Genomic DNA, 115343 nt, shown 5'->3' with positions numbered 1-115343 from the left:
GTTACCTATGGCCCGGGCAGCTTGCACATACTCGTTTTCTTTGACAGATAGGACCGACCCTCGAACAATTCGGGCGTATTCCGGAATAGATACTATACCAATGGCAATGATGGCGTTTTCCACACCTCGGCCTAAAACGCCCATTAAAGCAATGGCCAGCAAAATGGAGGGAAAGGCCAGCATAATATCCATGAACCTCATGATAATGTTATCTAAACGGCCACCATAATAACCGGCCAATGAACCCACTACCATACCCACCGAAAGGGCAATGCTAACAGCAATTAGGCCCACCCGCAGGGAGATACGAGCCCCATATATGATCCGACTCAAGATATCCCGGCCCAATTCATCGTTACCCAGCAAATGTTCAGCACTGGGACCCTGTAGGGCTTTTGGCATTTCACTGTAATAGGGGTCATAGGGAGCTACAAAGGGAGCAAATATAGCAACAAAAATTAATGTTATTAAAAAGACAAGACTAACCATCGCCAGCTTGTTTTTCCTCAGCCGGCGCCAGAAATCCTGAAGTGGTGAAAAGTTCTGCTCAACCGATTCTGGAACCGGCGCAGAAATCTGAGCTTGCGACATACGCAAAATCCTTTCTAACTTTTCTTAGGGGTATTTCTTTGGGGTCAGCTTTTTGCTGTTGGCTTTTAGCTGTTAGCTAATTGATAATGGCTTATGACTACTGAAATAGGCTTACAATTCAACGGTGCCAGGCATCTAGGTTAACTTTCTTCCTTTATCTTTTGTCTCCTAGCTTTCTTTGCTAAAGGCTAAAAGCTAATAGCTAATGGCTAATTTAGGAATATTTAATCCTCGGATCAAGATAAGCGTAGAGAATGTCCACAATCAAGTTAACCACCACAAACACAGTGGCCACCATGATGACGCCGCCCTGTACTACGGGGAAGTCACCGGCTAGGATAGCATTTACCACAAAGCTGCCAATACCAGGCCAAGCAAATACTGTTTCGGTTAAGACCGCTCCACCCAGCAGAGAACCCATTTGTAAGCCAATGACCGTAATGACTGGAATCAAGGCATTGCGAAGGGCATGCTTAAATACAACCACCCTTTCCACCAAACCCTTGGAACGGGCAGTACGGATATAGTCTTGACGGACCACTTCCAGCATGGTGGAACGTGTCATTCTGGCAATAATAGCCATTGAATAGGAAGCCAGTGCCACTGCGGGCAAAATCAAATGACTAACCGCAGACTTAAAGGCTTCCCAATTACCAGTGATTAAACTATCGATTAAATAGAAATGAGTGACGGTGGCCGGTTCCATACCCACCGCAATACGGCCAGACACTGGCAACCAACCCAGTGTAACGGAAAATAAAATAATCATCATTAAACCCAGCCAAAAGATGGGCATGGAAACACCCAACAGAGCACCCACCATGCTAAAGTAATCAAAAAATGAGTATTGTTTAACAGCAGAGATTACTCCAACGGTAACACCCACAATAGTAGCAATCAGCATGGCAGCAAAGGCCAATTCAATAGTTGCTGGAAAACGAGACAGAAGTTCAACGGTCACTGGAGACCGGGTCATTAAGGACATACCAAAGTCCCCTTGAACAATTTGGCTAAGGAAAATACCAAACTGCACATACAACGGCTTGTTAAATCCCAATTCCTCCCGTAGGGCTGCCACCTGTTCAGCTGTGGCATGCTGGCCCAGCATCATAGCAGCAGGGTCTGCGGTAAAAAGGTGCAGCACTAAAAAAACAAACAGGCTGACCCCAAAGAGAACGGGAACAAGTAGTAAGATTCTTTTTACAATATATTTGAGCATTTATCTCCGTTCCTTTCCCTCACCAGGGGTAGTTAAATACTAAATTATTCCTATTGGTTCTGAACATGGAAACACGAATATGGCCAGGGCCATATTCGTGTTCCTCAAAGAAGTCACCCATTGCTTGATTACTTAAGATCCACATCACGGAAGTAAACAACACCAACGGGATGTAAGTCAAAGCCTTCTACACTCTTGCTTACAGCAGCCATGTCTTTGCTATGGCCGAGAAATACCCAAGGAGATTCAGCCTGTACGATTTTTTGCAATTCGCTGTAAGCAGCGTTCCGCTCTTCTTGAGTTTGAGCAGTACGACCTTTAACCATCAGTTCATCTACCTGCTTATTAGAATACTTAGCTGTGTTCAAAGTGCTCTTGATTTCTTTGGATTCCAGCAGTGATAAGAAGTTGTCTGGGTCACCGTTATCACCAATCCAACCATAGAGCATCATATCGCCAGCTTCAACGATCTCAGGAGTATAGATTTCCTTGTACTCTTTCCAAGGATAAGTCTTAATTTCTACCTCAATACCAACTTTAAGTAGGTCTGCTTGAACAGCAGCAGCCAGCTTGTCGCCACCAACAGGGTTATAAGGACGAACGGTAGAGTAGGTCAGCAGGGTTACCTTTAAGCCATTTGGATAACCGGCTTCAGCCAGAAGTTTCTTGGCCTTTTCAGGATCATACTCGGGTGCCTGGAGGGACTTGTCATGACCAGGCATAAAACTGGGCAACATGCTATTGGGTAGCTCAGCCAAACCTTGATACAAGAAGTTAATCAGGTTTTCACGGTCAATGGCATGGGCTACAGCTAAACGCAATTTAGGATCATCAAAGGGTTTTTTGTTAGTAAAGAAAGCTAAATAGTTAATATTCATACCGGGGTTTTTAATAACATTTTGACCAGCATCTTCTAACATCTTCACATCGTTAGGGTCTACGCCGTTCATGGCCTGAATGGCACCGGTTCTTAATTCACTGGCCCGTACGGAATTCTCTTTAATAAACTTGTAAACCAGCTTGTCCAGTTTAGGAGCACCATCCCAATACTCTTTGTTGGCTTCTAGCACAATTTGCTGACCTTTTTTCCATTCAACAAACTTGAAGGGACCTGTGCCCACAGGATTTTCGATAAACTTGTCACCGTATTTTTCTACAGCAGCAGGGCTGACAATGGGAGCAGCCAAAGCCATAGCTAAGTTAGCCAAGAAAGGGGCATAGGGCTCATTTAAAATAAACTTAACTGTGTAGTCATCCACTTTCTCTACTTTTTCTACGGGACCAAAGGTAAAGGAAGCATAGGGCATAGCATCAGTACGTTGGGGAGGTAATTGACGGTTTACACTAAATACCACCGCATCAGCATTAAATGGGGTTCCATCGTGGAATTTAACACCTTCACGTAATTTAAAAGTCCACTCTTTACCATCTTCTGATGAAGTCCATTCAGTTGCTAGGGCAGGTTCAATCTCTGTGGTACCTGTTTTATAACGGACAAGACCGTCATAAATATTAACAATAGGGTTAGCCGATTCGCCATCATCAACAAACGCTGGATCTAGGCCCCTGGGATCAGAACCTTGGCCAAAAACAAAAACCTTTTGTTTGGCAGTGTCCGCAGCTTTTTCTTGGTCACCGCCGCCACCGCACCCGACCAGTGCCACTGCTAGCAAGGATACCAGCATTAACATGAAAAAATTCTTTTTCCGGAACATTCGGTTTACAACTCCTCTCGTTTTTTAGGGTGAATGTCTTAAGTTGTAATTAACCACACAACTTCTACTTAGGCTTTATAAGATTTCTACAAATTTTTTAATTTTCCTTCATCAATAACAATTAATTTTGTATACATCTTGGACAGTAATTGTTTATTTAATTAACATATGTTATAATTATACAGTTGTGGCATGCATAACATTTCTTTTCCTGGACAAAATAAGGTCATTCTGGGATAGGAGGTGAATTTAATGCCCAACATTAAATGCTCTGTAACGGAGTGTGCCTATAACTCCAACGTTATGTGTGATGCTCCCATGATTCAAGTAAACCATAGCGGTAGTGAGCAATCCAGCTCCTCTGAGGAAACTCAATGTGACACATTTAAGCCCAAAGATTTATAAGGCAATTTTATAAGCTTAAATAACGATTCTAACAAAGCCAGTCATTTTTTTTGACTGGCTTTAATCTTTTTGGAACCATTTAACATTTAATTCAATACTATATAGCAAGCTCAATATAGGAGGTTTGATATATAATGGCTGACAATTTAGTGGCCAAAGGCAATATGATGCCGGATCATCATATGCCTATGCCAGTAGCTCCAACTTTTATGCAGCGCCTGTGTCAATTGCTGCACCAACGTGTTACTGTTTTCCTTAACTGCGAAGAAGCAACTGCTCCTTTAGTCGGTACTTTGCATGCTGTAGGTCAGGATTACATTGAGCTGACTAACGGCACCCCCACTCAGACCCAAGCGACCATTATACCCTTATGGAATATTTGCTCTGTCAATGCTACCGGAGCAATGAATGATGTTTGCCCACCACCACAGTATCCAGTAAGTCCTGGTCATGACATGATGCCCGGCTGCCCCCCTCCTGGACCTGGTTATGGTTGCCCCCCTGGTATGGCACCTGGCACGGGTGGTGGAATACCCGGAATAATGCCCGGTATACCTGGGATGACTCCAGGAATGCCTGGTTTCATGGATGTAAAGAAGGACGAGGAAGAAAAATAGGAATTGAATAATTAAAACCAGCCGCTTTGGCTGGTTTTAATTATTTTGCATTTATTTAAAATGGAGAAACCTATGCCCCCAAAAAAGGGGGTTGGTTTTTGTTTAATATGAATAACGTTTCTTTTTCCAGCGGCGGTATAGAATGAAGGGTAGGGCAATTATCAACACTAAAATAAGAGTCGACACACTATTAGCCACTGGATCTGCTGCCCAATAATCACCCACACCAGGGGTATAGATACCGCTTTGATCCTGTTGTTGGGCTGTTTCAGTATTTTCAGCCTTTTGGTCTTGGTCTGTTTGAGCCACAGCGGGCTGGCTGTGACCAAAACTATTCATTAAAAACATCCAGAACCAGAAGTTACCTGAAAAGGGTGAAAAAGATGGTCTAAAGCCTGACAGCCGAGAAGTTCCCGGGATAGCACCTGTAGTTGCACCAGAAGTGGTTGTCTTCTTGCTAGAGTTCAAATTGGTGTAAGGTATTTTATCACCATCAGTTGTATTGGACTGAGTATTGTTGGTTGTTGTTTTTGAGGTATCGGCATCGCTATCCTTTACAGTTTTTGTGGGGCTACTGGGCGAAGTACTGGGACTCACATTGGTGGTACGAGGTTTAGAAAACCCGCCTCCAATGCTACCACCCCTTTTGGCAAAGGCCGGTGATGTTATACTAAAAAATAAACAGAGTACAAGGGTAATGCTGATAAATTTCTTCATTATTCTCACCTCTCGTACATCATACCATGCCTTTTAATATCTGCCAATATCGTGGTATAATTTACTTTACCCTATGGTAAATAGTGGAATACAATCATAGTTTTGTTAGAAATGAGGCTCTCTATGAATCAAGCTAATCTAAAAGAAATTACTATTTACACCGATGGTGCCTGTTCAGGGAATCCGGGACCAGGTGGCTACGGTGTGGTCATGCTTTACAAAGGCCACCGCAAAGAATTATCCGCCGGTTACCGAAATACCACCAACAACCGTATGGAAATGTTAGCTGTTATTGTTGGCTTAGAAACTCTAAAGGAAAAATGCACAGTTACTCTTTATACCGACTCCCAATATGTTGTCAACGCCATTGAAAAAGGCTGGGCTAAAAAGTGGCGTGCCAACGGCTGGATGCGTAACAAAAAAGAACCTGCCCTTAATGCAGACCTATGGGAGAGAATGCTTAAGCTCTGTGAATTCCATCAGGTTAAGTTTATCTGGGTGAGAGGTCATGCCGGAAATCCAGAAAATGAACGTTGTGATCAGTTGGCCGTGGAAGCAGCTAAACAACCCAATCTTCCTGCCGACGTAAGATAATAGCATAACTAACAGTGAGGATTTACAAAATTTTTTCCTGCTAAAAATTGCCGTTGCAACTGAGAAGCTCTAAAAAAGAAGGTTGAAAATACAAGTAACGGGCATAAACTAATATAAATCCATAAGACAATGAAATGGGGGCTACCAATGAACACCAATATTAAAAACCGGGATGAGATAGAAGAACAATATAAATGGAACCTCAAATCCATGTATCAAAGTGTAGCTGAAGTTAAACAGGACCTAAGCAAAATCAAAACACACCTGGAACAGTTCATGGGTTATCAAGGAAAGTTAAACAACAAGGAAAACGTTTTGGAGGCACTTCTTTTACAAGATCAATTAGAGCAAATCATTGAGAAAGCCTATTCCTATTCCCATATGAAATTGGATGAAGATAATACTAATACTGAAGCTTTGGCCCTCTTTGATCAGGTGAGAAGTCTATATGTAGTCTATAGCGAAAGCACCAGTTTCTTTGTACCAGAACTCATGAAACTTGATTTTCAGGAGTTAAGCAGTTTTGCCGAGGATGAAAGATTTGCAGATTATCGTCATTTCATCAAAGAAATTGGTCGCAACAAAGAACATATTCTTTCTGATGCTGAAGAAAAAGTTCTCTCCTCCTTTGGTGAAATTGCTGGTGCACCAAAAAGTATTTTTCAAACCTTAAATAATGCCGACCTTAAATTTGGCAAGGTCAACAATGAAAACAATGAGTCCGTTGAGCTGACCCATGGTCGTTATTTAAGCTTAATCCAGAGTAATAACCGTGATGTACGTAAGGCTGCTTACAATGAATTATACCGGGTTTACAAATCCTTCAAGAACACCATTGCTCAAACCTTTATTAATTCTGTTAAGAAGGATTGCCTCTATGCCCGGCTGCGCAAATATAACAGTGCCCTAGAAGCCAGCACCTTTGCAGATAATGTGGATGTTTCAGTATACAACAATTTGATCTCATCCATTCTTAAAAACATACCGCTGCTCCAGCAATATATTGAGTTTCGTAAAGAGTTTATGCAATTACCAGAACTACACATGTACGATCTTTATGTACCTCTGGTAACGGAGTTGAATAAAAAATACTCTTACCCAGAGGCAGTCGAAATGGTCCTCAAGGGTATGAACAAGTTAGGGGATCAATATGTCCGTGACCTAAAGCAGGGTTTGGAAACAGGTTGGGTGGATGTTTATGAGAATAAAGGGAAAACCTCCGGAGCCTATTCCACCGGCGCCTATGGCTACCACCCGTATATTCTATTAAACTATAGCGGCACCATTAATGATGTGTTCACCCTAGCCCACGAAGCTGGTCACGCCATGCATACATTCTATTCTCATAAAAATCAGCCCTATCGCAATGCCAGTTATACCATTTTCGTTGCTGAGGTGGCTTCGACACTGAATGAAAACCTGTTAATGAAACACTTACTTGATGAAACCAAGGATAACAAAGAAAAGCTATTTCTTCTTAATTATAATTTAGAGCAAGTCCGAACTACTGTATTTAGACAAACCATGTTCGCGGAATTCGAAAAAATTACCCATGAAAAGGTGGAGCAGGGGGAAAGCCTCACCCCTGAGAGTCTGTGCCAAATCTACTATGATTTAAACAAGTTCTATTATCCAGGTGTGCAGATGGACGACGAAATAGCTATGGAATGGGCCCGTATCCCTCATTTCTACAACGCCTTTTATGTTTATAAATATGCCACTGGCTTTAGTGCAGCTGTAGCCTTGGCCAATGGTATCCTGCAGGGTGGACAGGATGAATTACAGAAGTATCTGGGCTTCCTCGCCAGTGGTGGTAAGGATTATCCCATTGAGCTGTTGAAAAAAGCTGGTGTAGATATGGCCACCCCAGAACCAGTAGAAGCTTGTTTACAATCCTTTGCCCAGAATATTAAACTGGCATCTGAATTAATCTAAGACTTACTGTGCGACAGTGGGGACGGTTCTCCGCTGTCGCAAAAATGCTTAATGCGACAGCGGAGAACCGTCCCCACTGTCGCATTATTCTGGGATTACTGGGTCCCAAAATAAGAGGCGGCCACAATGATTGCAGTTTACTAAGTCTTTCTCATATTTTAGCTCTTTGATTTTGTCAAAGGAAATACCCAAATGACAGCCGGAACAAGCATCTTTGGTGACCCTCCCCACAGGGTCTGGGTATTTGATTTTTAGCTGCTGGTATTGTTGGTATAAATCCTTATCTAAACTACCAATTAAAGCTTCTATCTTCCGGGCGGTTTCAACGGCCTGTTTTTTTATTTCTTCTTTTTCCTTTAAATACTGACCGTGCAATTCCTTATACTTCACTGTTAAAACATCTAAGGCTGACTTTTCTCTTTGCCACTCTTGCTTTAGATCTTCTTTTAATTGCATTTTCTCCAGTTCCATATCCTCTAATTTTTGAATGTCTTGCTTGAGCCGTGCTACCCTCTGTTGGCTACCTTCTAGCTCCTTGATATGGAGGGATCCATCATAGATTTTTGCACTGAGCTGATCACTTTTTAACCTAAGTTCATTGTTCCTTTGTTCCAAGGCAGTGCCTTGCTCCTTTATCTGTTGATAGCTGGACTTTAATTTCTTAAGTGTGGCTTGACATGTCTCAATATCTTTTTTCAATTGCTTTAGCCTCTGCGTCAATTGGTCTCCGGGCTGTTTACCAGCAATACTTTTTTGAAATTTCTCCAGTAATTGAAGTTGCCATAGTTTACTAGTTTGGGACATATATATTCCTCCTCCGGTATATTTAAGAAAAATAAAAGGATAAAGGGCTATAAGCCCTCTATCCTATAAAACCATAAAAGGGTCAGACTGACGTTTTGTTAGTAAAATTTCAACGTTATAGTTTTTCTTTCCACATGCTTCAACCAACATATTTTGTAAGTCAGGCAGAATAAGATGCTCGGTGGCAAAGTGGCCGGCATCAATAAAGTTTAACCCTGCTGCCAGCATATCTTGGGCAGTATGATACTTAATGTCACCAGTAATATAAACCTCTGCTCCCTTGGCAGCTGCCAGAGGCCATAATTCAGCTCCGGAACCACCGCAAACGGCCACTTTACGTACATCCCTCCACATATTTCCTCCTACTTTGACCGCAGCTAAGCCTAGGGCTTCTTTTACTGCGATAATAAAGTCGGCAAAACTTTTGGGTTCCATTAATCTTCCAGTCCTACCTAGACCTACGGTAGAAAGCTGATTCTCCAGGGGATATAGATCGTAGGCCACTTCTTCGTAGGGGTGTGCCTTCAGCATAGACATAATAACATTTTTAACCTTATGCTGGGGTACAATTGTTTCCAGGCGAATTTCTTCAATCTGCTCCAATTGCCCCTGTTGACCGATAAAGGGTTTGGTCCCCTCTAAGGGCCGGAAGGTTCCGGTACCCTGAACACCAAAGGTACAGTCACTATAATTACCGATCCATCCAGCACCAGCCTGAGAAATAGCCTGACGGACAGCCTCAATTTGCTGTACTGGTACAAAAACAACTAATTTATAATATTTTTCTCCCTGAATCGGGTGTAAAATTTCAATATCTTGCAGTCCCAGTCGCTGGGCCAACTGCTGGTTGACACCACTGGAAGCACTATCTAGGTTGGTATGGGCAGAATAAACACCGATTTTATTAGTTATTAACTGGGCAATCATAGCTCCCTTAGGCTGATCTAGGCGAATACTTGTAAGGCCTTTCATTAACAGTGGGTGGTGAGCTATAATCAAGTCTACCTCTTTCTCCACCGCCTCTTGTACAACAACAGCGTCTACATCAAGGGCCAGTAGTACTTTGGTTACCTCAGCCCTAGGGTCACCCACTTGCCAGCCACTATTATCCCAGTCCTCAGCCAGATAACCGGGGGCGATTTCTTCTATGATTGATACGATATCTTTGGCTGTTGCCACTGCATAACACCTCCAAAATAGCCTTCAGCCGTCTGCCATCAGCCGTCAGCTTTTTTGCATGTTCTATTTTTATGGTCTTGAGCCATAGGCGGCCTAAATAGCTAGGTTAGACCTGTTCCTTTAAGCTTTTAGGCAATTCAACGGTGCTAGGCACTTGCTCGCTTGTCACATTAGCTTGGTTTGACACTTTTCACTGCGGCAAGAGCCAGGCACCTAACTTTTCCTACTAGACGCCAGCAGTTAACCTTTTACTTTCCAATTTTCTACTTTCAACTTTCCAACTAACTCCCTGAGTTGCTCTAGCTTTTCCTTAATAAGTACTGCTTTGTTTTGGGTGTCTGCTCGAGAACTTTTCTCTAAACCCTCCAGCACGCGTTGGTACTTCCCTACTAGTTTATGTATATGTTCTTTTAATAATGGATGTTTCTTTTCTAGTAACCTTGGGCCCACTTCTAAAAGAATTGGGTCGTCCAGGGCTTCCTGACCCCTTTCTGCCACAATCACCAGATACAACCGGTCATCTTCCAACAGCATCTCTTCATCCTTTAGGGTCCAACCATGTAGCAGCAAATATTCCCTAAGATCCTTTTCGTCTGCCATTGGCTGAAGAATTAATAGGGAAGCTCCCATGGCAACCTGTGGTGAAGCCCTTAGGATGTCTCGGATGGTTCCACCACCCATACCGGCAATGACTATGGCATCTGCCTCGCCGGGCTTAAGTATCTGCAAGCCATTGCCCAAACGAAGATCAATTTTATCTTGCACGCACCTCTGGATGATGTTTGACCTGGCAGCTTCCAGGGGCCCTTTATTAATATCTGCAGCAATTACCCTGGGGCAGGTTCCCTGCAGTACCAGATGGATGGGTAAATATCCATGATCTGTACCAATGTCAGCAACCACACTTCCCTTGGGTACATATTGTGCGAGGCATTTAAGTCTTCTACTTAAATTAATCAATTTATCTTTCCTCATATATATTTATTTCTCTCACTAATCGACAAATCCTTTTATAATACTAATGTTTTCCTTCTAAATATATTGCCCTCAAAAGGAGTAAGAAAAACGTAAAGGGCTATTACACGATTATTTGTCGTTCCCTTACAATCGGGGTAGCTCTTACACTTTACTGTAAATTTCAATAAAAAAAGAAGTGTCACTAGCTACTAAAAAGTAGTTTGCGACACTCCTTACCATTCAACAATTATGTTGTTTTATGATTAAGCGGAGCGATAAAGCTTAGTCAGAACGAATTCCTTATGACCCAGAGTTTCAGCATTGGTGTTCCGTCCATTAAGAGTACGAATCATCATTTCCATTAATTTATCTGCTGCACCATCCAGATCCATTTCACCACGTAAAATACCAGTTAGCTCTACGTCAATGTGTTCAGACATGGTTTCTACAGTAATGGGGTTTGCAGATACTTTGATTACAGGAATGATGGGGTTACCTACAATGTTGCCCTGGCCGGTGGGGAAGAAGTGTAATACAGAACCAGCAGCAGCCATCAGGGTTACACACTCAGCAGCAGCCGAGGAAGTATCCATGAAGTGCAGGCCTTTGCCCTGGGGTGCTTCGGCAGGTGCCAGTACGCTTTGTACCTTTGCTACTTTACCGATCTTTTGGATGTTACCAAGGGCTTTTTCCTCAATGGTGGTTAAGCCGCCGGCAATGTTACCCTGGGTGGGCTGGGTGCCGCACAGGTCTACACCTTGGTCAAGGATGAACTGGTTATAATCGGTCCAGGTCTTCATGAATTTTTCTCTTACTTCGGGGGTAGCGCAGCGATCTGCTACCAGATGTTCACCACCGGTTAACTCGGAGGTTTCACCGAAGAACAGGGTCAGACCCATGGGATCCAGACGGTCATACAGACGACCGATGGAAGGGTTAGCAGCTAAACCAGAGGTGGTGTCAGATTCACCGCATTTGGTGGAAACGGTCAGCTCATCCAGTCTGCACTCAGTTCTTTGTAATTCAGTGGCATACTGAACGAACTCTTTAGCTTTCCAGGAAGCCATTTCCACGGTTTTGAAGTCACCGTGACGCTCGATGGAGAAGCCAGCAACTGGTTTACCAGTCTTAGCAATGCCTTCAACAATCAGGTTGGTCCAGTTGGGTTCGATACCGATAACAACTACAGCAGCAACGTTGGGGTTGCAGCCAGTACCAATCAGGGTGCGGAAGTGTAGATCTAAGTCTTCACCAAACTGTAGACGACCATAGGGGTGAGGCAAAGCCATGGTGCCTTGAACGTGAGCTGCCACTGCTTCGACAGCTGCGTTGGAAATATCGTCAACAGGTAAAATAATTACGTGGTTGCGGCAACCAACGGTGCCATTTTCACGGCGATAGCCCATAAAAGTTGGGATGTTCATTATATTTACCACCTTTCAGTTTTTAAGTTGTGAGTATGTACATGTTCACCCTTTTTAATGTCAGCAACGGTTTTACCAACGGGGATGTGATACTTGATGATTCTTTCACCGTTAGCAATGTCCTTAAGGGCGATTTTGTGACCCAGGGGAATGTTGCTAATGGCTTTAATTTCAATGGTTTGATCAGAGTCTTGAATTTTACCGGTTACAGTTTCACCAGCTTCAATATCAGCCACTGCAACCCCAACCATATCTTCGGGGTCGTGCACCAAGAATTTAATCACGGAAACTCCTCCTTATTATTATGTATGGTCTATAGAACGCCTTAACAGAGGGTTAAAATATTTTCCAACCTTCCGAAAGCTTAAGTAAATAATAGGTATGTGGTATTACCACGTTATTACTTTAACACTGATATTTTTTTTAGTCAAATTGACAAACTAAGGATATTAGGCTTGTATCATCACCTTTTTAACTTTTCTCCCTTTTTCGCCATTTTTTTATGTTTTTTGTTATTTTTTTACTTTGTAATGTGTAAAAATACAAAGAACCCTGCTCTCAGTTAAGAGCAGGATTCCAAAGAGATTTAGATAACATTCTAAAAGAAAATTCCACTTGGCGTCGGGACATCTAGGAACATGGAGAAGGTGCCGTATACAGCTACAATCATGATCACTGCAAATATTGTGGAAACACCAAAGGATTTCAAGTTTAAGCCTTTATCATTGAGGAACCAAGACATTAGTAATAAGAATACAAAACTTGTTACATAAAAGCCAATATAACTTATTGCCATAACATACAATACTGATGCCAATACCATTAGCATACCACGACCGTAATGAATATTTGCATCGCCCATGGACTTTCCACTCTTATCCAGAAATCCTCTGACAAGCATATAAATACCGGTTAATGACAGAAATACTTCAATGACTTGAGGAAACACTTTGCTTTCAAACTCCAAATCAATTCCCTGTACGTAAAAAACTGCTGCTACCAAAAGGGTAACAATACCTGTTAAAATATCCGCCACTTTATTACTCAATGGATGCACCTCCCTCAGCTGCTACTGACTTGGCTGCACGTTTTTTCAAGAAATAAGGAGTCATTACAGATGCCAAGGTTAACAGAATCAATACTAAGGAAATGGGGTGGGTAAAGAAAACAGTCCAAATGGAACCTTCTGCACCGGCAATGGCCAGTGATTTACCTAGGTTTTCTTCGATAATATGACCAAGGATAATACCCAGAGCCATGGCACCGGTATCCAACCCTATACGGGAGCCAAAGTGACCAATTAAACCAAAGACAATCATCATAGCCACATCCATCATGCTGTTACGAATGGCATAGGAACCGATGACAGAAAGTACAACTACACCAACGCCAACATAGGTGGTAGGTACGTTAAGAATTCGGGCAGTACCTTTGATTAAGGCTAATCCAATAAAGAACATTAAAATGTTGGCAACAATTAGGGACATGATGAAGGTGTAAGCCACATCACCATTTTCGGCAAAGATCTTAAAGCCAGGGGCTATACCGTGGGCCAGCAGTCCACCCATGATGATGGCAGCCACCGCACTACCTGGGATCCCAAGGGTTAGCATAGGAATTAGGGAACCACCAATAACTGCGTTGTTGGCACTCTCAGAGGCCACTAGTCCCTCAATGGCACCTTTACCATACTTTTGGGGATCTTTATCCCAACGTTTGCTTTCATTATAGGTGATAATAGAGGCAATTTCACCACCAGCACCTGGTAGAATACCAACAAAGGTACCAACTATGGAGGAACGCATAAGATTTGTTTTGCAATCCTTATATATCTTGGTTAATACTCTTTTTACTGCGCCTTTGGAGGGATTGTAATCGGCGATAAATTTATCTTTACTACCGATTAGGCTAATAACCTGGGAGAAAGAAAATAAACCAATCATGGCTGGGATTACGTCAATACCTGCTACTAACGCATCAGAGCCAAAGGTAAATCTGGGTGTACCAAGCATTGGATCTAAGCCAATACCTGCTATCAACAAACCGATACCACCGGAAATCAGACCCTTGGTCACATTGTCCATGGACATAGCTGCAATGGTACTTAAACCAAAGATACAAAGCCAGAAAAATTCTGGAGCACCAAATTTTAAGGCTGCGGTAGCCATAGGTACTGCTAAAAATGCCAGAAACAAAGTACCTACAATACCTCCGAAGGAGGAAGAAAATAAGGAAGATATTAATGCTTCATCGGCCCTACCTTGACGGCAAAGGGGCCAACCATCAAAGGTTGTGGCCACCGCCGAAGGTGTTCCTGGTGTATTAATCAAAATAGCTGAGTTACTACCACCATAAATAGCACCGGAATAAATGGCACCTAACAAAACAAGGCCAGTTGAGGGCTCCATGGCAAAGGTCAGGGGCACCATCAGGGCCACACCCATAGTGGCTGTTAGACCAGGCAGAGCACCAATGATGATACCACCTGCCATGCCAAGTGAAGCTACTAATAAGTTAATTGGAGTCAATGCATTCAGCAAACCTGCCAGCATTTGTTCAAACATTACATAGCACCTCTTTTCCTTGATATGTTAATTGATAATCTGTATTTTAAGAAAAATTATTTGGCTAGTTTCCCCCCTTCATTCAAATAGTCATGTACCTTATGATGTTTTATATTGATTTTGCTATAAGCCGTTTGTTCAAACGAATCACAGCAAAGTCAACACAAGCCATACAACCCATTGTATTACCCAATGTGTACGCAACCTAATAATCTTTTCAAGTTGTTGGTTTCGGCAACTTATAACCCCTGCCTATTGACAAGGGATATAAGGGTTTTTAGAAAAGGATTCCTACAGGAGTCGGCACATCTAGGAACATGGAGAAGGTGCCGTATACAGCGATAATCATGATCACTGCAAAGACAGTAGAAATACCAAAAGATTTCAAGTTTAAGCCTTTGTCACTGAGGAACCAAGACATCAGCACTAAGAATACGAAACTGGATACATAAAAACCAATAAAACTAATTGCTGCAACATACACTACTGATGCCAGTACCATGAGCATGCCGCGACGGTAATCAATATTCGTATCTCCCATAGACTTTCCACTCTTGTCCAGAAATCCTCTGACGAGCATATAAATACCGGTTAACAGTAGAAATACTTCAATGACCAAAGGAAATATATTGCTTTCAAACTCCAATTCGGTTCCCTGAACATAAAAGGCTGCTGCCACCAAAAGGGTAACAATACCTGTTAAGATATCCGCTACTTTATGACTCATTGGAAGCACCTCCCTCAGTTGCTACTGACTGGGCTGCACGTTTTTTCAAAAAATAAGGGGTCATTACAGATGCCAAGGTTAAAATAATCAGCACTAAGGAAATGGGGTGGGTAAAGAAAACAGTCCAAATGGAACCTTCTGCACCGGCAATGGCCAGTGATTTACCCAGATTTTCTTCGATAATGTGGCCGAGGATAAGTCCCAGGGCCATGGCACCGGTATCCAGCCCTATACGGCTGCCAAAATGACCAATTAAACCAAAGACTATCATCATTACAACATCCATCATGCTGTTACGAATGGCATAGGAACCAATGACAGAAAGTACAACAACACCGACGCCAACATAGGTGGTGGGTACGTTAAGAATCCGAGCCGTACCTTTAATTAAGGCTAAACCAATAAAGAACATTAAAACGTTGGCTACAACCAGAGACATGATGAAGGTGTAAGCTACATCACCATTTTCTGAAAAGATCTTAAAGCCAGGGGCAATACCATGGGCCAGCAGACCACCCATGATGATGGCAGCCACCGCACTACCTGGGATGCCCAAAGTTAACATAGGAATTAAAGAACCGCCAATAACTGCGTTGTTGGCACTCTCAGAGGCCACAACACCCTCTATGGCACCTTTACCATATTTTTGTGGGTTTTTGTCCCAGCGCTTAGTTTCGTTATAAGTGATAATAGAAGCAATTTCACCACCAGCACCCGGTAGAATACCAACAAAGGTACCAACAATGGAGGAACGCATAAGATTTGTTTTGCAATCTTTCAATATTTTGGTTACAACCCTCTGTGCTGCACCCTTGGAGGGATTGTAATCAGCGATAAATTTATCTTTACTTCCGATCAAACTAATAACTTGAGAGAAAGAGAACAAACCAATCATGGCTGGAATTACGTCAATACCTGCTACTAACGCATCAGAGCCAAAGGTAAATCTGGGTGTACCAAGCATTGGATCTAAACCAATACCTGCTATCAACAAACCGATACCACCGGAAATCAGACCCTTGGTCACATTGTCCATGGACATGGCCGCAATGGTACTTAAACCAAAGATACACAGCCAGAAAAATTCTGGAGCACCAAATTTTAAGGCTGCGGTAGCCATAGGAACTGCCAAAAATGCCAGAAACAAAGTACCTATGATACCTCCGAAGGAGGAGGAAAATAGGGATGCAATCAATGCTTCATCGGCCTTACCCTGACGACAAAGGGGCCAACCATCAAAGGTTGTGGCTACCGCCGAAGGTGTTCCGGGCGTATTAATCAAGATGGCTGAGTTACTACCACCATAAATAGCACCGGAATAAATGGCGCCTAACAAAACAAGGCCGGTAGAAGGATCCATGGCAAAGGTCAGGGGCACCATTAGAGCTACACCCATAGTGGCTGTTAAACCTGGCAGAGCACCAATGATGATACCCCCTGCCATGCCAAGTGAAGCAACTAATAAGTTAATTGGAGTCAATGCATTCAGCAAACCTGCCAGCATTTGTTCAAACAACCTTATCCACCCTCTTTCATAAGCATATTGTAATAGGAACCACAAGAACTTTTGCGCTATGGACTAGTCCAGTTACTAATATAACAAATATGGTTCCTCTATGCACTAATTTGAAGGATTACACTTTTGTACATGTATTCAATTAATTGTTTGGTAAAGAATTTAATGGTATAAATATCATGAATTCTTCCCTAATAAATTCCACAGATGATCCTTGGTACCATTACGGGTAATTATTTTATAAGAACTCTCGTAATAATCTGCAGGATATTATTAAAAACTTTAACAATAAGTCTGAAAATCTCTTTTAAAGGGTAGGGGTTTATTCCCTACCCTTTAGAAATCCTAATTATTTCTTAAGCAGATCGTATTTGGTTAATAATTCTTTAGCTCTTTCATTCTCTTCCATAACAAATTTCTCAAAGTCTGCTCCACTCATATAATCATGAGGCTGACCAGCCTTTTCCATATCTTTGATGTAATCAGGATCATTGCAAATCTTTTCGAAGGTATCCCGCAGGAATGTCAGACTTTCTTCAGGAATTCCTTTGGGTGCTACAAAGCCACGACGAATGTCAGATACTACATCGACTCCTAATTCTTTCAAAGTCGGTACATCAGGTAGTGCCTCATACTTTTCTTCGGTAGCAATACCTAGAATAGTCATTTGATCCAAACTACGCATTACGTCGTTGTAGTTACCAATCATGACATCCAGTTCACCACCCAGCAGAGCAGCGTTCTGGTCAGCGGCACCTTTATAAACAACCTGGGCAACCTTAATACCAGTCTTATCTTGCAGGTCTAGTAATGTCAGGTGGTGTCCAGTAAAAGTACCCACAATACCCATTTTTAGCTTATCGGGGTTAGCTTTTGCATAATCAATAACTTCTTGAACGGATTTAAATTGGCTACCTTTTTTAACTACGATAACCTGAGGGTCATTTACAACCTGAGCAATGTAATCAAACTGATCAACACCAAACTGAGCACCCTGGCCTAGAGGCTGTAGGTTAATGTGAGGTACGTTTACCCCACCAATGGTATAACCATCAGGTTTGGACTTGGCAATTTCAGAAAAACCAATGGATCCGCCGGCACCAGACTTATAAACAAAGACCCAGGGTTGTTCTGGTACATATTTGTTCCAGTATTTTTGCATAATCCGAGCTTGTACGTCACTGGAACCACCTGCTGTGAAAGCAATAATCATATTAACAGGTTTTTCAGGATAATTAGCAGCTGCTTTGCCATCCTTATCTGCACCTTCTTTGTTGCCAGCACATCCGGTTACAAGGCCAATGGCCATGACTAAAGTTAGAACAATTGCTAATAGCTTAATCTTACGCACGTAGAGACCTCCCTCCAATTTTTGAGCTAAATTATTAAATTTCTAGAAAGCTAGAAAATCTACTTGTAAATAGTCCGAATATTTTACCTTTTAAGCGCATAAATAAATAAGGTTCACTGAGATTAATTGTACTTAATTTAATATTGGCAAAAGGTACTGACATTCAGTCAGTACCTTTACCTTTCAGTAAATACCCTACTGAATTAAGCGGAGCGATAAAGCTTGGTCAGAACGAATTCCTTATGACCCAGAGTTTCAGCATTAGTGTTACGTCCATTCAGAGTACGAATCATCATTTCCATTAACTTATCTGCTGCACCATCCAGATCCATTTCACCACGTAGAATACCAGTTAGCTCTACGTCAATGTGTTCAGACATGGTTTCTACAGTAATGGGGTTTGCAGATACTTTGATTACAGGAATGATGGGGTTACCTACAATGTTGCCCTGGCCGGTGGGGAAAAAGTGTAATACAGAACCAGCAGCAGCCATCAGGGTTACACACTCAGCAGCAGCCGAGGAAGTATCCATGAAGTGCAGGCCTTTGCCCTGGGGTGCTTCGGCAGGTGCCAGTACGCTTTGTACCTTTGCTACTTTACCGATCTTTTGGATGTTACCAAGGGCTTTTTCCTCAATGGTGGTTAAGCCGCCGGCAATGTTACCCTGGGTGGGCTGGGTGCCGCACAGGTCTACACCTTGGTCAAGGATGAACTGGTTATAATCGGTCCAGGTCTTCATGAATTTTTCTCTTACTTCGGGGGTAGCGCAGCGATCTGCTACCAGATGTTCACCACCGGTTAACTCGGAGGTTTCACCGAAGAACAGGGTCAGACCCATGGGATCCAGACGGTCATACAGACGACCGATGGAGGGGTTGGCAGCCAAACCAGAGGTGGTGTCAGACTCACCGCATTTGGTGGAAACGGTTAGCTCATCCAGTCTGCACTCAGTTCTTTGTAATTCAGTGGCATACTGAACAAACTCTTTAGCTTTCCAGGAAGCCATTTCCACGGTTTTGAAGTCACCGTGACGCTCGATGGAGAAGCCAGCAACTGGTTTACCAGTCTTGGCAATACCTTCAACAATCAGGTTGGTCCAGTTGGGTTCGATACCGATAACAACTACAGCAGCAACGTTGGGGTTGCAACCAGTACCAATCAGGGTACGGAAGTGCAGTTCTAAGTCTTCACCAAACTGCAGACGACCATAGGGGTGAGGTAAAGCCATGGTGCCTTGAACGTGAGCGGCCACTGCTTCGACAGCTGCGTTAGAGATATCGTCAACAGGTAAAATAATTACGTGGTTACGGCAACCAACGGTGCCATTTTCACGGCGATAGCCCATAAAAGTTGGGATGTTCATTATATTTACCACCTTTCAGTTTTTAAGTTGTGAGTATGTACATGTTCACCCTTTTTAATGTCAGCAACGGTTTTACCAACGGGGATGTGATACTTGATGATTCTTTCACCGTTAGCAATGTCCTTAAGGGCGATTTTGTGACCCAGGGGAATGTTGCTAATGGCTTTAATTTCAATGGTTTGATCAGAGTCTTGAATTTTACCGGTTACAGTTTCACCAGCTTCAATATCAGCCACTGCAACCCCAACCATATCTTCGGGGTCGTGTACTAAAAACTTAATCAATTGAAACTCCTCCTTTTTTGTCTGGGGTTTTATAACTTTTTACAGGGCGGTAGGAATTACAGCTCCTGCAAAGCTTTGCCTTAGCCTAAAGTTGGTACACCTACTGTTTCAGCCAATTGATTTAATTCATTTAGTAATTGGTCGGGTACAGGAACGCCTTCTACTTTACGGGTATTGGCTTTATTAGTTCTGCGCTCTCCAGGGATAAAGATTTCTTCTACCCCTTCCGCTTTTGGCGTCTCTTTAATCTCCCTTATCATTTGCTGCATTCTGTCATTAAATTCATCAATAGGCATAAATTTTGATACATCCAGTGCCATAAAGGAGTGACCTATATCTACTGGTTTGGTACTTTCATCATAAATCCAACCAACTTCCTTACCTACGGCTGACCCACTTAGAACACCCGCCATGATTTCCACAGCCAGAGCCATGGCATAACCCTTAGGACCTGCCATTGGCAGCACTGCACCGGCTAAAGCAGCCTTGGCATCGGTGGTTGGTTTACCATCTTTATCAATGGCCCATCCTTCTGGAATTGGTTTGCCTTGTTTGGAAGCTAAGATAATATGACCTCTGGCAACAATGCTGGAGGACATATCTACCACAACTGGCTGCTCTTTGCTGGGAAAACCAAAGGCAATGGGGTTGGTACCAAAGTATGGTTCTCTACCACCCCAGGGTGGAATGCCAGATGGTGTATTGGTAAAGGCAAATCCAATCATACCAGCAGCCGCAGCCTGCTTACAAAAGTAGGAAGAAGCCCCATAATGATTGCTGTGTTTTACTGTTACACCGCCCATGCCAACTTCTTTAGCCAAGTTAATGGCCACTTCCATTGCTTTTACACCGACTAATTGCCCTAAACCATTATCACCGTCAACCACCGCAACAGCAGGAGCAGTTTTGTTCACTTTAATACTGGCTTTGGGGTTAATCCGACCATTTTGAATGCGGGTTGTATAAATAGGAAGCCTGCTAATGCCATGAGTATCTAGACCTTCTAGACTTGTATCTACTAATACCTCTGCTACAATGTCGGCATCTGCCTTAGGAACACCCACACCCTGCAAGAGGTTGGAGCAGAATTCAAGCAATTTTCCTGCAGAAAAATTCATTGTTCACCCTCCGGTTCTTAGAATTACCTTACTACGCACATGGATCCTTGACCACGTAAAACCTTGATACATTCACGGGCCACCAGTTCTGAGGTGCGAACCTGCGCTTCTTCTGTAAGCCCAGCAATATGTGGTGTCAAGATTACGTTGTCTAACTCCAGCAGTTTATTGCCTGTTGGTGGTTCCTTTGCTAAAACGTCTAGGGCAGCACCTGCGATGGTGTTGGCCTTTAGTGCTTCATAAAGATCTTCTTCATTGATCACGCCACCCCGGGCAGTGTTAATTATGTAAGAAGTTTTTTTCATGGTGCTTAGGCTATCTTTATTAATTAAGTTTCTGGTTTTATCATTCAAAGGAACATGCAAACTTACATAGTCAGACTCGGCCAATACTTTCTCCAAAGAAGTCATGCATACACCGATATCTGTGCAAGCAAGTTCATAGGGTGGCAAAAACGGGTCAAAACCAAGTACATTCATACCCATGGCCTTAGCTCGGGAAGCTAATCTTGCACCAATTTCACCTACGCCGATGAGTCCCAGTGTTTTGCCATAGATTTCTTCCCTAGTCCAGAGTTTACGGTTCCAGTTACCCTGTTTAACATCCTGAGTAGCCTTTTCCAGTGGACGGGAGAAGGAAAACATAGCCGAAAAAACATATTCAGCAACGGAAACAGCATTGGCATTACGAGCAAACACCACAGGAATACCTTTGGCTTTGGCTGCAGCAACATTGATGTTATCCAAGCCTACACCCAAACGTCCGATAACCTTCAAATTAGGGGCCTGAGCCATTAATTCTTCAGTTACTTTTGTTTGGTTTCTTACGATCAGGGCATCGCAATCTTTGATAGCTTCAGCTAAATTGTCACTTTTCCAAAGATTTTGGTCGTAAACAACCTCCCCTAATTCTCTAAGGATCTCCAGACCCTCTTCCCAGATTAATTCAGTTACTACGGTTTTCAATTTACTCACCTCATGTGTAGCAATTATCATAGCTACTTTATTTTTGGTAATTTGCCACAAAAAAATTCTTATACTAAGATAAATTTTTCCACATGGTATGTTTTATTAGGTATGTTTTATTAGGTATGTGGTAATACCAGCTAAAAAGATTGTACAATTGATAACTTAATTAGTCAATAAGAAAATGTCATTGACACGACCTAATTCGACAAAATTAATTTCCCATATTATTAAACTAAATTTTATCTAGATTTTTTCTAATCTTTTTGTCTATTATATAATTGTTAAAATTATTACGATTACATATTGTTTGATATTGTGAAATACTGTAATATACTTTTTAAAGGTATTACCTCTTAAGGATAAAAAGCAGGGGTGTCTATATGTTTAACAATCGAATTGGGCGCGGTGAAAGCCTTCGTAACGAGGTTGCTGGTTATATTAAAAACCTTATAAATACAGGACAATTAAAATCTGGAGACCGTCTTCCCACAGAGCGTGACATGGCGGAGAATTTAGGTGTCAGCCGTACTGTGATTAGAGATGCTGTAAAAACCTTGGCAGGTATTGGTCTACTTGAAGTTAAACACGGAGTTGGTATTTTTGTGGCAACTCCCGATGGTAATATGGTCGGGCAACATCTATCACAACTTCTACATTACCATCAAGATACTCTAGAGTACATTTATGAAGTCCGTATTCTTTTGGAAAAGGCTGCAGCTGCTTGGGCCGCTGAACGTTGTACCCCAGAGGAATATATTAAACTTAAATCCCTTTTGGAGGAAGCTAGAACCATCGATGAAGCTGACTACCCTGAAAGATTCGCAGAATTAAACCACAACTTCCATCTGTTGGTAGCTGAAGCATCACAAAACCCAGTCATAGCCATATTAACAGAAAACATTCTCGATATGATGGATCGAAACACCATTGAAACCCACCTTATACCAGGACGTGCTGTTCGTTCCATTGATGAACACGAGCGTGTTTTGACAGCTATTATTGAACACAAAGCTGATGAAGCAAAAAAGGCAATGGAGCAGCATTTAAGTAGTGTTTTAACTACTTTGCGCAAGAAAAACAACGAACAAAAAGATATTGAGAAGTTTAAGAATTAAGCTATTACGAAAAATGGGGAAGGAAAGCATACAAACCTTCCCCTTTTTCTTCTTAACAAAAGAAAAACCTTACTCAAAAGAGTAAGGCTTTTTTGGTGGGCGATGACGGGATCGAACCGCCGACATCCTGCTTGTAAGGCAGGCGCTCTCCCAGCTGAGCTAATCGCCCATATCTTATTTGGTGACCCCTACGGGATTCGAACCCGTGTTACCGCCGTGAAAGGGCGGTGTCTTAGACCACTTGACCAAGGGGCCGTTTGAGAGGTGAGATGTGAGAAGTTAGAGGTGAGATTTAATTTGAAGAGGTTTTCTCACTTCCAACCTCTCATATCCCACTTCTAAGATGGTGGGCCCACCAGGACTCGAACCTGGAACCAGCCGGTTATGAGCCGGATGCTCCACCATTGAGCTATAGGCCCTTATATTTGGCTCCCCGAGTAGGATTCGAACCTACAACCTACCGGTTAACAGCCGGTTGCTCTACCATTGAGCTATCGAGGAGCATCATCACGAAAGTTATTATACTAAAACAACCCTGTGAGGTCAACCCAATATTTCATTTTTCTTATTTTTAATCTAGATAATCTTTTAACTTCTTGCTACGGCTAGGGTGACGTAATTTCCGTAAGGTCTTTGCTTCGATCTGACGAATACGTTCTCTGGTGACACCGAACTTTTGCCCTACTTCTTCCAGTGTTCTGGCACGACCATCATCTAAGCCAAAACGCAGTCTTAGTACTTTTTGCTCACGGTCAGTTAAGGTCTTAAGAACTTCATCCAATTGTTCGCGCAACAGAGTAAAAGAAGCTTCTTCTGCTGGTGCTCGGGCATCTGCGTCCTCAATAAAATCGCCCAAGTGGGAATCTTCTTCTTCACCAATAGGAGTTTCCAGTGAAACAGGTTCCTGGGCAATTTTCATAATTTCCCGGACTTTATCACCGGAAATGTCCATTTCCTTAGCAATTTCTTCGGGCGATGGCTCCCTGCCCAGTTCCTGAAGCAATTGCCTGGATACACGGATTAACTTATTAATGGTTTCCACCATGTGTACAGGTATTCGTATGGTGCGAGCTTGGTCTGCAATGGCCCTGGTGATGGCCTGACGTATCCACCAAGTTGCATAGGTACTGAATTTAAAGCCCTTACGAAAATCAAACTTTTCTACGGCTTTAATTAGGCCTAGGTTCCCTTCCTGAATTAAATCTAGGAACAACATACCTCTGCCCACGTAGCGTTTGGCAATACTTACGACTAGGCGCAGGTTAGCCTCAGCAAGACGACGTTTAGCCTCTTCATCACCTTGCTCCATGCGTTTGGCCAGTTCTATTTCCTCTTCGGGGGATAGAAGTGGTACCCGGCCAATTTCCTTTAAGTACATTCTAACGGGGTCATCAATACCAATACCCTCAGGAATACTTAAATCTACTTCTACTTCGACCTCTTCCTCAGGTGTATTGTCCACTGAATCATCTACTTCCAGAGGCTCTAAATCGCTGGCTAAGGGGACAACTTCAATACCCATAGCGGAAATCTTTTCATAAATGTCGTCAATTTGGTCTGGCGACAATTCGGTACCCTGAAGGGTATCCATGATTTCGTTATATGTTAGTACCCCGCGTTTTTTGCCTTTTTCAATTAATCCTTTAATTTGTTCTACTTTCGCTTCGTCCCTCATGTTGCCACTCCCCTTTCGGGCCCCTCTGATTTCATGATAAGATTAATCTTACGACTCAGCTGAATTACCCTTTCGGTATCTCCGCTTTTCTCCGCCGCAGCCAATTGCATTAACAATTCATCAAGTTTTGCTTTTTCACTGGATCTTTTTATGGTATTAATAAAATCAGAAAGTATTTGATCTACATTTTCTCCTGGAGTCTCTTGAACCAGTAGACCTCTTACAACCCCTTGGGATATTTCATCTAACTCATCCAATAATTTCGTGGTTGAATTTTGTCCCTTCTCGAGATATACATCAAATATTTTCTGGTATAAACTATTTTGAAAGAAATTAGTGCCTAAGTTCTTAAGAATATAATTTAGAAATTCATTTTTTTCTATGACTAATCGTAGTATACCTGCTTCAGCAACAGATCTCGCGTCCTTTGGCTGCTGAGGCAAAAATTTCCTCATACTTGGTATATTATGACTATTATTTGCAGAATTATCCTTGAATAAAGGTTTTTTTCTAGTGTTTTTTTTATAATTTTTAATTTCCTCCAGCACAGTCTCCCAGTTGACTTGCAAAACTGTGGCCGTTTGTTTAACTGTATCTTCTAATTCAATGGCACTGGCCACAGAAGCCAAATTGGGTAGCACCTCCTGAAGAATTCTTTGCTTTGCACCTGGAGTTTGTAGGCCGTGTTTCTGTGCTGCCTGCAATAACTTATATTGGACCATTGGCATTGCGTGATTAGTTACCTTTTGCCAACCTTCCAGTCCATAAGCTTGAATATACTCATCGGGATCCTTTGCTCCAACTATGGTAGCAATTCTGACTTGGCAGCCTAAATCTTGCAGGATGTCTGCTGATCTAACTGCTGCCTTGACCCCGGCATTATCTGAGTCATAAGCTATAACAACATCGTGGGTATAACTCATAAGTAATTTTCCCTGCTCACGGGTAAAGGCAGTTCCTAAGGATGCTACAGCATTGGTTACACCATGCTGATAGGTTGCAACTACATCCATATAACCTTCCATTAAAACAACATACCCTAGCTCTCTAATACCTTTACGGGCTATATGTAAGCCGTAAAGAAGTTGACCCTTTTTAAAAAATTCCCCTTCTGGCGAGTTTAGATACTTAGGAGAATCATCCCCCATTGTTCTGCCACCGAAGCCCACAACCCGCCCCTGACTATCCCAAATGGGAAACATAACTCTATTTCTAAACCTATCGTAATAACCACCGGATTCCTTCTTATGTACTAGACCTAGCTTTGTCAACTCTTCTCCAGAAATACCTTTGGCTGTTAAAAATCTGGTTAATGAATCCCACCCCGGGGGTGCATAACCTAACTCAAAGTTTTCTCTGGTGGTACCAGTGATATTTCGGGAATCTAAATATTTTACTGCCGGAATGCCTACATCTTTAGTCAAAAGGAAACGGTAAAAATCTCTTACTAGGCCATATATTTTTAATGCTCTGTCTTTCTTAGCTTGCTGGATATTATCCTTTGGTGTAGCCTCTTCAGGAACATCAATACCAATTCTTATTCCCTGGGACCTTACAGCCTCGGGGAAAGAAAGACCCTCCACCATCATTAGAAATTTAAAGACATCCCCCCCAACGCCACAACCAAAGCAGTGAAATATCTGCCTTTCCTGGTTTATGTTAAAGGAAGGTGTCTTCTCCTGGTGAAAGGGGCAAAGGGCCAGATAATTCTTACCGCGTTTTTCCAAATTAATATACCTAGATATAACTTCGACAATGTCAGTTCTTTGCCTAATCTCTTCTATTACAGAATCCGGAATCCGTCCAGCCATAAAATCACCCCTTTATTTCCTTCCTTGTTTTGGTTTAATGGACAGGGGGTTTTTCCTGTTCTTGGAATGCTCCCGGAATCCGAACTACAGTTTAAAGATTATTCGCTACGATTAAAAAATCTCCTGCAACACTTCGACATTTTTTCTAATGGCAACAGCTCTATTATTGCCAATATTTGCATCTAATATAAACACTAACTTATTCTAAAGGAAATCCTTTAGGAATGAATAGTTTTTTGTACTGAGCCACTGCAAAACGATCAGTCATACCAGCGATATAGTCTACTACCACTCTGGAAACATCCTCTTGCTCTATCCTATTTCGCATTTCAAGGGGTAAATGGTGATAGTTTTCAACATAGTAAAGATATAGTCCTCTCACCACATGCCTTGCCTTTTCTTCTTCTTTTTTGGCCTCAGAACCAATATATACATGTTCAAACATAAAGGTTCTTAAGTTGTTCATAGCCTCGTGAATTTGTTTACTCATACCTATTTCTGATTTGCCCATGCTGAATTGTATTAGATCATACACCATTGTATGGATGCGTTGACTATGTCTTACTCCCAGTACACTTAAACAATCCCAGGGAATGTCTCTGATTTCTAATACTCCCGCTCTTAGGGCATCATCAATGTCATGATTGATATAGGCTATTCTGTCAGCTATTTTTACAATTTGCCCCTCTAGGGTTTTAGGTTTATGGGGACCAGTATGGTTCAAAATACCGTCAAGAACCTCGTAGGTAAGGTTTAAGCCATGGTCACCCTCTAAATATTTTACTACTCTGAGACTCTGCTCATTATGCTTAAAACCCAACTCATAGAGGCTATCTAGGACATTTTCACCGGCATGACCGAAGGGAGTGTGTCCTAAATCGTGGCCTAAGGCAATAGCTTCGGTTAAGTCTTCGTTGAGTCCTAAAGCTTTGGCACAGGTTCTGGCAATCTGAGCTACCTCTAGGGTATGGGTTAAACGGGTGCGATAGTGATCCCCTTCTGGGATAATAAACACCTGTGTTTTAAGTTTAAGTCTTCGAAATGCCTTAGAATGAATAATTCTATCCCTATCACGCTGAAATCCAGTCCTTATTGGACAGGGTTCTTCTTGCCGTTCCCTGCCCTGAGTATTCTTACTAAGGCAGGCTAAAGGCGATAAAAATTTTGCTTCAAGCTCCTCGGTTTGCCGGCGAATTTCCATGTGTTATTCTATCCTTTTTTCCTTTTCCGCAAGGAACTGGTGGCTTGGGTCACCTCTGCTACACGGCGGCCAATTATCCTACTGCGATTTGCGGCCAAGGGATCATCTTTCGCAGGTTTTTGGGCACAGGCACCGTGATGCCCAGGATCGTTTCCATAGGCTCCATCCCCCACCAGTGTCATACCATGCACTAACATGATATCTTGTAGGGCACGTACGGTTAGTTCTTGCCCACCAAAACGAGAAGCACCCACAGCAATTGCTGCCCCCACTACATCTACTAAAGCCTTTTCTTTACGCAGTGCTCTGGTTTTATCCCAAAAAAGCTTCATTGGTGAAGCAATAGTACCAAAGTAAACTGGACTACCTAAAATAATTCCATCTGCATTTCTTATCAGTTCCATTAAATTTCCTAGAGGGGTATCCAAATAACAGGCACCCACACAAGGGTTTGTACAAGCATCACAAAACAGTGGATCTGCACTTAACACACATTCCGCCAAGTGAATCAGTTTCGTTTCTGCTCCCAGTTCACTTGCTGCTTCCAATGCTTTACTCAGCATAAAAGCAGTATTACCATCAGCATTGGGACTGCCGTTTAAGCCTAGTATTATCATAATTAACCTCCTAAAAAATAAATTGAGAGGTATCATGATGCAAACAAATAGAATATATTGCATAGTCTATAAAACTCTATGCCAAATTATTTTTGATTAGACCCCTTCTAGTTGTTAGCCTTTAGCTTTTGGCTTTAACTTTAAGCTTCTTTCATTTAGCTGTTAATGACATATTTGGGATGAGACTTCCCACGGCAGCGAAGCCAACGGCTAATAGCTAATGTCTAATGGCTAATTAAGACCGTTTCTAATGTTGTATAAATTGGTCCGGAGGATGTAAGGGTGCTTTGGATCAAATGAATGCTGGTGACTTGCCATTGTCCAAAATTTTCATACTCATGCTTAGCAATTTCTGCCCCTAGTCTAGCTGTGTCACAAAAATCTTTTATTCTAGCTAGGGTCAAGTGAGGAGAATATCTTCGAGACTCCATTATGAAGCCCAGTTTAGCCAAATTTTTATCTAAGGAACTATGTAACGCCAGTAATATATCCTTATGGCCATGTATACCCATCCATAGGACTTTGGGTTTTCCTCTACCCGGAAAGGTACCTAAACCTTGTAATGAAAGAGTGAAGGAGGAAAACTGCTGACAGCTTTGCCGCATGGCTTCAGCAATATCCTTACAGCGATCCTCTGGGGTATCACCGAGAAATTTTAGTGTTAAGTGAAAATTATTCTGACTTACCCACTTCACCCCGGAAGTGTAACCTTTAAGAGAATCCTGTACTGTTGTTAGTCGATCCTTTAACTCCGGGGGTATGTCAATGGCTATAAATAATCTTATACTATTCATTTTTCCTACCTTTTCTATAAATTTATTCGACGGTAAATGAGCAAATCCTCTTTGTGATTTTTTGTTTCACTTAGATTTACCCCATGTGCCTGAACTATTCTAAGCAAAGAAGCCTAGACTTATTATATCTTACCCTTATGAGCCTTGACGGATGTGAATAGACATCAGAGACCTTGGGCCAAGGCTCATGGCCCATGGCCGTTTAGCTGATGGCTAAAAAAAAGCTAGGGTCAGCTATTTGCTGCCCTGCTATGTTTACTAATTAAGAAAACTGAAGTTATGGGGATTCTTCAACTTATTTTTGATTACAACAGGTACATTGTTGCCAAAAGACCTGTAATAGTCATAACAATAGCGTATGGCAGAGCCAGTCTCACCATTTCCATGTAAGACAGGCGAATCAATGGAGCAAGTGCCGAGGTTAATAGGAACAGGAACGCCGCCTGACCGTTTGGTGTAGCAACAGAAGGGATGTTTGTACCCATGTTGATTGCAACTGCCATTTTTTGATACTGTTCCTGCGCAATGACTCCAGCTTCAAACGCTTTCTGCGTTTCTGACATGTATACGGTAGCGACAAATACGTTATCACTAATTGCAGAAAGGATACCGTTTGCCGCAAAGAAAGCGACAAGCTGATTCTGTCCTTCTACGTTCAATAGTACCCACTGAATGATTGGCGTAAACAAATTTTGGTCATGAATAACCGCAACGATACCAAAAAATACCACCAGCAACGCAGTAAACGGCAGTGCTTCTTCAAACGCATGACCGATCTTCCCTTCCTGAATAACCCCGTTGAAAGAGGTAAGCAGGATGATAATCATCAGGCCAATAATACCGACTTCTGCCAGGTGTAACGCCAGGGAGATAATTAACACAACGCCGGTTATAGCCATAATAATCAGGCGTACACGTCCACGAGTATCCATCTCCGCATCCTTAGTTTTTACATCATCTTCCATAACTTTTCGAACAGACTCGGGAAGCTGATAACCGTAGCCCCAAAACTTGGTGACTTCCAAGAAAATGGAAGTTGTATAACCAACGATCATTACAGGGATAGACACAGGTGCGCTGTTTAAAAAGAAATCAACGAAATCCCATTTCATAATGGTACCGATCATTAGGTTCTGCGGCTCACCAACCAGTGTTGCTGCTCCGCCCAATGCAGTACCCACGGCACCATGCATCATCAGATTGCGCAGAAAACCACGGAACTGGTCCAGGTCCTCATAATATTTGCCATCAATAATATGATCGTTATTGACGTCATACTTTTCGTATACTTCTTTGCTGGAAGCAAACTTGTGGAAGATGCTGTAGAATCCATATCCAACGGCGATAATCACCGCCGTTACGGTTAACGCATCAAGAAAAGCGGAAAGAACTGCACCCATTATAGAGAACAGGAATGCAAGCGCGACTTTAGATCGTACTTTGGTAAGGATCTTAGAAAACAGGTACACAAGACCTTCTTTCATAAAAAAGATCCCAGCGACCATGAACATCAGAAGCAAAATAACTGGGAGGTTCATTTGAACTTCGTGATAGATCGAATATGGGTTAGTAAGCCCGAACACAACAGCCTCGATCGCAAGAAGTCCACCTGCAGGAAGCGGATAACATTTTAGCGCCATTGCAAGAGTAAAGATAAATTCGGCAATCAACACCCAACCGGTAACGTACGGACCGGCTGTAAACAACAAAATTGGGTTCAACACCAGAAAAGCGAGAATTGTTGTTTTGTACCAGTTCGGAGCATCACCCAGAAAATTTGCTCTGAATGCTTGTCCAAAACCCATCTCTTTCATCTGCCCCAAGTCCTTTTGACTCATATGCATCCTCCAAAATGAGAATTCTAACGTAGATAAGTATTAATAGGTTAGTTACCCACTGTATTATTCTGCCACATTATCCATTTACGTATTCACATATTGCTACCAAATATTTACCTACTTTCCTGAACAATTAGCTCATTATTTTTTAGGCAGATTTGACAAGTAACAAAAACAGGGTACTGCCTCTTAAAACACTAAGGACAATACCCTTGCTTTATTATATACAGAATCTGATTTTTATACTGTTTTCGCCTCCTTGTGCTCTGCTAATATCTGGCTGCAAACACTTTTTGAAACCATAAATTTTACTTATTACCATTGATAATTTCAATAGCTGCTTTACCTGTCATATGTTCGATTTTGATTTCGATTAAACATACTCTATTCCAGTCTCTTTCAATTTCTTGCTGTCCTTCTTTAATATAATCAGGTGAATATTTTTTAACTAAACTTTCAAGGGCATATCGCCTATCAGAATCCCCTGTAAGAATCCTTGCTCTACCAAAGATGGAAACACTCCTAAAATGGGTAGTAAAAGTTTTTTGCTTTACTTCATCTTTTTCTATCACACAAAATGTTACTTTATCATTCTTTTTTATACTGTCAATCTTATGCCCTTGCTTTGCACTATGTATAAATAGTTTGCCGTCTATATAAACATAACTTACTGGAACGGTATATGGGTAATCATCATCACCAATTACACCTAAAACTCCAGATGTGCATAACTTTATAATTTCAATCGTCTCTTCTCTGCATAATAATTGTTTTTTTCTTCTCATATCTCTAAACATAATTACACCTCTAATTCTTTCGCTAATTTAGTTTTTTTTCATTATTGTACAATAATATAAGCACTAACACATTAGCCGCAAAAAAGACCAACCACCAATTTTTCACTATTATGGAACACTTCTTAAAACCATAAATTTAATAACTATTCTGATTAACTGCACAAAATAAGAAGAATGCGTCGTCACTGTTAGTCATATATTTTCATCTTAGCTTTAGTTAATTTAACAGCTAAATCCCACACCATTTCAATATTATCTATATTATCAGCATATTTAGGGTAAACGCCCTTATCAAAAAGCTGTTTTACTTCTTGTATTAATCCGCTGGCATAATGTGATGATTGCATAATTTCCCTTTTATTGTTGATAAGTTTACCTGTAATATCTTTAAATTCTTCGGAAGTACATATATGGAAGTAGGTATCTGCCATGGTCTCTGGTGAAGAGCTGAAAACATTTTGAACAACTGCGGCAATTCTCCACGCTGATTTAAATTTCCTCATCGTTTCTTTTGACATCTTTATCGCAGGTATTTGAACTGCATTTACTTTGATGCCATCTTTTTTTAATTTATCTGCCATTTTGAATGTTAACATCAATAATGCCATTTTAGAGTCGCCATACATTTTGTAAATATTATAAGGCCTGGTGTCCATAAATTCCCCCTGCAAATTCTCAAAGTCTATTTTCCGTTTTGGTTCAAAGAAGTGCCTGACATTAGTAGTGCAAGCATTGAGAACTCTCGCATCCTCCGACTTTTTAAGTATATCAGTCAACAATTGGGTCATTAGGAATGGGCCAATTGCGTTAGTAGCAAATGATAGTTCAATATTATCAGGACTAAGCTGATAATTTTTTTCACCATGATTGAAATATCCAGCGTTATGAATTAATATATCCAGCTTTTTATACTTTTCTTTAAACCCAAAACAAAAGTCTTCTATTGATTTAAAGGAAGACATATCAAGTTGAAGCAAATCAATTCTGTCATTTTCAGTAAGTTCAATTATTTCCTGTTGTACTTTTTTACTTTTATCAAGATTACGGCAAGCCATAATAACCTTGTACCCTTCTTCTATAAACCTGATTGCTGCAGCCTTGCCTATACCCGAATTTGCACCAGTGACTATTACTATTTTATCATTCATAAATTTATTTCCACCTTTCCCCTAATTCAATGGAGTAGACAAGAGTCGGTGAGAACCGTCACCCTTAGGTATCGTATATCATCCTCCGCAATAACAACAGAAGAAGAAAAAAGAGTTGTTTGATTAGTTATTCAATTTGAAATTAAAATAATAAACTGTACTGTTCCTTAAAATTACTTTAGGACAATACCCTTATATTATTCTATACAGATTCTTTCAAACCATTGGTTTATAAGGTCTTAAATGCTTACACCTTTTTCTTGATTATTTAATTGTCCCTTCGGGTATGACGGATGACAGTCAAAAGACTTCCCAGGGCTACAATCATTGCACCTTGTATGGATGAACGCCAGATGATAGCTCCAGCCAAGGACAAGGGTACCACCGAGCCGAGCAAGTTCCCGGTCAAGGGGTTAGCGCTCAACTCAACAATAAATTTCTGCCAATCCGTCAAAGCCATGACGAACTTCACCTGACCCAAAATAATTCTTTAAGAGTCGCATTAATGATACGTTCACGAGATTATATTACACCGTTTAAAGCCAGTACGAAAAAGGTTAGCGGTATTAATTTGTAGTTATGCCTCTGACATTTTTATGTTCCTATTATGTCACAATATTTCTACGTATCCTTCAGTTCCGTTGACTCTAATCATCTGCCTATCTTTAATCAATTTTGTAGCATTTTCTACACCTACTACCCCCGGAATGCCGTATTCTCTAGTAATGACAGCACCATGGGTCATTAATCCACCCACTTCTGTAATCAGTCCTCTTATCGCAACAAATAATGGAGTCCAGCTAGGGTCAGTAAAAGCCGTGACTAGTATATCTCCCTCCTCTAAAACTGCATCCTCAAGCTTTAGTACAACCCTAGCCCTGCCTTCTATTACTCCAGAAGAAACAGCTACTCCCACTAAAGCACCCTGAGGGAAATTTCCGGCATTATATTGACCAGATATAATCTCTCCATCGGAGGTCATCACCCTAGGCGGCGTCAGTTTCTCATAAACCTCATACTCTGCTTTTCTCTTAACTATGATGCTATAGTCCAACTTATTTGTACAAACGACATCTCTAAATTCCTCAAAGGTTAGATAGTAAATATCCTTCTTGTCTAAGAGGATGCCTTTTTCCACCAATAAAGAGGCTTCTTTGAGCAAGGCATTTTTATAAATCTGGAACCGTTTTATAAAGGAGTATTTAGGGTATTCTCTAAAACCAATCACATTTCGAAGCACACTAAGCATTTTTTTAGTCTTTTTGGCTTTTCTTTTTCCACCGGGCAATTGTTCCAATCTCTTTAAAAACTCTCGCTCTCTTTCTTCCGCTTCCAGTCGCCCCTGTTCAAATATCATCTTACTGGCATTAGGCTCTAAATTCTTAATATTATTTAGTATCATAGGGATAAGGGCCGTCGGTTTCTCACTCCAACGGGGCTTGGTAATATCGATCTCTCCGGGACAACGCATACCATACTTTTCAAGGAAAGCAAGTAGAGAATTGGTGACTTCTTTACCGCCCTCTAACTGAGCCAAATCCTGGCTATTCTGTTTTGCCTCATCTATGGCCCCTTCCCTGGTACCTCCTTCTGGAACTACATAAATGGCCAATTTTTTAGTTGAAATCTTTTTATCATAAATTTTGCCATCCCGCACCTTATAGATATCGGGATTTACCAAGCCCGAAACCAATGCCTCTCCAATCCCAAAACTGGCATCAATAGATAACACTTTTCTATTGGATGTAATTGGTACAATTATTCTCTTATGGTATTTTAGGCAAACCAACGAAAAAGGGTAGCGCCTTTTAAATTTACAAAAGGCACTACCCATACTTTATTTTATTGACCCTTGTTGTTATTAATCATTATTTCCGCAAAATCTTATCCATTGCTTTTCCCCTTGCTAACTCATCGATCAGCTTATCCAAATAGCGAATTTCCTGCATAATTGGTTCTTCGATGTCTTCAACTCGAACGCCGCAGACCACACCTTTGATCAAAGTCCGTGAAGGATTCAGTTGGGGAGCTTCCGCAAAGAAGGTCTTAAAGTCTGTCTGTTTTTCTAGTTGCGCTTCTAACCCTTCCTGGCTATATCCTGTCAACCAACGGATGATTTCATCGACTTCTGTTTTCGTACGTCCTTTTTTCTCGGCCTTCGTAACATAATGGGGATAGACACTTGCGACACTCATTGTATAGATATGCTGTTTGGTCATGATACATCCTCGCTTCAATGGTTTTGTTATGGTCTCACGAAAAAAATTCAAAAGAAAGTCACGCTTTTCTGACTAACTGCACAATATAAGAAGAATGTGAAATGAATCTAATAAGATACTTAATCAATCTTTTTTAATTGAACTGCCCATGAAGACATTTTTTTATCATTTTTAAAAGCAAACCCTCTATTTTCATATATTAAATCGTCAATTTTTTTAAGATATTCAAAACCAGTATACTGCCCATCTGCGGAAACGTAATTTGACATTATTGAATCTTGTACAATCATAAATTTACCTTTTAGTTCTCCTATGGCAGGGTTAAATGACTTCCAATTCGTCATTTCGCTACCATAAACAAATGGTGTTATCTCATATCTGTTAGAAAATTCAACAGGGGTATTTGTTAATATTTTCATTGAACCATCATTAATCCAGACTTCATCTTTATGAATTATTATACTTTGCCCCTCTACCTGAACGATTTCACCTTTCTCATTAGAATAGACTCCTGTTCCAATCCATTTTCCTTCTTCAAACAGGTAAGTATGCTTCAATTTTTTAACACTCCCTCCATTGGTGCCCATGCTTTTCTGCAGGAATATACTCAATAAAGCATTTCCCACGCACATTGCCCTTTTTAAAAACAAGGCCATCATTAAATCTTTCTGCAAACCAAGATTTTTTGCTGAAACCTGAAATATACAAAGATCTGTTTTCGAATACAATTTTCAAGCCAAGATCATCTTTGTAATTCTTAGCTATTTAAATTATCCCATCAATAAAGTTTTTGGCTAATATATACATAATTAACTCGCCCTTTACAGTATCCTGCACTATAGCCTGTTTCCCGAAGTTTTTTTCACCATTAATTGCTGCCACAAATGTTTTTCCAACGTCAGTTCCTGTTGCTGTAACAAAAATTCCCTTACTCATTCCACAACGCTGCCTTATATCCTAATCTGTCTAATATTTTCATATCCTGTTCAATCGAAATTCCTAACGTAGTAAGCATGTCTCCGGAAATAGCGGCATTTGCTCCAGACTGGAAACATTTTACTCCCTTATCTTCTAATAATCCTCTACCGCCAGCAAGACGAATAGATGCATTCGGTACCAAGAACCGGAACACTGCGACAATTCTGCACATATGGTCATTTGTAAATATTTTATTATTCTCATAAGGAGTACCGGGAATAGGATTTAACATATTTACGGGTATCGATCGAATCCCCAATTCTCTAATAGTAAGGGCCATGTCAATTCTATCTTCCATGGTCTCACCCAGTCCCATAATCCCTCCACTGCAAACGTTAAGTCCTACCCTTAGCGCGGCCTTGATGGTCTCAATCTTCTCATCATAAGAATGGGTGGTACAGACATTGGGAAAGTTCCTTCTGGATGTTTCCAAATTGTTATGTACTCTGCTTACACCTGCATCTTTTAATTTTATTAATTGTTTTTCATCCAAAAGTCCAAATGAAGCACAAACGGCAATCCCTGTTTTCTTTCGGATTGTACGGATGCTTTCACAAACCTTGTCAACTTCCTGATTGTTTAGTTTCTTTGCGGAAGTGACAATAGAATAGCGAAGTACCCCTCTTTCTTCATTGTATTTTGCCTGTTCCACGAGGATTTCTGTATCTAACAAAGGGTATTGTTCAATCTGAGTACCGTAAAATGATGATTGGGCACAGTATTTACAGTTTTCGGAACATCTTCCGCTTTTTCCATTGATGATAGAACAAATATCAAAATTATTTCCACAAAAGTGTTCTCTAATCTCATTGGCCGCTGCACAAATTTCTTCTAAGGGAGCGTTGGCAATGATCATCGCTTCTTCTTTTGATAGCAAGGCTCCGTCTAGAACTTTTTCTTTATATTGCTGAATACTCTTCATTTCTTTCCCCTCGATACTTGTTTATAATTTCCCCAATTGTCCGAACAGCACGTTTCAGTTCTTCCTTCCACCATTCGGGCTTCCCATTTCCTTTAGTTTGGTAATCCGCAGATATCCTATTTCCTTAGATGCAATATAACCAGTTACATAATTAGGATCAGCAGAAATACAGGTAATATAACTGGCTCAAAAGTCTTACCTCCATCTTCTGTTCGATATAAATTTGTATTAGCTCCTTCTATTTTGGGATAACTCATAAAGCCCAGGTTTTCATCTACAAAGTCTCCTGACTGCAAGAGCCAAGTGCTAGGTCCAGAGCCAACCTCTTTCCATGTGGCACCACCATTTGTTGTTTTATAGATTAATTGTCCTTGAGACATAGTTCTTCCACCTGTTGCAATAACATAACCCACATTAACAGATGGAAAACTACAAACTTCACTCTTAAAGCCTTTATCTATATTTTTCGCAATCGGAAAACTCCATCTTTTTTATCTATTTTTTCAAAAGAAGTATATCTTATTACAGAATATGGTGACCACAATGGCATTTGCGTCCATATCGCGTAAACACCACCAGGCTTTAACAATCTATGCGCCTCCATGGAGATATCCTTCATAGATATGACTGGAGCAGGTACGACACCATAAAGGAGAATCAGGTCAAACGTAGCGTCAGCAAAAGAGGAGTTCATAGCATCATCTCTTTTGACTATCACATTCTTAAGCCCAAATTGAATAACTTTTTTTTGTGTTTCTTCAACAGCTAGAGGATGAATATCTGTAGAATAGAGCCTACCTTTATCTCCAAGCATTTTTGCTGCAGTAATAGTGAAAAAGCCAGACCCACATCCAATTTCAAGAACAATTTGTCCTTGCTTGATACCAGATGCCTTAACCAGTTTATCAGGATTGTTGTATTTTAGTCTTTTAGGATTATCCAGCCATTTTATCAGCTTCATAAAAAAGCGTCTTCCTGATTCAGACTCGCCGTCGAGTAATATTTTTCTTAATTTCATAGTGATCTCCCCCCTAAACTTGTGGATATAAGCAAATATCTGGTTCTTCCTTAGGCTTATTTATCATTTTCAGTAATATTAACCATCTGCACACTGATACTATTTTTCATAAGACTATCCTCTAATATCTTGATCCAAATAGTATTACTTGCTGGACTAAATACAATAATTGCAGGCTTTCATATCGGACACCTCCAAAAAATAATTATTCTTGATTGATTTATTTAATTTAGAATAAGGAATATCTGTTCCTTATTGGAGAAAATTTTTTTACATTAAATGTTTCATACCATTCATATGGTATTTAACCAATGTATTGATACAATTTTCAAGCCAAGACTCATCTTTGTAATTCTTAGCTATTTCAATTATCCCATCAATAAAGTTTTTGGCTAATATATACATAATTAACTCGTCCTTACGTAAATTCTTATCTATCTGTGCTTTTATATGATTCATAAGAATGCTGATCATTTTTTGTTTGAATCCTTCATATTTTGTTCCTTGGCATTTATCTGTGATAATAACAAACTTTTTTTGATCGGTTACAATAATTTTTTGCAGAAAATAACTGATGTCAGCATCCTTTCTGGTTTTCTTGTCCTGATGGTCTAAAAATGTTTCAAAAGCATTCGTAAAGTACCTATAAAATTCGTCGACTACTCCACAGAAAATAGCCTCCTTGTTTTCATAATATAAATACAAATTACTGACCCTTATGCCGACTTCATCAGCGATATTTCGAGTAGTAGTTTCCTTAAACCCTTTTTGATAAAACATACTTTCTGCAGTAATCAATATTTTATTTCTGATCTCATCTTTTAAAACTTGCATAATAAGGAACCCCCGAATGTAGTAACATACACCGCATAACCACCCTCTGTTCACTTACACCATCCATTAATTTTTAGCAACTACATTTCCATTTATTTCTGCTATCTTTACAAGTCCACCATATTCTCACCCAATGTAATTACATTTTCGGCATGATGTTGAACGATCTACTTGGCTGAGTTCGCTCGCTCCATAATCTCCTCGACAATCGAAGTTTTAGCCTCAGCGTAGTGCTGCACATGCCGCCACTCACGCTGAGCCAGATTCCGTTTGACGCGGGCATACTTATCCCGGTCGGCGTCATTAGCCCGTAGCCAATCACGGAAGCGTAGCATTCGTTCTACCTCAGAAGTTCCCACGCTGAACACGTGTAGGTTGGTGTCGGTATCGGGCCCCTTGAACAAACGATGTTCAAACCACTCGGGCTCCCTAACCTGCAGTATGTAACCGGCTGCCTCCAAGTCCGGAACATAGGACGGCTCGTCGGCAGAATCTGCCACGACCAGCAACATATCAATAATTGGCTTTGCACACAGTCCCGGCACTGAAGTTGAGCCGACATGCTCCACCCGCAATGCCTTGTTGCCGAGTACAGAACAAACCCTATTAGCTTCCCGTTCGAATAGCTCAGGCCAACGTGGATCATGCTCAACGAGGGTAATTGTTGCGTTATGTGGTTTCAGCTCACCCACCGTGAGTTTCTGAAGCTCTTCATCACTCATAGGCTTGGAACTGCACCCGTCCTGCATTGCTGTCATCTGATCCTCCTACCCTGGTTTGAATTTTAATTTAAGCCTTATTTTGATTAGCCGTTTCAAAATTGACCAATTACCTTTTTTCACTATTATGGAACACTTCTTCATAAGTACTGCTTCCGAGTAGCGTAAATGGATTATAACAATTTTGAGTACTGCCTAATCCCCATAATTATATAATAAAATCACCTATCTTTTGCATCAGCACATCAGGACAATCAACTAAAGATAAATGAAATAGAGACCCCGGTACTGACCTTCCACAAGGCGGAAGAATACTCCCATCTTCAAATACAGCAATAATTGTTTTAATTACAGTTTCGTTTTTCTTTAACATTTCTGCAATAGCTGACTGTTCGGCCCATAAGCCAATATAACATGGCAAGTCAATACATATTCCCGTAAAGACAACTCTACAAACTGGAAATTGTTGCTACCATATCCCTACGAAAAAGCCTTCATCAACTCTTCATAAGAAATCTTCCCCAAGGTGAATTTTTCTAGTGCTATATATGTTTTTTCCGATGAAGTATTCATTCTATTATGACATTTATCCACTAACTCTTTTTCATTTGTTAATGGTTTATATATATGCTCTTTTTTACGATACGCTTCATAGTATCTTATGCCAAATATTCTCTGGGACATAGCATTGATATGGATACCGTCTGGGTTAGATATAAGTCCTTTAGCAGTAACATAATAGCAATTTTCATTACCCAGTGCATATTTTTGAAGTTCTTCGTTAATGAGTTGATATTCCACACACCCTGCACCAAATGCCACCTTACCCAAATAATCGCCCAAACCACCTATAATAATTGTTCCAAATCGTACCTATTAGTTTTGGCAATTCATTTTAAGGCTTCTTAATAATAGATACAAAACGGGTACTGTCTCTTAAAAATCCCCAAGAGACAATACCCGCGTTTATTTTTTGGCAGCTCCTAAATCCTTTTAATATAGGGGAAGCCTTAATCTTATTTCGATTGGTCTTTGTTGATAACAGCAGCCTGGGTGGTAGCTATCAAAATAGACTAATCTAAGTTTTTTACTATTATGGAACACTTCTTGTTACTATAAATTTTATAGTTATTCTCACTAACTTTCACGGAAAAAGAAACTGAGACAATAAAAAAAATTACATTTGAATAAGACGATATTTTTTAGTTAACAGTCCTATTACTTTGACCAACAATTTGGGCGCTCCAGCATCATAGGTAGCTTTGTATGGGAGTTACCCTTAGTGGTGTTGAGCTGGGCTTGGGTAAGAAAGATGCTATTTGTCAGATTAGCTCCACTAAGGTCGGCATCCCGCAAATCAGCCCCGATCAGGTCTGCCCCACTCAAGTCGACTCCTTTAAGGTCTGCTGCAATAAGACATACACCACGCAAGTCCGCTCCTCTTAGATCGGTTTTTCTTAGGTCTGCCCCAAAATAATCTAATCGTCGCAAGTTGGCTTTCCGATTTCTTGAAGGATTGTTCTTTTCATTACGGAATTTAGAACGTACTAGCTCACTAGTATTTTTAAGGTGTATATTAACCTTGGTTCGATGAGCTGCTACATCCAATGCTAATAAAGAATCAACGTCCAGAAGAGTAAGACGTTCAGTATTGTCTAGCAATGAACTTATCTCCACTTTAGTACCGTGGTCTGTTTGCAGGCTAAGTGCTTGGGTAAGATACCATAACATCTCATGAAGCTGCCTCATAATCAAGAACGCCTCAAACATTTGGTTTGCAGATTCGGGGGCTTGTCGCCAGTCATGTCCGCCAAAAGTAATTTGAGCTACCTTTTGACCAGCACCCAAGCAGTCATAAGCAGTACAACCCTTTAGTCCCTTATTCCTAAGATTATTATGAACAGAGCAGGTAAAGTCCGATTGTAAGTTTATGCAAGGCTCACCTGCATTTTTATTCGTTGGAAACCCTTCTGAAGAAGAAAAGTACAATGCTACACAGCACAGGCCGAAACATTTTTCACACTCAATCTTCAATTCCTTATTAAACTTATATTGATTCGTATAAGTCATATTCATTTACCTCATCTTAAAAGTCACTAACAATTTATTTTTAAAATATACAAATAAAGCATATGTTTTAACGTCTGCCAATCACTTATCTAGTAATATTATACCGATGTTCATTATAACATATTTCCTGGGTACACTCATTTCTTGGCATTTTGCGTTTAAGTCATACCTATAAGGTATTATAACAAAGATAGGGTGCTGCCTCTTGATCTATTAAGTGACAGTACCCCATCTCCATTTTAATTTTGCACACAAAGTCTTGGTTTAAAATACTTTGCCTGCTTCATCAATACTATTTATGCCTTACTTCGGCTGGTCTTTGTTGTTCACAGCGGCCTGAGCGGCTGCAAACACTTTAAGACCAATCCCGTTTTTTCTATTATGGAACACTTATTAATTCTTTCAGTACCTTTATTATCCTTTTTCTTTAGAAGGTGGTTCCACTAATTCCACAAAAGACCAAGTCTTTCCCTTATCGTTTGATTTATATTTTGCCATTACAGTACCTCCCTTGAAATCCCCTTCTTCTCCTTGTCCTATTAAAAGAAATAATTGCCCCTTTTCATAATATGGGATCTCCGGTTGGATAAAAGGTTCAAGGGTAACGCCCATCCAATCTTCCTTATAAACAGGTAATATAACTGGCTCAAAAGTCTTACCTCCATCTACTGTTCGATAAAAATTAGTATTAGCTCCTTCTATTTTGGGATAACTCATAAAGCCCAGGTTTTCATCTACAAAGCCTCCTGACTGCAAGAGCCAAGTGCTAGGTCCAGAGCCAACCTCTTTCCATGTGGCACCACCATTTGTTGTTTTATAGATTAATTGTCCTTCTTGAGACATAGTTCTTCCACCTGTTGCAATAACATAACCCACATTAACAGATGGAAAACTACAAAACTTCACTCTTACACTGTCCAAGGTTTTACTTATTTCTGCTGTTTTCCAGGTAGTTCCCTTATCCTCGGAATAAGTAATCATAAGGTGATTTTCCCTAGTACCTCCATAGACAAAGGTAGTTTTTTCAGGTTTTATAGCATAGCTTTTTTCCTGTAGCTTATTATAATACGGTCTTCCGTCCCCAACTTCTACTAAAGTCTCCAGCTTAACAGGAACTTCTTTCCATGTACTTCCCTCATCATAGCTTACATAACAAATTTGATTTTCTATTTTATAAGTACATTGCTTCTTATCATACGGAACTTCAGCCTCATATTCATATTTATACTCGTCTCTTTCTTTTTCACCACTAGTTTGATACTTTTCCAAATCATAACCAGCAGGCCTTTGTAGCCTTGTTACTGTATAAATGGAATTTTTGCCCGCACCTATTTCTTCTTTAAACCATAAAACCCACTGGCACTTAATACTGTTTCCATTTATGACTCCATTCCACTTGTAAGCATTTTTCTCATCTAATTTCTTTATAACAATTGAAAAATCAATTTGAATGACATTAGTTTCTTTGATTTCAATATCATCAAGAGAATATTCAAAAAGCCTTTGGTTCCATGGCACAAATTTTCCCCTATATTGCTCAATGTATGCTTCTAGCCATTTTGCACCCACTACTTTAATATCCTTCGTATTAACTTCAACAGAGAAACCTACAGGTGGCTGAAGCCTACTCTCCCAGTACTTGTAGTAACCAAAATAACAAGTAGCCAGAATCACAACAGTCAAGCAAAACCAGGCTGCTATTCTGAATAATTTCCCCTTTGATTTCTTATTTTTGTCTATATACATGCCATTCTCCTATAAAAATTTAATACATCAGATACTCTTTACATGATAACTCTCAAATTTTCTTTAGTCACTTACAATATTTACATATTGGGGCAATAAGATAACGTTAATAATCTTATTCCATTCAATGACTCATTCTAATTTGCAGCCCGCTCAAAGATTGACAATCAAAAAAGAAGGGTACTGTCTCTTAAAATCACTAAAAGACAATACCCTTGCTTTATATTATATACAGAGTCTCTCAAAGCTTTGGTTATAAGGCTTTGGGACTTCACGCATACTATTGAGCCTTACTTCGATTGGTCTTTATTGTTCACAGCGGCCTGGGCTGCAGCTAACCGTGCGATGGGTACACGATAGGGGGAGCAGCTTACATAGTTCAGCCCGATCATGTGACAAAACTCTACTGAGCTGGGTTCACCACCGTGCTCACCGCAGATACCAATGAGCAGTTCAGGTTTTACCCGGCGAGCATTTTCAACGGTCCATTGCATAAGTTTACCAACACCCTTACGGTCTAGGACAATAAAGGGGTTATCAGTAAGGATTTTCTTCTCAATATAGGGTTGCATAAACTTACCCTCAGCATCATCCCGGGAGAAGCCCAAGGTGGTTTGGGTCAAGTCATTGGTACCAAAGGAGAAAAATTCTGCCTGAGTAGCAATTTCATCTGCTAATAAAGCTGCCCTAGGAATTTCTATCATGGTGCCTACTGAATAATGGAAATCTACTCCAGTTTCTTTCTTAACCTCTTCAGCAATATTTATTACGATCTCACGCAGATAAGCCAATTCTTTCACTTCAATAACTAAAGGAATTTCAACTTCTGTCTCAATTTTATACCCTTCTTGTACTAGGCGCGCAGTAGCCTGGAAGATGGCTCTGGCTTGCATTGCGTATACTTCCGGCCAAGTAATACCAAGGCGGCAGCCCCGATGACCCAACATGGGGTTAAATTCGGACAGAGAACGAACCTTCCGTAATAGATCTTCATTGCGTTTTAATTTAGCAGGGTCACCATTGGTTAATTTCAAGGTATTGATTTCTACAGCCAGTTCTTCGGCATTGGGCAGGAACTCATGTAAGGGGGGATCCAACAGACGGATACATACGGGCAGTCCATCCATAGCCTTAAGAATGCCGTAGAAGTCTCCCTCCTGCATAGGCAGTAATTTGGCAAGTGCCTCTGCCCGCTCTTCAATATCATTGGCCAAAATCATTTCTTGCACGATAGGCAAACGATCCAGTGCCATAAACATATGCTCAGTACGAGTCAAACCAATACCCTGTGCACCAAATTCCCGTGCCTTGGCAGCATCTTCTGGAGTATCAGCATTGGCCCGAACTTCCAGAGTACGGATATCATCGGCCCACTTTAGTAATTCCTGGAATTCCTTTGACAGCTCCGGCTCAATCATAGGTACTTCACCGAGTATTACTTCACCAGTGGAACCATCTATGGAAACAATGTCGCCATCTTTAACTATAATATTACCAACGGTAAACTGTTTGTTCTCGTTATCTATTTTAATAGCTTCACATCCACAAACACAAGGTTTACCCATACCACGGGCAACCACTGCAGCGTGGCTAGTCATCCCACCCCGAGAAGTTAAAATACCCTGTGCAGCCACCATACCATGGATATCATCTGGTGTGGTTTCGGTACCTACCAAGATCACCTTTTGTCCCTGCTCGTTTAACTTTTCTGCCAGGTCAGCATTGAAGACCACAGCACCGGATGCGGAACCAGGGGAAGCTGGTAAGCCTTTGGCAACCACTTCTAATTTGGCGTTGGGGTCAATACGGCGGTGTAGAAGTTGATTAAGTTGGTTGGGATCAACCCGATTGATGGCTGTTTGCTTATCAATGACACCTTCTGCTACCATTTCCACCGCAACACGGAGGGCAGCCTGGGCGGTACGCTTACCGTTACGGGTCTGCAGCATCCATAATCTATTACGCTCAATAGTAAACTCGATGTCCTGCATATCTTTGTAGTGGTTTTCTAATAGGGTACAGGTTTGGGCAAATTGTTGGTATACATCAGGCATTTCCTCTGCCAGTTTAGCGATAGGCTGGGGAGTACGGATACCTGCTACTACATCTTCACCCTGGGCATTGGTTAGATACTCACCATAAAGCAGTTTTTCACCGGTGGAGGGGTTGCGGGTAAAGGCTACGCCAGTGCCGCAATCGTCGCCCATGTTACCGAATACCATTGCCTGTACGTTTACAGCGGTGCCTAAATCGTCAGAAATTTTGTGAACTTTACGATATACAATGGCACGGTCATTTTCCCAGGAATCAAATACAGCAAAGATAGACTTATGCAGCTGCTCTTTGGGATCCTGTGGGAATTCATGACCTGTTTCTTTCTGAACAATAAGCTTATATTTAGCAATAACTTCTTGCCAATCCTCAGAAGTTAACTGATTGTCAAATTCAACTTTTCTTTTATATTTTTGATCTTCCAAAATGGCTTCAAATTTGTGGTGTTCAATGTCAAGTACTACATTACCAAACATTTGGATAAAACGACGATAGCAATCGTATGCCCAGCGAGCATTGCCACTGCTGGCAGCCAAACCAACAACGGTTTGGTCGTTTAGGCCAAGGTTCAATACGGTATCCATCATACCAGGCATGGAAATAACTGCACCAGAACGTACAGATACTAAAAGGGGACCGTTGGGGTCATTAAACTTTTTGTTGAGAGTTTGCTCTAACCAAGCTACTTTTACTTCTATTTCCTGCTCAAGACCCTCGGGGAATTTACGTCCAGCTTTGTAAAACTCTTTACAAGCTTCGGTGGTAATGGTAAATCCGGGGGGTACAGGAAGACCAATATTGGTCATTTCCGCAAGGTTGGCGCCTTTACCACCTAACAGGCTCTTCATTTCTGCCTTTCCCTCTGAAAAAGCATAGACATATTTTTTGGTTGCCAATTTAAATTCCCTCCTGTTTTTTGAGGCAGGAGGTGAGAACACCCTCACCTCCGAAATAGAACTTGCCTCTTAATTCTCTTTATTTACCTTGTTATATACTTTTCAAAACTACCTACTGTACCGTTCACCCCGATAATAGATTTCCAGTACTTTGCTGGCAGTTTCTTCAATAGCCTTATTGGTTACATCGATCACTGGGCAACCAACCCTCTTCATTATTCCCTCTGCATATTCCAGTTCTTTTAGTATGCGTTCATGACTGGCATAGTCTGCATTGGAGGTAAGCCCTAATGTTTTTAATCGTTCTGTGCGAATCACATTTAATTGTTGGGGTTTGATGGTTAAGCCAATGACCTTTTTGGTCGAGAGATTAAAAATTTCCTGAGGAGGTGCCACTTCTGGTACCAGTGGAACATTGGCCGCCTTAATTCGCTTATTTGCCAAATACATACTTAACGGTGTCTTAGAAGTGCGGGAAACACCGAGAATAACTAAATCAGCCCTTTGAATGCCCCGTGGATCTTTTCCATCATCATACTTTACTGCAAATTCTATGGCCTCTACCCGACGGAAATATTCCTCATCTAACTTGCGCACTAAGCCAGGTTCAAGTTTCGGGGGACCCGATGTAATGATGCTTAAGGCATCCAAAATGGGTCCCATAATATCCACCGTGGGGATGTTATGTCTATCTGATTCTCTAACCAAAACTTCCCGTAACTCTGGCAAAACTAATGTAAAGGCAATAATGCAATTTTGCCCCTGGGCTTCATCAACAATATCTACGATATCCTGGGTATCATTGACATAGGGAACCCGGCGTATTTCCACATCTCCACCATTAAATTGGCTGACAGCCGCTTTAGCAACTAATTCTGCTGTTTCACCAATGGAGTCAGATACGATATAGACCACAGGATGATCGTCTTTAGGTGCTATAATGGTAAACCCCTCCTCAAGACCCTTCGCCTAATTCTACAAAGAGCCGGGTAACATTTGTCTTGGAAAATCTGCCAACGACTTCGTAGTCTTTGCCGTTGGTTCCCTGTACAGTCTTTACCACCGGTAACGAGTCGATTTCATGGGTTAGTAACTTATGAGCTGCTAACCAAACAGAATCATTCTCCTGAACCATGTGGATATTTGGCATTCGTGTCATGATGACTCCTAAAGGAAGTTTGTGAATATCATGACCACCAAGGGTAGTCTTTAGCAAATCCTTGCGAGAGACAACACCTTCCAACATGCCACCATCACGTACGATGTACAGCGTCCCTACATCTTCAATAAACATTGTGACCACTGCATCATATACTGAACAACTTTCAGAGACTACAGTGGGTACAGATTTAACCTCACCCACTTTAATGCGGGTGATTTTATCTGCCAGGATCTTGTCAGCAGTTTTACCACTATAGTAATATCCTACCCTGGGTCTAGCCTCAAGGAACCCAGCCATCGTCAATATTGATAAATCTGGCCTTAATGTTGCCCTAGTCAGGTTAAGGCGCTCTGCTATCTGCTCTCCGGTGATGGGACCATCATTTTTGACAATTTCTAAAATGGTTTCCTGCCGCTTGGAAAGTTCCATCCCCTCACCCCTAACCTTTAATGTGACATACTATTTAAGTCCTAACCTCTGACTATAATATACTATATTCCTTGGAATAAATCCTACTTTTTATTAATATTTTTTTATCTTTTTTATATTACTTTGATTCAACCACAATTTTACTGAAATCTGCCACACTCATACTTAGATCAACCAGTTTTCTCAGGAGGGCTAGTCGGTTGATTTTTACCGCCTCGTTTTCTACCATCACCATTACGCTCTCGAAAAACGTATCTAGGGGCTTTTGAATTGTAGCAATCTTTTGTAGGACAGCAGCATAATCTTTCTGTGCTAGTAAAGGTTTTATTTCATTTTCCAGGTTCTGGAGCAGGTTAGATAGTTCTTGTTCTGCTGGATGCTCTAGATGAACTTCCTGAACTAGGGTGGGGGTTGCATGTTTGGCCAGATTATTAGCACGGTTAAAGGCTGTCATTAAGGCATCAAAAGCAGGTAATTCACGGAAGGAAGCCACTACCAAGCCTCTATCTACCACATCTGCAATATCATCGAAACCTACGGCTAGTACTGCATCGACAGTATCGTAAGATAATCCCCGATCACTGAGAATACCCTTGAGTCTTTGTTTAAAGAATTCTTCTATTTCTACGGTTACTTGAGCTAGGTCGTATTTGAGCTCCACAGCTTCCTGATAACCCTGATAGGACCACTGGATGAGTTCCTGCAAGGACAGGTGAATTTTGCCCTCAATTAGTATGTGGCATATCCCCAGGGCTTGACGACGCAGGGCGTAGGGATCTTGGGAACCAGTGGGTTGGATGCCAATGGCAAAGCAACCTACAATGGTATCCATTTTATCGGCTAAGCTCAGCACACTGCCTGACAAGGTTTCAGGTAAGATATCCCCGGCAAAACGGGGCAGATAATGTTCAAAAATTGCTTCTGCAACCTCTGGTGACTCACCGTTGCGCTGGGCATATTCACGGCCCATTTCACCCTGCAGTTCCGGGAATTCGTAGACCATATTGGTAACCAGATCGGCTTTAGCTAGCAGTGCTCCCCTTTGTATAATTTCCCTTTGTATCTCATTGCCTCCCAGTGCTTCTGCCAAGTGGTCTGCCAAAGCACCAATGCGATCAACTTTGTCTGCCATTGAGCCTAAGCCCTCAAGGAAAACAACTTTTTTCAAACCATTTACTTTATCAGCCAAGGGTTGCTTCAAGTCTTCCCCAAAGAAGAAAGCAGCATCAGCCAGACGAGCACGCAATACCTTTTCGTTGCCAGCTGTAACAATTTCTATATATGCATCGGTACCGTTTCTTACAGCAATAAATTTATTTAAAAGTTTTCCTTCATTACTAATCACAGGGAAATAACGCTGATGCTCTCGCATAGGGGTAACCAAAACTGCTCCAGGCAGTTTTAAATAGTCTTGGTCAAAGGTGCCACAGAGAGCAGTGGGCCATTCAATAATATTAGTGATTTCATCCAGTAGGTCCTCATCCTTCTCTACCACGCCACCTTCCATGGCAGCCAGTTCCTGTACCTGTTGCCAGATGATTTGTTTCCGCTCAGCAGGATCAATAAGCACATAGGCAGCCCGGATTTTACTGAAGTAGTCACCTGGATTTGCAACAGTCAGCTCGCCTGAGGTCAAAAAGCGGTGACCATAGGTAAGACGATCAGATGTTAGATTGGCCAACTGGAAGGGTACAGTATCGTCGCCATAAAGGGCCAGCAACCAACGGATGGGACGGGCAAAACGAAGTTCCAACTGCCCCCAGCGCATGGGTTTGGGAAAATGAAGCCCGGTTATCAAGTCGGGACATATTTCCGACAACACTTGAGCAGTTGGACGACCCTCTTCCCGCTTAATGGCATAGAGATATTCTACTTGTCCGATGCTGCGGACCACTAAATCTTCCAGGGACACCCCTTGGGATCGAGTAAAGCCTAAAATGGCTTTGGTGGGGTTGCCATCCACATCGTAGGCTGCCTTTTTGGCAGGACCCTTGACTTCTTTTTCTAATGCAGCCTGATCTTCGGCCAAATCTTTGATAAAAAGTACCAATCTACGTGGGGTACCGTAGGTTTGGATATCTGTATAGGGTATTCTTTTCTCTTGCAAGGTTTTGGCAGTAAGTTCCTTTAGTTGGGTTAAAGCCGGACCTAAAAAGCGGGCAGGCATTTCTTCAATCCCGATTTCTAATAAAAAGTCTTTAGCCATTGATATTGCCCCCTTTCTTTAACAGAGGAAATCCTAATTTTTCACGTTGCTCCACATAGGCATGGGCACAGGCTCTGGCCATCTGTCGCACCCTGGCAATAAAACCCTGTCTTTCAGATACACTAATGGCACCTCTAGCATCCAATAGGTTGAAGGTGTGGGAACATTTTAAAACATAGTCATAGGCTGGCAATACCAGATCCTTTTCCAAGATGCGGTTAGCTTCGGTTTCATACATGTCGAACAGGTCAAAAAGCATTTCTGTGTTGGCAACTTCAAAGTTATAACCAGACTGCTCCACCTCATTCTGATGATAAACATCCCCGTACTTAATATCACCAACCCAAAGGATATCGTAGACGCTGTCTTTCTGTTGAATAAACATTGCTAGTCTTTCTAGGCCATAGGTAATTTCAGCACAGACCGGGTGACAATCAATACCACCGCACTGTTGGAAATAAGTAAATTGAGTTACTTCCATTCCATCTAGCCAAACTTCCCAGCCTAAGCCCCAGGCACCCAGGGTGGGGGATTCCCAGTTGTCTTCCACAAAGCGAATATCGTGCTTGTCTGGATCTATACCAATGGCTCTCAGTGAATCCAAATAGATAGGAATAACATCATCTGGAGAAGGTTTTAGGATAACCTGGTACTGGAAGTAGTGCTGTAAACGGTTAGGATTTTCCCCATATCGGCCATCAGTAGGCCGGCGTGAGGGTTCCACATAGGCCACCCGCCAGGGTTCAGGACCCAATGCCCTGAGAAAGGTTGCCGGATTCATGGTGCCAGCACCCTTTTCTATATCATAGGGTTGTTGAATGATGCAGTTTTGCTCTGACCAGAATTTATTCAGAGTCAATATTAGTTCCTGGAAATTCAATTGATTTTGCCTCCTTTTTTAGATATAAATATAAAAACTCCCGTCCCTGACATGATGTCAGGGACGGGAGCATTTCCCGCGGTTCCACCCTGTTTGGCTGAACATACAGCCCACCTTAATTGTTTGCAGGATTTACTGACCTATAATGGCTTTCCCCCTGCCGCTCAGGAACCCCCATATACGGTCTGTATTACCGGCTTTCACCACCCCGGCTCGCTGCAAATCAGTAATCGTATACTTTTTCCCTCATCGCAAGTTTTTCAATTATACCCAAAAATCTATCAAAATGCTAAGATCTTGTCAATAGTTTTAGTGTTTCGTATCATTTTCATTGTAGTTATCTTCAGGTACCTCTACCTCTGGTTCCCAAGTATCTTTTTCTTCTTGAAACTCTAGGCGGTAGTTATTGGCTAGGCCCGCGATCGTCCCCAGAGCACCGACGATTAATATGGGGGTACTGGCCATTGCCCCCAGCACACCTAATGCTCCGATGGTAGCTGGGAATTCAACAACTGTATTATCATCCTTTTTAACCTTAACCTTGGTCTTTTGACCTTTCTCAAAGATGGTTTTAAATTGACCCATAAACTCATTGCTTTTACCGTGTAGCTTTTCATTCCAATGCCTATTTTTTTCTTCCAGTTTTATTAAGGCCTCAACAACATCGCCCCCAGCCATGTCCAGGGCCTCCTTTGCTTCCTTGTAGCTAACGCCCAGCCGGGCTCGAAGAAGGTCAATCTTTTCCAGTTCACTGGTCACTGCATGATACCTCCCCATAATCCTTTGTATTACATATTAGTACCCCTGCCTGGGATAGTTTTATACAGACGATCCATAAATTCTGTAGTCTTCAATCTTTTTTCCAAATGATATTCTATATACGTTCTTAATAACATATGGAGCTCTCTTTTTAAGGCTTCGGGTACTTTTAGCTGATGTAGTTTTGTTAGTTCCCAACGATAGATTGTTTTTAATATTTCAATGGTACCCCTACTAAATTTCATAATTTGTTTTTCCAGGCCCGCACATCCCTTACATAGCAGACCTCCTTGCTGGGGCCCAAAGGAAACCTTTGTGTCCTGGATTTCAACATCACAAAGGCTGCAGTGGTTTAACTCTGGCTGCAACCCTGAATAGCCCAATAACTTTGCCTCAAAGGCCCTTAGAATCATTCCTGTCTGGCCGCCAGCAGCAATCAGGTGCAGAGTGCTATAAAACAAACGGAAAATACTTTGGTTCGGTTCTTCCTCTGCCGTAAATCCATCTATTAATTCAGCTACATAGGCTGCAGCTGTGATCCGATCCAGGTCCAGTCTTAGCTCAGAAAAACCCTCCCTTAGCTCAGCCTGACTGATGGAATCTAATTCTCTCCCCCGGTGCAACATAAACTCGGAAAAACAAAAGGGCTGAACAGCACCTCTTTTGCGACTGTTGGGTTTAGCCGCTCCGTGAGCTACAATTCTTTGCTTCCCTTTTTGAATAGAGTATACGGTTAAAATTTTGTCGGCTTCTCTCATATCCCGAGCTTTTAACACAATGGCATCGATTTTATAAGTTTTCACGAATCACCCTGTCACCTTTCTGGTGTTACAACTTGATTAAACTAGTTTTATTATAACGCATTTTGTTCTTTATCTTATAGACATCTGGGCACAATAATAATGGCGTGGCCTGATTAAACTTTAATCTACAAGGAGGATTTGAAATGGAATTTATTACTGAAAACCAATATGGGGTTACCAAAGGAACCGCCGTAGAAGAACATGTGGATAAAAACTTTAAGGGTGAAAATTTCGAAGTAGGTTGGTACCTAGCTGTTGCTAAAAACGCCCAAAGAGAAGGGTACCCTGAAGTTGCTGAGGTTTTAAAAACTGTTGCCATGGAGGAAGCTTGGCACGCTGCCCGCTTTGCTGAATTAAATGGTGAAATTTCTACCAGTACCCGTGAAAATCTCCAAAAGGCCATTGCTGGCGAAACTCTGTCAAACAAAATGAAAAAGGAAGCCGCTGGCATCGCAAAGCAGAACGATATCGACGAGGCCCATGATTTCTTAGACGAAGCTGCTAAGGACGAGGCACGTCATGCTAGAGCTTTAAAAGGTCTATTGGATAGATATTTTCCTGCCTAAATAAGTATATGCAGAAAAAGTAAGCGAGGAGCACTTGCCGATAAATAATTAAGCCACGTAATAAACGTGGCTTAATTATTTGGGAGTATATTTTATAGGGGGATTGGAGATTAGGCATTAGTGGTATCGTCTTCAGTATTATCTTCCTCTTCATTAGAGGTCTCATCTTCGGTAGTGGTTTCCTCTACCGTTTGTTCAATTTTAACAGCCAAACCATCTGTGTTGGTCTCAACATTAACTTCAGTACCTTCAACTAGGTCCGATAGTTCTGCTAATTCACCGTTGATGTATACTTCTACATTTTCTGCTAGCTCAATTTCCTGAGCATCTTCTCCAGATCCAATTTTTATTATCTTTTGACCATCTACAGTTTCCACACTTTGGAATGTATCGATATCTTCAGTTTGTTCTTCAGTTAGTACGCGATCAATTAATGCCGCAATCTGGGCTCTGGTTACAGCACTATTAGGATTCAACTTTCCATCAGGACCACCGGCAACGAGTCCTTCTTGATAAAGAGCCATCACATAGCCAACATCTTCGGAAGAAACCAAAGTTCCATCTTTAAAAGGAAGATTAGTGGTGTCTACAGGTTCTAAGCCAATTGCTTTGGCAAGCCAAATCATTGATTGAACGCGGCTGGCCTGTACACCTGAATGGAAACGATTAAGATTTACAATACCCTCAGCTTCGGCCTTTGCCACAGCACCCTTGGCCCAATCAGGAACACCCTTCAATTTTTCTTCTGTGGTTTCAGCTTCTTCAATATTGTTTTCATCTATATTTGTATCTGTAACTTGGGTATCATTGATTGTTGTTTCAGTTGTTTCAGCCTCGTCCTGTAGCTCAATAACCCTTACTAACATGGAAATAACCTGGTCTTGTGTTACAGAAGCTTCAGGGTGGAATGTGCCATCAGGGAAACCAGAGGCAATACCCATTATTTGCAATCTTTCAATGGGCCCCTTTGCCCAATGGTTATTGTTAACATCTTTAAAGGTTTTAACTTCATGTTTTGTTTTTATGTCATTGCTAGATTTTTTTACTGTATTACCATTGTTTGCATTAGTGGCTTTAGTTTCTTTAGTTTGTTCACTGTTATCATTGGTATGACTGTTATTTTTTTGAACTTGGCTGGTGGATGGCTTGCTACTTTTTTCTGAGGAGCCCTTTCCATTTCCGCCTGGTGCTGCATCCGCCATAGCACTTCCGGCTAGTAAACTGCCAGCTATGGCTAGTGAAATCATGCCAGTTCTAAGTTTGTTCACTGCTAACACTCCTTGTTGGTATTTTTTTCTTGTATTATTAAGTACGGCATGATTTTTAGTTTTATTAGGGTTTTCTAATAGGTATTTGGTCCCGTTTTTAATTAGTCTTGTTCCATGAAGCCAAAATTCCTGATATCGGTCATTTTATTACGCCAATCTTTTTTCACCTTAACCCATAATTCCAGAAACACCTTGGAACCCAATAGGTTTTCAATTTCTTCCCTGGCACGACGTCCTACTTCCTTTAGCATATTGCCGCCCTTACCGATTAAAATAGCCTTTTGAGAGTCCCGTTCCGTATAGATAGTCGCATTAACTGCCACGACGCCATTATTGCGTTCTTTGACTTGTTCCACTACCACTGCCACCGAATGGGGAATCTCTTCACTGGTCAGGTGCAATACCTTTTCCCTAATAATCTCCGCCATAATAAACCGTTCTGGACGATCGGTAATCATATCTGCCGGGTAATATTGAGGGCCTTCGGGCAAGTATTTGATGATAGTATCCACCAATTGATTGACATTCTCCCCAGCCATAGCAGATACCGGGATAACTTCGGCAAAGGGCAATAAATCCTTGTACTGTACAATTCTTTCCAAGACCTTTTCTTTTTGAATCAAATCTATTTTATTCAACATTAAAAAAACCGGAGTTTTCACTCCCTGGAGTTGCTCAGCAATATAGTGGTCACCAGGTCCCGGGGCTTCATTTGCTTCTACCAAAAATAGCACCACATCCACTTCCTTAAGTGCCCCCAGGGCAACATCAACCATATACTCACCAAGTTTGTGTCGTGGTTTATGGATGCCAGGCGTGTCTAAAAATACAATTTGGGCTTCATTTCTACTCAGTACCGAGTGAATCTTATGCCGGGTGGTCTGGGGCTTGTCCGACATGATAGCTACCTTTTGACCAACCAGTTTATTTAATAATGTCGATTTTCCAACATTGGGTCGACCCACTAGGGCCACAAAACCCGAGCGATATTCTTCGGGTGTATTAAGCATATATTTCCTCCTCGCTTGCTTATGGGTATTTCTTTGGGGTCTAGCTATTAGCTATTAGCCTTTTAGACTAATTGCTAACAGCTAATAGCTAATGGCTAATGACTAATGACTAGACCCGCTAGACTATCCCTTAAGTCTCCATATCTTCTGCAGTAAAAAAACCAGGCAGTAGTTCTCCTACAGTGGTGGTTATGTACTGCCCTTTAAGGTTCGCCATATGTACCTTCATATCACCATTAAATTCCGCCATGACCTGTCGGCAAGCACCGCAGGGGCTGCAGACGGTGGGGACATCGGCGATGACTGCCAGAGCCTCAAATTCTTTATGGCCCTCAGATACAGCTTTAAAGATGGTCGTGCGTTCGGCGCAGCAGGTAAGGCCATAGGACGCATTTTCTATATTACAGCCGGTAAAGATCTTCCCCTCTTTAGTTACCAGGGCAGCTCCGACTTTAAATTTGGAGTAGGGCACATAGGCACTTTCTCTAGCCTCTCTGGCCATCTCTATCAGTTTTTCCGTTGTTATTGTCATTTAAACAAACCTCCTTCTTAAAGCTTATAGGTATTTCTTTGGAGTCAGCCTTTAGCAATTAGCCTTTAGCCTTTTAGACTAATTGCTAACAGCTAATGACTAATGGCTAATTCGATCTTCGGCCATAGTATGAGGTAAGCAACAACCATCGAATTCAGGGCTAGCAGTAATACCGCTCCCGCTGCACAGTCTTTACTTATCTTGGCCAGGTGGTGTTGCTTGGGGGATGCTAGGTCTATGGCTGCTTCGATGGCTGTATTGATACACTCTGCTGCTAGCACCAGAAAGATAGCAAAGATAATATCTACCCATTCTTCACTGGATATCCGCAAAAAAAGGCCCACTGTTACCACCAGCAGGGTGGCAACCATGTGAACCTTCATATTTCTTTGGGTTTTTAAGACGTAATAGATACCAGCCAGGGCATAACCAAAGCTTTTTAGGAAACTCATAGGAAAACCTTCCATTTCATTCCGTGACCAAGGGTCATGGGCGATTATTATAAAAATACACTCAGCCATCAGTTTTAATATGGTCATGCACGACCCCTGTGTCGTTCCGGATTAGGAAAGGTAAAAAGCTGGATTAGACCTAGTCTTATATTTTCATCAGTGGTTTGTGACCAAGGCTCATGTTCCACAGCCTTATCAAGGGTACCTTAAAGCTGAAGGCTGATGGCTGATGGCTTTTTTATTTACCTGTTAATCTTAAGAAGGTTCATGATGGCTTCTTCCTTCTCCCGCATGACTTGTCGATCTTCTTCTGTCATATGATCATATCCCAATAAATGTAAAGAGCCATGGGCAGTTAAGTAGGCCACTTCCCTCTGGAAGGAATGTCCATATTCCTCGGCCTGGCGCTGGGCCGTGGGAAGAGATATAACTATATCCCCCAATAAGTCTTCTGCATCTTCGTCTTCTGGCATATCTTCTCCTTCATTTAAGGCAAAGGATAAAACATCTGTAGATTTGTCTATACCTCTGTATTCTGCATTTAAACTACGGATATAATTGTCATCAACAAAGATTAACCCAACTTCTGCATCTGTGGCATATCCCTCTGAGTTAAGGGTTTCGGTCACTACAGATTCTAATAGTTGGAGTAGTTCATCATTTACAGCTATCTCTGCCTGTAAATTATTTACGAGAACCGCCATGCCGAGTTTTTCTCCTTTCCATTTCCTGTTTCATGTCAGGATACTCAATTCGGTTATGAAAAATACCTGAGAGTACCCGCAGGAAGGTATTACCAATTGCATCCAAATCCTTTAGTGTCAAGTTACATTCGTCCAATTGTCCATCCAACAAACGGTCTTTAATAATTTTACGCACTAGACCCTCTACCCTACCTGCCGTTGGATTTTGCAGGGAACGAACAGCAGCCTCAATATTATCTGCCAGCATAACAATGGCAGCTTCTTTTGTTCTTGGCTTTGGCCCCTCGTAGCGGAAATCCTCTTCACTGATAGATTCTGCTCGATCTCCCTCCATAGCCTTGTGGTAAAAGAAACTAACTAAACTTTTGCCGTGATGCTGTTCAACGATATCAGTAATTACCGGGGGGAGTTTATTTTCCCGGGCCATCTCAACACCGTCTTTGATATGTGAGGTAAGGATTAGGGTGCTTAAAGTAGGTGCTATTTTATCATGGGGGTTATCGCCGCCCAACTGATTTTCAATAAAAAAATAGGGTCTTTTCATTTTACCAATATCATGGTAATAAGCACCCACCCGTACAACCAGAGGATCAGCCCCTACACTTTCTGCAGCAGCTTCGGCTAGATTACCTACTAAAATGCTGTGGTGATAAGTACCGGGTGCCTCAAGCATTAACTTCTTCAACAGTGGGTTGCTGGGATTAGATAGTTCAAGCAAGCGAACGGATGATGTAATACCAAAGCTAGTTTCCAGATAGGGTAGGGCCCCATTGGTCAGAATGGAGGATAATAAACCATTGGCAATACCAAGGGAAAGGGCAGAGGTAACCAGCAGGTACCAGGGCAGTCCTGAAATGAGACCAACCACTGCAATAATTGTTACACTAGCCACCCCTACGTAAATCCCTGCACGTACCAAGTCTCCCCTTTGACTTAACTTAGAGACGCTGTAAACTCCGGTAACTCCACCCACAAATCCGACCAAGGCAAAGTGAAACTGGTTACCAGACATAACACCCAACAATAAAGCTAGGCTCATTACCAACAGCATTGCCAAACGTGAATCCAATAGAATGGTGATTAACATTCCTGCCGCAGCTATAGGAGCCAAATAACCAAATAAAGCACTGAACTCTGGCCACTGACTGATGTTGATAGCCATAACAGCTCTGGAAACTACAAGGGTTATCAAGGCAACGATACCGATAAGATTTAAAAAACTACCTCTGCGAAAAATCTCCTTATTGTGGATATAAATGTACCATAATACCAGAGCCATCAACAAAGCTACCAGTAAACCAGTACCAACTATAGTGGTAAAGGTATGCTGTGGCCTGGATAATCCAAGGGCTTGTAGCTTAGCAATATGATCCTCTGTTACTACATCCCCCTGAGTGAGGATTCTTTCTTTGTACTGAATGCTCACCCGGACAGGTGGCACACTCTCAGCAGCTTCCTGCTGAAGCAACCGATATTTTTCTTCATCAAAATATGCATTTGCCCTTAAAAATTGCTTTATTAACCCTTGTCCTAACAAGCGGTAGGGTTCTGCAAATTGTTTGGCTGCTAAATTTTCCGCAGCACTTTTCTTTGCATCCTCTAATTGACTTGCAGTTATACCTTCTCCTTGATTTAAGATCTCAGAAATAGTAGCTATAATACCTGAGTTCAGTTGATCAGTGCTGGTAGGACTACCCTCAGCCAATTGATTTAGTACTTGTTCAGGCAGGGTAAATGGTATTGCTGCCTTGAGCCGGGTAACTTTCTCGTCTTTCTCGATAGTTCCGTCTGCCTGAATTATCTTTATTTGTTTTAATACATCGTTAATATCCTTACGAACAGTTTCCCTGACTCCCTCATTGATTTCAGGTACCTTCGGAACCTTTTCTATTGCTTTTCGGCGTTCTTCGGCAGTTTTTTGCTGGTCAATATAAACAACTGCTCTAGGTGCATAGATAGTTGAAGGAGAGATTTGCCCAACTTGTAAATTAACCTTTTGTGGCACAAACTCAAAGGAAACCAGTAGTGTGAAAATAAGGAAAAATAAAAATGCTGCCGAGTAACGTTTAAAACCATTATTTTGAACAAGATATTTAAGACCTTTGATAAGGCCTCCTCCAATTTGTTTTAACGAAAGCATTCGCAATCACTCCCCGGCCTACGGTAAAGGCCTGTCCTACTCCTCAGCCTGCTGTTCGTAAGCTCGGATAATTTCCATAACCAGGGGGTGGCGGACAATATCTGAACCAGTCATCCATTGAAAGGCAATACCCTTTACACCTTCTAACACTTTTTTTGCGTCCACAAGTCCTGAGCTCTGCCCTTTAGGAAGATCCACCTGTGTTATATCACCGGTAATGATCACTTTGGAGCCAAAACCCATCCGGGTTAAGAACATTTTCATCTGCTCTGGAGTGGTGTTTTGTGCCTCATCCAAAATAATAAAGGCATCTTCCAACGTTCTTCCTCTCATGTAGGCTAAAGGTGCTATTTCAATTATATTTCGTTCAAGATATTTTTGTGTATGGTCCAAGCCTAAAATATCATACAAACTGTCATAGAGTGGTCTTAAGTATGGATCAATCTTTTCCTGTAAATCCCCGGGTAAAAAACCTAGTTTTTCTCCTGCCTCCACAGCAGGTCGAGTTAAAATAAGTCGATTGACTTGTTTTTTTCTTAAGGCATTAACTGCCATAGCCACTGCCAGGTATGTCTTACCACTACCGGCAGGGCCAATGGCAAAGACAATGTCATTTTTCCTAATATTTTGGATGTAATCCTTCTGTCCTAGGGTCTTAGGTTTTACCTGTTTGCCCCGGGCTGTGACCAGAACAACATCCTTAGCCAGATTCGTTAAAGCATCTTTAACTCCTGCTTTAACTGCCCTTAAGGCGTAATTAACTTCATGCTTGCCGATACGATTACCAGCGCGGTAGTACTCTAACAGTTGTGAAAAGACTTCTTTGCCCTGCTCGACTTGTTCTGCTGGACCAATAATAGTTACCTCTTCCCCCCTGGCAACCACACGGATTTCCAGACTTTGTTCAATTAAGTTAATATTCTCATCTTGTTTACCTAAAATTTCTGCTGCTGCTTCATTGTCATCAATTACGATCTTTAATTCTGTACGTTCGGCCAAACTTTTTCCTCCTTGGGTGCTTTGAAGGGTTTTAAAACGCCAATTTCTTCAATTGTTTCCACAAAAGCTTTAATACGAATAATATCCTCAGATCTCCCGGTATTCACCGGTTCAAGCCTACGTTCAGCAATTTTGGGGTCCTTGGGTAGCTTCCCTTGAATATCGTTTAAAGCTCTCTGTTCTGCTATTTTTTTAGCTCCAACTTGACCATGATTGATACGTTCTCTAATTTTCTCTAGATATTGCACAGTTCTAATTTCGACGGGAAATTTAATATTCCTCCATTCGGGGACAGTTTTAACAGACTCCTTCATCTCATAATACTGGTAAGGTGCTTTTGGAGGACCTGCTATGATTATTTCCTTAGACCCAAATTTAATACAAATTGAGGTTTTTTGTTTGCCTGACATTTTTTCCACAACTTCTGTCAAAGGGCATTCCCCATATCCTTCATACCAAACCCTTGCCCTTACAAAACCCTTTGCCTGAATATAACGACTGATATATTGGATCTCCTGTGGTTCCTCTCCTTCAGGTAGTGGCTGATTAGAAGGTTCCGGTTTTATTTCCTCTTTGATTTCCCCACTAATTAAAATACTTCCAGGCAATACAGTATCCCCATCTTTAACCATGGCTTGACCATTCAAAACTAATAGTTCCTTGATTAAGCCAGCCTTCCCAGCTACGATATGGGCAGGTCCTTTATTAGGTGTCTCAGCAACTAGCTTTCTTTCAGCAATCTCTATTATGACCTGGGTTCCTTTGATATACACACCGGCCCAGGCTACTGAAGGAAATTTTTCTCGAATAGTCTGTTCAATTAATTTTGCATCTAAATCCCATTTGGCAGTGCCCGGTGTTAAGCCAACCTCAGCTGCAATCTTTTTTATTTCTGCATCGGACAATTTTTCATTGCCAGTAACATTGATAAACCAAACAAAGGAAGATAGAAAATAGAGCATAATTAAAAATCCTATGCCTCCGAGAACCATAAGTTTACGTTTTTTTAGACGATTTAGCACAAAGGGAAAACCCCGGCGCTCGGTAATGGTAAATCCACTTTTGGTAGCCCGAGCAATATGCCTTAGGGGACGAACATCAGAAATGCGCACTTTGACCCGAACCTTGTCCTCACTGACACGGGTTATATCCCACAGAAAGATACCTCTGCTGGCAGCCATGTTAACAAATTTCTCTAGAAACTCCCCTCGGACAATTAAGGATACATGTCCCATTAAAAAAGAAAAAAAGCGCAGAAGTACCATTACCACACCTCCCCTGATTCTAAAAGGGTTAGGGATTTAATTTGTCCTTCTACACAAATTTCGTCTGTCTTAATATTGCGCAGCATTAGGTTTTCACCCGCAATACCTACTTCTCCGTCCCCTGCTTTAATACGAACCTTTTCAGAGGTGTATTCCACAATGCCCCTATGGTTTTCAATAAACACTTGCAGATGACCTACCAAAACAATTTTCGGTAAATCAAGCATAACATCACTGGGTATTTCAAAAAAATCCGAGAATTGTTTTTTAAATTTACGCTGAAAGTCTTTTAAGGACATAAAAATCCCCCTCCTTGGGTTTATGTTTATGCAATCCAGAGGGGGAAAATTACTAGTTATTGGTAGCTTCTTCCTTTTCGTCGAGCCACCGGGGGACCAAGAATTTCAGATAATATGATGCCGTTTTTCAACATTCCGGGTGTAAAATTACCTGACCTCAAGGGATCAAAACCACACTCTTCGTCCTCTTCCATTCTATCTTTTGGCATTTGAACCTTTGGGGCTAATTTCTTGGCCTGTGGTCTTTCCAGCTGTGCCGATATTTCTGGTGTCTCAGCAACGATAATAGGTTCTTTGATTTGGGGTTCCTTGACCTTCTCTGCATGGGTTATACTTTCCTCTAAATCCTCAGACTTAGGTCCCCATTTGCCCCTAAGATCAGGGGGTAAGCGATAATTTGAGGTTTCTTGCTCCTGGGGTGGCAACTGAGTCTGTTTTCTTTTATTACTGGAAAGTACGCTGATGATCGTCCAAATAATAATAATGAGTAATAAGGAATTCATCATTCACACCCTTACTCTGACTTCTTACCCTTTTCTTTTCCATGTCCGTTTCCAGATATGGAATCCCTCATTTTAGTATCGGCCATAATATTTTGCATGTTATAGTAATCCATTACACCCAACCTTCCGGAACGGAAGGCGTCAGCCATGGCCCGGGGAACTTCTGCTTCGGCTTCAACAACCTTCGCTCTCATTTCCTGTACCCTAGCCTTCATTTCTTGCTCCTGGGCCACAGCCATGGCCCGACGTTCCTCAGCTTTAGCCTGGGCAATGTTTTTATCTGCTTCGGCCTGATCTGTCTGCAACTGAGCACCAATGTTTCTGCCAATATCCACATCGGCTATATCAATGGACAAAATTTCAAAGGCTGTTCCTGCGTCAAGTCCTTTAGAAAGAACGGTTTTGGAAATACTGTCAGGATTCTCCAGTACAATTTTATGGGTTCCTGCACTACCTACACTGGTGACTACACCTTCACCTACCCTAGCAATTACAGTCTCTTCCCCGGCACCGCCCACCAGGCGGTCAATATTGGCTCTTACTGTTACCCTGGCCACTGCCTTAAGTTCAATACCATCCTTAGCCACAGCACTGATAACTGGTGTTTCAATTACCTTGGGGTTAACACTCATCTGTACTGCCTCTAATACGTTTCTACCGGCCAAATCAATGGCTGCAGCCCTTTCAAATAGCAGAGGAATATTGGCCCGTTCAGCTGCAATTAGTGCATCAATAACCCTGTCAACATTACCACCAGCAAGATAATGCGCCTCCAACTGGTTTACAGTGACAGTCAAACCTGCTTTATCTGCTTTAATCAATGGATTGACAATCTGGGCCGGTGGAACCCTGCGTAACCTCATTCCTACCAGGGTAAAAATCCCCACCTTTACCCCTGCAGCCAGAGCTGAAATCCACAGTCCCACTGGTATAAAACTGAATATCACCACAACAAGGACAACAATCAACATAACCATAACTAAAAATGACAGACCACCCAAACTAATCAACAATCTTATACCTCCTTTTCTTATACGGTAGTGCTTTAGGGTCTAGCTGTTAGCTTTTAGCTGTTAGCTTTTAGCTTTTAGCTTTTGCTGTTAGCTAATGGTTTATGACAAATGACTAATAGCTAGACCCTAGAAATTATGCTTATAGCGATTTAACAATCACTCTGGTGCCTTCAACCTTGATTACAATGACCTTCGTTCCTGGTGCAACAAATTCACCCTCTGTAACCACATCTACTCTTGCTCCTTCAATAAGGGCTGATCCGGCTGGGCGCAAGGGTGTTGCAGCTACCCCCTCTGTACCCAGAAGTTTTTCATTTTCACGGTTGGGGGCCAGATAACCCTCTTCACGGTTTTGACGGTTGGCTAGGGTAACTCTGCGCCAGAAATTAAACTTTGTGGCCAGCCAAATTCCTCCGACCAGAGCCACCACTGTAATGACCAATGCTAGTGTTAATGCCTGTGTGGCATGAAAAATATCTACGGAGAGTAACAATACACCCCAACCCAAAAGAATAACTCCTACCACACCTGCTACACCAAAGCCAGGAACAAAAAATATTTCCAATGCCAGAGCTAAAATACCCAAGACTAAGGCAAGAGTGGCCAACCAACCAGACATTTGTGCCAGATAAAAAAGCATTATATCACCCCCTTTAGAACTGATACTTTTCTTTTATGACACATCATCTATGACCTAAAGTAACAAATCTATGATGAAAATACATAGACCGTTGACCATGAGCTATAGACCCTTAAGCAAAACATGCACTAATAGACCCATGGTCACAGCCAAATGGCTAAAGATTGATAATTAATTTAGTTTTTTCCCTTATTGCCCGAATATTTTATTATTTTTGATATGCCTAAAAAAATGCTTGGCACATCACTATGCCAAGCATTTTTTTGAAGCTAATTATCTAAAGCTTTTACGTTTACGAGCTGCTTCGGATTTTTTCTTTCTTTTCACACTGGGTTTTTCATAATGCTCGTGTTTGCGTGCCTCAGCCAAAACGCCAGCCTTTTGACAGGACCGCTTAAAGCGCCGGAGGGCACTGTCCAGTGTTTCGTTCTTGCCGACTCTAATTTCCGCCACTCAATTTCCCTCCCTCCGCCAAACCATAAACCTTAATCTAGATCTAACACCAGATATATGAGGTAAAATACTATGTAAAAAATCAATACCACTTAATTATAACGTGACATCTGGTTCTCGTCAATCATTTTAACCTGGAGGCCAATGCATTTGTCGACCACCCAAAAGGTGGAAATGAATATGATAAACCGTCTGACCACCGTCTTCTCCACAGTTAGAAACCAGCCGATAGCCTTTATCCAACCCAAATTCTTTAGCTAATTTGGCAGCTGTCCCTACGATATGTCCCATTAAAGCTGCATCTTCCACACCTAAATCATTCAGCGAAGAAATATGTTTCTTAGGAATGATTAAGATATGAATAGGAGCGGCTGGAGCAATATCTTTAAAAGCAAAGACCTTTTCGTCTTGGTATACAACCTGGGAAGGTATTTCTCCGGCAATTATTTTACAAAAAATGCATTCTTGCACTAGCAAGCACCTCCCCCCACAGACAGATAAATCAAACTATTTTTACATAGTCTTTCCGCAAATTATATTCAACACACCCATTATAATATCCTGCAAGTGTTTTTAAATAATTCTACCTTTTAATATTGAGTCTTCTGCGGTCTCAATTTGTACCTTTACCAGTTCCCCTTGTAAACTTTCCTCACCGGGAAAAATGACCTTAATGTAGGTATCTGTATGCCCTTCCCAAAGCTTATGATTTTTTTCGTGAGGTTGTTCCACCAATACAGTAAGTTTTTTGCCCACCTGGAGCTGGTTAAAACTTTGAGCCAGGTGATTACCCAGTTCGATGAGTCTCTTGCTCCGTTCTTCTTTTTCCTGTGGCGAAACCTGATCTGCCATCTCAGCTGCGGGAGTCCCCTTGCGAGGTGAGTATTTAAACACATGAATGCCAGCAAAACTTGCTTGTTCAACAGTTTTTAACGTGTTTTCAAAATTTTCTTTAGTTTCTCCAGGGAAACCAACTATTACATCACTGGTAATGGCAATACCATCAACTGCTTGATAAATTTTGTTTACCAATTCTAAGAATTGCTTAGTATTGTATCTTCTTTTCATTCTGGCCAAAACTTCATTATCACCGCTTTGCAGAGGAATATGCAAATGACGGCAAACATTTGAGTTTTCTGCTACGGAGTTAATAAGGGCATCATTTATATCATGTGGTTCCACAGAGCCTAGACGAAGTCTCACAAGTCCCGGCAATTTTGCCAAACGATCTACTAGCCAGCCTAAGTCAATGTGCTTGTCTGCAAAATCTTGCCCATAGGCACCAATATGAATACCAGTTAAAACAATTTCTTTAAAGCCTTGTTCAATAAGTGCTGCCGCAGAACTGATTACATTATCAGGTATACGACTGCGCACAGGTCCCCGGGCATAGGGAATAATGCAATAGGCACAAAAGCTATTACAGCCCTCTTGTATTTTTAAAAATGCTCTAGTTTTGCCCTGTTCTGTGGGAACAGGAAGTTCTTCAAAACAATCTATTCCCATAATATCCCTAACGGCATTGACGGGGCCTTTTCCCCTAGCGTAGGCCTCCACCAAATTCACCATTTTGCTTTTATCCTTTGTACCTACAACAAGATCAACACCAGGAATTTCTAAAACTTCTCCTGGAGATGTTTGGGCATAGCAACCAGTTACCGCAATAACTGCCTCAGGATTCTGTTTGGCAGCCCGACGAATAATTTGCCTTGATTTACGATCCCCCATGTGAGTAACAGTGCAAGTATTAATCACATAAACATCAGCATGTTCCTCAAAATCAACAATTTCATAACCCGCTTGCCGAAATAAATCTGTAATGGCAGAGGATTCATACTGGTTCACTTTACATCCAAGGGTATAAATGGCAGCAGATTTTGCCATATTGGAAACCTCCTTAGCCCAGTTCACCAAATTGGTACAGGACCATTGTTAGAGCTGCTGGACCTGCTGTTTCTGTACGCAAGATACGGCTGCCCAATGTAACAAGATGAAACCCCTTTTCTTTTATATGCAGGGCTTCTTCATCCTCAAAGCCCCCTTCGGGACCAATAAAAATGTATACCTCTGGTGGTGCTAAGGGTGTTTGTCGAAGAACTTCCCCCAGGGATTTAATCCTTTCAGCCTCCCAAGGCATCAATACCAAGGCATCAGGGGGAATGTGCTCAAGGATGGTATTCCAGTCACTTAAACTGTGTACCTCGGGTATTACACTTCGACGACATTGTTTGGCTGCTTCCATGGCCACTCGCTGCCAACGTTCATGCCTTTCTACCGACTTCTTTGGATCCAGTTTGACAACCGAACGTGCAGCAGCTAGAGGAATGATTCGGCTTACTCCCAATTCAGTGCACTTTTGGATAATTGTTTCCATTTTGTCACCTTTGGGTAGGCCTTGCACCAGTGTTACCTGAACCTTTGGTTCAGCAGCAACTACCTGCTGTTGTAAAATTTTGCATTGGATTTCCTGTTTGTCAATTTCAACAATCTCCGCCAAATAAACATTACCCCGACCATCTAACAGGGTTAGGGAATCACCAACTACCATCCGTAGAACCCGGCTGATATGTTTTACATCGGGACCACTGATAATAGCAGTATCACTGTTAATTTGTTCGGGTTGGATAAAAAATCGGGACAAACTTTATCCCTCCAAAACACAAAGATAGGAAACCCATTCCCCGTCTTCTTTCCGTTCTAACACTCTAAATCCGATTTGTTCTAATTTCTCACGAACTTCTTCGGCACGGAACTGAATAATACCAGAGGTAATGAAATACCCACCTGTTTTTAAAATCCGGAGTACATCTGGTGCCAGCATAATAATCACATTGGCCACAATATTGGCAATCACAATATCAACCTTATTATTTATTTTGTCCAACAGGTTACCATGAAAAACTTCAACAGTATTTTCTACTCCGTTGCGTTCCACATTTTCCTTTGCTACTTTGACAGCAACTTCATCCAGATCCACGGCTAATACTATGGCCGCTCCTAGTTTAGCCGCTGTGATGGCGAGAATTCCTGTACCCGTACCCACATCTGCCACGTTATCCCCAGCCTGAACAATTCTTTCCAGATATTCCATACACATGGTTGTGGTTGGATGATTGCCACAGCCAAAGGCCATACCAGGATCCATTTCCAGAACAATTCGCGGTTGTTCCGGGGTATAATCTTCCCAACTTGGTTTAACTGCCAACCTTTGGCCAATCTCCACAGGCTTATAATATTTCATCCAGGCTGTGGCCCAATCCTCTTCGGCCACAGGATGACTTTCAAAGACAGGTACTGCTGGCAAAGGCAGGCCTGTTAAACGTTCCTGCAAAAGTACCAGCTTGTCCTCTAAATTTGGTCCTTCGGGCAGGTAGGCCTTAACAATGGGCATCGGCCTATTAAGAACCTCCGGGTCAAACTCGTAATGATCCCAAATATTTGCTTCTATGTATTTATTAATTAGGGCAGGGTCCTCAATGACAACCCCACCAGCACCCAAATCATCAAATATATTACTTACCATGTCAATACCTTCATGGGGAACATGGACAGAGATTTCCAGCCAGATCAATGGGAGTTCCTCCATTCTTTGTAGTGCGACAGCGGGGACGGTTCTTAGTGTCGCATTATCACAGTTTTAAGGGCTATTCTCTGGTGTCTAGCTATTAGTAATTTGCTGTTTTGAGAAAGTTATTATGCGACACCAAGAACCGTCCCCATTGTCGCATGCAGCTAACAGCTAATGCGACAGTGAGAACCGTCCCCGCTGTCGCAAAAAAGCTGATGGCTATATTCTACCCTTTAAACGCATCCTTCATTTTCTCAAATATATTTTTCTCCGAACCCTTTGGAGTTTTTTCTCCACCTACTTTGGAAAACTCTCTGAGTAGTTCCTTTTGTTTTTCATTCAGCTTAGTGGGTGTTACAACTTTTACACGAACATGCTGATCACCGCGACCGCTGCCATTAAGGTAAGGAATACCTTTTCCTCTGATACGGAAAATAGTACCTGTCTGTGTTCCTTCCGGCACTTTCAATTCAGCACTACCATCCAGGGTAGGCACTTCAATATTATCACCCAGGGCTGCCTGAGCAAAGGATAGTTCCATATCACAGACAACTTCGTTGCCTTCCCTACGGAAAAATTTATCCGGCCGCACCATAATATACACATAAAGATCCCCCGGTGGACCACCCCTTAGACCTGCCTCGCCTTCACCTGTGAGACGGAGACGGGAACCCTCATCTACACCAGCAGGAATTTTGACGTGAATATTTTTGGTTTTCCTGATTTGTCCAGCACCCCGGCAAGTGGGACAAGGTTTTTCGATTATTTTTCCAGAGCCATGACACTTATCACAGGTCCGACTTTGCACTATCCGACCAAAGGGAGTATTTGATGCATACTGTACCTGTCCTGAGCCATGACAGGTACCACAGGTTTTAGTATTACTACCCGGTGCGGCCCCAGATCCACCGCAGGTATCACAACTCTCAGTGCGGGGAATTTGAATGTCTCTTTCTACACCAAAGGCAGCCTCTTTAAAGGATATTTCCATGTTAAACCGTAAATCACTGCCCTTTTGGGGGCCGTTACGTTGTCTTCCCATTCCCCCAAAGAACATATCAAAGATATCATTTATTCCACCAAAGTCACCGAAACCACCAGCACCAAAACCTTGACCATCGGTGGCAGCATGACCAAATTGGTCATAGGTCGCCCGCTTTTCACTATCACTTAGTACTGCATAGGCCTCAGCGATCTCTTTAAATTTTGCTTCCGCCTCTGCTTTATCTCCCTTGTAGGCATCTGGGTGGTACTGCCGGGCTAGCTTGCGGTACGATTTCTTAATTTCATCCGCAGAGGCACCTCTGTCAACACCCAGCACCTCGTAATAATCTCGCTTAGCCATGATTCACCACCTTATATTCATAAATTACAGGGGAATCGAGATTCCCCTGTAATTAACACTCTATAGTATATGATATGTTACTACTTATTGTCATCCTTTACTTCGTAGTCGGCATCCACAACATTATCCTTTTCAGCTTGTGCGCCGCCACAGCCTCCGCCAGCACAACCACCTTGACCAGCATCCTGCTGGGCCTGCTGTTGCTTGTAGATATCTGCGGTTAATTCATGCAGGGGCTTAGTTAGTTCTTCTAACTTATTCTTCATTAAATCGATATCGTTGCCGTTCATGGCTGTACGGAGTTCCTCAATGGCTTTTTGTACTGCCTCTACCTTATCTTTTTCAGCTTTATCTCCCATATCCTTAATGATCTTTTCAGCTTGATAAATCATGCTGTCTGCCTGATTTCTAACTTCCACTGCCTCTTTACGCTTTTTATCTTCTTCAGCATATTTTTCAGCATCATTAACCATTCTGTTAATCTCATCGTCAGACAGTCCACCGGTACCGCCAGTAATGGAGATGCTTTGAACAGTTCCTGTTCCCATATCCTTGGCCGATACTGAAACGATACCGTTTACGTCAATATCAAATTTTACCTCAATTTGAGGTACACCACGGGGTGCTGGAGGAATACCGGACAGTTGGAATCTACCTAATGTTTTGTTATCTGCAGCCATCTGACGCTCACCCTGCAGTACATGAATCTCTACAGATGGCTGATTGTCAGCTGCGGTGGAGAAAATCTGACTCTTGGAAGTCGGGATAGTGGTATTCCGGTCAATTAACTTGGTAAATACACCACCCAGAGTCTCAATACCCAAGGACAGTGGAGTTACATCCAGCAACAATACATCCTTCACTTCACCAGACAATACTCCGGCTTGGATAGCTGCACCTAAAGCCACACACTCATCGGGGTTAATACCCTTATGAGGTTCTTTACCCAAGAATTTGCGGATAGCTTCTTGAACAGCAGGAATACGTGTAGACCCGCCCACCAACAGGATTTTATTTATTGCACTGGTATCCAGACCGGAATCTGACAGGGCTTGACGGGTGGGACCCATGGTCTTTTCTACCAGATCTGCAGTTAATTCATCAAATTTTGCTCTACTAATGTTGATATCTAAGTGTAAGGGGCCATCGGCACCTACAGAGATGAAGGGCAAGTTAACATTGGTACTAACAACACCAGAAAGTTCAATTTTTGCCTTTTCAGCAGCTTCCTTTAAACGCTGCAGGGCCATTTTATCCTTGGCTAAATCAACCCCAGTTTCTTTCTTAAATTCAGCCACCAGATAATCGATGATACGCTGATCAAAGTCATCACCACCCAGACGGTTGTTACCGCTGGTTGCCTTTACTTCAAAGACGCCGTCACCCAGTTCTAGAATAGATACGTCAAAGGTACCGCCACCCAGGTCAAATACCAAGATGGTTTGGTCGTCTTCTTTATCTAAACCATAGGCCAGAGCTGCTGCAGTGGGTTCATTGATAATGCGAAGAACTTCCAGCCCAGCAATCTTACCAGCATCTTTGGTTGCTTGACGTTGGGCATCACTGAAATAAGCGGGCACAGTAATTACAGCCTGGTTCACTGCCTCGCCCAAATAAGCTTCAGCATCGGCCTTGAGCTTGCCAAGGATCATGGCAGAAATTTCTTGGGGAGAATAATCTTTGCCATCTACGTTAACCTTGTGATTGGTACCCATGTAACGTTTTATTGATTGAATGGTGCGATCGGGGTTACTAACAGCCTGACGTTTAGCAACTTGGCCTACTAGTCGTTCACCCGTTTTAGAAAAACCTACCACCGATGGGGTGGTTCTGGCTCCCTCAGCATTAGGGATAACAACTGCTTCGCCACCCTCCATTACTGCAACACAGGAGTTAGTGGTTCCTAAATCAATACCTATTACTTTTCCCATTGTTTTTTACCTCCTGAGAAAAAATTATCTTTAAATTAAGTATTAAAACTCTCTGTCTATGATGTAGCCACTTTCACCATCGAAGGGCGAATGACTTTTCCCTTTAGATAATACCCCTTGCGGAGTTCTTCCACCACCGTATTTTCTGGTTCGCCGGTGTCTTCAACCTGCATCATGGCTTCATGAATATTTGGGTCAAACTGCTCACCCTTAGCCGGAATTATAGTCAAACCTTCCGTAGAAAGAACTTCATTGAGCTGACGGAAAATCATTTCCACGCCGCTAACAAATTTCTCTCCTCCGTCACCAGCAGAGGTCAAGGCCCTTTCAAAGTTATCAAGAACTGGTAGTAACCCGTTAATGAGTTGTTCAGAACCAAACTTTATCAGGTCCTCTCGTTCTTGACGGGTGCGTCGACGCAGATTTTCAAAGTCTGCCTGCAGTCTGAGAGCCCTGTTGTAGTTTTGTTCAGCCTCCTCAATCTTTGCTTGTAGCAGTTTTTTCAATTCTTCTGGATCATCAGGCAGATTAACTGCAGATTCAGTAGTTTCTTTAACAGTATCTTTAATATCTTGGGGCTGTTCCTCAGTCCCTGTTGCAGTTTCTTGACCGTTCTTGATTTGCTCCTCGGTCACTGTATCACCTCTTTATTATGCTTCCTGCCCGCCACCTTCACCGGCAGGTTTATAATCCTTCATTTTTATAATGGTATCAATACGCAGGATGGCTTCGGCAATTTCACCGGCAGCCTTGATGGCGTGGATTTTCACTAGGGCTGGATCTATGACACCTAATTCATACATATCTGTAATTTCTCCGCTGTCACAATCCACTCCTAAAGAAATTTTACCCTGCTCCGCTTGGGCTGCCAAAACATCACCCAATTTCTCTAAGGGGTTGAAACCTGCGTTGGCCACAATTTGTGCCATGGGACGACGTAGTGTCTCGGCCACGCAACTGATCCCATAGGCAGTCATGCCTCGGGTGCTTTCCCGGGCCCTTTCTACTTCCCGAGAAACAGCCAATTCCAAAGATCCTCCTCCTGGCACCACTCCGCCTTTCATGGCGGCTTGTAGTGAGCTGGCAGCATCTTTGGCAATTCTTCCCCTTTCACCTACCACTTCCTCGGTGGCAGCTCCCACTAAAACCGTGGCCATTGGTTTGCCTTTACCTTCCATAATCCAAACCTGCTCTAACTTTTCATCCACCAGAACTTCTTTGGCATGACCTAGATATTTTTCCAACTCGGTAATGTCTTTTTTCAGGCTGGTTCTCTTAATAATCCTGGCCCCGGTATGTTCCGCTGCTCGACGTAATTCTTTATTGAGAACCCTTTGAACTACCATCATACCCGCATCGGTAAATAATTCTTCGGCGGTATCATCTACACCACGATCCACCAGCACCAGACCTACACCAAGATCAATAATTTTTTGAAGATTTGTTCGGAATTCTTCTTGTAATGCCAGATAGCGTGCAAAACCAGACTCGGTACTGAGGGCTTCGTCCTCAATTACTTCCGGTTCTAGGGCATCATCAATGACGAGAACCTTTAAATTTTTTAACTGGCTGGGCATTTGTTTGTTCATGGTTTCTTTATTGATAATAACGCCCATGAAAACCTGATTATTTGCCCCTTCCTGGGATATAATTGTATCGGAAAGTCTAAAGTTTCTTTCAACTAGTTTTTCTTTACCAATTAAACGGGCGGCTTCTACTACCAAATCTGCAATATCTTGATGTTCTCTACCCGCCACTAGAGCCACTTGTTTAAGCCAAGGATGATCTATATTATCTAAAGGTACAGCTTGTTGTTGCATAACCTCCAATGCCCTTCTAACACCAGAACGGATACCTTCAATAACTCGGGCCACTGGAACTCCTTTAACCACCTGTTCAACACCAACACTAACCAAAGCTCCAGCCATCACTGTGGCTGTGGTGGTTCCATCACCTATTTCTTCCTGCTGGGATTTAGCAATATTAATTACCATACGAGCTGCCGGGTGATTAGCCTCCATCATGGTTAAAATGGTAACGCCGTCGTTAGTAATGACCACTTCACCAAATTTATCAACCAACATGGTATCCAAACCCTTTGGTCCAAGGGTTCCTTCAACAGCCGCAGCAATGGCCCTGACAGCATTGGAATTGGTTAAAAGAGCAGCTAATTTTTCATTAATCTCGGCTCCTTGGCTTGCCTGTTGTTTAAGACTCACAGAAACGGTTCCTCCTTACTCCATCAAACCTGCCCTTTTAGAATACGATCAAGTGTTCTGGATAGATTACGTGACATGCAGTCAACAACTGTGACGGCCCTGGCATAGTCCATCCGGGTAGGTCCCAATACACCGATGGTTCCCAATATTTTATCTCCCACTTGATAGGTGGCAGTTACCATACTACAATCCTGAATTTCCTGGCGAATGTTTTCCTTGCCGATCTTAATGGTGATTCCTTGACTTTCCTTTGGATATTCAAGGATATCCTTAAGCAAGTCTCCCTGTTCTAGTAATGAAAGAAGTACTTTTACCCTTTCAACATTATGGAACTCAGGTTGGTTTAGAATATTGAATACCCCTTCGAGATAGATTTTATCCTCTTTGGCTGGGGTAATTCCCTCCTGCATCAGCTCAATGGCCAAATCGAGAATACTACGATGTTTGGACAGTTCAAAGTAAATTTCTTTGATCAAATTAAATCTGATACTGTCCAACGTTTTGCCTTGCAGTTTTTCGTTCAGAACACGGGAAATTTGGTCAAGATCTTGTTGCGTAATGTTCTCCGATACAGACATCATTTGATGATGTACAGCACCGGTATCCATTACCACAATCAATATAGCCTGAGTAGGAGCCATTAGTACCAACTGCACATGTTTATACGCACTCATGCCAAAGTTTGGCATTTGAACCAGCGCCGTATAATGGGTAAGCTGAGCCATCATTCTGCCGGTGCGGTTCAGAATTTCTCCTACTTCACGGACTTTATTTTCATAACCACGCCTAATAGTTCCTTCTTCTTCCTCACTAAGCTGTTCCCGTTGCATTAAGCAATCCACATAGTAACGATAACCTAGATTGGAAGGTATGCGACCAGCTGAGGTGTGGGGCTGTTCGATATAGCCCATTTCCTCTAAATCAGACATCTCATTGCGAATGGTCGCTGGGCTGACGCCTAACTTATATTTACGGGAAATGGTCCTCGATCCTACTGGCTCCGCCGTGTTTACATAGTCCTTAATGATGGCCAACAGAATCTGTTGTTTTCTTTCATCCATTTTCACGTCGGCTCACCCTCCTAGCTTACCCTTACAGGGTGTTAGCACTCTAGTTCGATGAGTGCTAACTTAATTTTAAATTTAGCAAATGGGAAAATATTTGTCAAGGATAGTAGGTTATACCGCAAGCATCATATATGGCCTATAAAGCGGTTTATGACCATTTATAGCCATCAACCGTCTTATGGCCAATTAGCTTTTAGCTTTTAGCTTTTAGCTTTTAGCTTTTAGCTTTTAGCTTTTAGCTTTTAGCAGTTTGACGCGTATGATGTGCGAAGGTTTCTTAATTGCTAATGGCTAAAAACTAATAACTAACAGCTATAAGCTAAACAAACTCAGCAAATACCTGATTCGCTATTGGTAAACCCTTCTCTGTTAATTTAAGATACCCATCCTCGGATTTTACTAAACCTAGTTGCTCCAAATGGGCAATTTCCCTGGCATAAATTTTGTATATCGATAAGCCAAAACGTTTTTCAAAATCTATCATTTTTAAACCCTTTAACATACGCAGGCCCAGAAAGACCGTTTCTTCCATTTGTTCTTTGACAGTTAGAGAAGTTTTTTCAGCCACAGGATGCTGTCCAGTTTTTAGCAATGAAACATAATTATCAATATTCTCTATGTTGCTCCAACGTGAGTGGTCATAATGAGAATGGGCCCCCGGACCAAAACCCAGATATTCCTTGTTATGCCAATAAAGTAAATTATGCTGGCAGCAATATCCGGGCCGGGCAAAATTAGATATCTCGTAGTGTTCATAACCCATCGTCCTTAAAAACTCAATGGCTAACTGAAACATGGCCAAATCATCCTCTTCGGAACAGGCCGGTAATTTCCCTTGTTCAATGGAGCAGGTTAAAGGAGTCCCTTCTTCTAGCTGCAACCCATAGCAAGAGATATGCTCTGGTTCCAGTGCAACTACATCTGTCAGTGTCTGCTGCCACTGGCTAAGGCTTTGACACGGCAAGCCAAAGATCAAATCTAAATTAATATTGTTAAAGCCTGCCTGCCTTGCCTGAGAAACGGCTTCCCGAGCTTGACTAAAATCGTGTATACGACCCAGGATTGTCAGAAGTTCTTGATGGGTGGACTGCACACCGAGGCTGAGACGGTTGAATCCTGCTGCTCTTAATTCTTTAAGATAGGTAAGACTTACTGTGCCCGGGTTAGCCTCAGTGGTTATTTCTGCATCCTTGGCAATAGAAAAGGAACGGTCCAGCCGTTCCAAAATACTTATCAATTGCCCGGACATAAGAGAAGTGGGCGTTCCACCGCCCACAAAGATGCTTTCTATTGATCTATTCTTTACCCCAAGGGTTTCTCGATAAAGTTCAATTTCCAATTCCAGTCCCTGGAGGTATTCTGCCACCTGTTGCTGGCTTAGTGGATAGGAAATAAAATCACAGTACAGACATTTGCGAATACAAAAGGGTACATGAATGTATAAACCTATGGACATGGCTTCACCAGCTTGTCTCGTATTTCCTCGATTAATCGTTGTTCTTGTTCAGGCTTTTGGAGCCATTCCTCTACCACTGGCCAAACCTGGGGACAGCGTCCTTTCGCTCCAGTTAAGGCACGCACTGTTTTATCAACGATCTTACGCTGGTCTTTGGTTAAGGTACCGTGGCCCGCCTTTTCCAAGACTGGTTTTAGATTTTTTAAATAACAGGTCATATTGTCTACCTCTCTGTCTATTCTTCGATGCTGAGAACAGCCATAAAGGCCTCTTGAGGTATTTCTACATTCCCCACCTGTTTCATGCGCTTTTTACCTTCTTTTTGTTTCTCCAGTAATTTCCTTTTGCGGCTAATATCACCACCGTAGCATTTGGCTAAAACATCCTTGCGCATGGCCTTAACGTTTTCCCTGGCAATAATCTTATTACCAATGGCGGCTTGCACTGGAATCTCAAACATCTGCCGGGGAATTAAGGAACGAAGTTTTACTACCAGTGCTCTTCCCCTAGTAGTAGCTCTTTCGCGGTGAATAATACAGGATAATGCATCTAACACTTCACCATTTAGCATAATATCCAGTTTAACCAGATCAGACTGCCGATAACCAATCATTTCGTAATCCAAAGATGCATATCCCTTGGTCCGGGATTTTAACTGGTCAAAGAAATCATAAATGATTTCCGATAGAGGAATCTCATAGGTTAACATGACACGGGTAACTCCCATATACTCCATATTGCTATAAGTACCTCGTTTACCCTGGCAAAGTTCCATCACCGTACCCACAAAATCCTTGGGAACCATGATGGTAGCTTTAACGTATGGCTCTTCAATTATTTCAATATTATTAACCGGAGGTAAGTTGGCAGGGTTATCAATTTCCATAACCTCACCCTTGGTAGTGGTTACCCGGTAGACTACGCTGGGTGCTGTGGTAATAAGACTTAAGCCGTATTCCCTCTCTAAACGTTCCTGTATGATTTCCATGTGTAGCAAACCCAAAAAGCCGCAACGGAAACCAAAACCCAGAGCATCGGATGTTTCTGGTTCATAAATCAGGGAAGCATCATTTAACTTTAGTTTATCAAGGGCATCCCTTAAATCTTCATAGTCAACGGTATCCACTGGATATAGTCCACAGAATACCATGGGGGTAACTTTACGGTAACCAGGAAGTGGCTCCTGGGCAGAATTTTGGGCAGAGGTGATGGTATCACCTACCCGGACATCCTGCACATTTTTCATACTGGCAGCCACCAAACCAACTTCGCCAGGTTTTAATTCATCCACAAAGGTCATATGGGGGTTAAATACTCCCACTTCCGTAACCTCAAACTCTTTCTTAGTAGCCATCATGCGGATGCGCATGCCAGGTTTTATTGTTCCATGCATTACCCGGATGTAGGCAATAACACCCCGATAGGCATCATAATGGGAGTCAAATATTAAAGCCTGGAGAGGTGCCTCAGACTCACCCTTGGGAGGTGCAACCTTAGTCACAACCTGTTCTAAAATTTCTTTAATTCCCACGCCAGTTTTGGCCGACGCGAGCACCGCATCCGAAGTATCCAGACCTATAACTTCTTCTATTTCTTGTTTTACCCGTTCTGGCTCTGCACTGGGTAGGTCGATCTTATTGATAACTGGAATAATTTCCAGATTGTTCTCTATAGCTAGATAAACGTTAGCCAGAGTCTGGGCTTCAATACCCTGAGAGGCATCAACAACTAGCAGGGCACCTTCACAGGCAGCTAAACTACGGGACACTTCATAGGTAAAGTCAACGTGACCGGGAGTATCAATAAGATTCAACTGATATTCCTGCCCATCTGCTGCGGTATAAAACAGACGAACAGCCTGAAGTTTAATAGTTATGCCCCGTTCTCTTTCTAGATCCATTTTATCCAGTACTTGTTCAGTCATTTCCCTCTGACTAAGGGCACCGGTTTCTTCTAAAATTCGGTCAGCCAGCGTTGATTTTCCGTGGTCAATATGTGCGATAATACAAAAGTTTCTAATACGATTTTGGGGGGTTGACATTCTTTACTCCTCCGCTTTCAAAAAACGACATACGATATAATTATAGCATTGGTTTTGTTCAGCTTCAACTTCTCTTTAGCCTTTAGCTGTTAGCCTTTAGCTAAAACAAAAATCAAAAACTAATATCTAAAAGCTAAAAACTAAGATCTAATGGCTAATGATTTGCAGCAGACTTGTCCCTAATCCACTGATTAACAGCTTGTACCTTTTCAGATGCCAAAAGCTCCTGCCAATGTTGATTGACAACTTCTTTGACTAGGGTTGCTTTTTCCGTTATTTCAGGGAGAGCTATGATCCTTTGGTACTGTTCTTGTACAGTTTCTTTTAGCCAATGGACTTTTTCATGAATTTGGGAGTTATTTTTAAGGCTCACCAATTTGTCCGCGGCAATTTCCCAACTATTATCGGCATATTTCTCTATGGCTGCTGTATTTACCTCCAGCTTTTCACCCAAAAAATCAATTTCAAGATTTCCTGAATCTTGCCTGGAAAGAGCAAATACTGAGGCCGGCTGTTCAGGTAACACCAAACGGTTAAAATATTCGTTGGCAATGTAAACGCCAAACCCTACCACTATAACAAAGGCACCTACCAACACAAAAAACAAAGCATTTCTTAACATCTAAAGGCACCTCCCCACTATAAGGATGTGCCTTTAGAGGTACTACTATACATTTTTTACCATAACAAAATTGACTTTGGTATCCTTTAAAGGTTTTGTATTTCTGGATCTACCCCTTCGTTTTCTAGATAATTTTCCGATTGGCTTCCATCTATTTCTGCTCCTGTGGAGTCTTCCTGTTCCTTTAGTACTGGTTTCTCCCTTGTTTCTGATTCTTTCTTCTTTAATTCCTCCTTAATAATCGCAGCTAAAGCATCTGCCAACATAGTAACGCTGGCCTTTGCTTCTTCTAGAGAATTATTATCAGAACCCACTTCAACTAAAATGGCACCAGGGTGCAAAAACTGATTATAACGTCCTTCTTTGACCCTTACCCCCAAACAAAGGCCAGGGTAGATCTTATCTAATTTTTCAGCTATTTTGCAGGCAAATTGATAGTTTTGTTTCCAGTTGGGGAAAGGCAGCCTTGCATCTGAGCCAACGATAAATAAAATGGGAGCTACTTTTTTACCCTTTACTTCTACTAAACAATCATCCCGACTACGTCCAGCATCCCGGTGTATATCCAACATGGTAACCATGGAAGTGTTCTGATCTACTATTTGCTTTGCAGTCTTTTCCGACTCTAAATAGGATGTTGCGTAACGGGCATCATGAATTTTATCTGATAAGACTACTCTAATTTCATGCTTATCTGTCAATTGCTTTTGCAATTCCTTGGCAACTAGCACAACCCCACCCTGTTTACCGGTTAGACGATCGGTACCGTCGGTCAAAGAATAGGTTTCTCCTGTGTGGGTAGTATAGATACCTACTAATACATCTTTACTTAAATTTGCTAATTCCTTAGGTTTTGTTAGAACTGGCTGAACGTTCATAACTACGGCCTCATGTAACTCAACTTGAGCCAACATAGGGATCTGTGATTTCAAAATTGTTAGTGGTACAAGGTCAAATCCTGTTACACCGGCCAGCCAGTACCAAGCCGCTCTACCAGGGCTTTCCATTTCTTCTGGAGTATCTTGCCAAGCTAGAGCCGGCATGGATGTCAAGATCATACCCCGATGATTTTGAAAAAAGATCGAAGCTAACCACTCAACTGAATCTTCTAAGGCACCTTGGGTATATATTTTGTTAACTTGCAGGGTATTTACTAAAAAAGTAAACCAAAATACTATAATAAGAAGAAGGGAAACCAATGGTACTATTTTTTTTTTGGACCTGGTCCTAAGGGTATGATTGCTCCCGAATATAAAAATCACCCCCCTGGGGCTTAATATGGTAATAAGTATGCCCCGAGGGAGGTTGGTATGAGGTAAAATTTTTATAACATCATTAAATTATCTCACAGCTGTAGGAACAAAGGCATCAATAAGACCTATAATAAAGGCTGAAATTAGTGCACCAAAGATACTAACACTGAGTAAGTTGGGAATGATAAATTGAGCAAGGTATATAACCACTGCGGCAGTAATAAATCCAACCAGACCCCTTCTTTGTGGAGATATGCGGTCACCCAGCAAACTTTCTGCTATGTAACCAAGGACAGCGATAACCACAGCTGCAATTAAAGCACCAATAAAACCTCCCTTAACCACAAAACCTGGAGAAAGCCAACTCACTACCATTAATACCAGAGCGGAAACGATAAAGCGAACAATCATTCCTAACAAAATATTCACCCCCTGTTTTTCATTATGAAATTATGATTTACTAAAAGGGGTAATGATATACTAAAGTTTGCTTGCATTTTAATATTATGCGTGGTAAAATAACTTTTGGTTGGGGAGGTGAGAAATTTTGCCTAATATTAAGTCTGCTATTAAGCGGGTGGAACTTACTCAAAAACGTACTATTCGTAATGCTAGCATCAAATCCGCTGTTAAAACTGCAATCCGCAGATACGAGAAAGCTTTAGCCGAAGCTGACAAAGAAGTGGCTTTGACTGAACTACGTAAAGCTATGGTGGCTGTTGATAAAGCTGTAACCAAAGGTGTTTTGCATAAAAATGCCGCAGCTCGAAAAAAATCTCGCCTAACCAAGCGGTATAATAAAATTGCTGGCTAATAATTAAACCACCCAATGGGTGGTTTTTTACTTTATATTTGATATTACCACCCATGACTCCTATTCACAAACCACAGATGCGAAAATACTGTGGCCATGGGTCCTGTGTCGTAGGCTATGAGCTGAAGACCCCTAAGCAAAATAATTACATAAGCCAAGTCCCATGGTTCATGGCACACATCCGACCCATAAAAAATGTCACTAAGCTAATAATGCTGATGGCTAAATTGAATTAACATAGTTTCGATGGCTGGTAGAAAATCTCTCTGGCCTTTCTTTATGTCCGCATCAATGGATGCAATTTGCTCCAGTGCCCATTTTATTCTTGGAGTTCCCCCCCGCCGAACCTGCGCCAGAGCTTTTTTGATGACGAAATCATGCATTCCCATTTTTCCTGCAATTTCCCTTTCGAGGCAGCCTGACTGGAGCAGTGCATTGGCCTGAAGGGCAATTCGAAATTGTCTTGCCAAAAGCGCTAAAATCTTTGGCGGCTGCTCCTTTAAGGAAAGCAATTCCCGAATACCATTTAAAGCCTTGGCTGTGTGCCCGGCTACAGCGTCATCCACCACTGTGAAAATATTTTGTTCTATATTAATAATACCAACCTCTCGGACGTCTGTGACTGTAATTACTTGTTCACTGCCTATATAGTTAAGGATTTTATTAATTTCATTGGTTAAATTTAGTAACCCTAATTTACCATTAGTTTCTACTAGCTCCCGGACCGCAGCTGACTCAATCTTATTTCCCGATGCTTGCATAACCTGGTTAACCCAAGCAATCATTTCCGTGGGTTTGAGCATTTTGAAATCGACAACCTGGCCCTTAGCACCTACTGCCTTATATAGTTTTTTGCGGCGATCCACTGCTTCCCGTGCTAAAAAAATCAAACAGGTTGTAGGGGCAGGATTATTTAAATACTCCAATAGGACCGTATCCTTACCAGTCAATTTGGCTTCCTTTGACTCTTCCCCACCTTCTTTACTCTTCCCTTTACCAGAAAACCATGGCGCATTCTTAACAATGATTAACCTCCGTTCTGACATAAAGGGTAAATTTTCTGCCAGGGCAACCACTGTGCTAATTTCAGTTTCTTCACCGTCTAATAGGTCGAGATTAAAATCCGTTGCCTGGGGTAATAGATACTCTATAAATTTCTCTACTGCCTTTTCTTTCAAATATTCTTCTTCCCCATAAAAAAGGTAAACTGAGGAAACGAGACCCCGTTGCAGGCTGTTCATCAAAGCTTTGTAATACTCCATTTAGTCCGTGCCACCTGGCTTAATTAGTTTTTCTTCCACCGAAGCAACCTTGCCCTCCATTGTACTTTTTTTGTCTCGCCTGTCATCAATACGAATAATGGTATTAACCCTGTCCGCCCCTGCAGCAAAGGGTTGCTCATGCATTTGCTGCACCAAATTCATAACTTGCTCTAATTCGCCTTCTATAATGGTACCCATCGGAGTTAACTGAAATTGAATACCTTTGGATTTTTCCAATATCCCCAGGCAACCGGCAACAAAACTACTTAAACTGGTATTCCCTGTGCCAAGGGGTATTACTGTAACTTCTACAATGGCTATGAAAATCACCTCTTTTAAAATTCATCGCATATATTTGTTCTAAAGATATTATATTACAGTAACATACAGATCACAAACAACAGATGTCTCTTATATGGGGAGGATGATATAGGTGGATAGACAAACCTTTCAGAAAACCATCTCGGAATTCATCTTGGGCGCTGTTCCCAAGTCCTTAATTTATAACTTAGATAACTTCAGTATTCGGATGAAAAAAGGGGATTATTGGATTGATCTGGCTTTGGAGAACTTTTACAAAGGGTACTGCCGTCAAAAGGCTTCCATGCGACAAATTTATATTTCTGAGGTATTAGCACCTTTTATCAAGGATCTCCGGCGGGAAAGTGGTGTCAATCACCTGGATGTCAAGGAGAATCTACACCAAGTCTATCCACTGATTGTAGGTCCCCAGGATGCCAAGGGCATTACAACAACACCACTGACGGACAATCTTTTTATCGCTTATATATTGGATCAGGGAATGCGTTTTTTCTACTTAGATGATACTACTATTGAAGCCTTAGATCTTTCTCTAGGACAATTAAAACAATTGGCCCTGAGAAACTTTTTTCGGGATCAAGTCAAACCCCTACAGGTTTTTGATGAGAAAAGGAACCTCTTTGGTTTTAATTATGGTGACTCCTACGATTCAAGTCGCTTGCTTTCCATCATTTATAGGCCAGAAAAGCACGGTATTCCCCTAAATCGCAAAGTATATGTGATGGTACCTAACCGAGATGTGGTACTATTACTGTACTCCAATGAAGAAAGTGATCTTCGGCAGTCTATTATGATTGGCCGCAGTAGTTTTCTTAATAATCCTTACCCGGTTAGTGGACAGCTATTTCAGGTAAAAAATGGGGTTATCCAGGAATGTGCTCGCTATTAGCTTTGCCCTCAGCCTTGAGCTTTAGGTGCCTTGATAAGTCGCTATTTCCCTGTTTGGACCAGCCATTTAGAACCATTGGTGGTAAAGATTACGGCACCATGCTGATCAGTACGATAAATTTTACTGTTTACCTCCCTAAGAGCTGCTAAAGTTCTAGGTGACGGGTGATTAAATCGGTTGCCAGCCCCTACAGATATAATTGCAGCTTGGGGGCTCATGCTGTCAAAAAAATTCTTATAAAAGTAACTGCTGCCATGATGAGGTACCTTTAGTATTTCTGGGTTAACCAACTGTTGTTTTTCAAGCAACCTTTGTTCAGCTTCCACTTCGATATCTCCAGTCAACAAAGCTGTACGCTCCAGATAATTTAGTAAAAATACTAAGCTGTTGTTATTAGCATCCGAATTGGTGCCCTTTATTATATTCTCCGGGGATAAACATTGCATAGTTACTTGGGAATCAATCCTTAGTTGATCCCCTTTTTTGACGGCATAAATGGGTATATGCCGGTTTCTTATTTCTTGCAACAATTCATGATAACCTTTGTCAACATCGTCATCCCGCTCAAGCCCATAGGGTGATATCACCACCATTGTCACAGGCATTACTTCGACAATGGTTCTGGCACCGGCCACATGATCTGCATGGGGGTGAGTTAGTATTAGTGCATCCAGTTGATTGATACCCAACCTATGCAGATAGGGTAAAACAACATTTGTTCCCGCTCCCCGGCCCGTTAAAAGTTCATCCCGCCACCCCCCTGTATCAATAAGAACCACTCGGTGACCCGGTGTGATTAATAAAGTGCTGTCTCCTTGCCCTACATCAATAAAATGCAATTGTAGGGGTTTCGAAGTTGGCATAAACAACCAAAGGATAAGTAGTAGGGTAGGTACCAGGGTAACAATTCTATATTTTCCCTTCGGTAATATCTGTATAAGCCTTCCTCTATCTTTCGGATATTGTAGAATATGAAACATAAAAATTAACGTGAGATAGTAAAGGAAAATTAACCAAAGGGGTGGTGTTGCAAGATAAAAAGAGGCCCCTGGTAGGGAATGACAAAACTGTACCAAGTGGATAAATAGGTTAATTAATACCCCGGTACCGATATTCAGAAAACAACCTAGGGGTAGGTAGAGTATCCCTACCAGAAGGGCTAAAGCCCCCATTAACATAATAATGCCAACAAGATGAACCGTTAGTAAATTTGCCAAAATAGAAACCGGTGAGACGAGATTGAAGTAAAGTATCACTAGAGGTAAAGTTGCCAGTTGAGCAGCTAATGGAATTGTTATTAATAACAGGATGACCTTGGGGATTTGATGTAGAAGATTGTTTAATACTGGTGTTATATAAAGCAACCCCCAGGTTGCGGCAAAGGAAAGTTGAAAGCCAATATCAAATAAATTCAGGGGATTGATAACTAATATGATCCCAGCAGTCACAGCTAATGTGGTTGGCCAATCCCGTTGACGCCCCAGATGGTGAGCTAAAAGAAGTAATATCGCCATAAGGGTGGAGCGTAGAACTGCCGGTCCTAAACCTGTCATCACCGCATAAAATAGCAACAGGGGAATTGTTACAGGTGCAATATAACGAACTGGCACATGAAACAGCCGCAGCAGGACTAATATCATCCCAGCCACCAAACCGACATGGTACCCCGAAACACTGAGGATATGGACAAGACCAGTTTCATTGAATGCTAAGGCTATTTCTGGGGGTATATCACCCCGAGTACCAAAAATCAGGCCCTTTAAGATGGCCGCCTTATCTTGGGACAGGCTTTGATCATATATGTTTTCCAGATAACTCCGTAAATCCAAGGCTATTTTTACTATTTCAGAACCTTCCCTACCGAGGACTTTGACATCCTCTGTTCGCTGGACAGTTAAGATGGCCGCAATGCCTTGTCCGGTTAACCAAGCATGGTAATCAAAGGCCCCGGGATTCCCGGGCAGTTCCGGTACAGATAAATAGCCGGTACACTTTAATATATCACCATAGCGGTATTTCTTTTTATTCTCTATAGTCTTAACCCGGAGTACTCCTGTGGTTGGTTTCGCTTGACCATTCTCAATTATGTGTTGTACTTTGAATTTATAGAAGCTTGCTTCGGGCCTATGGTCTGGTTGATTAATAACAATGCCAGTTACCTGAATATTCTTTCCTTTTAAATCACTGAGTGGTGAGGCCACCGTGGACAATTCTAAGCTGGTCAGGGCCATGCCCAGACAAAAAGATGCAACAAAAAGGACCCAGGTATTAAAACGCCAGGTCCTGATGATTCCGATTGCTGCAGCAATACAGGCGACAACCGCTGCCCCAACAGCAGCGAGCATATGTACTTTAAAGGTTGTTGTTGCAATGATACCAAGCATAAAGGCCAGTAATAAAATAACTAGGGGTCGCTTCATTAGAACTAGCTCCCCAAGTATCTTTGCTGGTAACCAATCACCCTGTTGATATAGCGGGTGGTTTCCTCAAAGGGAGGTACACCTTGATGTCGGTCCACATTACCTGGTCCGGCGTTGTATGCCGCCAGTGCCTTTTTTACATCCCCTTGATAACGTTCCAGCAGGGACTTTAAATAGCGTACACCACCCTCAACGTTTTGCTCAGGGTCGTAAGGATTTGTCACACCTAGACTACGAGCAGTGGCAGGCATTAGTTGCATTAACCCCATTGCCCCAGCACCAGAGGTTGCGCCAGGCTTAAAATCAGACTCCGCCTTAGCCACTGCCTTACAAAGGGCTGGGTCCATGCCATGTCGTAAAGCCGCTTTTTCCACAATCGCCTCATATTCTTGACCGGACGCGGCACGGAAGGAAGCGGCCGCAATTGCCGCAGAGGCCTGGACTTGTTTTGTTGGTAGATGGGGTAATTCAACCAGATTTAACCCTGGCTTTAAAGCTGACTGCTCTCCTTTACTACCAGCCTCTGCAGCAAGCAACTGGGCCAGTACGAGAGAAAAGTCAATAGCTTGATCCCCTTTATTTTCTTGTGACCCATTTATGCCCATCTCCAGGGCCTGTAACCTGATTAACTGGGCCAATAGACTTACATCCATCTGCTCACATCCTTTTAGCTGTTAGCCTCTAGTCTACATAATTGTACGGATCGACACGGAAGTCGTTCCCTACGCTTACATACACAAGACAGTTAGTTAACTATTGAGCTGTAATTAGCTCCTGTAAATCCTCAAACTTTTTATCTCCGATACCTGAAACATTTTTCAAATCATCGATGGTTTGGAAAGGGCCATTGGCCTCCCGGTGTTCAATGATTCTTTCCGCTAATGCCGGCCCAATACCAGGCAGAGAATCCAACTCTGCTAGGCTAGCAAAATTAATATTGATTAAACCGCCACCTTGGGTAACTGAGGGGACTGCAGGCCTATTTATAGTAGGGGGCGTCCCCTGCATTGGTACTGGCACTGCAGTTACTTGAGCCATAGATTGTCCCGGGGTCGTTGGTTCCACTATACTGGGAATTTGAAGTTTCTGGCCATCTTTCAAAGGTGCCGCCAAATTAAGCATACTGAGATCCGCATCTGCTGTCGGCACTGCTAGTTTTATCGCATCTTTGACTCGACTATTCGCAGGAAGTTGATATACATCAGGCTTTTCTACTGACCCAGCCACATGTACAAAAACATCCTTGATTTCTTCGGAGCTTTCTAGGTCATCTGTAGACTGTAATGTAACCAGTTCTACTGGTTGATCAGCTTTATTAGCAAATTGATAGCCAGCGGAAAAGAGCACAACAGCCATTATTATTAAAATAATGATTTGTTCTTTACGACCTAGGTTTATCATAAGAACACTCCCCATGGTGGGATTACGGTTGTATGGTAATTTCTACTTCTACTGACAATTTCCTTCTGTTTTAGAAAAAGTAGTTGGTTCTTTTTAGCCGTTAATCATTAGCAATTGGTCCATTTATAAAGTGATTAAAGATTATTTACTGGCATGGTCATCGTTTTGACAATCAATCAACAGTTGCCCCTTAGTATTTAAGGTGGCTAAAAGGACTTTTTGGGGTTGAATCCCCTGTTCTGCTAAGGTTTCCTTTAACCAATTCTCATCTAGATTGATACTATGTAGATTCTCCTTCAGAACGTCCCCATCCATCACCAACACAGTAGGTAATCCTTCATAGCCAGTGTTAATACCCAGATCTTCAGGTGTCACAGGTCTTTTTTGGGATTTGGGGATGACGCTTAGCCTGCCCGAAGGCTCTAGAATGGCATACTCAACATCTTCTATATTGTGAAATCCCTTTTCCCTTAATTGGCTCAATAAATCATCGAGATTATAGCGGGAAGCACGCATTTCATGTTTTAACAGGTGGCCATTTTCTATGATAATTTGGGGCGATCCATAGAAGACTTTTCTTAGGGGACGGTTCACCAAGGCTAAATAGGAGAAAAGCACTTCCAAAACACCTAATGTTACCAATGGTACGATGCCATGCCAAATTGGGATCATCAGAGATCCCATTGGTATGGCTGCCAATTCTGCTAAGATAATAGCTACAACAAAATCCAGAGTAGAAAGCTGGCCAATCTCCCTTTTTCCCATGAGGCGAACGATAACCAAGACTGCAAAATAAATAATGACAGTCCGCCAGATATGAGGAAATATGCCATGAAAATGATCCATGAAAACCGTTACCTCCCTGCAGGCAATAGTCACTTTAGTATGCTGCCACAGGTCTGGTTATATTCAATTATTTTGACTTGATAAGCCTGCTTTTGGGTACTGGAAAAACCCCACCTCGAACAGCCCTGGCATCAGAAATATTAAAGAAAATTCCTGGTTGTACCGTGTCTAAAATTTTTGTGGCTATTTTTAAGTTTCTTCTATTTAACAAGACAAATAAAATTGTTCGTTCTCCATTTCTGCCACAACCACAGACAGTTGTTACGCCAAAGCCTTGGTCGCGGAAACGAGTACATAATTCATCCACATTCTCTGTAGAAGGATAGACTTGCATGGATAAGTGTCCCACTGCTAACCATTCTTCAATTAACGAGCCAAGGAAATTACCTGTGGCAAAACCCGCTGCATAGGCAATGATTTTATATGGGTCGTCCATACCACCGCTCAAGGCCTGTCCTAGGGCCACAATGAATATACTGACCTCAACAAAACCAATCAAACTGGCAACCAGTTTACGCCCGCGCATGAGCATCAAAAGCCTTAAAACATCCAGTGACATATCAGCTACCCTAGCAAAGAAGATAAATAGGTACGCACCTAAGTGAGTTGAGAGAATTTCCATGATGTTCACCTCTATTTGTCAGTCTTTAGTCTTTAGCCTTTAGTCTTGTCATGAAAGTCTACTAGCTGTTACTAAAAGCTAAGATCTAATGGCTAATAGCCAACGGCAAAAATTAAAGACACCTGTTAGGGTGTCTTTAATTTTTAGCATTTATTTTACCACGATGTTTAATAATTTGCCCGGTACTGGAATTACTTTAACAACTTGTTTATTACCGATTAGACCTTTTATTAACTCCATTTCCATTAGGTATTGCTGCATTTCTGCTGGCTTCATATTGGCAGGTATATTTAATCGCTCCCGAACCTTACCGTTGATTTGAACAGCAATCTCAACTTCATCCTCCACCAGAGCAGCGGGATCATAGGTGGGCCAGAGCTGCTTGTGTACACTTCCCTTATGTCCAGTGGCGGACCAAAGATCCTCTGCAATATGGGGAGTAAAGGGAGCCATCAGGACAATGACTGTGTTAATGGCCTCGGCAAGTACATCTACATCTCTTTCTACCTCAGCAACTTTATCGCGGTAGGTGTATAACCCATTTACCAGTTCCATAATAGTACTAATGGCGGTATTGAAATTAAAACGCCCACTGATATCCTCGGTTACTTTCTTGATGGCATAGTGTGTTAAGCGGCGCATTTCTTTGTGCACACCCACATAATTTGTACCTGCAGGGATAGCAGATGCCTTCACTATTTCATCCTTTACGGAATAAATTAACCGCCATACACGATTGAGGAAACGGTGACTTCCCTCTACACCTCTGTCACTCCATTCTAAGTCCCTTTCAGGCGGAGCAGCAAAAAGTATAAACATTCTAGCTGTATCGGCACCGTAACGCTCAATAATCTCCTCGGGACTTACGACGTTGCCCTTCGACTTAGACATTTTGGTACCGTCTTTTAAGACCATCCCTTGGGTCAAGAGATTCTCAAAGGGCTCTTGGACATTGACCAAACCCAGGTCATGGAAAACCTTGGTGAAAAATCTTGAATACAGTAGGTGTAAGATTGCATGCTCTACACCACCAATATACTGATCAACATTCATCCAGCGGTCTACTTTGTTTTTATTCCAAGCCTCTTCTGTATCTCTGGCACTGGTATAGCGTAAATAGTACCAGGAAGAATCCACAAAGGTGTCCATTGTATCTGTTTCTCTATGTGCTGGTCCACCACACTGGGGACAAGTGGTATTGACAAAATCTGGTCTACCCTTCAATGGCGACTCACCAGTTGGCTTAAAGGCTACATCAGTGGGCAGCAATACAGGTAATTGTTCATCTGGTACTGGTACAGCCCCACACTTTTCACAGTAGACTATGGGGATTGGTGTCCCCCAATAACGCTGACGGGAAATTAACCAATCCCGCAGGCGGAAATTCACAATTCCCTTACCAATTCCCTGTTCTTCAGCATACTGGATAACCTTTTTGATTCCCTGACGGTTTGGAGTTCCGTCAAAGGGACCTGAGTTAACCATAATTCCGTCTTCGGTGTAGGCTTCAGTCATTTCCTCAGCCTGAAGTTCTTTATCCTTAGCAGGATATATAACAACCTTTACGGGTAAATCATATTTATGAGCAAATTCAAAGTCCCTCTCATCGTGGGCAGGAACACCCATGACAGCACCAGTACCATAGTGGTAAAGAACATAGTTGGCAGCCAGAATGGGAACCCTTTCTCCATTAAAGGGATTGATGCAATGGGCCCCTATAAAAACGCCCTCTTTTTCGGAACTAGTCCGAGTTAATTCAGTCAGTTTGCTAACCCGGTTTACAAACTCAGACACCTCTGCTTCCTGGGGAGTACCAGCAGAAAGCTTGGCCACCAGCGGATGTTCTGCGGCTAGAACCATATAAGATACACCATATACCGTATCCGGACGGGTGGTAAAGACTGAAATACTATCATCACTGCCATCTACTGGAAAGGTAAGCTCGGCACCTTGACTACGGCCTATCCAATTCTCTTGCATGATTTTAACTTTGTCCGGCCAACCCTTTAACAATTTTAAATCATCCAGCAAGCGCTGGGCATATTCGGTAATACGGAAAAACCATTGTTCTAATTCCTTTTGTTCAACTACTGCACTGCATCTTTCACAAGCACCTTCAACCACCTGCTCATTGGCCAGAACTGTTGCACAATCCGGACACCAGTTGACCCGGGCATGCTTTTTATAGCATAGGCCCTTTTTATATAGTTGAAGGAACAACCATTGTCCCCACTTATAATATTCGGGATGACAAGTGGCCACCTCACGGTTCCAATCATAACTAAGGCCAAGCTGCTTTAACTGACTTCTCATATGATCAATGTTATCCCAGGTCCAAGTGGCAGGGGCAATGCCATTTTTAATGGCAGCATTTTCTGCGGGTAGGCCAAAGGCATCCCAACCCATTGGGTGCAGTACATCATAACCCTGCATAGTTTTAAACCTAGCCACTACATCTCCAATTGAATAGTTCCTTACGTGACCCATGTGCAGTTTGCCAGATGGATAAGGAAACATTTCTAAACAGTAGTATTTAGGACGCTCTGAGAAATCTGGAACCTGGTATGTATTTTTCTTATCCCAGTCTTCTTGCCACTTTTTCTCTATTTCTTTGAAGTCATAATGCTCTTGCAAAGTACTTCCTCCTAGCCCCTTTTGCTATTTTCGTAATCTTTAATAAAGTTGCATTCCTCGCAAATTTTACCACGATTAGTGCTATATTTCAACAATCTGAAAGAAGCTAAGAGAAACCTCTCCAAATTTGGAGAGGTTTCTTTTAGCTGCAGCTTTTTAGCTATTAGCCTTTAGCTGTTAGCCGTGTTTTTCATCTTTAACAAATGACTAATAGCTAATGACTAACAGCTAATAACTACCCCTTAAGACTCATTTCCACCACGCTGGCATCTCCCCAAAGTCTTTCTAGGTTATAGAAACCTCTTTCCATCTCTTGAAAGATGTGAACCACTACATCACCATAATCCAACAAGATCCAGCTACCTTCTCTAAAACCTTCCACCCGCAAGGGTTTGATTCCTGCATCCTTTAACTTTTCTACTATATACTCTGATATAGATTGGACCTGGGTACTGGAACGACCTGTACATATTAAAAAGTAATCGCAAATGATGGAGATGCTACTGATGTCTAATACTTTAATATCCACGGCTTTTTTATCATCCGCTGCTTGATGGGCTATATCTACAATTTCCTTTGGACTAAGTGTCAAAAAGATCCCTCCCCTAGAACGATTATGTTTATTATATCCTATTCCACTATTTTCTAAAGGAACCTTGGTCAACTAAAATTGAATTTCTTGCTTTTACACTAGTAGGGTGCAACAAACAACCTAGTTTTAATGTATAACGAATACTTTCATCAAAACAGCTGAGCAAAGCAGCGTCTAAATCTTTATTGGCCTGACGTCTTATTTCATCAACACCTGCATGTCGTCGATTTGGCTCTATTTTATCAGCCACAAAAATAATTTTATCCAGTTGACTCATATATTCAGAACCTACAGTGTGCAACGCAATAGCGTTTAAAATTTCTGGTTCCGTAATACCATACTCCTCTCTGGCCATTACAGCAGCCACCGGACCATGCAGCAACAGCGGCATAGCGAAACCGTACTCACTGACAGCTAAATTGAACTTTTTAGCCCGCTGCAGCATTTCATTGTCATCAAAGTCCCGGGCAATATCATGTAGTAAACCCGCAATCCTAGCTTTAAAGGGATCTGATCCATACTTTTTGGCCAGCTTTTCAGCAGTATCGGCAACACCTACAGAATGCCGAAAGCGTTTTTCTGGCATAATGAGACTAAGATTTTCCATAAGGAATTCCTCAGTAATCATGGTAACCCTCCAATATCTTTTTATTTTATATAACGTGATTGATAATTTACAAAAATTAGCTATTAACCATTAGCTTTTGGCTAACAGCTAATGACTAATGACTTGACCCCGAATTCCCTCCCTTAAGCTTATTGAAAAAACCTCCGATCCCTGTGGAATGGAGGTTTTATTATTACTAGACCTGACCAGCTTCGCGGCTTTTTGCCTCGTTTACAGTGATAACCCGACCACCCAGATCAGTTCCGTTCAGAGCCGCTACCATTTTTTCAGCATCAGCATCATTTACCTCAACGAAACCAAAACCTCGGGAACGACCGGTTTCTCGGTCTGTAATAACCCTACTACTGAGAACTTCGCCATACTGTTCAAATGCTCTGGTTAGATCTTCTGCTTTGGTAGCCCAAGGTAAGTTTCCAACGTATAAAGTTGCCACATAAGTCACCTCTTTCAATGGTTCTGTAAGTACTTGCTGCCGTTGAAAGTATTATTTGCACTAGCCCAAGACTAAATGCAGTTAGGAAATACAAAGATATTTCCATTTAAGGTAAAGAAAACTTTTGCTTAACTAGATACATAGATATTATTTTTATAGATGTTATTTTTATAAATATATTTTTCAACTGATTCCGGTAATAGATATTTAAAACTTCTCCCTTCCCTAACCCTTCTTCGAATATCACTGGAAGAAATAGATAATGCTGGTACCTCCAGGGGCAAGATCTTTTTTATGAATGGATCGGGTAATGACTTAAGGGTTTCTTTCAAGTTATTAAGGTCATATCCTGGTCGAGTGGCAGCAATAAAGTTCGTCATACTCAATAGTTTTTCGACATCCTTCCAAGTCAATATTTCCAAAACCGCATCTGCTCCGGTAATAAAATAAATTTTATCAACCTGAAAGGATCTTCTTAGTTGGTCTACGGTATCAACTGTATATGAAAATCCTTGTCTATCAACCTCTATGGTAGATACTTCAAAATACGGGTTGCTGGATGTTGCTAAGCGGGTCATATTTACCCGGTGCTGTGCATCTGATATAGTTTGATTCCTTTTATGCGGTGGTTTACCTGCAGGTATAAAAACAACTTTATCTAAGTGAAACCTTTGTCTTACTTCCTCGGCAACCACCAAATGTCCGTAATGAATAGGGTCAAAGGTTCCTCCCATAAGACAAATATCCGGCATTTAGATGTTCCTTTCGCTATTCATTCTTTAATGCTGCTATGGCTCCGGTTATTTTTTCGTAGGTTCGCTGCAATCCCTCTGAGATAACTCGTGTATCACCAACAACTGCCATAAAATTGGCATCCCCCTCCCAGCGGGGAACAATATGCACATGGAGATGACCAGGTATACCCGCACCAGCGACCTTACCTAGATTGATACCGATATTAAAACCGTGTGGATTGCCAAAGGCCCGCCGTAGAGCTTGAACCATAAATTGGGTCATTTTATTTAATTCCAGTAATTCATCATCCGTAAGCTCTGTAATATCCCCAACATGTCTATGGGGGGCAATTAAAAGGTGTCCATTATTATAGGGGTATAAATTCATAATAACAAAGGTCTTATCCCCTCGATAAATAACAAGATTTTCTTCATCTTGATCTGAATTTAATTTTTCACAAAAAATACACCCCGTTTGGGGTTTGCCAATGTAAATAGATCGCCACGGAGCCCATAAATTTTCCATTTTGAAATCATCTCCTGTATTCTCTCTTTAAGAACATATTTTCTTTATTATTGACTAAAACCCTTCTAATACAATATGATTGTCCTGTATGAATAGATTTTTATTTGCATTGCTGTTTCCACTTTGCGTAGAGACTTATTAAAAATATTTTAAATATAGAAAGGATCCGAGAATTCCATGACTTATCTTCTTTTAGTTGCAAGCCTAGGTATTATCTTACTAAGTGCAGAGATCTTTACCAATGGCGTGGAGTGGTTGGGAAAAAAAATGAATTTATCTGAAGGAGCTGTGGGTAGTGTTCTGGCAGCAGTGGGCACAGCTTTGCCAGAAACTATGATCCCAGTAATCGCCATTTTATTTGGTTCCGGTGATATGGCCAAGGAAGTCGGTATCGGTGCTATCTTAGGTGCACCCTTTATGCTGTCAACCTTAGCCCTAGCTATCACTGGTATCGCGGCCATGATCTGGAAGGTCAAAGGCAAAAGCCGGGAAAGTATGTTTATTGATCGGCATGTAATGACCCGGGATTTGAAGTTTTTCTTAATCGTTTACAGTGTGGCTGTACTGTCAGGTATCTTTAGTAATGGTTTTAAACCACTGGTGGCAGTATTCCTAGTTTTAGCCTACGGTTACTATGTATACAAAACCCTTGGCTGCGAGGGCGGTGAATGTGAAGCATTAAATCCTTTGTATCTAGCCAAGAAAAATCCAGATCCTGCCACACCTATTGTGGTACTACAGGTAGCTTTGGCCTTGGTTGGTATTGTCATTGGGGCTCATTTGTTTGTCCAAGAAATTGAAGTTGTGGCTTCCATTTGGGGTATTCCTGCCTTTATTTTATCGTTAATTATTGCTCCCATTGCCACAGAGCTGCCAGAAAAATTCAACAGTGTGATCTGGGTTCGACAGGGAAAAGATACCCTAGCCCTGGGAAATATTACTGGTGCCATGGTATTTCAAAGTTCTATTATTCCAGCAATTGGTATTATCTTAACTCCATGGGAATTATCCCAATTAGGGATTATCTGTGCCATCTTGGCTATAGCCGCTGCTGGAACAGTCTTTATTCTCCTTAAGCTGAAGGGCGAAATCAAACCCTTGACATTGGCCTTTAATAGCATATTTTACTTGATCTTTGTTGGAGCAGTTATTGCCATATACTAGAAATATTATAAAGCTAAAAGGTTCGGGACAAGGGTCTCGAACCTTTTAGCTTTATGTAATCTATTTGCCTGGCCTTATAATTAAAAAATCTTTCTTATGCAAACTTCTTTGGTTCAAATGCGATTCAGAAGTGTTATTATTAAATTGAATTAAAACAATAAAGGGATGATTAAGACAATGCTATCTTTTTTCAGTTATTGGAACCGCTGGCTCGGACAACATATGTTTTATGTGGTGTTATCCGCTTTATTTTTTGGTTTTATAACTCCCGTAGAAACCACAAAGTTTTGGAGTTTAGTAGCAACTCTATCTTTTACCTATATGACCTTTGTCTCATCCCTAGAAACTAGTTTGAAGGATTTTTTTCGCACCCTATCGAGTCCCTGGATAAATATTTGGATGTTGGTATTAATTCACGGTATAATGCCGTTAATCGCTTTTTTAATCGGACTAGTTTTTTATCCTGGTAATGATTTTTTGCGATTAGGATTTTTAATTGGGGCCTCCATTCCTATCGGAGTTACGTCCCTTATTTGGTCATCCATGCTAGGTGGAGATGTTCCTTTATCAACCGTTGCTGTGACCTTAGATACACTGATTAGTCCAATTTTATTACCAGCATTTATTGCCATTGTAGCCGGAAAATCCATTCAAATTGATTCTGTACAGTTATTGGTAGGGCTTTTATGGATGATTACCATACCCAGTCTGCTTGGTATGGTAGTCCATGACTTTACCAAGGGAGCCCTTGACAAGTATGCAAAATCACTCGGCGGCTTTTTCTCAAAGATAGCTATATTTTTCGTAGTTTTCATTAATGCCAGTGCCATTGCGCCGGAAATAAAGTGGGATCATGAAATAATTAAATTATTAATGGTAATCTTAATCATTTCAATTAGTGGTTACGCTCTTGGGTTTATTGGTTCCTTTATTCTCAAGGGTCATCAAAGGGATAGAATGGTCACTATGATTTATGGTGTGGGCATGAGAAATAATAGCCTAGGACTAATTCTAGCCTTAGCTTATTTTCCTCCTGCCGTGGCTATGCCAGTAACTCTTTCTATGCTTTATCAGCAACCATTGGCAGCATTGATAGCACGTTTGCTAACCCCAAAGCAGGGGGCTGAGCATAAAACAAGTTGTTAAGCTTTGGGGTATAGCTATTAGCCGTTAGCCTTTAGCTTTTAGCTTTCTTTAAACTAATGGCTAATAGCTAATGACTAACGGCTACTTTCATTTCCAAGATTTTAAATTTAGTACTACCAGAACAGTAAATAACTCTAAACGTCCTATAAACATGCAAAAGGTCAATACTAGCTTGGCTGCCGCTGGTAGGTTAATAAAAACTTCAGGTGAGGTAGCCACTCCCAAACAGCTTATGGAGGCTGCTACCACTGAAGTGGCAGTGGTTACATCAACACCCATGGCCACTAAGAGACCAATTGCCAAACCCATACTCATCATAAAGAGAATAAAGAAATTTTGTACCGTTTGTACAACTTCGGGCTGAATTACAGTTTTTCCTAATCTGACAGGTATTACAGCCTGTGGATGGGTTAATCTGGCCAATTGATTTGAGAGGGATTTAAAGATAATAATCATTCGAATAACCTTTAAACCACAGGCTGTTGACCCTGAACTCCCCCCTATAAACATAAGTAGCACTAGAAGATATTGACTAAAATCTGGCCATTGGTACAAATCTGTGGCCATATAACCAGTACTACTTATTATTGATACCACGTGGAACAATGCCCGTCGAAAGGCTTCATTTATACCATAGCCTAGGCCATTGACTAAATTAATGGTTATGAAACAAATGACAACTGCAATGATACTTAAATATACTTTAGTTTCGGGATCTTTAAAAAATGCTAGGAGATTACCCCTCAACAAACTAAAGTGTATCGTAAAGTTAATCCCACAAAGGATCATAAAAAAACAAATTATCAATTCTATCGGAAGGCTATCGTAATATGCAATACCATTATTTTTAGAAGAAAATCCACCTGTCCCTACGGTGCCAAAGGTATGAATGAAAGAATCAAACCAGGGCATACCAGCCAATTTTAACAGTAATATCTGGGCTAGGGTAAAAATCAGATAAACCTTATAGAGTTCTCTAGCAGTTTGGGCAACCTTAGGTAAAACCTTGCTTTTTGTGGGGCCAGGTACTTCTGCTTTAAACATTCTAAAACCCGCAACATTTAATGAGGGCATAAGTGCAAGGGTTAACACAATGATACCCATGCCACCCAACCAATTGGTAAAACTCCGCCAAAAGAGTATTCCCTGGGGCAAAGATTCTACATCTACTAACACCGTGGCACCTGTAGTTGTAAAGCCAGAAATTGACTCAAATAGTGCATCCACCAGACGTGGTGTAGTACCACTTAGATAGAATGGTATGGCCCCAAAGATGGATAATATGAACCAGGCTAAAGTTGCAACAATAAATCCTTCTTTATAGCCAACCTGCTTAGTACGTGGTTTAATCACAAACAATGCTAACCCAGCCATTGACGTTATTGCAATACTAGCCAGGAAGGCAGACGTATCACTGCCCTGTTCAGCCAATGAAAATCCAAGGGAGGGTAGCATCCCCACTGCTTCACAGCATAACACAACACCTAAAGCTCTTGAAATGAGCTTAATATTCATAATTACAATCCCCCGGGGTAACCTTAAACCCTATTGTTCTTCCTCTCATACTATACACCTTTAGAGGTTTCTACAATATGTTTTCCATTACAAAATTATTTAGTTTCAAATTTATGCTTATTCGCTGGGTTTGGTTTTTCCAAAAAGCCCATGGCTCATGGACTACGGCTATTCTAATGCTGCTAGCTGATGGTATTTTCATATTCGGGATTATCTCTAATTGCTACATCTAGAATTGGTTATAAAAGTAAAAAACCTGTCATCTTTCGACAACAGGTTTTTACCCGAGTCCAGTCATTATGCTTTTATTATAGCACCTTTATCAGCAGATTCTGTAATGCGCGCGTATAAAGCAAGATAACCACGGGATACCCTGGGAACTGGTGCTTGCCAATCTTTCTTCCGTATTGCCAACTCCTCAGAGGAAATTTCAATATTGAGCTGGCGATTGGGTATATCAATATCAATTAAATCTCCCTCACGAACCAATGCCAGCGGGCCACCTTCCATTGCCTCAGGTGAAATATGACCAACAAAACAACCATTGTTCGAACCAGAGAAGCGTCCATCCGTTATTAAAGCTACTTTCTTAGCTAACCCCATACCAACTAATAGCTTCATCGGCTTAAACATTTCTGGCATGCCGGGACCTCCTTTGGGTCCTTCATAACGGATGACAACAACATCACCAGGTTGAATCTTACCTGTTTCAATGGCTCCAATGGCTAGCTGCTCACTATCAAAAACTCTGGCCGGCCCACGAAATTTTAATAGTTCAGAAGCTATGGCAGCGGGTTTAGTTACTGCACCGTTGGGAGCCAAATTGCCCTTAATAACTGCCAGACCACCATTTTCATGGAAGGGGTTAGCCATGGTTTTAATAACCCGAGGGTCCTTAATAGCAGCACTCTGTATATTTTCGAAAACTGTTTTGCCAGTTACTGTTATACAATCTGTATTTAGTAATGACACCAGTTCCTTCATCACTGCTGGTACTCCACCGGCAGTATGAAAATCTGCCAGATCATATTCGGTGGCTGGCATAATACCTGCTATATGGGGTGTTCCTTGACTTAACCCATGAAACCATTCCAGATCATAATCTACATTTGCTTCATAGGCAATGGCCGGTATATGTAAAGCCACATTAGTTGACCCTCCAATGGCGGAACTAACACGAACAGCATTGGCTAAAGAATCTTTGGTGATAATTTGACCGGCAGTAATCCCCCGCTTTATTAGATCTACAATTACACGTCCACTTTGTTGGGCAGACCTAAACCTACCAGCATCCACAGCCGGGATGGTAGAACTACCCGGTAAGGCCATACCCATTGCTTCTGCTAGACAGCACATGGTATTAGCTGTACCTAACATGGCGCAGGAACCAGGTCCGGGGCAGGCACAGTTTTCCAACTCCTTGTACTCTGCCTCAGTCATTTCTCCCGCCTTTAGGGCACCCAAACTTTCCTGCACGATGGAGCTGTCAGTATCTCTGCCTTTAAAATGACCAGGCATCATTGGCCCACCATTGACAAAAATAGCGGGTAAGTCTAATCTGGCAGCAGCCATAAGCATACCTGGCACAATCTTATCACAAGAACCTAATAAAACCATCCCATCGAACCGGTGAGCCTGAATCATCATCTCAATATCGTTAGCAATTAAATCACGGGTAGGTAAGATATACCGCATACCTTCATGCCCTTGGGCAATTCCATCACAGGCAGCGATGGTACCAAACTCCACAGGCGTTCCACCTGCTTCACGGATACCTGCTTTAACGGCTTCGCTTACTTCTCGTAAGTTATAATGTCCAGGAACCACGTTATTCCAGGAGTTGACCACTGCAACCAGCGGCTTATCCAAATCCTCATCGGTATAGCCCATTGACTTATAGAGGGAACGGTTTAAGGCCCAGTCGGGGAAATGAAGTATTTCTTTACTGCGGTGATACAATGTCACAACCCCCTAAAAATTCAATTTTATGAACGCTCCTTTAGATTTACCTTTTCCTTGACAGCCTTGTTTACGAGATTTCTGGGGTAGTAACCTTGCAGTACTTCAGCCACCCCCTGGGCCGCTTTAGTTTGTAAATCTGTACCTGCTTCTTCGGAGTACCAGGCCACATGGGGATTCAGGATAACATTATCCATTTTTAATAGGGGACTGTCTGAACGTACAGGCTCAATCTCAATAACATCTAGACCAGCCCCAGCAATCCAACCTTCTTGCAAAGCATTAACCAGTGCTTCCTCATGGATGACAGGTCCCCGTCCAGTGTTAATGATAAAGGCTGATTTTTTCATCATTTTAAATTCCTTTTCACTAATCAGATGTTCAGTTTCAGCATTTAAGGGGGCATGCACGGAAATAAAGTCTGAAGTCTGCAGTAACTCTTCCAGACTTACTTTTTTAACGCCAAATTCAATTGCTACGGCATCTGGAATATAGGGGTCAAATACCAACAGATTCAAGCCAAAGGCTTGGGCCTTTTTGGCCAGGGTTTGAGCAATTCTACCAAAGCTAATTAAGCCTAGGTTTTTACCCCGTAGGCGGTAGATAGGTACAGATACCTTATAGTCCCAATTTCCATTTTTAACTTCATTGTTCATTAAAACAACTTTACGTGCACAAGCCAAAAGGAGAGCCATGGCATGGTCGGAAACTTCATCCATGCAGTAGTCAGGTACGTTCACCACACAAATACCCTTCTCTGTAGCAGCATCTAGGTCCACTGTGTTAATTCCCACACCATAACGTCCAATAACTTTACACCTGTCCAAGGCTTGAATGACCCGTGGTGTCAGTTGAGCATACTGATTCAACAAGCCATCTGCATCTTTACAAGCTTCTATCAATTCTTCCTCTGTTTTACATTGTGCAGGGACTAGGGTTACCCCTATTTGAGCTAACACTTCTTCCTCATATTTAAGAGTTGAATATTCGTAGTCGGTTACCACAACTTTTAGTTTTGACATTTCAATCACCTCTGATAAGATATTATTTTTCTGATCTGGCAGCACGCACAGCTTCCACCAAATGACCAGCCTTTTCTGTAATATAACTCCAATTACCTTCTTCAATTACTTGACGGGAAACCAATGATCCTCCAACACCAATGGCCTTACAACCAGCCTTAATAAAATCGGCCGCATTATTTTCGTTAATCCCGCCAGTGGCCATCAGAGGAATGTGACCCAATGGCCCACGGATATCTTTAATATACTTTGGTCCCAGGGTACTGGCAGGAAATACTTTTACCATATCCGCCCCAAGTTCATAAGCTCGAACAATTTCAGTAGGGCTCATGGCTCCTGGGGCAACGGGTTTGCCGTAACGCTTGGCCACGGTTATAACAGCTGGATGTAGGCTGGGTGAAACTATAAACTGAGCACCAGCAAGAATTGCCAGACGGGCTGTTTCACCATCCAGTACCGTGCCTGCCCCTACTAAAAATGTTTCACCCATCTCTGTCGAAACCTTTCTAATGGCCTCTAGGGCCCCTGGTGTTTCCAGTGTTATTTCAATGGTATCAATTCCACCAGCTTGCAAGGCTTTAGCCAGTAAAAGGATGGTTTCTGGCTGGCTACCCCGAACAACTGGAATAACGCCAACTTTCGATAATCTAGCTAATTGAGTCATTACCGATCTATCCCTTCTTTTTCTCCCTTGAAGACAGCCACTTCCTCCATGGTAGGTAGACCTTCAACATCGCCAATAACTGTGGTAGCGAGAGCCCCCACTGCATTGGCCAGTTTTACGGACTCTTCCATGGTGTATCCTTTCAACAATCCTGCTATAAAGCCCGCTGCAAAACCATCCCCTGCACCAATGGGATCAACCACCTTTGCAACGGGATAACCTGGGACTAGTTGATTTTCTGTGGGTGTTGCATAATAAGCTCCCTTTTTACCAAGTTTAACAACAACCTTCTGGACTCCTAAATCCAAAAAACCAGCAGCAATTTTTGCCGCCTCAGTCTCCCCTAAAAGTATTTCGCCTTCACTGACACCCGGTAAAATAATATCTGCTTGGGCTGCCAATTCCATAATCACTTGGCGTGCCCGTTCTTTATCCCATAACTTCAGGCGGATATTCGGATCTAAACAAATGGTTACACCCTGCTTTTTTGCAATTGCTACAGCCTCTTGGATAGTCTGGTAGCAGGATTCGCTAAGGGCTGGGGTAATACCGCTAATGTGTAGAATTTTTGCAGAACCGATATAGTCAGCATCCAGGTCTTCCGGCGAAAGACAGCTAGCGGCTGAACCTTTGCGGTAATAATAAACCTTACTTTCTCCATACTCCCGCCGCTCCTTAAAGTACAACCCCGTAGGAGCCTTAGTATCAAATTTTACCTGGGATATATCCACACCTTCACCCTGGATAAAGGAAAGTATATATTTACCAAATTCATCATTGCCCAGTCTGCTAATCCACCCGGCACTATGACCCAAGCGAACCACACCGATAGCAAAATTAGATTCTGCCCCGCCAATCTGCTTTGTAAACTGACTAATATATTTCAAAGGTCCTGAACTTTCGGGGTTCATTAAAACCATTGTTTCACCTAGAGTTACTACCTCTGGCATAAGATTTCACCTACCACTTTTTATAAATGTGCCAAATTTCTATTCTATTAATCAGACATGACCATCAGTCACAAACCGCTGATGAAAAAAAGGGGGTGTGTAGGGGATATTACATCAGCGGGGGGTGCTATCGTTATCCCCCGTTCGCTCCTGAGCTCCACGCCGATAACTCTAAGACTCGTTCCGGGTGAAATTGGGGTCGCCTTAGATTCGACGTCCTGTCTCAACTAAGGCTGCGCGCTCGTCCTTGAGCGCGCCCCCCGATTTCACCCTCCACTCGTCAAGAGTTATTAACGGCGCTCCGCCAAAGTCGCTCAGGGGGATAACGATAGTACTTGCTAATTCGACTAATTTGTTTTTTCATAAAAAGCCCAAGACCCTCTCCCAAGTCTCCTTAAGCTACTCTGATGGCTAATACAAGGCACCCTCCTGTCTAACTGTCTGTACAATTTCAAGATATTCCTTAGCCCTTGCTATAACCTCTCGGGATCCTCCTGTCCGCATAGCCTTAAATAAATCGGAGGTGCCCAAGGAAACGGCGCCGGCCCTTAAAAAGTCAGCAGCATTGCTAATGTTAACTCCGCCAACCGCCATCATCTGGGCCTGGGGATATGGTCCTAAAATGTTTTTAAAATATTGGGTTCCCAATACTCCGGCTGGAAATATTTTAACCATCTGGGCTCCCCAGCGAATAGCCTGGATGACTTCAGTGGGCGTCATCGCACCTGGAACTACAGGCCTACCATAAAGATTTCCTACCTCAATAACTTCCTGTGAAAGATGGGGGCTAAGAATAAACTGGGCCCCTGCAGAAATGACTAAGGAGGCTGTTTCTTTATCTAATACAGTACCTGCACCCACAAACATTTCCTCACCAAAGTAGGCTCTCAATTGGCTAATCATATCAATAGCTCCGGGAGTATTGCAGGTTACCTCAACCGCTTTAATGCCACCCTCCTGTAGAGCACTTACATAAGGTAATAACTCTTCTTTTTCAATTCCGCGGATGATAGAAACAACTCCAGTTTCCTTTACACAATCAAAATTCACTAATGCTCACCCCTTATTCTCAAACCTGTATATTTCACTATATAAAACACTGTTCCAGATAATGAAAGAATAAAGCCTCTAAGGGCAATATCCCAGACGGTAAGAAATCTTTAACCCCGCCTCCTTGATCTTGGCTGCTAGCTCTGGAACCCTTTCTCTTGTTACCCGGGATTCCGGTCCTGCAATACTGATGGAAGCAATGACCTGACCAGAATGGTCCCAAACAGGTGCTGCAACACATCTAATACCTAATTCGTTTTCTACCTCGTCAATTGAATAACCTTGGAGTCTAATTTCTGCCAAATGTTTTATCATTTCATCTATATCTGTAATGGTATTAGGTGTTTTACGAGGCATACCCTTTTCCTTAAGCATTTTTACAACTTCTTCCTGAGGTAAGAAGGCCAAAATAGCTTTGCCAACACCCGTACTGTGTATCGGACCCCTACGTCCAATTTGTGAGTACATGCGAATGGTACTAGGACATTCCACCTTGTCGATGTAAACAATCTCTCCCTGCCTTAGCACACATAAGTGCACAACCTCGTTGGCAAATTGCATAAGCTCCTCCAGAAAAGGACGGGCCTCTTGGCGTACTTCCATATTGGTCAACATCTTGTTACTTAGTTCAATTATTTTTAGACCAAGCTTATACCTCTCAGTGTCAGAGTCTTGCTCCACAAATCCCCTCTGGGCTAAAGTTGCTAGGAGGCGGTGAACAGTGCTTTTATGCAGGTCTACTTCATGGGCTAACTCAGTTACTCCCAGTCCCTTTTGGTAGCTTCCTAAGACTTCTAAAATTTTTAAAGCCCGTTCCAGTGACTGAACAGTTTGTCCATTACGCGTGGTCAAAGCTTCCACCCCCTTTCGTCAAATTGATAAGTCCTATTAGTTTCTCTTTTGTTCTAATTATCTTCCCAACAATTTAAGGAGAATTTTCTATAAAGACTGTTTGCAAAAATGACAATTCTATTCATTTTACAGAGATAGGACAATTCTCCTTAACACAGTACAAATTTACCTTTTTAATTAAAGCTTGTTTGTTAAATTTCCGGATTTATCATAATGAAAGGGCGCCAGTTCACCTAATACCTCAATCTGCGGATGGGCCATTGCTTCGGCCAGTAGTCCCTCCGAAATATAGATTTCTTCCAAATGCAAAGTATTCTTAATGCGCACTATCTTAAGCTTCTCCGACTGTAAACAGTAGGAAGTTTTAATGGCACACCGAATGGCATAGTCATCACTACGCATCACCATAGGTATACGCACCGTAGGTGGGAAAGCCGCTGTTAGAGCGTTAATATATGTCTTGGCCATAATAAAGCTATCATATAAACGCATGGTTGTGATATCGGCTGGTGCTACGCCATTACCATTACCTTCAGTCTTATCACTCAAACCCAGTACCACAATTCTCTCTGTTTCCAACTCCCCTTTAGCAAAGGTTGTGGAGAAACGACCTGTGACGTTGGGATCCATACCATCACCGCTGATATCCTTGCCTATCTCATCCACAACTAAAATATCCAGTGGGTTAAAGAGAATCTTTGGCATTAAAACCTTGGCTTTCTCCAAGAGCTTTGGCTCCACTTCCAAAATCTCATCTACTGGGACAGCATGAATTTCCGCGGTTTGATCATAGGCATTTTCTAAAATGGCAAGGCCAAAGAGTAAATTAGCCTTTTCAAAGGTCACTTTACTGGCGGGTATAAGTTTTTGATCAAAATGATTCATACCTAACTGGTGGCAAGACTCAGCCCCCTTTTGTTTGCCTAAACCAATCACACTCATCTTAACAATGCCACTTTCTATGACACCACGAAAAGCAGTGTGGGGCTTAATGCGGTTAATGATAATAACCCCGTCGGCTCCTAATACATACTTGTCCACGAAGACCGGCAGACCATTGGCTTCACCAATCTGCTCTACCTCCATTGAGGAAAGAATCGGTACTTCCATAGCCTCCTCGGTAATACCTAAGGTCTCCAGGACTTCTTTCTGTCCTTCAGCAGTGGCACCACCATGACTACCCATAGCCGGAATGATAAAGGGCTCAACACCCTGGGTTTTTAGAAAATCAAGGGTAGTTTTAGTGATTTGAGCAATATTAGCAATGCCACGGCTACCCACTGCCACTGCCACCCGCATTCCTGGACGAAGCCGATGCTTAATTTTCTCTTTATTTAACTCCTCTAATACAGCGGTTTCAACACTTTCAATTTGGGGAGCTTGAAAGATTTGGCGTACTTTAACAAACCGGGGAACTGAGACTTCATCTAAGATTCTTTCGATTTCTGAAAAATCACCTAGTATTGGCATTATAAGTAAACCTCCTAACTAGTAAACCAACCTAAGGGAACAAGTACCAGCTCTGGGAAGAGAATCAGTAAAATAAGTACTGTTATCTGTGCCAGCAGGAAGGGCCAGATCTTTTTCACCAAATCTACCAAGGTTACTTGCCCTGCACCGCAGCCAACATAAAGAACGGTACCAATGGGGGGAGTAATCAAACCTATACAAAGGTTAAAGATCATAATTAGACCAAAGTATACAGGATCAATGCCAGCTTTCAAAATAAGCGGCATAAGTACAGGAGCAAAAATTAGAACAGCAGGTGTTAAATCCATGACCATACCAATCAAGAATAACAATATATTAATAGATACCATTAAAGCTAATTTATTCTCGGTTAGTCCTCCGAAAAGCTCGACGATCTGTTGAGGTATTTGAGCAACGGTTAATAACCAAGCCACTGCCATGGCAGCGGAAGCAACAAACATTACCACAGCTGTAGATTTTGCTGCTGCCACAAAAATTGTGCGTAAATCATTTATTTTCACATCTTTATATATAAACATAGATACAAGTAACGCATATACTACCGCTACGGCGCCAGCCTCGGTAGGTGTAAAAATACCAAATCTGATACCACCCACAATAATTACAGGCATTAGCAAGGCCCATATGGATTCCCTAAAAACTTGGATACTTTCAGCCCTAGTATATTTTTTGCCCTGTCCATAATTATTCTTTTTAGCGATAATTGACCAGGTAAACATTAGGGCCAAGGCTATTAATAGACCAGGTACGATACCGGCCATAAATAACTTAGTTATAGAAACCCCCGCAGTAACCCCAAAGACAATCATAGGAATGCTAGGAGGGATAATCGGCGCAATCAAACTGGAACTGGATACCAGAGCAGTGGAAACATCTCTTCTGTATCCCTCTCGAGCCATTAAGGGAATTAAAATACCACCAAGGGCAGCAGCATCTGCCACAGCACTACCAGATAGGCCTGCAAATAAAATACTTGCTAACACCACTACATATCCTAAGCCACCCTTAATTCTACCAACTAAAACCATTGCAACTTCAACAATCTTCTTAGAGAGGGAACCATGTCCCATAATTTCTCCGGCCAACATAAAGAAAGGTATCGCCATCAAAGGGAAATTATTGGCACCATATACCATGTTTTGTGCAATTATTTGAGCATCAAAATTACCTAAAAACACCATAAGCACTATGGCGCAAAGCACAAGTACCACGGCAATGGGAATACCCAGTGCCAGCAAAAAAAACAGGCTACCAAAAAAAACTCCTAATGCCATAGCCCTTACCCACCTTTACAAACTTTAATTATTTTATTAATTGTCATTAAACCGATCATTACTGCAGCTATTACATAGGAAACAGATATAAAGGAAAAAGGAATACCAGTAGCCGGACCTAGGGACGATATCGAGAGTACGGTAAATCCTATCCCACCTTGGGCCATCACAATAACTGCAATGAGAACAAATAAATAGCCGATAATCTCAACCACTTTCTTTGTAACGCCTTTCAAACGAGAAGTAATAAGATCTACACCAACATGCTGATTATCCTTATAAGCAGTGATAGCACCTAAAAAAACAGTCCAAACAAAGAGGTAACGGGCTAATTCTTCACTGGGTGGGAAGGTTGTCTCAAAGAAATACCTTAGAATAGCATTTATAAATACCAATAACACCATGCCTGCCAATGAAAAAAACATTAAATATTCAACTAACTTATCTACACCACGACCAATCTTGGAAAAAGTTTCGGACATTTTTGTCACCACCGTATTTTAATTGTGCTGCCTCCCTTTAAAGGGAGGCAGCAGATATTGGTCTTACTGTACTGCCATGATCTTTTCAGCCATCTCTTGGGTACCGGGATAGGTTTTGTAGAACCATTCTTGTACTGGTTTTTGAGAATCTATCATTTTTTGCTTAAAGGTTTCATCGGGAAAGACAACAGTCAGGCCCTTTTCCTTCAAGAATTCGATATCTTTTTGTTCAGATTCCTCCAATAGTTTCCACTCATAAGCTGCAGACTCGTTAGCAGCCTTTTGTACAACTTCTTGAAGTTTGGGATCTAGGCCTTGCCAGAATTTCTCGTTAACCATATATAGGTTAGGAGAGAACAGATGGCGAGAGTCAACTACATATTTTTGCACTTCGTACATACCGGATGCTTTCAAAGTTGCATAGGGGTTTTCCTGACCATCGATTACGTTTTGCTCTAATGCAGTAAATACCTCAGAGATTGGCATGGGCATGGGGTTAGCACCAAGGCCTTTAGCCATTTCTATATAGATTGGGTTGTTGGGAATTCTTAATCTGAGTCCTTTAATATCCTCGAATGTTTCAATGGCTTTGTTGGAAGATACAACCCGGAAACCATTGGCAGTCCAAGCTAGGGTGCGGGTACCCATCTTTTCTTCCATTCCTTTAACTATTTCTTTACCAAGTTCACCATTGAGTACCTTCTGTGCATGGGCATAATCACGGAATAAGAGAGGCATTTCTGTTAAACCAACCATTGGCAGGTCTTTGGCAATCAAACCACCGGTAACACACATTTCTACACTGCCATTTTTTGTGCCATCAATAAACTGTTCTTCGGAGCCCAGTGTAGCGTTGGGGTAAATCTCCACTTTAATTTGTCCGTTGGATTCTGCTTCAACCATGGGCTTAAATTTCTCTTTTAAGGCAATATTCTGTGGGTGTTCTTCAGCAAAGTAATGGGCTACTTTTAGGGTGATGGTTTTGCCTTGTTCAGAGGAGGCAGCATCCTTTTTCTCTTCGCCGCCACCACCACAACCAGTTAAGAAAATACTGAATAACATAATACTCAGAACACTAATGGCAATTTTAGATAGCTTTTTCATTTTTGACCTCCTTAAAAATATCAATTTTTTCAGATTTTAATCCACAACAGTTAATTAATTAAAAACTCACCTCCCTAGCGTTTAAGTAAAGAAACTTTTGGAATCACGGCAGATAAATTGCGATTATATTTTTGTTGTTTCACTTTATGAAACTTCGTTTTAATAGGTAGCTAAAAAAGAATCGCAATTTGTTATATTCACTATTTCTATAAATTTCCCAAAATTCCTTCATAATAGTTTCATTGTTTGAAACATTGTTTTATTTTTTTGCAAAGTATTAAGGCGCGAATAAAATCTTCATAGAATTTGCAGTGCTTAGCATCAAATCGAAGCCTTCTTGGGCTCTTTCCAGGGGAAACTGATGGGATATTACATGTTCTATCTCTTTTAACTGTCCTAGCATATGCAATGCCACTTCATAATCTCTAGGTTCATATACTCTGACACCGATAATAGAAAGTTCTCTAAAATTAACTGCCTGTAAATCAATTTTGCTCGGTTCTTTAAAAACACCAACAACCACTATCTGACCTGTAATCTTCACTATGCGGGTGGCTAACAATGCCGTGGCAGGAGCACCTGCAGCCTCATAGACTATATCGACACCGTTTCCCCCAGAAAGCTTAAATACTTCTTCTTCTGGATTATTGGCCGAATCTAACACTTTGAAACCCAGGCTTCTGGCCAATTCACGTCTGCTTTCGCTGATCTCACAAACAATGACCTCTGACGCACCAGCATATCTGGCAGTAATTGCAGTAAGTAACCCGATGGGACCGCCTCCCAGCACGGCCACAGTATCACCTGCCTTTAGGGCAGATTTCCTAATAGCATGAGATGTAACAGCAACAGGTTCTACCAAACAGGCCAGATCCAGCGGTAAATTAGAAGGTAGTTTTACTACTTTGGTAGCCTCAACTTTAACATATTCTGCAAAACCACCATCAATATCAATCCCTACCAGCCCCAAACTCCTACAAACATGGGCATTTCCAGTTAGACAGGGTTGGCAATGGCCGCAGGATATTAATGGGTTTACTGTTACTCGATCGCCTACCTGGATAGTACTTTCAAATTCTAAACAGGTTTCAATCACTTCACCTGTAAATTCATGACCCATGATCAGAGGTGCTTTGGCCCGTGGGTGTTTTCCTAAATAGATGCCCAGATCAGAGCCGCAAATTCCAGCATAATGTACTTTGATCAGTACTTCACCGGAGTTTAAGGTAGGCCTTGGCACCTCCTGTAATACTAGCTGTTCCTTCCCCTGCCAAACAACTGCTTGCATGGTTTTCATTTGTTGATAAACCTCCAATCACTTATAGTGCCATTGATAAAAAACCACCATCCACTTCAATGGTCGTTCCTGTAATAAAATTAGATGCATCAGAGCAAAGGAAAACCGCTGCACCTACTAAGTCCTCTGGCACGCCTAACCTTCCCATGGGTGTACGAGCGATGATTTTTTCATAGGTTTCTTTTTCGGATAACATTTTTTCATTTAGGGCAGTTTTAAAATACCCTGGGGAGATACAGTTTACATTGATCCCATGGGCTGCCCATTCAGCAGCTAATACTTTTGTTAGCTGTAGCACAGCTCCCTTACTGGCACAATAGGCAGCAGAGCGAGTAATGCCCAAATGTGACCCTAGGGAAGCAATGTTAACAATTTTCCCATAATTCTGGGCTAGCATTTTTTCTCCCACCAGCTTGCAGCAGAGAAAGGTTCCCCGTAAATTAACGGCAATCACATGATCCCATTCCTCAGCAGTTAATTCTGTTACTGGTTTTTTGTAGTTTATTCCTGCTGCATTAATCAGAATATCAATGTGACCAAACCTAGCCATAACTTCCTCTACTAAGCTTTGAACCTCTTCTTCCTTGGTTACATCTACAGTAGTTAATAATGATTGCACACCCTGTGCCTCGATCTCCCTAACAATATTCTCATTACGTTGTTTACTCCGGCTAACTGGTATGACGTTAGCCCCTGCTCTGGCCAAACCTAAACTTATGGTTTTCCCTAGTCCACCACCGCCTCCTACAAAAATAGCAACCTTTCCTGTTAAATCGAAACTTTCTAGCCCCATAGTACCACCCCCATTGCAATATTGGCGTTTCATAATTTGAAACACAGTTTCAGTTGATGTTTATATTTAATTATTCGATATATTCGATCCTTTTCCTTCACCAGTCTTTGGGTTTTTTATTATAGATAACCAATCAATAAACCAGCTTTGCTTGCCACACCAATAAAAAAAAGATAAAAACATTTGCGTAAACCAGCCAATTGTAAGGGAAAATATTAATGTCCCTAGGCCAATTTTACCTCCCAACAGGAAACCTATTGTCACCACGAACAATTCTAGAATAGTTCTTACTAATCCAATGCTCCTACCAGTTGCTTGATGAAGAGCCATCATCAAACTATCCCTTGGTCCGGTTCCCATGTGAGCTGATATATAAACCCCTGTTCCTAGACCACAACCAAGGATACCAACTAAAAGGTACAGATACTGCTGATAGTGTGCAACGGTGGGTGGGATATAGTTTCCAGAAATAATAAAATCAATAAATATGCCACCTAAGAGCATATTCAAGATGGTACCAAAACTTGGCTTAATACCCATTGGGTAAGAGAGAATAACACATAACAGACCAGTAGCAATATTTACTTGACCGAAGGTTAGGGGTATGTACTTTGTTAAGCTAAGATGAAAAACATCCCAAGGACCTAGACCCAGGTTTGACTCTAGAATTAGCACAATAGAGAATGCACAAATAAATAACCCTAAAGCAAACCAGATCAACTGTAATAGGAAAAGGATTACTTTTTTGATGTTAATATAATTGCTCGTCATTATAGACTCCTGCCTGATTAATATAATATTTGCTAATACATATTTTAACAGTCTTAATAATGAAAATAAATAAGCCATCAGTCAAAAACTCTTTACAATATTTTAAATTTAAAATAAATTATAATCACTATCCCCATTCATTTTTTCTTCCCAGATATAGATAATAATCTAGGGACCATACAAAAATTATAAGGCCAATTATTCCTTATTACAGGAATAATTGGCCTTATACTATTTATACTGGGCTACTCCATTTTTATAACCTTGTAAATGAACTGTACCAAAGCTATGATTCTTTTCTTTTAATTGTTCTAACCACTCCAGAAAATCCTCGTAATCAAAAACATAGACATTCCGGTCCTCAAAATATCTAATCAGCAATTGGTAATCTACAAAATCTACCTGATGATGACGATGATTATGATAATAATAATCATAATCAACATAATCAAAGTAATAGGTTTTATGCACCTCTGGTGCATTGCCGGCTAAAGCAGCCGAACTAAAGGAAAACATAAGTACAGCAGCCATTAAAACTACAATAAATGTTCTTTTCAACCTTTTACCCCTTTCTAGATGCTTAATATATTAATTACTGAGACATGAATTGAGTATAACAAATTTTATTGAATTTGTAATTGAATGTTTATAGGTAATACTTTTGATATTTTCCTTTATTAACAAATTACTCTTTATCCTCCAGAAACTACTTTAGCAGCATATATAATAGCGATGAACAAAATTCCTGGTGGTATAGTATTAATCATTGGTATTGAAAGTTTTGTACTTGTCACCAATAACACACTTATTAAATAAATTAGTTATTCAACACCCAGCACCAATATAAGAAAACCCTACAGTAATTTTCAACTGTAGGGTTGCTGAATTTAAAAATTTATGCCACTTGACAGTTAATGATACTAGACGATTTCAGATATTTCAGGTACTTCCTTTCGGGGAGTTGATTTAGGGACTTCAACTGGGTAACCTATAGGAATAATGGCTACAGGCCGACGGCCCGGTGGCATTTCTAAGGTTTCTTGAACCTTTTCCTCATTAAAGGCTCCTACCCAGCAGGTACCTAGCCCTTCCTCCAATGCTGCCAGCATAATATTTTGAACCGCCGCAGCCGTATCCTGTAAACAATAAAGTTCTGCACCACGTTCTTGGTATCTTTTGGCAGATAAGTCAGGCTCAGCGCATACTACAATGCATAAGGGCACATCAGATACATGCTGCTGACCTAAGGCATCTTGGGCCAATTTCTGTCGCTTAGCCTGATCTTTAACCACATAATAAAACCAGGGCTGAATATTCCCCCCAGAAGGTGCCCAACGGGCAGCTTCCAGCAGTTTATTTATAATATCATTAGGTACTTGGCGAGAAATAAATTTTCTTATTGAACGACGATTGGTTATGGCTTCATAAACATTCACTTTAGACCACCTCATTAAGTAAGATAACCTACAATTGTTATCTAATATTAATCATAATATTATTTTCTCATTTGATTTCATATCTTATTCGATCTTTTAATCCAATGTGTTTTAGCAAAAGCTAAATCGTACCCTTTGTCCTTCTCTTTTATGATATGGGCAAAGGTAGTACTGGGCAATTCTTCTACAGTTTGACTAGTAGCAGATATTACTGAACCCATTCCAACTTCTCTTTTATACATAATCTCAAATGATGGCATTATATATTCATGATATATTTCATTGGGTACTGTTTCTAGTACCCATCCCAAATAAACGGTATTATTGACATGCTGATTGGTATCGATATCACTTCTCCTAACATAAAACTCCTTTAAAACTTCTGGATTTTCCACATAATATATCTCACCAAAGGGTTTCTCCATCACTTCTTGTAATTCCAACCCATAGGGGATCATATATTTATCCGGTATTCTAATTGGCCTTTTCTTTTCGATGTTAAGAAATATCCATAGGCTTGTAGCCCGCCCCAGTATACCACCCTTTAAATCTTTAATATAAAAATTCCTGGTGGCATAAAAACGTTCAAAACTGGACGGCCATGTTTCCACTATTACTTTTTCATTACTTTTGGGGTATCTTTCCACCTGTACACTCCATCTATTTAAAACCCAGGCAATCCCTTCAGACTTCAACCTATTTATACCCAATCCCACTGCATCCGAATGTGCAATAGCAGTTTCTTCCAAATATTTGAGAACAGTTACGGGAGTTGCCTCCTGGTACTGATTAATCTCATAATAATGAACTTCAAATTCTTTCTCAAAACGTTTCTTATGCATTTTGCACCACCTAATCTATTTAAACAAAATAGTAAAATTTTGATAGAGTATACATCGTAAGTCAGTAACAATATCTACAAATTAAAATCTTGCCCAGTAATATAACTCTTTATTAGTTTCTTTTTACCTTTTCTTAAGTGTAACATTACTCCACTCTCCAGGTTTGCGTGGAGGTGCCGCTACCAGTTGAATATCCTTCATTAAGTTAGCTTTAGCAGTTCGTAACGCCAGCTCTGGTTCATTATCCTCTTCACTTAAATGGGCCAATGTGACTAGGCTGCACTGAGCTAATCTTAAATCAACTAAGGCTTGACTACACTGATTATTGGACAAATGCCCATTGGGACCCAGGTTACGTCTTTTGACATAATATGGTTTACTAGAGTTTTGGTACATAACCACATCATGGTTGGACTCTATGTATAAATAGTTAACTGATTGAAAGGCTTCTAAACATTGTTCAGGTACGTAACCAGTATCTGTTAAGTAACCCAAGCTTTCATTACCATCACTAATGAGGAAACCAACGGTCTGTACATCATGAGACAGTTTAAAGGGAGTAACCTGAAGGGTATCTATAAATTCAAGCTGCTCCATTTGCAGTGTAAGCAGTTTTGGTACCCTTTTAAATTGATAGTTTATATTTAGTTCTTTTAATACACCGCTAGTAGAATATATAGGTACTTCTTTTTCCGCCAGTATGTAATTGAGACCATATGTATGATCAATGTGGCAATGTGTAACCAGTACAGCATCGATATCTTTTACTGTCATTCCAACGTGGTTAAGAAAAGGCTTAATATCTCTTTTTCTCAGACCACAGTCCACCAATATACAAGTATGATTGTCTTGAATAACCACACTATTGGCGTAACTGCAAGATGAAAGCGAGCAAAATCTCAAAATATTTGTCCTCCAGTTTAGCTTGAATAGTTTAGTTCTAATCTTAGTGCCAGATGTTTAATAAATCAAATGTTGAATTACCTTCGTCTTCTAACATAATTTTACCTTTTAATAAGATATAATAAAACCCTTCATTCGATTCATTTGACTATCACCACATTATGCGACAGCGAGCCGTCCCCGCTGTCGCATAAAATATCTAAATACAACAAAACCACAGTGATTTCTCACTGTGGTTTCTAAAAATTACTCTGGCGACGACCTACTCTCCCAGGAGCGCTAGCTCCAAGTACCATCGGCCCTGGAGGGCTTAACTGCTGTGTTCGGGATGGGAACAGGTGTACCCCCTCCGGTATCGCCACCAGAAACTTTATACTATTGGGTAATTCTTCAGGTCGGCCATAAGCCTTGGGCCTTGCGCC

General features: G+C 41.6%; 116 protein-coding genes, 4 tRNA genes, 1 rRNA gene and 1 pseudogene (1 of these 122 running past the window's edge). 10 read left to right on the top strand and 112 right to left on the bottom strand.

Annotated features, from left to right (window positions below; all coding sequences use genetic code 11):
* The 3 genes from nikC to ACYQ03_RS07630 form a co-directional block, all read right to left on the bottom strand.
* On the bottom strand, positions 1-591 hold the 5' portion of the coding sequence (gene nikC / locus ACYQ03_RS07640) for a nickel transporter permease (RefSeq protein ID WP_459908948.1). It extends 300 nt beyond the left edge of the window; 591 of the gene's 891 nt are visible here — the first part of the coding sequence; the start codon lies at positions 589-591; its stop codon lies off the left edge, out of view.
* 214 nt (positions 592-805) lie between these two features.
* Positions 806-1810 carry an ABC transporter permease gene (locus ACYQ03_RS07635; RefSeq protein ID WP_459908947.1) on the bottom strand — a complete coding sequence of 335 codons (1005 nt, stop codon included), beginning with the start codon at positions 1808-1810 and terminating at the stop codon, positions 806-808.
* Positions 1811-1938: 128 nt separating this feature from the next.
* Entirely contained in the window at positions 1939-3525 is a 1587-nt protein-coding gene (locus tag ACYQ03_RS07630) for an ABC transporter substrate-binding protein (RefSeq protein WP_459908945.1), read from the bottom strand.
* Between the two features lie 252 nt (positions 3526-3777).
* Between ACYQ03_RS07630 and ACYQ03_RS07625 the strand changes: the two genes are divergently transcribed.
* Both ACYQ03_RS07625 and ACYQ03_RS07620 read left to right on the top strand, forming a co-directional pair.
* The gene (locus ACYQ03_RS07625; protein WP_459908943.1) at positions 3778-3930 is read left to right on the top strand and encodes a DUF1540 domain-containing protein; all 153 of its coding nucleotides are present in this window, start codon (positions 3778-3780) and stop codon (positions 3928-3930) included.
* Positions 3931-4064: 134 nt separating this feature from the next.
* Positions 4065-4547 (top strand): hypothetical protein, encoded by a 483-nt coding sequence (locus ACYQ03_RS07620; RefSeq protein ID WP_459908942.1) that lies wholly within the window; start codon positions 4065-4067, stop codon positions 4545-4547.
* A gap of 102 nt (positions 4548-4649) precedes the next feature.
* On the opposite strand, the gene ACYQ03_RS07615 is transcribed toward ACYQ03_RS07620, so the two are convergent.
* Positions 4650-5264, bottom strand: a complete 615-nt coding sequence (locus ACYQ03_RS07615; protein ID WP_459908940.1) for a hypothetical protein — start codon at positions 5262-5264, stop codon at positions 4650-4652.
* A gap of 123 nt (positions 5265-5387) precedes the next feature.
* Between ACYQ03_RS07615 and rnhA the strand changes: the two genes are divergently transcribed.
* Both rnhA and pepF read left to right on the top strand, forming a co-directional pair.
* Positions 5388-5858, top strand: coding sequence for a ribonuclease HI (gene rnhA, locus ACYQ03_RS07610; protein ID WP_459908938.1), 471 nt, complete (start codon positions 5388-5390; stop codon positions 5856-5858).
* Between the two features lie 147 nt (positions 5859-6005).
* Entirely contained in the window at positions 6006-7793 is a 1788-nt protein-coding gene (pepF, locus tag ACYQ03_RS07605) for an oligoendopeptidase F (protein WP_459908936.1), read from the top strand.
* A gap of 84 nt (positions 7794-7877) precedes the next feature.
* On the opposite strand, the gene ACYQ03_RS07600 is transcribed toward pepF, so the two are convergent.
* From ACYQ03_RS07600 to ACYQ03_RS07535, 14 genes are all read right to left on the bottom strand, one after another.
* Positions 7878-8597 carry a zinc ribbon domain-containing protein gene (locus ACYQ03_RS07600; protein ID WP_459908935.1) on the bottom strand — a complete coding sequence of 240 codons (720 nt, stop codon included), beginning with the start codon at positions 8595-8597 and terminating at the stop codon, positions 7878-7880.
* A gap of 63 nt (positions 8598-8660) precedes the next feature.
* Positions 8661-9776, bottom strand: coding sequence for a Nif3-like dinuclear metal center hexameric protein (locus ACYQ03_RS07595; RefSeq protein WP_459908934.1), 1116 nt, complete (start codon positions 9774-9776; stop codon positions 8661-8663).
* A 240-nt stretch (positions 9777-10016) separates the two neighbouring features.
* Positions 10017-10736, bottom strand: coding sequence for a tRNA (adenine(22)-N(1))-methyltransferase (locus ACYQ03_RS07590; protein WP_459908933.1), 720 nt, complete (start codon positions 10734-10736; stop codon positions 10017-10019).
* Between the two features lie 260 nt (positions 10737-10996).
* Complete coding sequence (locus ACYQ03_RS07585; RefSeq protein WP_459908931.1) at positions 10997-12157, bottom strand: UxaA family hydrolase; 1161 nt, start codon at positions 12155-12157, stop codon at positions 10997-10999.
* A 5-nt stretch (positions 12158-12162) separates the two neighbouring features.
* On the bottom strand, positions 12163-12441 hold the full coding sequence (locus tag ACYQ03_RS07580) for a UxaA family hydrolase (RefSeq protein ID WP_459908921.1): 279 nt from the start codon (positions 12439-12441) through the stop codon (positions 12163-12165).
* Positions 12442-12755: 314 nt separating this feature from the next.
* A complete protein-coding gene (locus ACYQ03_RS07575; RefSeq protein ID WP_459908930.1) occupies positions 12756-13205 on the bottom strand; it encodes a tripartite tricarboxylate transporter TctB family protein in 450 nt (149 codons plus the stop codon).
* Entirely contained in the window at positions 13198-14721 is a 1524-nt protein-coding gene (locus tag ACYQ03_RS07570; RefSeq protein ID WP_459908928.1) for a tripartite tricarboxylate transporter permease, read from the bottom strand. Before ACYQ03_RS07570 ends, ACYQ03_RS07575 begins: the two co-directional genes overlap by 8 nt.
* Positions 14722-14998: 277 nt before the next feature.
* The gene (locus tag ACYQ03_RS07565; RefSeq protein WP_459908927.1) at positions 14999-15448 is read right to left on the bottom strand and encodes a tripartite tricarboxylate transporter TctB family protein; all 450 of its coding nucleotides are present in this window, start codon (positions 15446-15448) and stop codon (positions 14999-15001) included.
* Complete coding sequence (locus ACYQ03_RS07560) at positions 15438-16964, bottom strand: tripartite tricarboxylate transporter permease (protein ID WP_459908925.1); 1527 nt, start codon at positions 16962-16964, stop codon at positions 15438-15440. The genes ACYQ03_RS07565 and ACYQ03_RS07560 overlap by 11 nt, the downstream gene beginning before the upstream one ends.
* A gap of 349 nt (positions 16965-17313) precedes the next feature.
* Positions 17314-18315 carry a tripartite tricarboxylate transporter substrate binding protein gene (locus ACYQ03_RS07555; RefSeq protein WP_459908924.1) on the bottom strand — a complete coding sequence of 334 codons (1002 nt, stop codon included), beginning with the start codon at positions 18313-18315 and terminating at the stop codon, positions 17314-17316.
* Positions 18316-18518: 203 nt separating this feature from the next.
* Positions 18519-19679, bottom strand: coding sequence for a UxaA family hydrolase (locus tag ACYQ03_RS07550; protein ID WP_459908923.1), 1161 nt, complete (start codon positions 19677-19679; stop codon positions 18519-18521).
* 5 nt (positions 19680-19684) lie between these two features.
* Complete coding sequence (locus ACYQ03_RS07545) at positions 19685-19963, bottom strand: UxaA family hydrolase (RefSeq protein ID WP_459908921.1); 279 nt, start codon at positions 19961-19963, stop codon at positions 19685-19687.
* A gap of 80 nt (positions 19964-20043) precedes the next feature.
* Complete coding sequence (locus ACYQ03_RS07540; RefSeq protein ID WP_459908920.1) at positions 20044-21081, bottom strand: Ldh family oxidoreductase; 1038 nt, start codon at positions 21079-21081, stop codon at positions 20044-20046.
* A gap of 23 nt (positions 21082-21104) precedes the next feature.
* Entirely contained in the window at positions 21105-22055 is a 951-nt protein-coding gene (locus ACYQ03_RS07535; protein ID WP_459910775.1) for a hydroxyacid dehydrogenase, read from the bottom strand.
* Between the two features lie 374 nt (positions 22056-22429).
* Here ACYQ03_RS07535 and ACYQ03_RS07530 point away from each other — a divergent pair, with 374 nt between their 5' ends.
* Entirely contained in the window at positions 22430-23164 is a 735-nt protein-coding gene (locus ACYQ03_RS07530) for a FadR/GntR family transcriptional regulator (protein ID WP_459908919.1), read from the top strand.
* Positions 23165-23257: 93 nt separating this feature from the next.
* Here ACYQ03_RS07530 and ACYQ03_RS07525 read toward each other — a convergent pair.
* The 34 genes and pseudogenes from ACYQ03_RS07525 to recO form a co-directional block, all read right to left on the bottom strand.
* A tRNA-Val gene (locus ACYQ03_RS07525) sits at positions 23258-23333 on the bottom strand.
* 10 nt (positions 23334-23343) lie between these two features.
* Positions 23344-23419 (bottom strand) — tRNA-Glu (locus ACYQ03_RS07520).
* A gap of 89 nt (positions 23420-23508) precedes the next feature.
* Positions 23509-23583 (bottom strand) — tRNA-Ile (locus ACYQ03_RS07515).
* A 7-nt stretch (positions 23584-23590) separates the two neighbouring features.
* Positions 23591-23665: transfer RNA gene (locus ACYQ03_RS07510), tRNA-Asn, on the bottom strand.
* 70 nt (positions 23666-23735) lie between these two features.
* A complete protein-coding gene (gene rpoD, locus ACYQ03_RS07505; RefSeq protein WP_459908918.1) occupies positions 23736-24839 on the bottom strand; it encodes an RNA polymerase sigma factor RpoD in 1104 nt (367 codons plus the stop codon).
* Positions 24836-26650 (bottom strand): DNA primase, encoded by a 1815-nt coding sequence (dnaG, locus tag ACYQ03_RS07500; protein WP_459908916.1) that lies wholly within the window; start codon positions 26648-26650, stop codon positions 24836-24838. The genes rpoD and dnaG overlap by 4 nt, the downstream gene beginning before the upstream one ends.
* A gap of 199 nt (positions 26651-26849) precedes the next feature.
* Positions 26850-27851: a deoxyguanosinetriphosphate triphosphohydrolase gene (locus tag ACYQ03_RS07495; protein ID WP_459908914.1), complete on the bottom strand. Its 1002-nt coding sequence runs from the start codon at positions 27849-27851 to the stop codon at positions 26850-26852.
* A gap of 8 nt (positions 27852-27859) precedes the next feature.
* Positions 27860-28468, bottom strand: coding sequence for a flavodoxin family protein (locus ACYQ03_RS07490; protein WP_459908912.1), 609 nt, complete (start codon positions 28466-28468; stop codon positions 27860-27862).
* Positions 28469-28692: 224 nt separating this feature from the next.
* Positions 28693-29262, bottom strand: coding sequence for an RNA 2',3'-cyclic phosphodiesterase (gene thpR, locus ACYQ03_RS07485; protein ID WP_459908911.1), 570 nt, complete (start codon positions 29260-29262; stop codon positions 28693-28695).
* Between the two features lie 305 nt (positions 29263-29567).
* A complete protein-coding gene (gene nhaB / locus ACYQ03_RS07480; RefSeq protein ID WP_459908909.1) occupies positions 29568-31100 on the bottom strand; it encodes a sodium/proton antiporter NhaB in 1533 nt (510 codons plus the stop codon).
* Positions 31101-31408: 308 nt separating this feature from the next.
* On the bottom strand, positions 31409-31897 hold the full coding sequence (locus tag ACYQ03_RS07475) for a pyridoxamine 5'-phosphate oxidase family protein (RefSeq protein WP_459908907.1): 489 nt from the start codon (positions 31895-31897) through the stop codon (positions 31409-31411).
* A gap of 188 nt (positions 31898-32085) precedes the next feature.
* Positions 32086-33045: an SDR family NAD(P)-dependent oxidoreductase gene (locus ACYQ03_RS07470; RefSeq protein WP_459908905.1), complete on the bottom strand. Its 960-nt coding sequence runs from the start codon at positions 33043-33045 to the stop codon at positions 32086-32088.
* A 268-nt stretch (positions 33046-33313) separates the two neighbouring features.
* Positions 33314-33505, bottom strand: coding sequence for a hypothetical protein (locus tag ACYQ03_RS07465; protein WP_459908903.1), 192 nt, complete (start codon positions 33503-33505; stop codon positions 33314-33316).
* 150 nt (positions 33506-33655) lie between these two features.
* Positions 33656-34879, bottom strand: a complete 1224-nt coding sequence (locus tag ACYQ03_RS07460) for a PEP-utilizing enzyme (RefSeq protein ID WP_459908901.1) — start codon at positions 34877-34879, stop codon at positions 33656-33658.
* A gap of 34 nt (positions 34880-34913) precedes the next feature.
* Positions 34914-35264 (bottom strand): DUF2200 domain-containing protein, encoded by a 351-nt coding sequence (locus ACYQ03_RS07455; protein WP_459908899.1) that lies wholly within the window; start codon positions 35262-35264, stop codon positions 34914-34916.
* Positions 35265-35383: 119 nt separating this feature from the next.
* Positions 35384-35821, bottom strand: a complete 438-nt coding sequence (locus ACYQ03_RS07450; RefSeq protein WP_459908897.1) for a hypothetical protein — start codon at positions 35819-35821, stop codon at positions 35384-35386.
* A 34-nt stretch (positions 35822-35855) separates the two neighbouring features.
* Positions 35856-35954: pseudogene (locus tag ACYQ03_RS07445) on the bottom strand (GNAT family N-acetyltransferase); the annotation flags it as partial.
* A gap of 75 nt (positions 35955-36029) precedes the next feature.
* Positions 36030-36200 carry a hypothetical protein gene (locus ACYQ03_RS07440; protein ID WP_459908895.1) on the bottom strand — a complete coding sequence of 57 codons (171 nt, stop codon included), beginning with the start codon at positions 36198-36200 and terminating at the stop codon, positions 36030-36032.
* Positions 36193-37164 carry a biotin synthase BioB gene (gene bioB / locus ACYQ03_RS07435; RefSeq protein WP_459908893.1) on the bottom strand — a complete coding sequence of 324 codons (972 nt, stop codon included), beginning with the start codon at positions 37162-37164 and terminating at the stop codon, positions 36193-36195. Before bioB ends, ACYQ03_RS07440 begins: the two co-directional genes overlap by 8 nt.
* Positions 37165-37218: 54 nt before the next feature.
* Entirely contained in the window at positions 37219-37284 is a 66-nt protein-coding gene (locus ACYQ03_RS07430; protein WP_459910774.1) for a hypothetical protein, read from the bottom strand.
* A gap of 23 nt (positions 37285-37307) precedes the next feature.
* Positions 37308-37544, bottom strand: a complete 237-nt coding sequence (locus ACYQ03_RS07425; protein WP_459908891.1) for a WD40/YVTN/BNR-like repeat-containing protein — start codon at positions 37542-37544, stop codon at positions 37308-37310.
* A 77-nt stretch (positions 37545-37621) separates the two neighbouring features.
* The gene (locus ACYQ03_RS07420; RefSeq protein WP_459908889.1) at positions 37622-38182 is read right to left on the bottom strand and encodes a class I SAM-dependent methyltransferase; all 561 of its coding nucleotides are present in this window, start codon (positions 38180-38182) and stop codon (positions 37622-37624) included.
* A 270-nt stretch (positions 38183-38452) separates the two neighbouring features.
* The gene (locus ACYQ03_RS07415; RefSeq protein WP_459908888.1) at positions 38453-39016 is read right to left on the bottom strand and encodes a TetR/AcrR family transcriptional regulator; all 564 of its coding nucleotides are present in this window, start codon (positions 39014-39016) and stop codon (positions 38453-38455) included.
* Between the two features lie 167 nt (positions 39017-39183).
* Positions 39184-39774, bottom strand: coding sequence for a GrpB family protein (locus ACYQ03_RS07410; protein WP_459908886.1), 591 nt, complete (start codon positions 39772-39774; stop codon positions 39184-39186).
* A 441-nt stretch (positions 39775-40215) separates the two neighbouring features.
* Entirely contained in the window at positions 40216-40578 is a 363-nt protein-coding gene (locus ACYQ03_RS07405) for a sialate O-acetylesterase family protein (RefSeq protein ID WP_459908885.1), read from the bottom strand.
* A gap of 375 nt (positions 40579-40953) precedes the next feature.
* Positions 40954-41805, bottom strand: a complete 852-nt coding sequence (locus tag ACYQ03_RS07400) for a pentapeptide repeat-containing protein (protein WP_459908884.1) — start codon at positions 41803-41805, stop codon at positions 40954-40956.
* A 414-nt stretch (positions 41806-42219) separates the two neighbouring features.
* On the bottom strand, positions 42220-43551 hold the full coding sequence (locus ACYQ03_RS07395) for a WD40/YVTN/BNR-like repeat-containing protein (RefSeq protein ID WP_459908882.1): 1332 nt from the start codon (positions 43549-43551) through the stop codon (positions 42220-42222).
* Between the two features lie 290 nt (positions 43552-43841).
* Positions 43842-46499, bottom strand: coding sequence for a pyruvate, phosphate dikinase (gene ppdK, locus ACYQ03_RS07390; protein ID WP_459908881.1), 2658 nt, complete (start codon positions 46497-46499; stop codon positions 43842-43844).
* 108 nt (positions 46500-46607) lie between these two features.
* Entirely contained in the window at positions 46608-47414 is an 807-nt protein-coding gene (locus tag ACYQ03_RS07385) for a pyruvate, water dikinase regulatory protein (protein WP_459908879.1), read from the bottom strand.
* 40 nt (positions 47415-47454) lie between these two features.
* Positions 47455-48090: a transcriptional regulator CcpN gene (gene ccpN, locus ACYQ03_RS07380; protein WP_459908877.1), complete on the bottom strand. Its 636-nt coding sequence runs from the start codon at positions 48088-48090 to the stop codon at positions 47455-47457.
* A 118-nt stretch (positions 48091-48208) separates the two neighbouring features.
* Complete coding sequence (gene glyS, locus ACYQ03_RS07375; RefSeq protein WP_459908876.1) at positions 48209-50296, bottom strand: glycine--tRNA ligase subunit beta; 2088 nt, start codon at positions 50294-50296, stop codon at positions 48209-48211.
* Complete coding sequence (gene glyQ / locus ACYQ03_RS07370) at positions 50289-51176, bottom strand: glycine--tRNA ligase subunit alpha (RefSeq protein ID WP_459908874.1); 888 nt, start codon at positions 51174-51176, stop codon at positions 50289-50291. The genes glyS and glyQ overlap by 8 nt, the downstream gene beginning before the upstream one ends.
* 309 nt (positions 51177-51485) lie before the next feature.
* Entirely contained in the window at positions 51486-51935 is a 450-nt protein-coding gene (locus ACYQ03_RS07365) for a DUF4342 domain-containing protein (protein WP_459908871.1), read from the bottom strand.
* Between the two features lie 29 nt (positions 51936-51964).
* Entirely contained in the window at positions 51965-52738 is a 774-nt protein-coding gene (gene recO / locus ACYQ03_RS07360; protein ID WP_459908869.1) for a DNA repair protein RecO, read from the bottom strand.
* Positions 52739-52881: 143 nt separating this feature from the next.
* Between recO and ACYQ03_RS07355 the strand changes: the two genes are divergently transcribed.
* A complete protein-coding gene (locus ACYQ03_RS07355) occupies positions 52882-53304 on the top strand; it encodes a ferritin-like domain-containing protein (protein WP_459908868.1) in 423 nt (140 codons plus the stop codon).
* A 110-nt stretch (positions 53305-53414) separates the two neighbouring features.
* On the opposite strand, the gene ACYQ03_RS07350 is transcribed toward ACYQ03_RS07355, so the two are convergent.
* The 28 genes from ACYQ03_RS07350 to ACYQ03_RS07215 form a co-directional block, all read right to left on the bottom strand.
* Positions 53415-54572, bottom strand: coding sequence for an S-layer homology domain-containing protein (locus ACYQ03_RS07350; RefSeq protein WP_459908866.1), 1158 nt, complete (start codon positions 54570-54572; stop codon positions 53415-53417).
* A gap of 101 nt (positions 54573-54673) precedes the next feature.
* Complete coding sequence (era, locus tag ACYQ03_RS07345) at positions 54674-55582, bottom strand: GTPase Era (protein ID WP_459908865.1); 909 nt, start codon at positions 55580-55582, stop codon at positions 54674-54676.
* Between the two features lie 130 nt (positions 55583-55712).
* Entirely contained in the window at positions 55713-56114 is a 402-nt protein-coding gene (locus ACYQ03_RS07340; RefSeq protein ID WP_459908863.1) for a cytidine deaminase, read from the bottom strand.
* Between the two features lie 92 nt (positions 56115-56206).
* On the bottom strand, positions 56207-56653 hold the full coding sequence (locus ACYQ03_RS07335) for a diacylglycerol kinase family protein (protein ID WP_459908861.1): 447 nt from the start codon (positions 56651-56653) through the stop codon (positions 56207-56209).
* A 155-nt stretch (positions 56654-56808) separates the two neighbouring features.
* A complete protein-coding gene (ybeY, locus tag ACYQ03_RS07330) occupies positions 56809-57270 on the bottom strand; it encodes an rRNA maturation RNase YbeY (RefSeq protein ID WP_459908860.1) in 462 nt (153 codons plus the stop codon).
* Positions 57251-59410, bottom strand: a complete 2160-nt coding sequence (locus tag ACYQ03_RS07325) for an HD family phosphohydrolase (RefSeq protein WP_459908859.1) — start codon at positions 59408-59410, stop codon at positions 57251-57253. The genes ybeY and ACYQ03_RS07325 overlap by 20 nt, the downstream gene beginning before the upstream one ends.
* 36 nt (positions 59411-59446) lie before the next feature.
* The gene (locus ACYQ03_RS07320; protein WP_459908858.1) at positions 59447-60409 is read right to left on the bottom strand and encodes a PhoH family protein; all 963 of its coding nucleotides are present in this window, start codon (positions 60407-60409) and stop codon (positions 59447-59449) included.
* Positions 60388-61674: a sporulation protein YqfD gene (yqfD, locus tag ACYQ03_RS07315; protein ID WP_459908856.1), complete on the bottom strand. Its 1287-nt coding sequence runs from the start codon at positions 61672-61674 to the stop codon at positions 60388-60390. Before yqfD ends, ACYQ03_RS07320 begins: the two co-directional genes overlap by 22 nt.
* A complete protein-coding gene (gene yqfC, locus ACYQ03_RS07310; RefSeq protein ID WP_459908855.1) occupies positions 61674-61973 on the bottom strand; it encodes a sporulation protein YqfC in 300 nt (99 codons plus the stop codon). Before yqfC ends, yqfD begins: the two co-directional genes overlap by 1 nt.
* A gap of 56 nt (positions 61974-62029) precedes the next feature.
* Entirely contained in the window at positions 62030-62476 is a 447-nt protein-coding gene (locus tag ACYQ03_RS07305) for a hypothetical protein (protein WP_459908853.1), read from the bottom strand.
* An 11-nt stretch (positions 62477-62487) separates the two neighbouring features.
* Positions 62488-63453: a flotillin-like protein FloA gene (gene floA, locus ACYQ03_RS07300; RefSeq protein WP_459910773.1), complete on the bottom strand. Its 966-nt coding sequence runs from the start codon at positions 63451-63453 to the stop codon at positions 62488-62490.
* A 175-nt stretch (positions 63454-63628) separates the two neighbouring features.
* Positions 63629-64129: an NfeD family protein gene (locus ACYQ03_RS07295; RefSeq protein ID WP_459908851.1), complete on the bottom strand. Its 501-nt coding sequence runs from the start codon at positions 64127-64129 to the stop codon at positions 63629-63631.
* Between the two features lie 273 nt (positions 64130-64402).
* The gene (gene rpsU, locus ACYQ03_RS07290) at positions 64403-64582 is read right to left on the bottom strand and encodes a 30S ribosomal protein S21 (protein ID WP_459908849.1); all 180 of its coding nucleotides are present in this window, start codon (positions 64580-64582) and stop codon (positions 64403-64405) included.
* 129 nt (positions 64583-64711) lie between these two features.
* The gene (locus ACYQ03_RS07285) at positions 64712-65053 is read right to left on the bottom strand and encodes a histidine triad nucleotide-binding protein (protein WP_459908848.1); all 342 of its coding nucleotides are present in this window, start codon (positions 65051-65053) and stop codon (positions 64712-64714) included.
* A 102-nt stretch (positions 65054-65155) separates the two neighbouring features.
* Positions 65156-66466 carry a tRNA (N(6)-L-threonylcarbamoyladenosine(37)-C(2))-methylthiotransferase MtaB gene (gene mtaB, locus ACYQ03_RS07280; protein WP_459908846.1) on the bottom strand — a complete coding sequence of 437 codons (1311 nt, stop codon included), beginning with the start codon at positions 66464-66466 and terminating at the stop codon, positions 65156-65158.
* Positions 66467-66479: 13 nt separating this feature from the next.
* A complete protein-coding gene (locus ACYQ03_RS07275; protein WP_459908845.1) occupies positions 66480-67223 on the bottom strand; it encodes a 16S rRNA (uracil(1498)-N(3))-methyltransferase in 744 nt (247 codons plus the stop codon).
* A gap of 3 nt (positions 67224-67226) precedes the next feature.
* The gene (prmA, locus tag ACYQ03_RS07270; RefSeq protein ID WP_459908843.1) at positions 67227-68153 is read right to left on the bottom strand and encodes a 50S ribosomal protein L11 methyltransferase; all 927 of its coding nucleotides are present in this window, start codon (positions 68151-68153) and stop codon (positions 67227-67229) included.
* Between the two features lie 223 nt (positions 68154-68376).
* Positions 68377-69495: a molecular chaperone DnaJ gene (gene dnaJ, locus ACYQ03_RS07265; RefSeq protein WP_459908842.1), complete on the bottom strand. Its 1119-nt coding sequence runs from the start codon at positions 69493-69495 to the stop codon at positions 68377-68379.
* Between the two features lie 80 nt (positions 69496-69575).
* Complete coding sequence (gene dnaK, locus ACYQ03_RS07260) at positions 69576-71426, bottom strand: molecular chaperone DnaK (protein WP_459908841.1); 1851 nt, start codon at positions 71424-71426, stop codon at positions 69576-69578.
* 56 nt (positions 71427-71482) lie between these two features.
* A complete protein-coding gene (grpE, locus tag ACYQ03_RS07255) occupies positions 71483-72061 on the bottom strand; it encodes a nucleotide exchange factor GrpE (RefSeq protein WP_459908839.1) in 579 nt (192 codons plus the stop codon).
* Positions 72062-72076: 15 nt separating this feature from the next.
* Entirely contained in the window at positions 72077-73645 is a 1569-nt protein-coding gene (locus tag ACYQ03_RS07250; RefSeq protein WP_459908838.1) for a TCP-1/cpn60 chaperonin family protein, read from the bottom strand.
* A gap of 23 nt (positions 73646-73668) precedes the next feature.
* Complete coding sequence (hrcA, locus tag ACYQ03_RS07245) at positions 73669-74712, bottom strand: heat-inducible transcriptional repressor HrcA (RefSeq protein ID WP_459908836.1); 1044 nt, start codon at positions 74710-74712, stop codon at positions 73669-73671.
* Between the two features lie 319 nt (positions 74713-75031).
* Positions 75032-76168: a radical SAM family heme chaperone HemW gene (hemW, locus tag ACYQ03_RS07240; protein WP_459908834.1), complete on the bottom strand. Its 1137-nt coding sequence runs from the start codon at positions 76166-76168 to the stop codon at positions 75032-75034.
* A complete protein-coding gene (locus ACYQ03_RS07235) occupies positions 76159-76386 on the bottom strand; it encodes a hypothetical protein (RefSeq protein ID WP_459908832.1) in 228 nt (75 codons plus the stop codon). The genes hemW and ACYQ03_RS07235 overlap by 10 nt, the downstream gene beginning before the upstream one ends.
* A 17-nt stretch (positions 76387-76403) precedes the next feature.
* Positions 76404-78209 (bottom strand): translation elongation factor 4, encoded by a 1806-nt coding sequence (gene lepA, locus ACYQ03_RS07230; RefSeq protein WP_459908830.1) that lies wholly within the window; start codon positions 78207-78209, stop codon positions 76404-76406.
* Positions 78210-78363: 154 nt separating this feature from the next.
* The gene (locus ACYQ03_RS07225; RefSeq protein WP_459908828.1) at positions 78364-78831 is read right to left on the bottom strand and encodes a hypothetical protein; all 468 of its coding nucleotides are present in this window, start codon (positions 78829-78831) and stop codon (positions 78364-78366) included.
* Between the two features lie 86 nt (positions 78832-78917).
* The gene (gene spoIIP, locus ACYQ03_RS07220) at positions 78918-80093 is read right to left on the bottom strand and encodes a stage II sporulation protein P (RefSeq protein WP_459908826.1); all 1176 of its coding nucleotides are present in this window, start codon (positions 80091-80093) and stop codon (positions 78918-78920) included.
* Between the two features lie 78 nt (positions 80094-80171).
* A complete protein-coding gene (locus ACYQ03_RS07215; RefSeq protein WP_459910772.1) occupies positions 80172-80495 on the bottom strand; it encodes a phage holin family protein in 324 nt (107 codons plus the stop codon).
* 136 nt (positions 80496-80631) lie between these two features.
* Between ACYQ03_RS07215 and rpsT the strand changes: the two genes are divergently transcribed.
* Positions 80632-80898 carry a 30S ribosomal protein S20 gene (rpsT, locus tag ACYQ03_RS07210; RefSeq protein ID WP_459908824.1) on the top strand — a complete coding sequence of 89 codons (267 nt, stop codon included), beginning with the start codon at positions 80632-80634 and terminating at the stop codon, positions 80896-80898.
* A 206-nt stretch (positions 80899-81104) separates the two neighbouring features.
* On the opposite strand, the gene holA is transcribed toward rpsT, so the two are convergent.
* Both holA and ACYQ03_RS07200 read right to left on the bottom strand, forming a co-directional pair.
* On the bottom strand, positions 81105-82160 hold the full coding sequence (gene holA, locus ACYQ03_RS07205) for a DNA polymerase III subunit delta (RefSeq protein ID WP_459908823.1): 1056 nt from the start codon (positions 82158-82160) through the stop codon (positions 81105-81107).
* Positions 82161-82481 (bottom strand): MTH1187 family thiamine-binding protein, encoded by a 321-nt coding sequence (locus ACYQ03_RS07200; protein WP_459910771.1) that lies wholly within the window; start codon positions 82479-82481, stop codon positions 82161-82163.
* 112 nt (positions 82482-82593) lie between these two features.
* On the opposite strand from ACYQ03_RS07200, the gene ACYQ03_RS07195 reads away from it, so the two are divergent.
* A complete protein-coding gene (locus tag ACYQ03_RS07195; RefSeq protein WP_459908821.1) occupies positions 82594-83370 on the top strand; it encodes a DUF1444 family protein in 777 nt (258 codons plus the stop codon).
* A gap of 41 nt (positions 83371-83411) precedes the next feature.
* Here ACYQ03_RS07195 and ACYQ03_RS07190 read toward each other — a convergent pair whose 3' ends face one another.
* The 11 genes from ACYQ03_RS07190 to ACYQ03_RS07140 form a co-directional block, all read right to left on the bottom strand.
* On the bottom strand, positions 83412-85790 hold the full coding sequence (locus ACYQ03_RS07190; protein WP_459908819.1) for a DNA internalization-related competence protein ComEC/Rec2: 2379 nt from the start codon (positions 85788-85790) through the stop codon (positions 83412-83414).
* A gap of 5 nt (positions 85791-85795) precedes the next feature.
* Positions 85796-86443, bottom strand: coding sequence for a lytic transglycosylase domain-containing protein (locus tag ACYQ03_RS07185; protein ID WP_459908818.1), 648 nt, complete (start codon positions 86441-86443; stop codon positions 85796-85798).
* Between the two features lie 100 nt (positions 86444-86543).
* Positions 86544-87191: a helix-hairpin-helix domain-containing protein gene (locus ACYQ03_RS07180; protein WP_459908817.1), complete on the bottom strand. Its 648-nt coding sequence runs from the start codon at positions 87189-87191 to the stop codon at positions 86544-86546.
* A 141-nt stretch (positions 87192-87332) separates the two neighbouring features.
* The gene (locus ACYQ03_RS07175; protein WP_459908816.1) at positions 87333-88037 is read right to left on the bottom strand and encodes a DUF421 domain-containing protein; all 705 of its coding nucleotides are present in this window, start codon (positions 88035-88037) and stop codon (positions 87333-87335) included.
* 67 nt (positions 88038-88104) lie between these two features.
* Positions 88105-88659 (bottom strand): DUF2179 domain-containing protein, encoded by a 555-nt coding sequence (locus ACYQ03_RS07170; RefSeq protein WP_459908814.1) that lies wholly within the window; start codon positions 88657-88659, stop codon positions 88105-88107.
* A gap of 150 nt (positions 88660-88809) precedes the next feature.
* Entirely contained in the window at positions 88810-91293 is a 2484-nt protein-coding gene (gene leuS / locus ACYQ03_RS07165) for a leucine--tRNA ligase (RefSeq protein ID WP_459908812.1), read from the bottom strand.
* A 235-nt stretch (positions 91294-91528) separates the two neighbouring features.
* Positions 91529-91885 (bottom strand): ribosome silencing factor, encoded by a 357-nt coding sequence (rsfS, locus tag ACYQ03_RS07160; RefSeq protein WP_459908810.1) that lies wholly within the window; start codon positions 91883-91885, stop codon positions 91529-91531.
* 46 nt (positions 91886-91931) lie between these two features.
* A complete protein-coding gene (gene yqeK / locus ACYQ03_RS07155) occupies positions 91932-92513 on the bottom strand; it encodes a bis(5'-nucleosyl)-tetraphosphatase (symmetrical) YqeK (RefSeq protein ID WP_459908809.1) in 582 nt (193 codons plus the stop codon).
* Positions 92514-92688: 175 nt separating this feature from the next.
* Entirely contained in the window at positions 92689-92946 is a 258-nt protein-coding gene (locus tag ACYQ03_RS07150) for an RNA recognition motif domain-containing protein (RefSeq protein WP_459908808.1), read from the bottom strand.
* 128 nt (positions 92947-93074) lie between these two features.
* Entirely contained in the window at positions 93075-93698 is a 624-nt protein-coding gene (nadD, locus tag ACYQ03_RS07145; protein ID WP_459908806.1) for a nicotinate-nucleotide adenylyltransferase, read from the bottom strand.
* A gap of 16 nt (positions 93699-93714) precedes the next feature.
* Positions 93715-94206, bottom strand: a complete 492-nt coding sequence (locus ACYQ03_RS07140; protein ID WP_459908804.1) for an HIT family protein — start codon at positions 94204-94206, stop codon at positions 93715-93717.
* A gap of 177 nt (positions 94207-94383) precedes the next feature.
* On the opposite strand from ACYQ03_RS07140, the gene ACYQ03_RS07135 reads away from it, so the two are divergent.
* Together ACYQ03_RS07135 and ACYQ03_RS07130 are read left to right on the top strand one after the other, a co-directional pair.
* Positions 94384-95370, top strand: coding sequence for a sodium:calcium antiporter (locus tag ACYQ03_RS07135; RefSeq protein WP_459908803.1), 987 nt, complete (start codon positions 94384-94386; stop codon positions 95368-95370).
* A 177-nt stretch (positions 95371-95547) separates the two neighbouring features.
* A complete protein-coding gene (locus tag ACYQ03_RS07130; protein ID WP_459908802.1) occupies positions 95548-96516 on the top strand; it encodes a bile acid:sodium symporter family protein in 969 nt (322 codons plus the stop codon).
* 87 nt (positions 96517-96603) lie between these two features.
* Here the strand turns inward: ACYQ03_RS07130 and ACYQ03_RS07125 are convergent, their stop codons facing one another.
* From ACYQ03_RS07125 to rrf, 19 genes are all read right to left on the bottom strand, one after another.
* Complete coding sequence (locus tag ACYQ03_RS07125) at positions 96604-98031, bottom strand: TrkH family potassium uptake protein (RefSeq protein WP_459908800.1); 1428 nt, start codon at positions 98029-98031, stop codon at positions 96604-96606.
* A gap of 297 nt (positions 98032-98328) precedes the next feature.
* Positions 98329-99990: a dihydroxy-acid dehydratase gene (ilvD, locus tag ACYQ03_RS07120; RefSeq protein ID WP_459908799.1), complete on the bottom strand. Its 1662-nt coding sequence runs from the start codon at positions 99988-99990 to the stop codon at positions 98329-98331.
* A 26-nt stretch (positions 99991-100016) separates the two neighbouring features.
* Positions 100017-101057 carry a C-terminal binding protein gene (locus tag ACYQ03_RS07115; protein WP_459908797.1) on the bottom strand — a complete coding sequence of 347 codons (1041 nt, stop codon included), beginning with the start codon at positions 101055-101057 and terminating at the stop codon, positions 100017-100019.
* Entirely contained in the window at positions 101035-101676 is a 642-nt protein-coding gene (locus tag ACYQ03_RS07110) for a bifunctional 4-hydroxy-2-oxoglutarate aldolase/2-dehydro-3-deoxy-phosphogluconate aldolase (RefSeq protein WP_459908796.1), read from the bottom strand. The genes ACYQ03_RS07115 and ACYQ03_RS07110 overlap by 23 nt, the downstream gene beginning before the upstream one ends.
* Entirely contained in the window at positions 101676-102626 is a 951-nt protein-coding gene (locus tag ACYQ03_RS07105) for a sugar kinase (RefSeq protein ID WP_459908794.1), read from the bottom strand. The genes ACYQ03_RS07110 and ACYQ03_RS07105 overlap by 1 nt, the downstream gene beginning before the upstream one ends.
* A gap of 411 nt (positions 102627-103037) precedes the next feature.
* On the bottom strand, positions 103038-103676 hold the full coding sequence (locus ACYQ03_RS07100; RefSeq protein WP_459908793.1) for a bifunctional 4-hydroxy-2-oxoglutarate aldolase/2-dehydro-3-deoxy-phosphogluconate aldolase: 639 nt from the start codon (positions 103674-103676) through the stop codon (positions 103038-103040).
* Positions 103677-103754: 78 nt separating this feature from the next.
* Entirely contained in the window at positions 103755-104537 is a 783-nt protein-coding gene (locus tag ACYQ03_RS07095; protein WP_459908791.1) for an IclR family transcriptional regulator, read from the bottom strand.
* Between the two features lie 168 nt (positions 104538-104705).
* Complete coding sequence (locus ACYQ03_RS07090; RefSeq protein WP_459908789.1) at positions 104706-105998, bottom strand: nickel pincer cofactor-dependent isomerase, group 22; 1293 nt, start codon at positions 105996-105998, stop codon at positions 104706-104708.
* 14 nt (positions 105999-106012) lie between these two features.
* Entirely contained in the window at positions 106013-107293 is a 1281-nt protein-coding gene (locus ACYQ03_RS07085; RefSeq protein WP_459908787.1) for a TRAP transporter large permease, read from the bottom strand.
* A gap of 5 nt (positions 107294-107298) precedes the next feature.
* Positions 107299-107775, bottom strand: a complete 477-nt coding sequence (locus ACYQ03_RS07080) for a TRAP transporter small permease (protein WP_459908786.1) — start codon at positions 107773-107775, stop codon at positions 107299-107301.
* Positions 107776-107838: 63 nt separating this feature from the next.
* Positions 107839-108879, bottom strand: a complete 1041-nt coding sequence (locus ACYQ03_RS07075) for a TRAP transporter substrate-binding protein (RefSeq protein ID WP_459908785.1) — start codon at positions 108877-108879, stop codon at positions 107839-107841.
* Between the two features lie 277 nt (positions 108880-109156).
* A complete protein-coding gene (locus ACYQ03_RS07070; protein ID WP_459908783.1) occupies positions 109157-110176 on the bottom strand; it encodes a zinc-dependent alcohol dehydrogenase in 1020 nt (339 codons plus the stop codon).
* Positions 110177-110198: 22 nt separating this feature from the next.
* Positions 110199-110969 (bottom strand): SDR family NAD(P)-dependent oxidoreductase, encoded by a 771-nt coding sequence (locus tag ACYQ03_RS07065; RefSeq protein WP_459908782.1) that lies wholly within the window; start codon positions 110967-110969, stop codon positions 110199-110201.
* 66 nt (positions 110970-111035) lie between these two features.
* Positions 111036-111740 carry a YczE/YyaS/YitT family protein gene (locus tag ACYQ03_RS07060; RefSeq protein WP_459908781.1) on the bottom strand — a complete coding sequence of 235 codons (705 nt, stop codon included), beginning with the start codon at positions 111738-111740 and terminating at the stop codon, positions 111036-111038.
* Between the two features lie 231 nt (positions 111741-111971).
* Positions 111972-112298 carry a hypothetical protein gene (locus ACYQ03_RS07055; RefSeq protein WP_459908780.1) on the bottom strand — a complete coding sequence of 109 codons (327 nt, stop codon included), beginning with the start codon at positions 112296-112298 and terminating at the stop codon, positions 111972-111974.
* A 362-nt stretch (positions 112299-112660) separates the two neighbouring features.
* Entirely contained in the window at positions 112661-113176 is a 516-nt protein-coding gene (locus ACYQ03_RS07050) for a nitroreductase family protein (RefSeq protein WP_459908779.1), read from the bottom strand.
* 77 nt (positions 113177-113253) lie between these two features.
* A complete protein-coding gene (locus ACYQ03_RS07045; protein WP_459908777.1) occupies positions 113254-114018 on the bottom strand; it encodes an acyl-[acyl-carrier-protein] thioesterase in 765 nt (254 codons plus the stop codon).
* A 123-nt stretch (positions 114019-114141) separates the two neighbouring features.
* Complete coding sequence (locus ACYQ03_RS07040; protein WP_459908776.1) at positions 114142-114921, bottom strand: MBL fold metallo-hydrolase; 780 nt, start codon at positions 114919-114921, stop codon at positions 114142-114144.
* 249 nt (positions 114922-115170) lie between these two features.
* Positions 115171-115287: ribosomal RNA gene (rrf, locus tag ACYQ03_RS07035) — 5S ribosomal RNA — on the bottom strand.
* Positions 115288-115343: the final 56 nt, after the last annotated feature.

It is taken from the genome of Desulfotomaculum defluvii (assembly GCF_054657375.1).
This window is presented reverse-complemented; position numbering and strand designations above follow the sequence as displayed.

Excerpts from the sequence above, each read along its gene's own strand:
- ACYQ03_RS07635 (WP_459908947.1), bottom strand. The coding sequence starts at position 1,810 with ATGCTCAAATATATTGTAAAAAGAATCTTACTACTTGTTCCCGTTCTC.
- ACYQ03_RS07630 (WP_459908945.1), bottom strand. The coding sequence starts at position 3,525 with ATGTTCCGGAAAAAGAATTTTTTCATGTTAATGCTGGTATCCTTGCTA.
- ACYQ03_RS07625 (WP_459908943.1), top strand. The coding sequence starts at position 3,778 with ATGCCCAACATTAAATGCTCTGTAACGGAGTGTGCCTATAACTCCAAC.
- ACYQ03_RS07620 (WP_459908942.1), top strand. The coding sequence starts at position 4,065 with ATGGCTGACAATTTAGTGGCCAAAGGCAATATGATGCCGGATCATCAT.
- ACYQ03_RS07615 (WP_459908940.1), bottom strand. The coding sequence starts at position 5,264 with ATGAAGAAATTTATCAGCATTACCCTTGTACTCTGTTTATTTTTTAGT.
- rnhA (WP_459908938.1), top strand. The coding sequence starts at position 5,388 with ATGAATCAAGCTAATCTAAAAGAAATTACTATTTACACCGATGGTGCC.
- pepF (WP_459908936.1), top strand. The coding sequence starts at position 6,006 with ATGAACACCAATATTAAAAACCGGGATGAGATAGAAGAACAATATAAA.
- ACYQ03_RS07600 (WP_459908935.1), bottom strand. The coding sequence starts at position 8,597 with ATGTCCCAAACTAGTAAACTATGGCAACTTCAATTACTGGAGAAATTT.
- ACYQ03_RS07585 (WP_459908931.1), bottom strand. The coding sequence starts at position 12,157 with ATGAACATCCCAACTTTTATGGGCTATCGCCGTGAAAATGGCACCGTT.
- ACYQ03_RS07570 (WP_459908928.1), bottom strand. The coding sequence starts at position 14,721 with ATGTTTGAACAAATGCTGGCAGGTTTGCTGAATGCATTGACTCCAATT.
- ACYQ03_RS07565 (WP_459908927.1), bottom strand. The coding sequence starts at position 15,448 with ATGAGTCATAAAGTAGCGGATATCTTAACAGGTATTGTTACCCTTTTG.
- ACYQ03_RS07550 (WP_459908923.1), bottom strand. The coding sequence starts at position 19,679 with ATGAACATCCCAACTTTTATGGGCTATCGCCGTGAAAATGGCACCGTT.
- ACYQ03_RS07540 (WP_459908920.1), bottom strand. The coding sequence starts at position 21,081 with ATGAATTTTTCTGCAGGAAAATTGCTTGAATTCTGCTCCAACCTCTTG.
- ACYQ03_RS07530 (WP_459908919.1), top strand. The coding sequence starts at position 22,430 with ATGTTTAACAATCGAATTGGGCGCGGTGAAAGCCTTCGTAACGAGGTT.
- rpoD (WP_459908918.1), bottom strand. The coding sequence starts at position 24,839 with ATGAGGGACGAAGCGAAAGTAGAACAAATTAAAGGATTAATTGAAAAA.
- dnaG (WP_459908916.1), bottom strand. The coding sequence starts at position 26,650 with ATGGCTGGACGGATTCCGGATTCTGTAATAGAAGAGATTAGGCAAAGA.
- ACYQ03_RS07495 (WP_459908914.1), bottom strand. The coding sequence starts at position 27,851 with ATGGAAATTCGCCGGCAAACCGAGGAGCTTGAAGCAAAATTTTTATCG.
- ACYQ03_RS07490 (WP_459908912.1), bottom strand. The coding sequence starts at position 28,468 with ATGATAATACTAGGCTTAAACGGCAGTCCCAATGCTGATGGTAATACT.
- thpR (WP_459908911.1), bottom strand. The coding sequence starts at position 29,262 with ATGAATAGTATAAGATTATTTATAGCCATTGACATACCCCCGGAGTTA.
- nhaB (WP_459908909.1), bottom strand. The coding sequence starts at position 31,100 with ATGAGTCAAAAGGACTTGGGGCAGATGAAAGAGATGGGTTTTGGACAA.
- ACYQ03_RS07475 (WP_459908907.1), bottom strand. The coding sequence starts at position 31,897 with ATGTTTAGAGATATGAGAAGAAAAAAACAATTATTATGCAGAGAAGAG.
- ACYQ03_RS07470 (WP_459908905.1), bottom strand. The coding sequence starts at position 33,045 with ATGAATGATAAAATAGTAATAGTCACTGGTGCAAATTCGGGTATAGGC.
- ACYQ03_RS07465 (WP_459908903.1), bottom strand. The coding sequence starts at position 33,505 with ATGGCTTTGACGGATTGGCAGAAATTTATTGTTGAGTTGAGCGCTAAC.
- ACYQ03_RS07460 (WP_459908901.1), bottom strand. The coding sequence starts at position 34,879 with ATGGGTAGTGCCTTTTGTAAATTTAAAAGGCGCTACCCTTTTTCGTTG.
- ACYQ03_RS07455 (WP_459908899.1), bottom strand. The coding sequence starts at position 35,264 with ATGACCAAACAGCATATCTATACAATGAGTGTCGCAAGTGTCTATCCC.
- ACYQ03_RS07440 (WP_459908895.1), bottom strand. The coding sequence starts at position 36,200 with ATGAGTAAGGGAATTTTTGTTACAGCAACAGGAACTGACGTTGGAAAA.
- bioB (WP_459908893.1), bottom strand. The coding sequence starts at position 37,164 with ATGAAGAGTATTCAGCAATATAAAGAAAAAGTTCTAGACGGAGCCTTG.
- ACYQ03_RS07425 (WP_459908891.1), bottom strand. The coding sequence starts at position 37,544 with ATGTCTCAAGGACAATTAATCTATAAAACAACAAATGGTGGTGCCACA.
- ACYQ03_RS07420 (WP_459908889.1), bottom strand. The coding sequence starts at position 38,182 with ATGAAATTAAGAAAAATATTACTCGACGGCGAGTCTGAATCAGGAAGA.
- ACYQ03_RS07415 (WP_459908888.1), bottom strand. The coding sequence starts at position 39,016 with ATGCAAGTTTTAAAAGATGAGATCAGAAATAAAATATTGATTACTGCA.
- ACYQ03_RS07410 (WP_459908886.1), bottom strand. The coding sequence starts at position 39,774 with ATGACAGCAATGCAGGACGGGTGCAGTTCCAAGCCTATGAGTGATGAA.
- ACYQ03_RS07400 (WP_459908884.1), bottom strand. The coding sequence starts at position 41,805 with ATGACTTATACGAATCAATATAAGTTTAATAAGGAATTGAAGATTGAG.
- ACYQ03_RS07395 (WP_459908882.1), bottom strand. The coding sequence starts at position 43,551 with ATGTATATAGACAAAAATAAGAAATCAAAGGGGAAATTATTCAGAATA.
- ccpN (WP_459908877.1), bottom strand. The coding sequence starts at position 48,090 with ATGGAACTTTCCAAGCGGCAGGAAACCATTTTAGAAATTGTCAAAAAT.
- glyS (WP_459908876.1), bottom strand. The coding sequence starts at position 50,296 with ATGGCTAAAGACTTTTTATTAGAAATCGGGATTGAAGAAATGCCTGCC.
- ACYQ03_RS07355 (WP_459908868.1), top strand. The coding sequence starts at position 52,882 with ATGGAATTTATTACTGAAAACCAATATGGGGTTACCAAAGGAACCGCC.
- era (WP_459908865.1), bottom strand. The coding sequence starts at position 55,582 with ATGCTTAATACACCCGAAGAATATCGCTCGGGTTTTGTGGCCCTAGTG.
- ACYQ03_RS07340 (WP_459908863.1), bottom strand. The coding sequence starts at position 56,114 with ATGACAATAACAACGGAAAAACTGATAGAGATGGCCAGAGAGGCTAGA.
- ACYQ03_RS07335 (WP_459908861.1), bottom strand. The coding sequence starts at position 56,653 with ATGACCATATTAAAACTGATGGCTGAGTGTATTTTTATAATAATCGCC.
- ybeY (WP_459908860.1), bottom strand. The coding sequence starts at position 57,270 with ATGGCGGTTCTCGTAAATAATTTACAGGCAGAGATAGCTGTAAATGAT.
- ACYQ03_RS07325 (WP_459908859.1), bottom strand. The coding sequence starts at position 59,410 with ATGCTTTCGTTAAAACAAATTGGAGGAGGCCTTATCAAAGGTCTTAAA.
- yqfD (WP_459908856.1), bottom strand. The coding sequence starts at position 61,674 with ATGGTACTTCTGCGCTTTTTTTCTTTTTTAATGGGACATGTATCCTTA.
- yqfC (WP_459908855.1), bottom strand. The coding sequence starts at position 61,973 with ATGTCCTTAAAAGACTTTCAGCGTAAATTTAAAAAACAATTCTCGGAT.
- ACYQ03_RS07305 (WP_459908853.1), bottom strand. The coding sequence starts at position 62,476 with ATGAATTCCTTATTACTCATTATTATTATTTGGACGATCATCAGCGTA.
- floA (WP_459910773.1), bottom strand. The coding sequence starts at position 63,453 with ATGGTTATGTTGATTGTTGTCCTTGTTGTGGTGATATTCAGTTTTATA.
- ACYQ03_RS07295 (WP_459908851.1), bottom strand. The coding sequence starts at position 64,129 with ATGCTTTTTTATCTGGCACAAATGTCTGGTTGGTTGGCCACTCTTGCC.
- mtaB (WP_459908846.1), bottom strand. The coding sequence starts at position 66,466 with ATGGCAAAATCTGCTGCCATTTATACCCTTGGATGTAAAGTGAACCAG.
- dnaJ (WP_459908842.1), bottom strand. The coding sequence starts at position 69,495 with ATGGCTAAGCGAGATTATTACGAGGTGCTGGGTGTTGACAGAGGTGCC.
- dnaK (WP_459908841.1), bottom strand. The coding sequence starts at position 71,426 with ATGGGAAAAGTAATAGGTATTGATTTAGGAACCACTAACTCCTGTGTT.
- hemW (WP_459908834.1), bottom strand. The coding sequence starts at position 76,168 with ATGTCCATAGGTTTATACATTCATGTACCCTTTTGTATTCGCAAATGT.
- ACYQ03_RS07235 (WP_459908832.1), bottom strand. The coding sequence starts at position 76,386 with ATGACCTGTTATTTAAAAAATCTAAAACCAGTCTTGGAAAAGGCGGGC.
- lepA (WP_459908830.1), bottom strand. The coding sequence starts at position 78,209 with ATGTCAACCCCCCAAAATCGTATTAGAAACTTTTGTATTATCGCACAT.
- ACYQ03_RS07225 (WP_459908828.1), bottom strand. The coding sequence starts at position 78,831 with ATGTTAAGAAATGCTTTGTTTTTTGTGTTGGTAGGTGCCTTTGTTATA.
- ACYQ03_RS07215 (WP_459910772.1), bottom strand. The coding sequence starts at position 80,495 with ATGATTGTTCGCTTTATCGTTTCCGCTCTGGTATTAATGGTAGTGAGT.
- holA (WP_459908823.1), bottom strand. The coding sequence starts at position 82,160 with ATGGAGTATTACAAAGCTTTGATGAACAGCCTGCAACGGGGTCTCGTT.
- ACYQ03_RS07190 (WP_459908819.1), bottom strand. The coding sequence starts at position 85,790 with ATGAAGCGACCCCTAGTTATTTTATTACTGGCCTTTATGCTTGGTATC.
- ACYQ03_RS07185 (WP_459908818.1), bottom strand. The coding sequence starts at position 86,443 with ATGGATGTAAGTCTATTGGCCCAGTTAATCAGGTTACAGGCCCTGGAG.
- ACYQ03_RS07180 (WP_459908817.1), bottom strand. The coding sequence starts at position 87,191 with ATGATAAACCTAGGTCGTAAAGAACAAATCATTATTTTAATAATAATG.
- ACYQ03_RS07175 (WP_459908816.1), bottom strand. The coding sequence starts at position 88,037 with ATGGATCATTTTCATGGCATATTTCCTCATATCTGGCGGACTGTCATT.
- ACYQ03_RS07170 (WP_459908814.1), bottom strand. The coding sequence starts at position 88,659 with ATGGAAATTCTCTCAACTCACTTAGGTGCGTACCTATTTATCTTCTTT.
- yqeK (WP_459908809.1), bottom strand. The coding sequence starts at position 92,513 with ATGATTACTGAGGAATTCCTTATGGAAAATCTTAGTCTCATTATGCCA.
- nadD (WP_459908806.1), bottom strand. The coding sequence starts at position 93,698 with ATGCCGGATATTTGTCTTATGGGAGGAACCTTTGACCCTATTCATTAC.
- ACYQ03_RS07140 (WP_459908804.1), bottom strand. The coding sequence starts at position 94,206 with ATGGAAAATTTATGGGCTCCGTGGCGATCTATTTACATTGGCAAACCC.
- ACYQ03_RS07135 (WP_459908803.1), top strand. The coding sequence starts at position 94,384 with ATGACTTATCTTCTTTTAGTTGCAAGCCTAGGTATTATCTTACTAAGT.
- ACYQ03_RS07130 (WP_459908802.1), top strand. The coding sequence starts at position 95,548 with ATGCTATCTTTTTTCAGTTATTGGAACCGCTGGCTCGGACAACATATG.
- ACYQ03_RS07125 (WP_459908800.1), bottom strand. The coding sequence starts at position 98,031 with ATGAATATTAAGCTCATTTCAAGAGCTTTAGGTGTTGTGTTATGCTGT.
- ACYQ03_RS07110 (WP_459908796.1), bottom strand. The coding sequence starts at position 101,676 with ATGACTCAATTAGCTAGATTATCGAAAGTTGGCGTTATTCCAGTTGTT.
- ACYQ03_RS07105 (WP_459908794.1), bottom strand. The coding sequence starts at position 102,626 with ATGCCAGAGGTAGTAACTCTAGGTGAAACAATGGTTTTAATGAACCCC.
- ACYQ03_RS07090 (WP_459908789.1), bottom strand. The coding sequence starts at position 105,998 with ATGCCAATACTAGGTGATTTTTCAGAAATCGAAAGAATCTTAGATGAA.
- ACYQ03_RS07085 (WP_459908787.1), bottom strand. The coding sequence starts at position 107,293 with ATGGCATTAGGAGTTTTTTTTGGTAGCCTGTTTTTTTTGCTGGCACTG.
- ACYQ03_RS07080 (WP_459908786.1), bottom strand. The coding sequence starts at position 107,775 with ATGTCCGAAACTTTTTCCAAGATTGGTCGTGGTGTAGATAAGTTAGTT.
- ACYQ03_RS07075 (WP_459908785.1), bottom strand. The coding sequence starts at position 108,879 with ATGAAAAAGCTATCTAAAATTGCCATTAGTGTTCTGAGTATTATGTTA.
- ACYQ03_RS07070 (WP_459908783.1), bottom strand. The coding sequence starts at position 110,176 with ATGAAAACCATGCAAGCAGTTGTTTGGCAGGGGAAGGAACAGCTAGTA.
- ACYQ03_RS07065 (WP_459908782.1), bottom strand. The coding sequence starts at position 110,969 with ATGGGGCTAGAAAGTTTCGATTTAACAGGAAAGGTTGCTATTTTTGTA.
- ACYQ03_RS07060 (WP_459908781.1), bottom strand. The coding sequence starts at position 111,740 with ATGACGAGCAATTATATTAACATCAAAAAAGTAATCCTTTTCCTATTA.
- ACYQ03_RS07045 (WP_459908777.1), bottom strand. The coding sequence starts at position 114,018 with ATGCATAAGAAACGTTTTGAGAAAGAATTTGAAGTTCATTATTATGAG.